The organism is Ramlibacter aurantiacus (assembly GCF_016722895.1).
Lineage (GTDB): Bacteria > Pseudomonadota > Gammaproteobacteria > Burkholderiales > Burkholderiaceae_C > Ramlibacter > Ramlibacter aurantiacus.
Window position 1 is genome coordinate 1,574,511 of the sequence record NZ_JAEQNA010000001.1, and the last position, 107,064, is coordinate 1,681,574.

At 68.8% G+C, this 107,064-nt stretch carries 95 protein-coding genes and 6 tRNA genes (1 of these 101 cut by a window edge); 25 read left to right on the forward strand and 76 right to left on the reverse strand.

Translation table 11 applies throughout. From position 1 onward, the window contains the following. From JI739_RS07375 to JI739_RS07400, 6 genes are all read right to left on the reverse strand, one after another. Positions 1-1,345, reverse strand: partial view of an RHS repeat-associated core domain-containing protein gene (locus JI739_RS07375; protein WP_201683151.1) — the 5' portion only. 803 nt of this gene lie to the left of the window's left edge; only the first 1,345 of its 2,148 coding nucleotides appear in the window; it begins with the start codon at positions 1,343-1,345; its stop codon lies off the left edge, out of view. Positions 1,346-1,666: 321 nt separating this feature from the next. After that, a complete protein-coding gene (locus tag JI739_RS07380) occupies positions 1,667-2,284 on the reverse strand; it encodes a hypothetical protein (protein ID WP_201683152.1) in 618 nt (205 codons plus the stop codon). Positions 2,285-2,690: 406 nt separating this feature from the next. Beyond that, the gene (locus JI739_RS07385) at positions 2,691-3,236 is read right to left on the reverse strand and encodes a hypothetical protein (RefSeq protein ID WP_236589101.1); all 546 of its coding nucleotides are present in this window, start codon (positions 3,234-3,236) and stop codon (positions 2,691-2,693) included. Then, the gene (locus JI739_RS07390) at positions 3,236-10,594 is read right to left on the reverse strand and encodes an RHS repeat-associated core domain-containing protein (protein ID WP_201683154.1); all 7,359 of its coding nucleotides are present in this window, start codon (positions 10,592-10,594) and stop codon (positions 3,236-3,238) included. The genes JI739_RS07385 and JI739_RS07390 overlap by 1 nt, the downstream gene beginning before the upstream one ends. Before the next feature lie 147 nt (positions 10,595-10,741). Then, positions 10,742-12,307, reverse strand: coding sequence for a hypothetical protein (locus JI739_RS24785; protein ID WP_201683155.1), 1,566 nt, complete (start codon positions 12,305-12,307; stop codon positions 10,742-10,744). Between the two features lie 51 nt (positions 12,308-12,358). Then, positions 12,359-15,274 (reverse strand): RHS repeat domain-containing protein, encoded by a 2,916-nt coding sequence (locus JI739_RS07400; RefSeq protein ID WP_201683156.1) that lies wholly within the window; start codon positions 15,272-15,274, stop codon positions 12,359-12,361. A 155-nt stretch (positions 15,275-15,429) separates the two neighbouring features. Here JI739_RS07400 and JI739_RS07405 point away from each other — a divergent pair, with 155 nt between their 5' ends. After that, a complete protein-coding gene (locus JI739_RS07405) occupies positions 15,430-16,683 on the forward strand; it encodes a phosphatase PAP2 family protein (RefSeq protein ID WP_201683157.1) in 1,254 nt (417 codons plus the stop codon). Positions 16,684-16,697: 14 nt separating this feature from the next. Here JI739_RS07405 and JI739_RS07410 read toward each other — a convergent pair whose 3' ends face one another. The 14 genes from JI739_RS07410 to JI739_RS07475 all read right to left on the reverse strand — a co-directional run bounded on the left by JI739_RS07410 (position 16,698) and on the right by JI739_RS07475 (position 29,535). Beyond that, positions 16,698-17,366 (reverse strand): hypothetical protein, encoded by a 669-nt coding sequence (locus tag JI739_RS07410; protein WP_201683158.1) that lies wholly within the window; start codon positions 17,364-17,366, stop codon positions 16,698-16,700. Continuing rightward, a complete protein-coding gene (locus JI739_RS07415) occupies positions 17,363-18,262 on the reverse strand; it encodes a patatin-like phospholipase family protein (RefSeq protein ID WP_201683159.1) in 900 nt (299 codons plus the stop codon). Before JI739_RS07415 ends, JI739_RS07410 begins: the two co-directional genes overlap by 4 nt. Before the next feature lie 29 nt (positions 18,263-18,291). After that, positions 18,292-19,047 (reverse strand): DUF429 domain-containing protein, encoded by a 756-nt coding sequence (locus JI739_RS07420; RefSeq protein WP_435531591.1) that lies wholly within the window; start codon positions 19,045-19,047, stop codon positions 18,292-18,294. Between the two features lie 201 nt (positions 19,048-19,248). Then, entirely contained in the window at positions 19,249-19,671 is a 423-nt protein-coding gene (locus JI739_RS07425) for a BLUF domain-containing protein (protein WP_201683339.1), read from the reverse strand. A 23-nt stretch (positions 19,672-19,694) separates the two neighbouring features. Next, a complete protein-coding gene (gene folE, locus JI739_RS07430) occupies positions 19,695-20,417 on the reverse strand; it encodes a GTP cyclohydrolase I (protein WP_201683161.1) in 723 nt (240 codons plus the stop codon). A 76-nt stretch (positions 20,418-20,493) separates the two neighbouring features. Then, positions 20,494-21,465 (reverse strand): NAD-dependent epimerase/dehydratase family protein, encoded by a 972-nt coding sequence (locus JI739_RS07435; protein ID WP_201683162.1) that lies wholly within the window; start codon positions 21,463-21,465, stop codon positions 20,494-20,496. 68 nt (positions 21,466-21,533) lie between these two features. Beyond that, positions 21,534-22,517: a fumarylacetoacetate hydrolase family protein gene (locus JI739_RS07440; RefSeq protein WP_201683163.1), complete on the reverse strand. Its 984-nt coding sequence runs from the start codon at positions 22,515-22,517 to the stop codon at positions 21,534-21,536. A gap of 43 nt (positions 22,518-22,560) precedes the next feature. Then, positions 22,561-23,886, reverse strand: a complete 1,326-nt coding sequence (locus JI739_RS07445; protein WP_201683164.1) for a sulfatase family protein — start codon at positions 23,884-23,886, stop codon at positions 22,561-22,563. A gap of 17 nt (positions 23,887-23,903) precedes the next feature. Continuing rightward, positions 23,904-24,872, reverse strand: a complete 969-nt coding sequence (locus JI739_RS07450; RefSeq protein ID WP_201683165.1) for a Bug family tripartite tricarboxylate transporter substrate binding protein — start codon at positions 24,870-24,872, stop codon at positions 23,904-23,906. 4 nt (positions 24,873-24,876) lie between these two features. After that, positions 24,877-25,866, reverse strand: coding sequence for a Bug family tripartite tricarboxylate transporter substrate binding protein (locus JI739_RS07455; protein ID WP_201683166.1), 990 nt, complete (start codon positions 25,864-25,866; stop codon positions 24,877-24,879). Positions 25,867-25,891: 25 nt separating this feature from the next. After that, positions 25,892-27,022 carry an FAD-dependent oxidoreductase gene (locus tag JI739_RS07460; RefSeq protein ID WP_201683167.1) on the reverse strand — a complete coding sequence of 377 codons (1,131 nt, stop codon included), beginning with the start codon at positions 27,020-27,022 and terminating at the stop codon, positions 25,892-25,894. Beyond that, on the reverse strand, positions 27,019-27,390 hold the full coding sequence (locus JI739_RS07465) for a Rieske (2Fe-2S) protein (protein WP_201683168.1): 372 nt from the start codon (positions 27,388-27,390) through the stop codon (positions 27,019-27,021). The genes JI739_RS07460 and JI739_RS07465 overlap by 4 nt, the downstream gene beginning before the upstream one ends. Before the next feature lie 14 nt (positions 27,391-27,404). Beyond that, entirely contained in the window at positions 27,405-28,358 is a 954-nt protein-coding gene (locus JI739_RS07470; protein WP_201683169.1) for a VOC family protein, read from the reverse strand. Between the two features lie 19 nt (positions 28,359-28,377). Then, a complete protein-coding gene (locus tag JI739_RS07475; protein WP_201683170.1) occupies positions 28,378-29,535 on the reverse strand; it encodes an alpha/beta hydrolase family protein in 1,158 nt (385 codons plus the stop codon). A 122-nt stretch (positions 29,536-29,657) separates the two neighbouring features. On the opposite strand from JI739_RS07475, the gene JI739_RS07480 reads away from it, so the two are divergent. After that, entirely contained in the window at positions 29,658-30,623 is a 966-nt protein-coding gene (locus JI739_RS07480) for a LysR family transcriptional regulator (RefSeq protein WP_201683171.1), read from the forward strand. An 85-nt stretch (positions 30,624-30,708) separates the two neighbouring features. On the opposite strand, the gene JI739_RS07485 is transcribed toward JI739_RS07480, so the two are convergent. The 10 genes from JI739_RS07485 to JI739_RS07530 all read right to left on the reverse strand — a co-directional run bounded on the left by JI739_RS07485 (position 30,709) and on the right by JI739_RS07530 (position 40,501). Then, complete coding sequence (locus JI739_RS07485) at positions 30,709-30,909, reverse strand: hypothetical protein (protein WP_201683172.1); 201 nt, start codon at positions 30,907-30,909, stop codon at positions 30,709-30,711. A 41-nt stretch (positions 30,910-30,950) separates the two neighbouring features. Continuing rightward, on the reverse strand, positions 30,951-31,919 hold the full coding sequence (locus JI739_RS07490) for a CvpA family protein (protein ID WP_201683173.1): 969 nt from the start codon (positions 31,917-31,919) through the stop codon (positions 30,951-30,953). A gap of 153 nt (positions 31,920-32,072) precedes the next feature. Then, entirely contained in the window at positions 32,073-32,864 is a 792-nt protein-coding gene (locus JI739_RS07495; protein WP_201683174.1) for a WecB/TagA/CpsF family glycosyltransferase, read from the reverse strand. Beyond that, complete coding sequence (gene epsG, locus JI739_RS07500) at positions 32,861-33,778, reverse strand: chain length determinant protein tyrosine kinase EpsG (RefSeq protein WP_201683175.1); 918 nt, start codon at positions 33,776-33,778, stop codon at positions 32,861-32,863. Before epsG ends, JI739_RS07495 begins: the two co-directional genes overlap by 4 nt. Continuing rightward, positions 33,775-35,163: a Wzz/FepE/Etk N-terminal domain-containing protein gene (locus JI739_RS07505; protein WP_201683176.1), complete on the reverse strand. Its 1,389-nt coding sequence runs from the start codon at positions 35,161-35,163 to the stop codon at positions 33,775-33,777. Before JI739_RS07505 ends, epsG begins: the two co-directional genes overlap by 4 nt. 14 nt (positions 35,164-35,177) lie before the next feature. After that, the gene (epsE, locus tag JI739_RS07510) at positions 35,178-36,074 is read right to left on the reverse strand and encodes a polysaccharide export protein EpsE (RefSeq protein ID WP_201683177.1); all 897 of its coding nucleotides are present in this window, start codon (positions 36,072-36,074) and stop codon (positions 35,178-35,180) included. A gap of 44 nt (positions 36,075-36,118) precedes the next feature. Next, positions 36,119-37,306 carry an XrtB/PEP-CTERM-associated polysaccharide biosynthesis outer membrane protein EpsL gene (gene epsL, locus JI739_RS07515; RefSeq protein WP_201683178.1) on the reverse strand — a complete coding sequence of 396 codons (1,188 nt, stop codon included), beginning with the start codon at positions 37,304-37,306 and terminating at the stop codon, positions 36,119-36,121. A 129-nt stretch (positions 37,307-37,435) separates the two neighbouring features. Beyond that, positions 37,436-38,857 (reverse strand): undecaprenyl-phosphate glucose phosphotransferase, encoded by a 1,422-nt coding sequence (locus JI739_RS07520; protein WP_201683179.1) that lies wholly within the window; start codon positions 38,855-38,857, stop codon positions 37,436-37,438. After that, positions 38,850-39,644 (reverse strand): XrtB/PEP-CTERM-associated transcriptional regulator EpsA, encoded by a 795-nt coding sequence (gene epsA, locus JI739_RS07525; protein WP_201683180.1) that lies wholly within the window; start codon positions 39,642-39,644, stop codon positions 38,850-38,852. The genes JI739_RS07520 and epsA overlap by 8 nt, the downstream gene beginning before the upstream one ends. A 548-nt stretch (positions 39,645-40,192) precedes the next feature. Further along, positions 40,193-40,501 (reverse strand): hypothetical protein, encoded by a 309-nt coding sequence (locus tag JI739_RS07530; RefSeq protein ID WP_201683181.1) that lies wholly within the window; start codon positions 40,499-40,501, stop codon positions 40,193-40,195. A 98-nt stretch (positions 40,502-40,599) separates the two neighbouring features. Here JI739_RS07530 and JI739_RS07535 point away from each other — a divergent pair, with 98 nt between their 5' ends. After that, a complete protein-coding gene (locus JI739_RS07535) occupies positions 40,600-41,376 on the forward strand; it encodes a hypothetical protein (RefSeq protein WP_201683182.1) in 777 nt (258 codons plus the stop codon). Here JI739_RS07535 and JI739_RS07540 read toward each other — a convergent pair. From JI739_RS07540 to JI739_RS07550, 3 genes are read right to left on the reverse strand one after another with little or no spacing between them, the layout of a single operon-like run. Next, positions 41,319-41,519 (reverse strand): hypothetical protein, encoded by a 201-nt coding sequence (locus tag JI739_RS07540; protein WP_201683183.1) that lies wholly within the window; start codon positions 41,517-41,519, stop codon positions 41,319-41,321. The two genes, JI739_RS07535 and JI739_RS07540, sit on opposite strands and share 58 nt — an antisense overlap. Positions 41,520-41,524: 5 nt before the next feature. Continuing rightward, positions 41,525-41,686: a hypothetical protein gene (locus JI739_RS07545; RefSeq protein WP_201683184.1), complete on the reverse strand. Its 162-nt coding sequence runs from the start codon at positions 41,684-41,686 to the stop codon at positions 41,525-41,527. A gap of 21 nt (positions 41,687-41,707) precedes the next feature. Beyond that, on the reverse strand, positions 41,708-41,983 hold the full coding sequence (locus tag JI739_RS07550) for a hypothetical protein (protein WP_201683185.1): 276 nt from the start codon (positions 41,981-41,983) through the stop codon (positions 41,708-41,710). 213 nt (positions 41,984-42,196) lie between these two features. On the opposite strand from JI739_RS07550, the gene JI739_RS07555 reads away from it, so the two are divergent. The 3 genes from JI739_RS07555 to JI739_RS07565 all read left to right on the forward strand — a co-directional run bounded on the left by JI739_RS07555 (position 42,197) and on the right by JI739_RS07565 (position 46,894). Continuing rightward, the gene (locus tag JI739_RS07555; RefSeq protein WP_201683186.1) at positions 42,197-44,269 is read left to right on the forward strand and encodes a hybrid sensor histidine kinase/response regulator; all 2,073 of its coding nucleotides are present in this window, start codon (positions 42,197-42,199) and stop codon (positions 44,267-44,269) included. A gap of 123 nt (positions 44,270-44,392) precedes the next feature. After that, positions 44,393-45,397, forward strand: coding sequence for a 2-hydroxyacid dehydrogenase (locus JI739_RS07560; protein WP_201683187.1), 1,005 nt, complete (start codon positions 44,393-44,395; stop codon positions 45,395-45,397). Between the two features lie 3 nt (positions 45,398-45,400). Then, positions 45,401-46,894: an L-lactate permease gene (locus JI739_RS07565; protein WP_201683188.1), complete on the forward strand. Its 1,494-nt coding sequence runs from the start codon at positions 45,401-45,403 to the stop codon at positions 46,892-46,894. 54 nt (positions 46,895-46,948) lie between these two features. On the opposite strand, the gene JI739_RS07570 is transcribed toward JI739_RS07565, so the two are convergent. The 13 genes from JI739_RS07570 to folC all read right to left on the reverse strand — a co-directional run bounded on the left by JI739_RS07570 (position 46,949) and on the right by folC (position 57,959). Continuing rightward, complete coding sequence (locus JI739_RS07570; protein ID WP_201683189.1) at positions 46,949-48,697, reverse strand: type II toxin-antitoxin system HicA family toxin; 1,749 nt, start codon at positions 48,695-48,697, stop codon at positions 46,949-46,951. Beyond that, entirely contained in the window at positions 48,694-50,244 is a 1,551-nt protein-coding gene (locus JI739_RS07575) for a hypothetical protein (RefSeq protein WP_201683190.1), read from the reverse strand. The genes JI739_RS07570 and JI739_RS07575 overlap by 4 nt, the downstream gene beginning before the upstream one ends. Positions 50,245-50,542: 298 nt before the next feature. After that, positions 50,543-50,619: transfer RNA gene (locus tag JI739_RS07580), tRNA-Asp, on the reverse strand. Between the two features lie 12 nt (positions 50,620-50,631). Further along, a tRNA-Glu gene (locus JI739_RS07585) sits at positions 50,632-50,707 on the reverse strand. A gap of 104 nt (positions 50,708-50,811) precedes the next feature. Beyond that, positions 50,812-50,888 (reverse strand) — tRNA-Asp (locus JI739_RS07590). A 48-nt stretch (positions 50,889-50,936) separates the two neighbouring features. Next, a tRNA-Glu gene (locus JI739_RS07595) sits at positions 50,937-51,012 on the reverse strand. Positions 51,013-51,050: 38 nt separating this feature from the next. After that, positions 51,051-51,126, reverse strand: a tRNA-Ala gene (locus JI739_RS07600). Between the two features lie 22 nt (positions 51,127-51,148). Then, positions 51,149-52,543, reverse strand: a complete 1,395-nt coding sequence (gene gltX, locus JI739_RS07605; protein WP_201683191.1) for a glutamate--tRNA ligase — start codon at positions 52,541-52,543, stop codon at positions 51,149-51,151. Between the two features lie 7 nt (positions 52,544-52,550). Beyond that, positions 52,551-53,762, reverse strand: a complete 1,212-nt coding sequence (locus JI739_RS07610; RefSeq protein WP_201683192.1) for an O-succinylhomoserine sulfhydrylase — start codon at positions 53,760-53,762, stop codon at positions 52,551-52,553. Between the two features lie 130 nt (positions 53,763-53,892). Further along, on the reverse strand, positions 53,893-55,401 hold the full coding sequence (gene purF, locus JI739_RS07615; protein ID WP_201683193.1) for an amidophosphoribosyltransferase: 1,509 nt from the start codon (positions 55,399-55,401) through the stop codon (positions 53,893-53,895). Positions 55,402-55,406: 5 nt separating this feature from the next. Further along, positions 55,407-55,895: a CvpA family protein gene (locus tag JI739_RS07620; protein WP_201683194.1), complete on the reverse strand. Its 489-nt coding sequence runs from the start codon at positions 55,893-55,895 to the stop codon at positions 55,407-55,409. A 12-nt stretch (positions 55,896-55,907) separates the two neighbouring features. Beyond that, on the reverse strand, positions 55,908-56,651 hold the full coding sequence (locus tag JI739_RS07625) for an SPOR domain-containing protein (protein ID WP_201683195.1): 744 nt from the start codon (positions 56,649-56,651) through the stop codon (positions 55,908-55,910). An 18-nt stretch (positions 56,652-56,669) separates the two neighbouring features. Further along, positions 56,670-57,959 carry a bifunctional tetrahydrofolate synthase/dihydrofolate synthase gene (gene folC / locus JI739_RS07630; RefSeq protein ID WP_201683196.1) on the reverse strand — a complete coding sequence of 430 codons (1,290 nt, stop codon included), beginning with the start codon at positions 57,957-57,959 and terminating at the stop codon, positions 56,670-56,672. A 35-nt stretch (positions 57,960-57,994) separates the two neighbouring features. On the opposite strand from folC, the gene JI739_RS07635 reads away from it, so the two are divergent. The 5 genes from JI739_RS07635 to JI739_RS07655 all read left to right on the forward strand — a co-directional run bounded on the left by JI739_RS07635 (position 57,995) and on the right by JI739_RS07655 (position 61,331). After that, complete coding sequence (locus JI739_RS07635; protein WP_201683197.1) at positions 57,995-58,348, forward strand: ArsC family reductase; 354 nt, start codon at positions 57,995-57,997, stop codon at positions 58,346-58,348. An 87-nt stretch (positions 58,349-58,435) separates the two neighbouring features. Continuing rightward, complete coding sequence (locus tag JI739_RS07640) at positions 58,436-59,236, forward strand: glycine zipper 2TM domain-containing protein (RefSeq protein ID WP_201683198.1); 801 nt, start codon at positions 58,436-58,438, stop codon at positions 59,234-59,236. 85 nt (positions 59,237-59,321) lie between these two features. After that, positions 59,322-59,639 (forward strand): pyrimidine/purine nucleoside phosphorylase, encoded by a 318-nt coding sequence (ppnP, locus tag JI739_RS07645; protein WP_201683199.1) that lies wholly within the window; start codon positions 59,322-59,324, stop codon positions 59,637-59,639. A gap of 37 nt (positions 59,640-59,676) precedes the next feature. After that, positions 59,677-61,008: an argininosuccinate synthase gene (argG, locus tag JI739_RS07650; RefSeq protein ID WP_201683200.1), complete on the forward strand. Its 1,332-nt coding sequence runs from the start codon at positions 59,677-59,679 to the stop codon at positions 61,006-61,008. Positions 61,009-61,133: 125 nt separating this feature from the next. Then, positions 61,134-61,331 (forward strand): hypothetical protein, encoded by a 198-nt coding sequence (locus JI739_RS07655; RefSeq protein ID WP_201683201.1) that lies wholly within the window; start codon positions 61,134-61,136, stop codon positions 61,329-61,331. On the opposite strand, the gene murB is transcribed toward JI739_RS07655, so the two are convergent. Continuing rightward, positions 61,332-62,372 carry a UDP-N-acetylmuramate dehydrogenase gene (gene murB / locus JI739_RS07660; RefSeq protein ID WP_201683202.1) on the reverse strand — a complete coding sequence of 347 codons (1,041 nt, stop codon included), beginning with the start codon at positions 62,370-62,372 and terminating at the stop codon, positions 61,332-61,334. A gap of 41 nt (positions 62,373-62,413) precedes the next feature. Here murB and JI739_RS24405 point away from each other — a divergent pair, with 41 nt between their 5' ends. The 3 genes from JI739_RS24405 to JI739_RS07670 are packed head-to-tail and all read left to right on the forward strand — an operon-like array spanning position 62,414 to position 65,189. Next, positions 62,414-62,899 carry a YajQ family cyclic di-GMP-binding protein gene (locus tag JI739_RS24405; protein WP_236589106.1) on the forward strand — a complete coding sequence of 162 codons (486 nt, stop codon included), beginning with the start codon at positions 62,414-62,416 and terminating at the stop codon, positions 62,897-62,899. Continuing rightward, positions 62,896-63,579, forward strand: coding sequence for a retropepsin-like aspartic protease family protein (locus JI739_RS24410; protein WP_236589140.1), 684 nt, complete (start codon positions 62,896-62,898; stop codon positions 63,577-63,579). The genes JI739_RS24405 and JI739_RS24410 overlap by 4 nt, the downstream gene beginning before the upstream one ends. Next, positions 63,579-65,189, forward strand: a complete 1,611-nt coding sequence (locus JI739_RS07670) for an MFS transporter (protein WP_201683203.1) — start codon at positions 63,579-63,581, stop codon at positions 65,187-65,189. Before JI739_RS24410 ends, JI739_RS07670 begins: the two co-directional genes overlap by 1 nt. A 12-nt stretch (positions 65,190-65,201) precedes the next feature. Here JI739_RS07670 and plsY read toward each other — a convergent pair whose 3' ends face one another. The 6 genes from plsY to JI739_RS07700 form a co-directional block, all read right to left on the reverse strand. Next, positions 65,202-65,870, reverse strand: a complete 669-nt coding sequence (gene plsY, locus JI739_RS07675) for a glycerol-3-phosphate 1-O-acyltransferase PlsY (protein WP_201683204.1) — start codon at positions 65,868-65,870, stop codon at positions 65,202-65,204. 39 nt (positions 65,871-65,909) lie between these two features. Continuing rightward, on the reverse strand, positions 65,910-68,243 hold the full coding sequence (locus JI739_RS07680; RefSeq protein ID WP_201683205.1) for an inositol phosphate phosphatase SopB: 2,334 nt from the start codon (positions 68,241-68,243) through the stop codon (positions 65,910-65,912). 183 nt (positions 68,244-68,426) lie between these two features. Then, entirely contained in the window at positions 68,427-68,933 is a 507-nt protein-coding gene (locus JI739_RS07685) for an aminoacyl-tRNA deacylase (RefSeq protein WP_201683206.1), read from the reverse strand. 10 nt (positions 68,934-68,943) lie between these two features. Continuing rightward, positions 68,944-70,005, reverse strand: a complete 1,062-nt coding sequence (locus tag JI739_RS07690) for an aldo/keto reductase (protein WP_201683207.1) — start codon at positions 70,003-70,005, stop codon at positions 68,944-68,946. A 17-nt stretch (positions 70,006-70,022) separates the two neighbouring features. Further along, positions 70,023-71,300: a glycerate kinase type-2 family protein gene (locus tag JI739_RS07695; protein WP_201683208.1), complete on the reverse strand. Its 1,278-nt coding sequence runs from the start codon at positions 71,298-71,300 to the stop codon at positions 70,023-70,025. Positions 71,301-71,366: 66 nt separating this feature from the next. After that, complete coding sequence (locus tag JI739_RS07700) at positions 71,367-73,133, reverse strand: acetate--CoA ligase (RefSeq protein WP_201683209.1); 1,767 nt, start codon at positions 73,131-73,133, stop codon at positions 71,367-71,369. A 25-nt stretch (positions 73,134-73,158) separates the two neighbouring features. Between JI739_RS07700 and JI739_RS07705 the strand changes: the two genes are divergently transcribed. The 6 genes from JI739_RS07705 (at position 73,159) to JI739_RS07730 (ending at position 80,213) form a co-directional block, all read left to right on the forward strand. Next, complete coding sequence (locus tag JI739_RS07705) at positions 73,159-74,070, forward strand: alpha/beta fold hydrolase (RefSeq protein ID WP_201683210.1); 912 nt, start codon at positions 73,159-73,161, stop codon at positions 74,068-74,070. A 180-nt stretch (positions 74,071-74,250) separates the two neighbouring features. After that, positions 74,251-75,075 carry a DUF2927 domain-containing protein gene (locus JI739_RS07710; RefSeq protein WP_255520171.1) on the forward strand — a complete coding sequence of 275 codons (825 nt, stop codon included), beginning with the start codon at positions 74,251-74,253 and terminating at the stop codon, positions 75,073-75,075. A 229-nt stretch (positions 75,076-75,304) separates the two neighbouring features. Beyond that, positions 75,305-76,409, forward strand: a protein-coding gene (gene prfB / locus JI739_RS07715) for a peptide chain release factor 2 (protein ID WP_201683212.1) whose coding sequence is annotated in 2 segments (ribosomal slippage) — positions 75,305-75,385 and positions 75,387-76,409 — 1,104 coding nt in all. Because the reading frame shifts where the segments join, the coding sequence is not laid out codon by codon here. A gap of 9 nt (positions 76,410-76,418) precedes the next feature. Next, positions 76,419-79,061, forward strand: a complete 2,643-nt coding sequence (gene pepN / locus JI739_RS07720; RefSeq protein WP_201683213.1) for an aminopeptidase N — start codon at positions 76,419-76,421, stop codon at positions 79,059-79,061. A 25-nt stretch (positions 79,062-79,086) separates the two neighbouring features. Continuing rightward, positions 79,087-80,091 carry a class 1 fructose-bisphosphatase gene (locus tag JI739_RS07725; RefSeq protein WP_201683214.1) on the forward strand — a complete coding sequence of 335 codons (1,005 nt, stop codon included), beginning with the start codon at positions 79,087-79,089 and terminating at the stop codon, positions 80,089-80,091. Between the two features lie 46 nt (positions 80,092-80,137). Continuing rightward, positions 80,138-80,213, forward strand: a tRNA-Thr gene (locus tag JI739_RS07730). Positions 80,214-80,333: 120 nt separating this feature from the next. Here the strand turns inward: JI739_RS07730 and JI739_RS07735 are convergent. From JI739_RS07735 to JI739_RS07790, 12 genes are all read right to left on the reverse strand, one after another. After that, positions 80,334-81,104 carry a hypothetical protein gene (locus JI739_RS07735; protein ID WP_201683215.1) on the reverse strand — a complete coding sequence of 257 codons (771 nt, stop codon included), beginning with the start codon at positions 81,102-81,104 and terminating at the stop codon, positions 80,334-80,336. Positions 81,105-81,360: 256 nt separating this feature from the next. Next, the gene (locus JI739_RS07740) at positions 81,361-81,687 is read right to left on the reverse strand and encodes a hypothetical protein (RefSeq protein ID WP_201683216.1); all 327 of its coding nucleotides are present in this window, start codon (positions 81,685-81,687) and stop codon (positions 81,361-81,363) included. A 172-nt stretch (positions 81,688-81,859) separates the two neighbouring features. Further along, positions 81,860-82,993: a phage major capsid protein gene (locus JI739_RS07745; protein ID WP_201683217.1), complete on the reverse strand. Its 1,134-nt coding sequence runs from the start codon at positions 82,991-82,993 to the stop codon at positions 81,860-81,862. A gap of 80 nt (positions 82,994-83,073) precedes the next feature. Beyond that, positions 83,074-83,490, reverse strand: a complete 417-nt coding sequence (locus JI739_RS07750; protein ID WP_201683218.1) for a hypothetical protein — start codon at positions 83,488-83,490, stop codon at positions 83,074-83,076. A gap of 3 nt (positions 83,491-83,493) precedes the next feature. Continuing rightward, a complete protein-coding gene (locus JI739_RS07755; protein ID WP_201683219.1) occupies positions 83,494-83,694 on the reverse strand; it encodes a hypothetical protein in 201 nt (66 codons plus the stop codon). After that, positions 83,691-84,032, reverse strand: a complete 342-nt coding sequence (locus JI739_RS07760; RefSeq protein WP_201683220.1) for a hypothetical protein — start codon at positions 84,030-84,032, stop codon at positions 83,691-83,693. Before JI739_RS07760 ends, JI739_RS07755 begins: the two co-directional genes overlap by 4 nt. 716 nt (positions 84,033-84,748) lie before the next feature. Continuing rightward, a complete protein-coding gene (locus JI739_RS07765; protein WP_201683221.1) occupies positions 84,749-86,341 on the reverse strand; it encodes a YfjI family protein in 1,593 nt (530 codons plus the stop codon). Further along, a complete protein-coding gene (locus tag JI739_RS07770; RefSeq protein WP_201683222.1) occupies positions 86,338-86,772 on the reverse strand; it encodes a hypothetical protein in 435 nt (144 codons plus the stop codon). The genes JI739_RS07765 and JI739_RS07770 overlap by 4 nt, the downstream gene beginning before the upstream one ends. Then, positions 86,772-87,029, reverse strand: a complete 258-nt coding sequence (locus tag JI739_RS07775) for a hypothetical protein (protein WP_201683223.1) — start codon at positions 87,027-87,029, stop codon at positions 86,772-86,774. Before JI739_RS07775 ends, JI739_RS07770 begins: the two co-directional genes overlap by 1 nt. 286 nt (positions 87,030-87,315) lie before the next feature. Then, a complete protein-coding gene (locus JI739_RS07780) occupies positions 87,316-87,552 on the reverse strand; it encodes a hypothetical protein (protein ID WP_435531592.1) in 237 nt (78 codons plus the stop codon). Positions 87,553-87,652: 100 nt separating this feature from the next. Next, on the reverse strand, positions 87,653-88,099 hold the full coding sequence (locus tag JI739_RS07785) for a hypothetical protein (RefSeq protein WP_201683224.1): 447 nt from the start codon (positions 88,097-88,099) through the stop codon (positions 87,653-87,655). Next, complete coding sequence (locus tag JI739_RS07790; RefSeq protein WP_201683225.1) at positions 88,096-89,409, reverse strand: tyrosine-type recombinase/integrase; 1,314 nt, start codon at positions 89,407-89,409, stop codon at positions 88,096-88,098. The genes JI739_RS07785 and JI739_RS07790 overlap by 4 nt, the downstream gene beginning before the upstream one ends. An 889-nt stretch (positions 89,410-90,298) precedes the next feature. Between JI739_RS07790 and JI739_RS07795 the strand changes: the two genes are divergently transcribed. Further along, positions 90,299-91,483 carry a sensor histidine kinase gene (locus tag JI739_RS07795; RefSeq protein ID WP_201683226.1) on the forward strand — a complete coding sequence of 395 codons (1,185 nt, stop codon included), beginning with the start codon at positions 90,299-90,301 and terminating at the stop codon, positions 91,481-91,483. A gap of 199 nt (positions 91,484-91,682) precedes the next feature. Then, positions 91,683-92,393: a type 1 glutamine amidotransferase domain-containing protein gene (locus tag JI739_RS07800; protein WP_201683227.1), complete on the forward strand. Its 711-nt coding sequence runs from the start codon at positions 91,683-91,685 to the stop codon at positions 92,391-92,393. Between the two features lie 102 nt (positions 92,394-92,495). On the opposite strand, the gene pcaB is transcribed toward JI739_RS07800, so the two are convergent. The 6 genes from pcaB to JI739_RS07830 form a co-directional block, all read right to left on the reverse strand. Then, positions 92,496-93,851: a 3-carboxy-cis,cis-muconate cycloisomerase gene (gene pcaB, locus JI739_RS07805; RefSeq protein ID WP_201683228.1), complete on the reverse strand. Its 1,356-nt coding sequence runs from the start codon at positions 93,849-93,851 to the stop codon at positions 92,496-92,498. 33 nt (positions 93,852-93,884) lie between these two features. Continuing rightward, positions 93,885-94,712, reverse strand: a complete 828-nt coding sequence (locus JI739_RS07810; RefSeq protein ID WP_201683229.1) for an HpcH/HpaI aldolase/citrate lyase family protein — start codon at positions 94,710-94,712, stop codon at positions 93,885-93,887. Positions 94,713-94,723: 11 nt separating this feature from the next. Next, on the reverse strand, positions 94,724-95,917 hold the full coding sequence (locus JI739_RS07815; protein WP_201683230.1) for a CaiB/BaiF CoA transferase family protein: 1,194 nt from the start codon (positions 95,915-95,917) through the stop codon (positions 94,724-94,726). A 28-nt stretch (positions 95,918-95,945) separates the two neighbouring features. Next, entirely contained in the window at positions 95,946-96,806 is an 861-nt protein-coding gene (locus tag JI739_RS07820; RefSeq protein WP_201683231.1) for an HTD2 family dehydratase, read from the reverse strand. 8 nt (positions 96,807-96,814) lie between these two features. Continuing rightward, positions 96,815-98,848: a 4-oxalomesaconate tautomerase gene (locus JI739_RS07825; protein ID WP_201683232.1), complete on the reverse strand. Its 2,034-nt coding sequence runs from the start codon at positions 98,846-98,848 to the stop codon at positions 96,815-96,817. A gap of 141 nt (positions 98,849-98,989) precedes the next feature. Continuing rightward, entirely contained in the window at positions 98,990-99,961 is a 972-nt protein-coding gene (locus JI739_RS07830; protein ID WP_201683233.1) for a Bug family tripartite tricarboxylate transporter substrate binding protein, read from the reverse strand. A gap of 143 nt (positions 99,962-100,104) precedes the next feature. Here JI739_RS07830 and JI739_RS07835 point away from each other — a divergent pair, with 143 nt between their 5' ends. Together JI739_RS07835 and JI739_RS07840 are read left to right on the forward strand one after the other, a co-directional pair. Further along, entirely contained in the window at positions 100,105-101,046 is a 942-nt protein-coding gene (locus tag JI739_RS07835) for a LysR family transcriptional regulator (RefSeq protein ID WP_201683342.1), read from the forward strand. Between the two features lie 30 nt (positions 101,047-101,076). Then, complete coding sequence (locus JI739_RS07840) at positions 101,077-101,430, forward strand: DUF3147 family protein (protein WP_201683234.1); 354 nt, start codon at positions 101,077-101,079, stop codon at positions 101,428-101,430. A 56-nt stretch (positions 101,431-101,486) separates the two neighbouring features. Here the strand turns inward: JI739_RS07840 and JI739_RS07845 are convergent, their stop codons facing one another. Next, a complete protein-coding gene (locus JI739_RS07845; RefSeq protein ID WP_201683235.1) occupies positions 101,487-101,978 on the reverse strand; it encodes a hypothetical protein in 492 nt (163 codons plus the stop codon). Between the two features lie 247 nt (positions 101,979-102,225). On the opposite strand from JI739_RS07845, the gene JI739_RS07850 reads away from it, so the two are divergent. Next, positions 102,226-103,209: a Bug family tripartite tricarboxylate transporter substrate binding protein gene (locus JI739_RS07850; RefSeq protein WP_201683236.1), complete on the forward strand. Its 984-nt coding sequence runs from the start codon at positions 102,226-102,228 to the stop codon at positions 103,207-103,209. A 1-nt stretch (position 103,210) separates the two neighbouring features. Here JI739_RS07850 and JI739_RS07855 read toward each other — a convergent pair whose 3' ends face one another. The 4 genes from JI739_RS07855 to JI739_RS07870 all read right to left on the reverse strand — a co-directional run. Continuing rightward, positions 103,211-104,131 carry a LysR family transcriptional regulator gene (locus tag JI739_RS07855; protein WP_201683237.1) on the reverse strand — a complete coding sequence of 307 codons (921 nt, stop codon included), beginning with the start codon at positions 104,129-104,131 and terminating at the stop codon, positions 103,211-103,213. 104 nt (positions 104,132-104,235) lie between these two features. Next, positions 104,236-105,243, reverse strand: a complete 1,008-nt coding sequence (locus tag JI739_RS07860) for a Bug family tripartite tricarboxylate transporter substrate binding protein (protein WP_201683238.1) — start codon at positions 105,241-105,243, stop codon at positions 104,236-104,238. Between the two features lie 51 nt (positions 105,244-105,294). Further along, positions 105,295-106,650 carry a fumarylacetoacetase gene (gene fahA, locus JI739_RS07865; RefSeq protein WP_201683239.1) on the reverse strand — a complete coding sequence of 452 codons (1,356 nt, stop codon included), beginning with the start codon at positions 106,648-106,650 and terminating at the stop codon, positions 105,295-105,297. After that, positions 106,647-107,064, reverse strand: a 418-nt coding sequence (locus tag JI739_RS07870; RefSeq protein ID WP_201683240.1) for an FAD-dependent monooxygenase, incomplete at its 5' end; no start/stop codon positions are given. The genes fahA and JI739_RS07870, both read right to left, overlap by 4 nt.

Here is a 107,064-nt window from a genome sequence, read left to right on the forward strand (position 1 = left end):
CTCTCACTTCGCCAATCGCCTGCAGCCCCTCGTACACGTACTGCGTGCTGCGGGCCTGGCCTTCGACGGTGATGGTGCGTGCAATGCGCCTTCCACCCGCGTCGTAGCTGTAGCTGGCCTGCACGTTTTGCGGCATGCGAAGCAGGCCGATCAAGCGGTTGCGGCTGTCCCACTGGTAAGTCGTTTGCTCCGCTGGGTCAGCAACATTGCTGCGCTTCATGAGGCTGCCATTCGCGTCGTACTCGAAGGCCCACGTCTTGCCCAGGGTCGTGAGTTCGAGCAGGCGGTCGGCGCTGTCGTACCTGGCCTGCATGGGCGTGTCGCTTTTCGATGAGCCGTTGAGCAAGGTGCGGCCGATGCGTTGGCCGGCGGGGTCGTACTGGTAGTCAATCTGCTCGATGACGCTGCCGTCGGGGCGGGTGTAGGCGAGCTGCGTGAGACGGCTGGCGGCGTCGTGGGTGAAGCGTTGAACGATGCCGTTGGGTAGTTGACGCTCGATGAGCCGGCCTCGGTTATCCCATTGCCAACGAGTGACCTGCTCACCGACACCGCTGTGGGCCAGCGGCTTCGTGCGTTGCTCGATGAGCCGGCCCAGCTTGTCGTAGGCGTAGTCGGTGATGTCGATGGGGGTGCCATCGCGCAGCACCTCGCGCCGGGTGACGCGATCGAGCAGACTGTAGCTGTAGCGGATCTCCAGCTTGCCGGCTGCGGTGGTGTGCGTCGTTGCGGCCAGGCGATCGAGCTCGTCCCAGGTATAGCTCCAGCGACTGGCCGGCTCCGCCGATTCAGCGATACGGCCCAGGGCGTCGTAGCGATGCGTCTGCACGCTGCCGTCGGCGTGGCGGATTTCCTCGACGCGCCCGTCGGCGGTGTAGCCGATGGATGTGGTCTGTCCTTTGCGGTCGGTGATGCTGGTCAGTCTGCGCAGTTCGTCCCAGGCGTAACGGGTGGCCGCGCCGACCGCGTCGACGCGTTCGGTGAGCGAGCCCTTCTCGTCGTAGCGATACCGCTCGATGACCACCCCTGCCGCATTAGCCACCTCGCTCACGCGCCCGCCCTCGTCATAGCGCAGCGTGGAAGGCTGGCCCAAGGCGTCTGTCCGTTGCGTGAGTTGGTCACGGCGGTTGTAGTCGAGCTGGGTGCTGTAGCCCAGGGGGTTGGTGTGGCTGGTCGATCGGCCCACCGCATCGTGCTCGATTCGCGTCTGGTTGCCCAGCGCATCGGTAATGGCTTGCAGATCGCCCGCGTCGTTGTAGCCGTAACGCCGCTCGGGCGCGGCCAAGTCGGCACCGCTGGCGATGAGCTGGCCTCGGGCGTCGTAGGCGTAGCTGGTGCTGCGGCCCAAGGGGTCGGTGGCTTTGGTGAGCTGGCCGTGGCGCGGGTCGAGCTTGCGCCGTGGAAGCGCGGGTCTTCCGCGCTGCGGTAGCCAGCGCTGCCGTCGTCGATGAAGTTGATGCGCCGCGCACCGGGCAGTACCAGGCGCTTTTGCGGGCCGGCAAAGGGCAGGAAGACGATGTCGTAGTCGGACGTCCAGCCGTAGCCGAAGCTGGCCACGGTGCCGCCCCGGTTGTTGAAGAAGTCCACCGGGTTGTAGCTCAGGCCGGTGTCGATGCAGCCTGGAGGGCGTTAGGCCGCGTCTCGAAAGCTTGGCGGTGTGCAAACTCACCTACGCTGTCGCCGTTCCGCCTTGAGTGGCATCAGATTCTGTCGGATAGGTGAAGTCTGATGCCGAGCCTCCCGCAAGGCAGTTGCCAATCAGCGTCCACTCCAGCTGGTCGAGTGTTCTGGCTCCGAAAAACCACAACTCGCCGATGTTCTCCGGCATCTGAAGTTCGTTGATCCGCACAATTTCATCCCGGTTTAGATGCACCGCGACTACCAGATCATCCGACTCGGTGTATTTGGAGAGCTTACCCAACTCGTTTTGCAGCGTTTGCGCACGCGGCAGAAAGCGCGGCACCCACTCTTTAAGCTGTATTTTGACGAAGTGAGAAGCACCGTCTTTATTGTAATGCGCCACCACGTCGAAGCTTGAATCCTCAATCAGCGCAAAATGCACGGGCGTTCCGAGGCGCTGAGAAATGCCGTAGCAAAACAGCGCCGCCTGCCGGCCTTCACGGTACCGCTTCAGCTTGTTTGTTCGAAGTGAGGCTACCGGGTATGACATCTGATCCAGCGGAAGTTCGAGCGCAATCCGCCGATAACCAATCAGGATCTCGCGAGGACAAAACCAATCCCTCTTCGCCCACTCTCGAGGTACGCGACCGGCCTTTTCGAAGCCCATATCTCTATCCCGCCTAAGAGAACCAAATAAGCGACTGGCCGCCTCTCGCTTGCCAGCACAATCGCCCCCCGCGAAATAACCCCATCACCAGACATTAGGTGGATGCAGCCGATTGCGCCGCCTGCCACGTCGTTTTGGTATGCGATGACTGCGCGCCTGGCCATTCATGGTGATCCTGCGCGCGATGCGCCTGCCACCCGCGTCGTAGCCGTAGCTCGCCTGCGCATTCCGCGGCAGCGGATGAGGCCAATGGCCAATTGCGGCTGCCCCAATGGTAAGTGCTGTGCTCGTTACCTGTCCGCAACACTGCTGCACCTCATGAGATTGCCGTTGCTCATCTGGTAGCGCCTTGATTAGTTACCCGATGAGGAGATGATCATTCGACAAGCCATTTGCGGGCACACAACTATCGATTGCACCGAAGCCACTCCGGAGCATGACCGAACAGAGTGATCGACACACCGAGGCCAGGAACTACAACGACTCTTGGGTTTACACTACTCACCGCAAATCCAGAATAGCCTGATCCCAACGCATCGCTAATGGGTTCGCAGACTCCACGATGAATACAATCCTGCTCGCCAACGCGGATCCCTGCACGCGCATCCGGGCCGAGGAAGCTGATCGATACTCCATCGGAAAACATATAGAACGGCGCATTCTTTTCGGCCCCAGTCGCGGGCAAGGTAGGCACAAAACCATACACCCACACCCAACCATCAGTGCGGCGCTTCATTGAAGTAACGAAAACCGATTCAGGAAGCGCAAGGTCACACGTCCCGATCTTGAGCACTGACGGCGCCAAGCCTAATGTCCGCTGGACCCGGGAGAGTCGTCTAGCATCATCTTCATCTTTAACATTTAGCAACGCTAACGTTTTCACAATCGCCAACGCCGCCATACAAGACGCGAGCAATGATAGAGAGGACAGCATCACCCAGCGCTTTTTCATCATCGGCGGCCAGCCCTATCTTGCGAAGGAACCAAAGGTCCTGGCGGGTTAATAACAGGTCCGCTGACGGACGTACCTGGGACCTTAGTCGCGCTCTCCGCAAGAGCCGCAGCGGCATTCACGACACCTTGCCGCGCTGCTTGCCATTCCGCCTGTGTATAGGGCGCCGGACCGCGCATCCCCCGATCCATCCATTCCTGCATCGCATTCTCCACATTCTGGTTGTGTTGGGAAGCGCTTCTCCCCTGCTGCAAATTCTTCAACCCGTCCGCGGCATCCCTGTAGTTTTCATACGCTTTGTAGCCCGCATAGCACGCCCCAGCAATTGCACCAATTGGAATGCACCATGGACACAGCCCAGTCGGGTCGGCATTGCCAATTGGATCGCCGAACACATATGCAAATTCATTCTCCCCGCCCATCAACCCAATCGGATCCCTTGAGATAAACCTCCCGATCACCGGGTCGTAGTACCGCGCCCGGTAAAAGTACAGCCCAGTCCCTTCATCGTTCTCCCGCGCGGTGTACTGCAGCGTATTGCCACTCGCATCCGATCCCACAGGCGCAGTCTCCCCGTATGGGCTGTACGCATACCCCGCTTCTACGCTCTGGTCCTCACGCGTGATCGCCAGAACGCTTCCTAGCGCATCCGTGATGTGCGTGCGCACCATCGGCGCTTGGCCTTGCCGGCTCACGATGCGGGCAATGACGTCGTCCAAGCCGATGCCGGTGAGCAGGGTCGCTGCGATGCGGCCGTCTCTCACCTCGCCAATTGACTGCAGCCCCTCATAAACGTACTGCGTCGTGCGCGCCTGACCATCGATGGTGATCGTTCGCGCGATGCGCCTGCCACCCGCGTCGTAGCTGTAGCTCGCCTGCACGTTTTGCGGCATGCGGACGAGGCCGATCAAGCGATTGCGGCTGTCCCACTGGTAGGTCGTGTGTTCGTTCGCATCCGCCACTTTGCTGCGCTTCGTGAGGTTGCCATTCGCGTCGTACTCGAAGGCCCAGGTCCTGCCCTGCGTCGTGAGTTCGAGCAGGCGGTCGGCGCCGTCGTACCGGGCCTGCATGGGCGTGTCGCTTTGCGATGAGCCATTGAGCATCGTGCGCCCGATGCGCTGGCCGGCGGCGTCGTACTGGTAGTCGATCTGCTCGATGAGGCTGCCGTCGGCGCGGGCGTACACGATTTGCGTGATGCGGCTGGCGGCGTCGTGGGTGAAGCGTTGGGCGATGCCGTTGGGTAGTTGACGCTCGATGAGCCTGCCGCGGTCGTCCCACTGCCATCGCGTGACCTGCTCGGCGACTCCGCTGTGAGCCAGTGGCTTGGTGCGTTGCTCGATCAGCCGGCCCAGCTTGTCGTAGGCGTAGTCGGTGACGTCGATGGGGGTGCCATCGCGCAGCACCTCGCGCCGGCTGACGCGATCCAGCAGGCTGTAGCTGTAGCGGATCTCCAGCTTGCCGGCTGCGGTGGTGTGCGTCGTTGCGGCGAGTCGATCGAGCTCGTCCCACGCGTAGCTCCACCGGCTCGCTGGTTCCGCCGATTCAGCGATGCGGCCCAAGGCGTCGTAGCGGTAGGTCTGCACGCTGCCGTCGGCGTGGCGGATTTCCTCAATGTTTCCGTCGGCGGTGTAGCCGAGGGACGTGACCTGCCCCTTGCGGTCGGTGATGCTGGTCAGTCTGCGCAGCTCATCCCAGGCATATCGCGTGGCCGAGCCGAGCGCGTCGATGCGTTCGGTGAGAGAGCCTTTGTCGTCGTAGCGGTAGCGCTCGATCACCACCCCGTCAGCGTTGGTGACTTCGCTCACGCGCCCACCCTCGTCGTAGCGCAGCGTGGATGGCTGGCCCAAGGCGTCTGTGCGTTGCGTGAGTTGGTCACGGCGGTTGTAGTCGAGCTGGGTGCTGTAGCCCAAGGGATTGGTGTGGCTGGTCGATCGGCCCACCGCATCGTGCTCGATCCGGCTTTCGTTGCCCAGTGCATCGATGACGGCTTGCAGGTCGCCCGCGTCGTTGTAGGCGAACCGCCGCTCGGGCGCAGCCAGGTCGGCCCCGCTGGCGATGAGCTGGCCTCGGTTGTCATAGGCGTAGCTCATGCTGCGGCCCAAGGGATCGGTGGCTTTGGTGAGCTGGCCGTGGCGCGGGTCGTACTGGTAGCGCCAGACCAGGCGCTGGCCGGCTTGGTCGAAGAGCGTGAGGGTGCTGACCTTGCCCCAGCGGCGGTCCCAGGTGGTTTCCCTTCGCCGGCCGGCGGGGTCTTGGGTGAGGACCAGGTCACCGGCTTCGTCGTAGGTGCGTTTCCAGCTCCGGCCCAGGGCGTCGCGGGTTTCGACCAAGCGGTGCTGCGCGTCGTAGCGGTAGTGCGTGATCTGGCCCCGCTCGTCGGTGTAGCGGGTGGGCCGACTGCTGGCATCGAAGATCTGTTCAGTCGTGATGCCATCGGAGCGGCGCACGGTGACGCCCATGATCTGGCCGCCGTAGAAGCGCCAGCCGGCTTGGTAGGCCTGCAGGCTGTCCTGCCGGGGACAGGTGGGGCCGGTGCAGCGTTGGTTGGGTTTGTCCAGATGGGCGACGCAGGCGCCGCTGACGTGGTAGCTGATGTCCAGCTGCGTGCCGTCGGAGGCGACCTGGCGCAGCACGCGGCCGGAGCTACCGTAGGTGTTGACGGTGGGCTGCGCCCGGCCGGGGTAGTGGATGGTGGCGATCTGCTCACCCAGAGGGCGCTTGGCGTCCAGCTCACAGGTGTCGTTGCCGATGATCTCTTCGGGGGTGGGCTGGACGGCGGCTGCGCCAGCCGAAGTCAAGGTACCCGACGAGCCACCGGAAGCACTGCCCCCACTGGCAATCACCCGCCCACCAAAGCCGCGCTGCCGTCGGTACGTCAGTCGCGTGACGCCACCCTCCGGGTCGGTGATCGTCTCGATGCGGTCCCCGGCCGTGTAGGTGTAGCGGTACTCGCGCCCCACGCTGTCTCGCACGCGATCGACAAAGCCGTTGCCACCGTAGCTGAAGGTCACATGGCGCGCGGCCGTGCCGACGGCGGTGATCTGCCCGCCGGCCTTGCGCGTGATGTTCAAGGTGTTGCCGGCCGCATCGGTCATCTCGACCAGGAAGTACGGCGCTCCCCCGCGCAGGAAGGTGGGCACGTTGCCGGGAAAGGGCATGAAGCGCCAGCGCGCGCCGGTCTTGAAGGTGAGGACCCAGGCGTCACCGTCCTGGCGGAAGCTTGCGCCGTGGAAGCGCGGGTCTTCCGCGCTGCGGTAGCCAGCGCTGCCGTCGTCGATGAAGTTGATGCGCCGCGCGCCAGGCAGCACCAGGCGCTTTTGCGGGCCGGCGAAGGGCAGGAAGGCGATGTCGTAGTCGGACGTCCAGCCGTAGCCGAAGCTGGCCACGGTGCCGCCCCGGTTGTTGAAGAAGTCGACCGGGTTGTAGCTCAGGCCGGTGTCGATGGGCGTGAGGCCGCCGCAGCGCAGGCCGCCGAAGGACGGCATTTCCTGGCCGTTGCTGAAGACGACCGGGTTGCAGGTGTCCGGCGGCGGCAGGTCGGGCGGGGGCAGATCCGGCGGGGGCGGATCGGGGGGCGGCGGCTCCGGGGGTGGAGGCGGCGGTGGTGGGGGCGGCGGCGGCGGCGGGGGCGGCGGAGGTGGGGGCGGATCGGACGGCGGTGGGCAGTCCAGCGAGACCAGGCCGCACACGCCGCAAAACCGCGGCAGGCCCACGCCGGGGTCGCTGCTGACTGCCGTGCCGTCGGGGGTGACGGTGCCCTGGCCAGCGAGCTTCCATTCGCCGGTGCCGCCCATGGGGCTGCCGTCGAACCACCAGATGTCGACTTTGTCGCCCGGCTCGCGCCCGCTGACGTTGGGCAGCTGCACCGGGATGGGCGCGCTGGGGATGCCGCCCATGGGGGTGCCGAAGTAGAGCTGGTAGGCCTCTTTCATGGCGAAGGGCGGCGCGCCTACGGGAAGGCGGTCGGGGGTGAGGCGCTCGACGGCGATGCGGGTTTTCTTGACACCGTCCCAGCCGACGATGTCCACGCCTTGCGGCAGCACGACCGCGAAGCCGGGGTAGCGCTCGTCGGTGATGTGCTGGTCGCGCGTGGCGTTGTCGATGGGCTTGAAGCGCTCGTCGGGCGGCGGCGGGTTGATGACCCAGTCGTCCAGGGTGAGCAGCTGGCCGGCCGGCACGGTGACGTTGTAGGGCCAGATGGGGTAGAGGCTGTTGGCCGGGGTGGCGTCGAAGCGCAGCGTGGTGACGCCCGCGGGCAGGCCGGTGAGCAGGAAGTTGCCGGCCGCGTCGGTGACGACCTGATGGGTGGTGGTGTCCTGGCGAACGATGACGCCGGGGATGCCGGCGCCCTCGGGGGTGACGAAGCGGCCCTTGACGCCGGTGAGGCCGGCCGACGGCGCCACGTCGAGGTTGAGGCGGGCCTCGCGCAGCCAGGGCAGGCCGTCGAGCGTGGCCTGGGCGCGCAGGGTGAGGGTGACGGCTGCCGGCGGGGCGCTGGCGTCGGCCTGCAGGACCAGGCGGCCGGTCTGGTAGGCGCTGAGGGAGGGCGGCTCGAAGCGGGCGCTGACGCCGGCCGGCAGGCCGGTGACGGACAGGCGGGCCAGGCCCTGGTAGGGGCGGCTGCCGGTGCTGGCCAGGGTGAGGCTGGCCTGGGCATTGCTGCCTTGCATGAGCACCAGGCGCGAGGGGCTGGCCGAGAAGCCGAAGTCTTGTTCGCGCAGCACGGTGAAGGCCGGGCTTTGCGCCGAGCCGGCGGCGGTGGTGACGGTGATGGGGCCACTCGATGCGGTGTCGGGCACGCGCACCTGCAGAGTGGTGTCGCTGCCCGCCAGAACGGCCGCGGGCGCGGGGCCGGCGAAGGCGACGCTGTTGCCCGCAGGGTTGATGGCAAATCCGCTGCCGGTGAGGGTGACCACCGCGCCAGCAGGGCCGGCGGCCGGCTGGATGCGGTCGATGCGCACGCCGGTGACAACCGGCGGCAGCACGGTGAGAGCGAGCTGGGCCGCGGCGAACGGAGCGCCCTCGGCGCGCAGCACCACCGGGCCAGCTGCGACGGCGCGGAAGGTGGCGCTGGCACTGGTGAGGCCGGGCCCGACGACGAGCGTGGACGGCAGCTCCACCCGGCCGGTGCCACTGGCGCTCAGGCGCAGCGTGACCGGCTGGCTGCCGGCGGGGTACGGGGTGGTGATGCTGACCGTGGCCATTTGGCCGACGGTGACGGTGCTGGCGCCGGTGGCCATGGCCAGGGGAGCGGGCGGGCCGACCCGGACGCTGGCCTGGCCCGTGACGGATTCGGCCTCGGGCCGTCCGGGGCCGGGCGGCAACGGCTGGCTGGCGCTGACCTGCGCGTCGCCCTCGGCCTGGCCGGTGACGCGGCCCTGGGCATCGATGGTGGCGACGGCGGGCGGCGTGGCCCGCCAGGTGGTGGCCGCCTCAAGGCCGATCTCGCGCTGGCTGGCGTCGGAATAGGTGCCGGTGGCGCGCAGGGCAACGGTCTGGCCCGGGGAAAGCTCGGGCGCTTGCGGCTCGATGGCGATGGCGACCAGCTCGGGTTCGGTGACCTGCACCCGCGTCGCGAGCGACTGGCCATCCAGCGTGGCCGTGACCGTGGCCTCGCCCACCGCCCGCGCGATGAGCGGGATGTCGATGGCGTGCTGGCCGGCCGGCACGGTGACGGTGGCGGGCGCCTGCACGGTGTCAGGGCTGACCGCCAGCGCGACACCCAGGTCGGCACGGGCGCTTCGGTCCAGCGACAGGCGCAGCACGCCCAATCGCCCCTTGGCCAGCGACAGGCCGTCCGGCAGCAGGCTGGCGATGCGCGGCGGTGGGGCCACCACGAGCACGCGGGTGGAATGTTCGGACGGGCCGACGCGGGCCCAGACCGCGCTGCCGCCCTCGCGCAGGGCTTCCAGCACGACACGCTGCTCGGTCTGGCCGGCGGGGATGACGATTTGCGGCGGCACGCGGACGACGGTGGCGTCCTGCGCCTGCAGGGTGACCGTCACGGGCTCCGGCTGGGCGGCCGCCAGGCGCAGGCGAAGCTCGCCGGTGGCGCCCTCCTGCAGGCCCAGCGGGTCGGGCGACAAGGCCGCCAGCGTGGGCGGCTGCGGCTGCACGCGCACGGCGGCCCGGCGGGTGCTGAGGTTGCCCGCGTCCTGCAGGGTGGCGACGATCTCGGCCTGGCCGGGGGCCAGGGCCAGCGCCTCGAAGGACAGCTGCGCCTGGCCGGCCGGCACCGCCACGGCGGCAGGTAGCTCGAGCAGCCCAGGCGGCTGCGCCGCCAGGGCGAGGGATACCGAGGCCCCGGCCCCGGGCGCGGCGCTCAGGCGCAGCTCGAAGCGATGGCGGGCGCCGGTGACCAGCTGGGCGCTGGCGGGCTCCAGGGCCTCCAGCCGCAGGGGCGCGGGCAGCACCTGCACGGCGGCCTGGATGGCGGGTGCGGCCGGCACGCCCGCTTCGGCGGGCAGGCGCGCTTCGATGCGGGCATGGCCGATGGCGCGGGCCACGATGGCGAAGGCGGCTTCGCTGGCACCGGCCGGCACGGTCACCGTGTCGGGCAAGGCCAGCAGGCCCTGGGGCTCGGTGCGCAGTGACACGACGGTAGCCGTGGACTGCGCCGAGGACAGGCGCACCCGCAGCTGGATGCTGGCGTCCTGCTGCAGCACCGTGGTGGCGGGCAGCAGCGCAGAAAGCCGGGCCGGCTCGGGGACCACCCGCACCTGGGCCGAGGCGCGGGTGGTGGTGCCTGCGTGCTGCAGCTGCGCAAGCACGACCGTGGTGCCGGTGGCCAGCGCGCGAGCCTCGAAGGTGGCCGCGTCCTGGCCTGCCGGCACGGTGACGGTGGCGGGCAGGGACAAGAGGGCGGAGGGATCGGTGGACAGGCGGACCGAGACGCCGTTCGGCTGCGGTGGATCGATGCGCAGGCGCCATTGGCCGGAGGCGCCCTCGCGCAGCATCGCCTGGGTGGGCTCCAGCCCCACCAGCCGGGCGGGCGCGGAATCGACGCGCACGGTGGCGCTGCGGGTGGCGCCGTCCACGCTGACGGTGACGCGGGCCTGCCCGGCCATGCGGGCTTGCACCGGAATGGGGATGTAGCGCTGGCCGGCGGTGAAACGCACGGTGGCCGGCACGCGCACGATGTCGTCGTCACTGGACTGCACCCGCAGCACGCCGTCGGCGCGCGCCGCCGGGGCGACCTGCGCCTCGAGCACCAGGGTGCTGCCGGCCTTGGCGCTGGCGCTGGCGGGGCGCACGGCGGCAAGGTTCAGGCGGGGTGCGGCCAGCGCATGGGCGCCGAGCAGCAGCAGCAGGGCCAGCAGCGTGACGACGCGGCACAGCCCCGTGATGCGGCTATGCATGGGCGTGCGCCTGTCGTCAGCACGGGCGCCGATGTGCGCGCTCGATGCGGCCCCTGCCCGCATGCGCCCTCCCCTCCCAAGCGTGTCGGCTGCCGATGCTGCGCCCATCTTCTTCCCCGCTGAATGTCGTTGTCGTTGTCGTTCGGATCAGCCCGGCAGGCCGGCCTGCTGCAGCACGGAGGCCGGCACGGTGAAGCTCTTGCCGCTGACGGTGATGAGGCGCGCCTGGGCTTCGCCGCTGCCGCCCAGCGTGGCCATCAGCTGCACCTTGTCGACGCGCTCGTTGTTCGCGAAGCGGGACAGGGCCTCGCCGACGGCGACGACCACGGTGTAGGTGGTGGTGGCCTGCAGCACGCTGGGGCCGGGCGGCAGGGTGACCTGCACGCTGGCGCTGCCTTCGGCGGCGCTGCCGACGATGGCCGGGCTGAGCGCTTCGATGGGTTGGCCATAGGCCGGCAGCACACGCAGCAGAACGGTGTTGCCGGTGGGCACGTTGATGGTCTTGAAGGTGACGGTGACCGGGTTGGCCAGGTCGGCCGGGAAGCTCAGGTCGGCCTGGCCGGTCGGGTTGGCCGGCACCTGCTTGCCGCCGACGGTGTCGATACGCAGCGCGGGCACGTTGGCGAGGAACAGCGGACCGGGTTTGTCGGCGGTGTAGGCGGGGTCCGAGGTGCCGCTGAAGGTGATGTTGTCCGCTTCGAGGCGGATGCGGCCGGCGGCGCCGCCGTAGCCGCTGAAGCTGGGCAGGTACAGGCACGTCTGCCGGCGATTGTTGTTCTGGTTGATGCAGCCGCCAGCGGCGAACAGCTTGCCGTTGCCTGCGATGCGGCTGGCCACCAGGCGAACGGCGCCGCCGGAGCCGCCGCCGCCCTCACCGCCTGCGTTGATGCCCCCCACGCCACCGGCATCACCACCGGTGGCGTCGATCGAGCTGCTTGCCGCCAGTTGGATGGTGCCGGAGGCCGCGATGAGCAGCGCCCCGCCGCCACCGCCACCGCCTGAGCCGGGGTAGTTGGCACCGCCGCGGCCACCGCCGCCGCCTGAGCCGCCGATCAGTGGCTGAAGCAAGTTGGAGCCATAGGGCTTCGCCAGGAAGCTCAGGTCGGCGTTGGAGCCACATCTCCAGCGCATATCGGCGACAGCACTCCCTGCCGTCGCATGCCCGGCGCCCAGACCCACGAACTTGTGATAACCGCGCCCGCTGCAGCCATCGGCCCCCTCGATTCCACCCAGACCCCCACCCGGCCCCAGCCCCGTGCCGCCCCGGATCACCGCCGGCTGCTGCGCCTGGTCGGCCTGCCCGCCCCGTCCGCCATCAAAGCCGCCCGGCCCACCGACACCGGGGATGCCGTCATCGGCCAGGTTGCCGTCGCCATAGGTGCCCGAGTGCCGCGCGTCCTCGCCCCGGATGTCGATGCTGCCGGCCAGGGTGACGTCGCCGGCCACGAGCAGCTGCACCGGTGTGTTCAGCGTGTTGCGCTTGAACTTCACCGTGACACCCTGGGGGATGTTGATGCTGGTGTAGTTCAGCACGCCCGAGGGGGGCAGCTCAATGACGGTGTTGACGGTGGGCGCGAGCGCGCCGTCGGCGCCGGTGCTGCCGCTGTCGAAGGCGAACGCGGCGGGGGCGCAGGCGGCCAGCGCGAGGGCAGCGATCAGGCCCCGCCGCGTGACCGGCGGGCGCGGGGCGGGGGCGATGGAGAGTGGGCTCATGGTGTGCGTCCTGGAACGAAGAACAAAAGAAAAAATGAGTGGCGAACCGTGCTACTGGGGCGGAACGACGAGGACGGTGGTGGCCGGCAGGCTGGCCCCGTCGGTCACCGCGCCCGGCGTGCGCAGGCGGATGACCCGCGGGCCCAGCGCGGCGGACGGATCGACGACGAGCGGGATGGTGAGTTGTTCGCCCAGCGCATCGGCGCTCCACGCGGGCTGGGCGCCGCCATCGCCGAAGCGCAGGCCGGCCGGCGGGTCGGCGAAGACTTCATGGACGTCGCGCAGGCCGAGCCCGCGCACGGTGAGGGTGTAGGCCTTGCCGGGTTCGAGCACGATGGGGCCGACCGAGGCTATGGCCTGGACCGCGCCGCCCACCCTGAACAGCCGCTGTGATTCGTGCACGGCGGCCACGCGCCCGGCCAACGAATCGGCGGTGAACAGTTCGACGCCGAAGGCGGCCGCTGGCGCCTGGTCGCTGGCCTGCACCGGCAATTGCAGGGAGCGGCCATCGGTGGCGATGACATGGGGGCCGGCAGTCAAGCCGGCCGGCCCGGTCAGGCGAGCACTGGTGACACGGTCCAGCCCCCAGCCGTGCACGGTGAGCATGGTGCTGCCGCCGCGCGGCAACCCGTCCGGGGCCTGGGGCGAGATGCGTTCGATGGCCGTGCCGACCACCAAGCCCACGGCGGGCGCGAAGGCATCCTGCGGCCCCGCGGGGTCGGCCGGCGGAGGCGTCAGCCACACGCCCACGGCCGATGCATGCACCGCCCGGGGTTCGCTGACCGCCTGGGTGACGGGCCGCGCCACCTCGATGCCCACGGCCGGCGCCGCGATGGCGTCGCGCGCGGGCCCGGCTTCGCGCGCCACTTGCACGGTGTTGGCGGGGTGCGGCTGTGCGCTGGAGTCACCGCCCGGGGCATGCAGCACCAGGGTGCGCGGGCCCGAGGCGGCGCCGGCGGCAACGCGCAGCTCGAAGCTCAGCTGCGCACCGTCGGCGTCGGCGATGAACGGGCCTGCGGCCAGCACGCCGTCGGCCGGGAGCACGCTGGCACCGGTGACCGAGGCCAGCCGACGGCCCCGCACGGTGACGCGCACGCCCTGCCCTGCCACCAGCACCTGCGGGGCGACCGAATGCAGCTCCGGCAGCGGCGCGGCCACCAGGAACTGGTCGCCCGTTGGCCTTGCGAACCACAGGGCTCCGGTGGCGGTTTGCAGCCGCACGCGGCGCGGGCCCAGGCTTGCGGCTTCATCGATGGCGACTTGGAGACGCAGCTCGCGCCCGTCGGGCTGCACCTGCGGCGGTTGCAGGCTGATGCCTTCGGCCGGCAGGAGCGAGGCACCGGTGACCGCCTGCAGGCCTTCGCCGTGGACCACCAGGGTGAGCGTGGTACCGCGCACGCCCACGGCCGGGGAGACGCGGTAGGCCGCCGGGCCGACGCTCAGGCCGACGCCCGGTGCGGCAAGCAGGCCATCGGCGACGGCGCCCGGTTCGGCCGCCGCGCCGACCTGCAGGCCGACCAGCGGCGAAGTGATGGGGGTGACCGCCTGTTCGATCGCCTGCACCAGCTGGAACTGGTTGGCCGGCGCCGCTTCGGCCGGCGTCTGCCCCGACGGGGTGTGGACCCGCACGGTGCGCGGGCCGAGCGCCGCCATGGGCCCGACTTGAAGGCGCGCACGCAACTCGCCGCCGTCGGCGCTGACCTGGGGAGCGCTGTCCACGTGCAGGTCTTGCGCCGGCTCCAGCGACAGGCGGCCTCCCTGCAGGTGCTGCCCACGCACCAGCAGCTCCATGGTGGTGCCGGGCGTGGCGTAGAGCGGATCGAGCGAACGGATGGCGGGCTGGCCGCTGGTCACGCGCAACTCGGCCAGGGCCGGGTGGGCCAAGGCCAGCGGGCGGCCGGCGCCGTCGGTCAGCTGCAGGCGGCGCAGGCCGGGCGCGGCCGTGGCATCTGCCATCAGCTGCAGCCGGGCCCGCTCGGGGGAGTGGCGCACCAGGGTGGCGACCAGCCCGGCATCGGGCGACAGGATCACGCGCAGGTCGTCGGGCAGCGCCACGCCGCTGAGCGTGATCGACTGGCTGCTGCCGGCGGCCACGGCGGCCGGGGCAACGCCGGTGAGGACGGACCCGAGCGCGATGCCCACCGGGGCGGCATGGAAGGAGGTGGTGGTCCGGACGGCGGTGTCGGCGGACGGCTCACCGACGCGAATGCCCACCGGCGCCGCCTGGCTGGTGTTCACGCCACGGAAGTCGGCCGTGAGGAAGACCGGCACGGAGACGGGTGACAGCGTGGCCGAGCTCAGGCGCAGCTCGGCGAAACCAGCGGCGCGCGGACGCACCCTCAACTGCGCCTGGGTCTGGCCAGGCGCCAGAACCAGTTGCGGCGAATCGACCGCGAGCCGGGCCGCGTCGGAGCTGACCACGGCGACCTCGTGCGCCACGTCGTCCGCGCCGGAGAGGCGCACGGTGATCGCACGCGGGGCATCGTCTGGCGGAAGGGCCAGCGGGCTGGGTTCGACCGACAGCCGGGGCAGCGGCGGACTCACTTGCACGGCGACCCGGCTGCTGCCCTGTGCGTTGGTGAAGTGGAGCAGGTGCCATCCGACGGGGACGGTCGGATCGACTGCGAGATCGAATCGAAGTTCGCCCGCACCCTGGCGCAGTTGGGAAATGCGCAGGCCGGGGTGTGGGACGGAGAGGTTGCCGGCTGCCAGCCGCGTGCCGGTGATCGTCAAGGCGCTTCGGTCTCCCTGGCGCAGGCGAGAGGGCGTGACCACCGCCAACACCGGCGCCTGGGCCGGCCCGGGTCGGCCGGCAGGGGTCACGGCGAGGATGTTGCCGGCCGGGTCGTACGTGTAGTCGGTTGCCTGGCCCGCGCCGTCGATGTGCCGGACGAGACGTCCGAGAGGGTCGTACTGAAAAGCTTCCTGGGCCGCTCGGGCGAGCGAGCTGTCCAGCAGCAATGCCAAGAGCAATGCCCCGAGCACCGCGGTCGCGGTGCTGGCAAGCCGTGCGGCTGATCTCTTGCGCGTGCCGAGCACGACTCCCCCTGGTAGCTGAACAAAGGCGGCGAATGTAGCATTTGGTTATCAGTCACCAAACGGAAAAGCTAACAAAGGGTTGTATGTCCGTCATCGATCCACTTGCAGCGCACATGCGGCGACGCGGCGTGCTGGCGGTCGTGGGCGCGGCCCTGCTGCCGCACGCGCGGAGCGACGCCGGTGCGACACCCATTCGCCAGACGACTCCACACGCCTGGTTCGCGCCGGTGTCACCTCAAGGCCCCGCGCGGTCGCATGTTCCTGCCGGCGCAAGCGACCCGGAGCAGGTGCGGGCTGCGCGACGCCTGCGAGCCTGGACGCGCGCCGTGCAGCAGTTGGTGGTCAAGTACCAGCAAAACCCCTTGCGGGCGGCCCGAGCATGGGCCTACGTGCAAGTCGCGCTGCACGATGCCTGGGTGGCCGCGGCGCACGCGACCGGGGGTGACGCCGCCCAGGCCGAGGGTGCCGCCCAGCGCGCGGCTTCAGGGGTGCTGGCGCAGCTCTATCCGACGGAGGCCGAAGGCCGCTTCGAAGCCGCTTACGCGGCCCTCGCCTCGGGCCGGACCGCGGCTGCGGAGAACGGCCGCTCGGTGGCACAGGCCCTGGTGGCCCGGAGCCTGGGCGACGGCTCCGGGCGCGTGTGGCCCCCGAACCGGCGGCCGGCGGAGTTTGCCGGCGCATGGCAACCTGCCTGGCCGCTGTACGCCGCCAACCCCGCCGAAGGTCTGGCCGGCGAGTGGCGGCCGTGGGTTGCCCCTGCCGCCGCGCGGTACGCGCCGCCTCCCCCTCCCCGGCCTGGCACCGAGACCCACCGACGCGAGACGCTGGAAGTGCTGGAGGTCCGCACACGCCTGACGGCCGAACAGGTGCGGCTGGCCCACGCCTGGCACCTGGACGCCGGTTCGGTGACGCCGCCCGGCGTATGGATGGACCTGGCCCTGCAGGAGCTGGACGCCGCAGCGCCTTTCACGATGCTGCAGGTCCTGGCAGGCACGGCCGTGGCGCTGCACGACGCACTCGTGGCCTGCTGGCGCGTGAAGATGCGCGAATGGAGCGAGCGCCCGATCACGGCCATTCGGCGCGAGCTCGATCCCGCTTTCGAGCCGCTGCTGGTCACGCCCGGCTTTCCCGGCTATGTGTCGGGGCATGCCTGCGCCTCGGCCGCTGCGGCACAGGTGCTCGCCTTCTTCCTGCCGCAACGCGCCGCCTGGTTCCATGCCCGGGCGCGGGAAGCGGCTGAATCACGCCTTTGGGGCGGCATCCACTTTCGCTGCGACAACGAGGAGGGCCTGCGGCTGGGACAGGCGGTGGGGCAGGAGGTGGTGGGCCGGATGTGAGCGCGTGGCCGGGCCTACGGCGTACCCCAGCTCACGGCAGCAGGTACCCCGCCGATGCCGTCGCACCAGGGCTGCACGGTGGCGACCTGCGCCTGTGCGTGAGCCGGCGACACCGCCAATTGGTGGGCCGGCAGGTCCTGCTCGCCGAGCAGCAGCGGCAAGGTGCCGCCGTCGGCCCGCCACCATCGAACGCGGTAATGCTGTGCGCCGGCGACGGCTTGCCAGGCCAGCCCGGCCTGCGCGCGCCGCAGACCATGTGCCCCGAGCTCGCAGCCGACGCGGCGATCGACGAAGAACACCGCACCCCGCGCATGCAAGTCCTGGGCGCCGAGCGCCGGGCAATTGCTGCTGACCAGCGCCTTGATGGCCGCGCGCGACGCGGGCACGTCCGCCGGCAGGCGCCACTCGGTGCCGCTCACCTGCACATCGTGCGCGGCAAGGATGCGGGACTCGGGCAGGACAACGGCCAGTTGCAGGCGGTAAGTGCGCGCGGGGTCGCCTTCCCAACGTAAAGAGGGCCGCGCCTCGGCCACCGTCTGCAGGAGCGACGGAACGCTCAAGGGCAGCTGCTCGCAAGGGGGCGCCGGTTCGGCTGCGGCGCCGTGCGTGAGCGGCCACGCGGCGGCCGCTGCGCAGACAAGGCGCAGCAGCGGCACGAAGTGGGCGGTGTGAAGGCGGTTCATCGAAGAGGCAAGCGCGGCCCCAGCACCTGCGCCAGCTCGCGCAGCACGTCCTCGGTGGCTGCCTCGCCGGCCGCGATGGCGGTATCGGCGCGGTGGAAATCCATCAGGCCGAGGTCGGACACGCGCGGGCGGATCATCACGTCGGCCGGTTCGCCCGCCAGCCGGCTGCGGGTGATACGCACCTGCATGATGTTCAGGCTCACGCCCAGCACGTCGAACATCGAGAGCGCCGAGGCCCCGGGACCGCTGCGCAGCCGGCCCAAACCCCGCGGCAGCCAACCCAGCAGGCCCGCGGGGGGCGCCGGATCCGCGCCATCGCCCTCGAGGTGCCGTCCGATCAGGTCCCAGTTCAGGTCCACGGCCACCACCACGTCGGCGCCCATGGCACGGCACAGGGACACCGGGACCGGGTTCACCAGGCCGCCGTCGACGATGAGCCGCCCGTCGACCTGCGCCGGCAGGAACAGCCCCGGCAGGGCCATGGACGCGCGCACCGCATCCACCACCGAGCCCTCGCGCAGCCACAGCTCGCGGCCGGTGAGCAGCTCGGTGGCCACCGCGCCGAAGGCCACGGGCAGCTGCGTGATCTCGCGGTCCTCGAAGTGGCTGCGAAAGAACGCCAGCAGCCGGCCGCCCTGGATCAGCCCGCCCGTGACCGTGGTGAAGTCCAGCAGCTTGACCACCGCTGGCCAGGTCAGGCTGCGTGCCCACGCCTCGACCCGGTCGAGCTGGCCGGCGGCATAGGCCGCGCCCACCAGGGCCCCGATGGAGGTGCCGCAGACGATGTCGGGCACGAAGCCGGCGCGCTCCAGCACGCGCAGCACGCCGATGTGCGACCAGCCTCGGGCCGAGCCGCTGCCCAGGGCCAGGCCGATCTTGGGACGATGGGAAGTCATGCGGGCGCCATCGTAGCTTCAGGACACGCTTACGCGGAGACGATCCAGCCCTCCAGGGGATCGAGGTCCGGCGGCAGGCCCCAGCCGGGCGGGCCCTCGCGCTCGGCCCACGCCGCCTGCACCAGGCACAGCACGGCGTCGATGCGGTCGCCCGAGGCGTCGTCCACCAGCGCGTCGCGCTGCGGATGCGTGAGCTTCAGCCGCAGCGCGAGCCGCGTCTGCCCCGTCTCCAGGCGCGCCAGCAGGTCCTTGCGCGCGATCAGCCGGTCGGGCGTCTGCCGCGCCCGGTCGTCGCTCTTGTAGCTGCGCCGCCCGATCAACTCGCGCGCCAGCAAGCCCGGATACGCCTCCAGCGCCACCCGCGCCGGATCGCCTGGTCGCAGCCCCGGCAGGTCCACGCCCGCTGCCAACAGCAACGGAACGGCCGCGTGCAGCATCCACGCCACCGGCGGATTGACCCATTTCATCGACGGACTCGACCCCGCCCGCCGGTCGAAGGCCCGATGCGCGAACTTGCCCCCGGCGGGTCGCCCGTCGCAAAAGGCCCGGAAGATCTCGCGGATCTCGTCGCGGCTCAGCCCCGCGTAATGCGCCATGCAGGCCTGCCACTCCAGGGGCCACCCCAGGTGCTCCACCAGCTCGCGCGGCAGCCCGAACGGAAAGTCGAACCCACCCACCCAGGGCCCCGGCTTGCGCAGCCATTCGCCAAACGCGGCCAACGTGGGCAGCGCCTCGATCGACGAGAGCGCCACCACGTCGCCCCGCCGCGCGCCATGCGCGAGCACGATGGGTTTACGTGAAGTAGGGCTGCTCGAAAAATCGCAGCCAACGAGTGATGAGTTCACGAGCGAGCCAACCACGCCACTGGGGGTATCCAGCCACCGCAGCGAGCGGGCCTAGCGCGCGCCGAGCACCGCAGCCGTACTTCGGTACGGCGAGAAGCGCAGGCGCGAAATCGGCCCGCGCAGCAGGTGGCTGGAGCCCCCTCAAGCCCTCCCGCAGATGGCGGCGGTGGACATGAGGTCTTCGAGGAGTGCGAGCGACACCCGCCCCGACACCGAATACGGGTCGAGCTCGGGCTTTTCGGAGTACTTCAGCAGAATCGACTGGTTGACCTTGGTCGTGTTGACCTGGCCCATGGTCCAGCCGCTGAAGCGACGCTCGCTGATTTCCTCGAAATGCAGCAGGGCCACGTCCTTGTGGCGGGGATCCTTCTGGATGTGCCCATAGAGGTCGGACACCGCCATGCGACCGCCTTCGATCGCCTGCAGGAAGATGCCGCCGCCATAGCACAGGATGCCGGTGATGCCGCTGACCGGATTGTGCTGCCGGGCCTGGTGCAGGATGGATTCGATGACCTCGGGGCTCGCATCGACGGCCCGGCTGCAATAGAGAAGACGCACCAGCATGAGATCGGGTTCCGACTTGAAACTCAAGACCTGGGAATCAGGGCCAGGAATTCCCGGCGCAGCGCCGGGTCCTTGAGGAACACACCGCGCATGACCGAGTTGATCATCTTGCTGTCCATGTCCTTCACGCCGCGCCAGGCCATGCAGTAGTGGCTGGCCTCCATCACGATGGCCAATCCGTCGGGCTGGGTGCGCTCCATGATCAGGTCGGCCAGCTGCACCACGGCTTCTTCCTGGATCTGCGGCCGCCCCATCACCCACTCGGCCAGCCGCGCGTACTTGGACAGGCCGATCACGTTGGTGTGCTCGTTGGGCAGGACGCCGATCCAGACCTTGCCGATGACCGGGCAGAAGTGGTGGCTGCAGGCCGAACGCACGGTGAGCGGCCCGACGATCATCAGCTCGTTCAGGTGCTCGGCGTTGGGGAATTCGGTGATGGCCGGGGCCTTGGTGTAGCGGCCGCGGAACACTTCGTTGACGTAGAGCTTGGCGACCCGGCGCGCGGTGTCGTTGGTGTTGTGGTCGCTCTCGGTGTCGATCACCAGGCTGTCGAGCACGCCCTGCATCTTGATCTCGACTTCGTCCAGCAGCGCTTCCAGCTCGCCCGGCTGGATGAACTCGCTGATGTTGTCGTTGGCGTGGAAGCGCTTGCGCGCCGCGCGCACGCGTTCGCGGATCTTCACCGACACGGGCGTGCCGTCATCCGCCGGGTGCGCAAGGGTGGAGGGGGTCGGTTCGGCTTTCATGGGCGACGGGGATGCTAACACCCGGGGTTTGCCAAGGCCGAGCCCGGCCGAAGCCGCCCCAACGGCTGCGAGGCCTTCACGAACGCGGCGGCTCCGCCTGGCGCGACGGTGCGCAGCTCAGGCCTCGCAAGGCCCGCTGCAACAGCTCCCGCGCACTGCCATCGTCACGCAGCCCCAGCGCACGGGATGCGGAGTCATCCAGCACCGGATAGCGCCCGTACACCGCCTCGACGGCCGGTTGGGCCTCGAAGCGGACCAGACCTGCGCGGTCGGTGCCGAACAGCTCGATGCCGGTCGCCACCACGTCGGCGAGCGACAGCCGCAAGACCGGCAACGGCCAGGCGCGGCGCGGGTCACTGCCGGCCAGGTCCATGCCGGCGGCATGCACCAGGTTCTCGGCGCAGCGACGCGCCGACATCCACCAGGCGGTAGCCTGCGCGGAGACCGGGCAGGTGTAGGGCTGGCCTGCGGCCAGCGCGCGGATCACGTCGCTCATGAAGGCCGAGGCCAGCCCCGGCCCGCTGCTCGGGCGCGCCACGATGCCAGGCAGGCGCAGCGAGCGACCGTCGAGCAGCCCCCGGCGCGAGAAGTCGGCCAGCAGGACCTCGCAGGCCAGCTTGTGCGCACCGTAGGTGATGGGGGGACGCAGCGGCGTGGACGGATCGACGAGCGCCGGCAAGGCCGTGCCGTAGACGGCGATGGTGCTCGCGTACACCACCACCGGTGCCCGCTCGCCGGCCAGCGTCTCGAGCAGGCCGAGCGTACCCAGCAGGTTGATGCGCCGCCCCGCCTCGTAGTCGGCCTCGGACGCCCCACCGGGGAGGGCAGCGAGATGGAAGCACACGTCCGGCGCGAAGTCGGCCACCCGCCGCAGCACCTCGGGCGACGCGATGTCGCCGGCGATGGATAGGTCGCCCGCCTCCGGCAACTGCCGGTCCAGCAGCGCCAGCGCCTCGACGCGACGACCCGCCACCTGGCCGGTCTCGCGCAGCAGCGCGACCAGGGTGGCACCGATGTAGCCGGCCGCGCCGGTGACCAGGACGCGCATGTCAGTCCTTGAGGATCGCGGCGGCGCGCGGGGCGTGGCGGGAAGTCGGGCGGGTCATGGCGGCGGCCTCAATCGGGCCGGCGTGCGGGCACGATGCGCTGGTCGATGGCGCCGAACACCGGGCCGCCGACCGAGCGCGCCTCCATGCGGACGCGGTCGCCGAACTTCATGAAGGGCGTGGCCGGTGCGCCGCCGGCGATGGCTTCGATGGCGCGGCGTTCGGCGATGCAGGCCGAGCCTTTCTGCCCGCCGGCGTTGGACACCGTGCCCGAGCCGATGATCGTTCCGGCCGAGAGGCGGCGGGTGGTGGCCGCGTGCGCGATGAGCTGATCGAAGCCGAAGTTCATCTCGCGCCCGTTCGGGTTGCCGAACCAAGCGCCGTTCAGTTCGATGGCGAGGTCCAGGCTGACGCGCGTGTCCTGCCAGGCGTCGCCGATCTCGTCGGGCGTGACCGCCACCGGCGCGAAGCTGGACGAGGGCTTGGCATGGAAGAACCCGAAGCCGCGCTTCATCTCGAACGGGGCCATGGCGCGCAGGCTCACGTCGTTGATCTGCACCAGCAGCAGGATGCGGCCGCGCGCCTGGGCGGCGCTGCAGGACATGGGCACGTCGTCGACGATGACGCCGAACTCGCCCTCGAAGTCGATGCCGTGCGCCTCGTCCGGCAGCGGCACGTCGTCGCAGGGGCCGAGCAGGTCGTCCGAGCCGCCCTGGTACATCAGCGGCACGGTCTGCACCTCGGGGATGGGTGGCAAGCCGAAGGCCTGCTGCATCAGCTCGCCGTGGTTGAGGAAGGCCGAGGCGTCGCACCACTGGGGCGCGCGCGGCAGCGGGGCGGCGGCCTGGCGCGGATCGAAGGGTGTCGATGGCACGTGCCCGGCGTTCAACTGTTCATAGAGCGCCTGCAGGCGCGGGGCCGTGCGGTCCCAGGATTCGATGGCCGCGATGAGCGTGGGCGCGATGTCGCGGGCGTCGGCCGCGCGCTGCAGGTCGCGCGAGACGACGACCAGGCGGCCGTCCTTGCCGCCGTTCTTGAGGCTTGCGAGTTTCATGAGGTGTGATCTTGCGTGAATCAGCGGCGTGTCGAGCCGCAGGCTAGAACGTCCCGCGCGGAATCTCCTGCGCCGAGAAGCCGCCGTAGGCCTTCGCGTCCTCCGGGATCGGCGGCAACTCGTCGTTCCAGGACTCCCACAACGCCTTGAGGGTTGCCAGCCGTCCGGGCTCGCGCCGGGCCAGGTTGGCGCGCTCCCGCGCGTCCACGTTCAGGTTGAACAGGTAGTCGATGCCATCCATGTGCAGGTACTTCCAGCCGTCCTGCACCAGCGCCCGCTGGCCCCGGTGCTTCATGCGCCAGGCCAGCACGCCCGGGCGACGCCAGGCGGCATCGGCGAACAGCGGCTGCAGGTCCACCCCGTCCAGCGGATGCGACGCGGGAATCCCGGCCCCGCCCGCGGCCAGCATGGTGGCGGTCCAGTCCATGGTCAGGCTGGGGCAGTCGCTCACCTGCCCCGCCGCGATGCGCGCCGGCCAGCGGGCGATCAGCGGCACGCGGATGCCACCTTCGAGCAGGTCCATCTTCTGGCCCGCGAAAGGCCAGACGTTGGAGAAGCGTTCGCCGCCGTTGTCGCTGGTGAAGACCACCAGCGTGTCCTCGGCCAGCCCCTTGCGCTCCAGCGCGTCCAGCAACCAGCCGATTCCCTCGTCCATGTGATGGATCATGCGGTGATAGGTCGCCAGCGATCCGCCGTCGGTGTGGACGCCGTGGGTGGCGGTGCGTCGGGATTCCTCGGCGTCGTCGCGGGTGAGCCAGGGCCAGTGCGGCGCGCTGTAGTGCAGGCTCAGCAGGAAGGGCTGTTCGCCCGATTGCCGCTCGACGAAGTCCACCGCGCGCCGGCTCAGCAGGTCGGTCATGTAGCCCTCGCGCTGGACTTCGGTCTCGTTGTCCCAGAGGTCGTGCCCGCCACGCGGGCCGGTGTGCGCGAAATAGTCGACACCGCCGGAGTGGAAGCCGAAGTACTCCTGGTAGCCCGACAGCCGCGGGCCGAAGTGCGGGGGGTAGCCCAGGTGCCACTTGCCCACCAGCGCCGTGCGATAGCCGGCTTGTCCCAGCAGGGACGGCAGGCTCGGATGCTCGGGCGGCAGGCCCAGGATCTTGTCGCCCTTGGCATTGGCGATGGGTTCCTCGGCCGCTCCGCGCAGGCGGTACTGCCAGCGGCCGGTCATCAGCGCGAAGCGCGTCGGCGAACACACCGCCGAATTCGAGTAGCCGTGGGTGCAGCGCAGGCCTTGCGCGGCCAGCCGGTCGAGGTTGGGCGACACATCGACGGGCTGGTTCATCACGTCGCGCGCGCCGGTGCAGCCCAGGTCGGCCCAGCCCAGGTCGTCGGCCAGGATGAAGATGAAGTTCGGGCGTGTGCTCATCGCGTTCTCAAGCTTTCTCAATCGAGCGCAAGGTTCAGGCGCTTGAGCACGCTTTGCCATTGCGCCGATACGCGCTGCAGCTCTTTTTGGGCCGCTTCCGGCGTGGTGCCTTCCGGCTTGTTGCCGTTGGCCGAGAAGGCCTCGTTTACTTCGGGCGTCCGGATGGTCTCGTCAAGCGCCTTCTGGAATCTCGCCTGGACGTCCGCCGGCACTGCGCGGTGACCGAACATGGCCACGTAAAAGTTGACTTCGAAATCCTTGAAGCCCTGCTCCTGCAGGGTGGCGATCTGCGGCATGGTGCTCACGCGCTCGCGGGTCGAGGTGGCGACGCCAAGAAGACGGCCAGCCCGCACGTGCTCCTGGACCGTGGACGCCGGCAGGAAGGCGCAGTCCACCTGCCCGCCGATTAGGTCCTGCACGGCCGGCGCCGGGCCCCGGTAGGGCACGTGGGTCATCCTGAATCCAGCGCGCTCCATCATGAGTTCCATGGTCACGTGCGCGGGCGATCCGGCGCCGCTACTGGCGAAGCTCATGGGCTGGGCCTTGGCGCGTTGGACGACGTCCTGCGCCGACTTCACCTGCGTCGACGGGTGGCAAGCCAACACGAAGATCAGGCTGGAGACCAGGTTGGTGGGCACCACTTCGCTGGTCTTGAAACCGACGTTCTTGTAGATGGCGGGGTTGATGGTCCAGGTGGTGTCCGGACCGATCAGCCAGCTATGGCCGTCGGGGGCGGAGCGCGCGAGATCGGCAAAGCCGATGTTGCCGCCGGCGCCGGGCTTGTATTCGATGATTACGGGCTGACCCAGGCGCTTGGACAGACCGTCGGAGATGGTGCGGATCACCCGCTCGGGCCCGCCACCCGGTGCGTAGGGGGCGATCAGGCGGATCGGCTTGCTGGGCCAGTTCGGCGTCGTTTGCGCAAGAGCGGCCAGCGGAGCGGCCACGGCGAGCGTCACCGCCAGCAGGTTACGGATTGGGTTCATCGCATCACTCCAGGTTGACGTTGAGGCGGCGCACCAGCCCCTGCCATTGGTCGGACAGGCGCTGCAGTTCCTTGAGCGAGGCGTCGGCCGTCATGCCCTCGGGCCGGTTGGCGTTGCCCGCGAAAGCCTCCAGCACTTCGGGCGTGCGGATGGTCTCGGCCAGCGCGTTCTCGAAGCGCGTGCGGATCTCGGCCGGCACGCCGCGCGGGGCGAAGAAGCCCACGTAGAAAGTGGCGTCGAAGTCCTTGAAGCCCTGCTCGGCCAGCGTGGGCACGTCCGGCAGCGAAGCAGGCCGGTACCGGGTGGCGGCGGCCACGCCGTTCAGGCGGCCGGACTTGATGTGCTCCTGCACGGTGGAGGCCGGCAGGAAGGAGCAATCGACCTGGCCGCCGATCAGGTCGGCCACCGCCGGGCCGGGGCCGCGGTAGGGCACGTGCGTCATCTCGAACCTGCCCGCTTCCATCATTCGCGCCATGGTCACGTGGGCCGAGCCGCCCGTGCCGGTGGAAGCGAAGGCCATGGGCTTGCCGGACTTGGCGCGCGCGACCAGGTCCTGCGCCGTCTTCACGCCGCTGGACGGATGGCAGGCCAGCACCAGGCTCAGGCTGGAGATCAGGCTCACCGGCACGACGTCGGCCTGCTTGAAGCCGGTGTTCTTGTAGATGTGCGGGTTGATGGTCCAGGTGGTGTCGGTGGAGGTCACCCAGGTATAGCCATCCGCTTGGCCACGGGCCACCTCGGCGAAGCCGATGTTGCCGGACGCGCCGGGCTTGTACTCGATGATCACCGGCTGGCCCAGTCGCTTGCCCATGCCGTCGGCGATGGTGCGGATCACGCGCTCGGGACCACCACCGGGTGCGTACGCCGCGACGATGCGGATCGGCTTGACGGGCCAGTTGGCCTGCGCCTGCGCGCTGGCCATCAACGGAGTGGCCAGCGCCAGGGTGGTGGCCAGCAGCGTGCGCGGTGCGGGCAGCATTTGAAGGAATTGCATGAGTTGTCTCCTAGGGGTGTTGGACTCAGATCGGCTGGGCCAGCGCCATCAGCGACTCGCGCATGACCTGCGCGTGCTCGGCCTTGTCGCCGCCCTGGATCTCGAGGTCGCAGAGGCGGCCGGAGTTCTCGACCACCATGCGGCAGCGCTCCCAGCGGCGGTTCTCGAAGGCCGACAGCGCGGCGGGTACGTTCTCGGCCCGGGCCAGTTCTTCGGCCAGCACCAGCGCGTCCTCGATGCCGATGCAGGCACCCGAGGCCAGGTGCGGCGTGGTGGCATGCACCGCGTCGCCGATCAGGATCACCCGGCCACGGTGCCAGGGTCGCGGCAGCAGCAGCGATTCGAGCGGCCGGAAGACGATCTGCGACTGCGGTCCGATCTGTTCGCGCACCTGCTGCAGCAAGGGCGCGGGAAACGTCGACAGCAGCTCGCGCAGCCTGGGTGCGAACTGCGCGGGGTCGATGTGCTCGTTGGCCGGCCGGTCCTCGGTGAGGAAGAGATACATCGCCTCGCCCGACACCGGGTTCAGGCCCGCCTTGAGTTTGGGTCCTACCCACATCATCGCGTTCGTCACCTCGGCGGGGCGCGGCAGCACCGCGCGCCAGACCGCCTGGCCCACGTAGCGGGGCTTGGGCGCCTCCGGGAACAGGTGTTGTCGCATCTTCGAGTACAGCCCGTCCGAGCCGATGACGGCGTCGTAGCGCTGGCGGCGGCCGTCGGTGAACACCACCTCGACACCCTCCGCGTCCTGCACGATCTCCTGGAAGCTGCAACCCAGGTGGACCTGCGTGCCGCTGGCGCGGGTGGCTTCCGCCATGAGCTTGGCCAGCACCGGTCGCATGATGCCGCCGCCGCCCGGCACGTCGGGTCCGGCGAGGCGCGGCGTCGGCAGCGTGGTGATCTTCTGGCCCGTGGGCGCGAGGATGTCGACGCCGTCGCCGGCGTGGCCCTGCGCCAGGAAGGCGTCCAGGATGCCCAGCTGGCGGAAGGCGCGCAGCGTGGCGCCGCCCAGGCTGATGCCGGCGCCGTACGAGCGCCAGCCGGGATCGATCTCGCACAGGTCCACGGCGAAGCCGCGCCGGCGCAGGGCGATGGCCGCGGCCATGCCGGAGAAGCCGCCGCCGATGACGAGGATGCGGCTGGTGGTGGGGTTCATGGGTTTGTCTCCTCGAAGGTGGGAAGGGGTAGCTGGACGAGCAGCTCGCCGGATTCGTTCTCGATCAGGGGCACGCGGGTGAGCGACTGGCCCAGGCACGGCCCCAGCGTGCACAGGCCGCTGGCGATGTCGAAGCGCGCGCCGTGCGCCGCGCACACGATGGCAGTGCGGTCGCCGCTCAGGTAGGCGTCCTTGCGCCAGGCCATGGGGGCGCCGCGCCAGTGCGGGCAGGCGTCCAGCCAGGCATGCACCCGGCTCGCCCGGCGCACCACGAACAGCGCGTCGCGGCCCGACCCCGCCGGATCGAAGCCGCGCGAGCTGCCTTCGGGCACCTCGTCGGCGTGGCACAGCCGCACGTGCGCGTTCATGTCCTCGCTCGCGATCAGTGGTCGACCGCCACGCGCTGGGCGCCGGGGGGCGGGCCGCCGGGCGCCCACTTGTCGCGGTGCTGGAACAGGAACAGCTGCGACGCGTCCGCGCCCATGGCGGCTTCGCGCGCGGTCCATTGGCCATCGTGCAGGTCCATGTCGGCGTCGTACTCGACGTGGCAACCCAGCGGGCTGTTGAAGTACCAGAACCAGTTGGAGCCGAACTTGTGCCGGCCCGGACCCCAGAACGACTGGTAGCCCTTGTTCACGAAGCGTGTGCCGGCCAGCATCACCTCGGTGGGCCCGCCCATGTGGAAGGTGAAGTGCTCGCAGCCCTTCATGTGCGGCGGCGTCTGGATCATGAAAAGCGTGTGGTGGTCGAGCGTTCCCGCCGGGCGCAGGAAGGGGCCGGCGCCGATGAAGCGGTCGGTGCAGACGAAGCCCAGGCGGGTGTAGAAGGCCTCGGCCTTGGCCGCGTCCGGCACGAAGTACACGACGTGCGACAGCGTGCGCGGCAGGGCCGTCATCTCGTCCTGCACGGCCCGCACGTTCACCGGGCGCTGCGGCGCCGCGCCGGGCGCATTCACGGTCTCGGCGGGCAATTGCAGCGGGCGCCGCACCGTGAGCTGGAAGCCCAGCACGAAGCCCATGTCGTCCACCGCCTCCAGCGAGCCGTCGGGCAATTGCTTCACCTCGCGGTCGCGTTGCAGCTCGGCGGCGATGGCGTCGAGCGTGGCGCGGTCGGCCACGCCATAGATGGTCTTGCGCAGCATGCTGGCGGTGCCCAGTGCCGGCGGCAGCGAGGCATCGTCCTTGGCGGCGATCTGCACGTAGGTGCCGTCCAGGCCCTCGAAGCGGTTGTCGCCCACGGGCTTCAAGCCGTAGTCGGTGAGGTACTGGGCGCAGGCGGCGGCGTCATCGACGCCGAAGACCAGGCCGTCGGGGCCGAGGATGTTGAACGGATTCATGGCGTGTCCTTTGGAATGTTCAGGCGGTCCTGGCCTGGAGGGTTTCGGCCACCCAGTCGGCGATGTACTGGCCGGCGTTGATGCTGTTGTCGAAGCTGGAGTGCTGCACGCCGCCCTCGCGCTCGGTGAAGACCTTCAGCTCGCGCTTGGGGCTGTTGACCAACTGCTCGTAGGTGCGGTGCGCCCACTTCAGCGGGATCTGCGAGTCCTTCTCGCCGTGTGTCACCAGGAAGGGCACCCGGATGCGGTCCAGGATGCCGTCCAGGTGCACGTTCTCGGCGATGCGCATGAAGTCGGGCAGGTCCTTGGCGCCCCAGACCCACTGCACGTGGGCCCAGTAGTGCGGCACGGGGAAGTCGCCTTCGCGTTCCAGGCGCTTCTTCTGCACGTCGCGCCAGTCGTGGTTGGCGCCCCAGGACACCCCGCAGGCGAAGCGCGGCTCGAAGGCCACGGCTCGCGGGCAGTAGTAGCCGCCCAGGGACACGCCTTCCAGGCCGATGCGCTTGGGGTCCACCTCATCGCGTTGCTCCAGCCAGTCGACCACGCGGCTGGCCCAGTGCTCGCTGTCGAAACGGGCGGTCAGGCCCTGCAGCCGCAGCGCCTCGCCGGTGCCTGGTTGGTCCACGATCAGCGAGGACACGCCGCGCCGGGCCAGCCACATCGGCAGGCCCACGCGGTACTTCATTTCCTTGGTCGAGTCGAGGCCGTTGACCTGCACCAGGACGGGCGCGCGGCCCCGCACGCCCTCGGCCCGCACATAGAGCGCCAACAGGTGCTTGCCCTCGTAGGGGATCTCGACGCGCTCGCAGTTCTCGCGCGACAGGCGCACGCCTTGGTCGAAGAGGTCCAGGCTGCGCCGGTACAGCTCGATGCGGCCCGGCGCGTCGTGCGCCTGCAGGCGCTCGCAGGTCAGCAGGTAGGTGGCGGCACGGTTGTACTTCTCGCCCGCCGAGAGCATCCAGCCGCGCGACTGGTCTTCCCCGGCCAGCTCGCACAACCGGTCCGCCATGCGCGACCAGGTCTCGCGGAAGGCGCGGGTGCCTGCGGCATCGGGTTGCCTGGACGCCTCCATCAGGGGCGCGCACATGATCTCGATCTCGCCGATGCGGGCACCCATCTCGATGGCCAGGTCGACCGAGAGGTTCCAGACGTAGTTGGTGGGAAAGTAGCGGAACAAGCAGCGTCTCCGGTTGAAAGTGGCCGGAGAATAGGCAGCCCCGAGCCTCCTGAAAAATGGTTTCGCTCCATGCATCGATTCGATGCGGCAAATAGATCGAGGGGAAACCCTGAGGCACGTCCATGCGCTTCAACAAACTAGACCTGAACCTGCTCGTGGCGCTGGACGCGCTGCTGGACGAGGCGAGCATCAGCCGCGCGGCCGAGCGGCTGCACATGAGCCAGAGCGCGATGAGCAACGCGTTGGCCCGGCTGCGCGATTACTTCGAGGATGAACTGCTGGTGCAGGTGGGCAGGCGGATGGAGCCGACGCCGCGGGCCGAGGTGCTGCGCGACGCGGTGCGCGATGTGCTGCTGCGGGTGGACCACTCCATCGTGGCACAGCCGCAGTTCGTGCCGGCGCGCGAGCAGCGCGAGTTCCGGTTCTTCATCTCCGACTACACGCTGTCGGTTCTGATGCCGCACGTGCTGGCGCGGGCGGCTATCGAGGCGCCGCACGTGCGATTCGCGCTGTTGCCCCAGGTCGAGAACCCGTCCCGTGCCCTGGAGCGCGGCGAGGTCGACCTGTTGGTGCTGCCCGGCGACTACTGCTCGGGCGAGCACCCGACGCAGGCGCTGTTCGACGAGCGCTTCTGCTGCGTGGTGTGGAGCGGCAGCCGGCTGGCGCAAGGGCAGCTGACGCTGGAGCGCTACCTGGACGCGGGTCACGTGGTGATGCAACCGGCCAACGTGGGCCAGCCGGCGTTCGAGGAATCGTTCACCAGGCGCCACGGCGTGGCCCGGCGCGTGGACGTGCGCAGCTACAGCTTCGCCGTCACGCCCGCCCTGGTGGTGGGGACCGACCGCATCGCCACCGTGCACACCCGATTGGCCCGGCTGGCGGCGCGCACGCTGCCCCTGGTGGTGCACCCTCCGCCCTTCGACATGCCTGCCATGACCCAGACGCTCCAGTGGCACAAGTACCGAACCAACGACCCGGGCATCCAGTGGATGCGAGGGTTGATGCAGGCGGCGGTGCGCGAGATGGATGGGGAGGACAGTGAGGGGCTGGGGACTGGGGGTCAGGGCTCGGGGAACCCTGGCCCCTGACCCCTGACTCCCTCCTACACCAGCATGCGAATCGAGCGACTGGCGGGTCGGGGCGCGCCGCAGACGATCGGAGTCCCCATCCACTTCAGGAGCACGCCGTGAAATCGTCTTCCAGCAAGTCGGGCCCCTCTTCTTCCAGCCGCAGCCCCGGCGATCGCGGCAGCGCCGCCAGCAGCGGCAGGGGCGCCAGCAACTCGCGCTCGGCCAAGTCGTCTCCGGAGCGCGCCTCGGCGACCAAGGCGACCGAGTCCCGCAGCCCGATGGCCACCCCGGACAAGGGCGCCAAGGGCCGGATGCGCTGACCTGCGGCGTGGACGCAGCGGCTCTTCAGTTGCGAAACACCTGCGTGACCATCAGCCCGTAGCGGCCACCGTCGAGGACGCCGATGCCTACACGGCCGAAGGTCGGGCGCAGGATGTTGGCGCGGTGGCCGGGCGACTCCATCAGGCCCTGGTGCGCCAGCTCCAGCGTGCGCGCCAGCGCCAGGTTCTCGCCGGCGGTGAGGTAGCGCACCTGGGCCTGCCGGATGCGGTCGAAAGGGTCCGATCCATCGGGCGACACGTGCGAGAAGTAGCCGCGCGCGAACATGTCGGCCGAGTGGGCCCGCGCGACCGGGGTGAGGTCGGGGTCGGGCTGCAGCGCCGGCAGGCCACGCCGTGCCCGTTCCTGGTTCACCAGCCCCAGCATGCGCGCCTCCAGTTCAGGCCGGGGTGGCGCCTGCTTCACGTTGAAGGGCAGGTCGATGCGTTCGCGCGAGCCGGGCGTGACGATCAGCCGGCCAAGCGTGCTGGTCACCGCGTCCTCGAAGACGGGGCGCAGGTGGCTCTCCAGCCACTCGGCCGGTGCGGCCAGGCGCCCCGCCAGTTGGCTCTCGCGCGCGGCAATGGTGAGCCGGTCGACCAGGGGCAGCGTCAACAGCAGCAGCGCCAGGATGGCCGCGTTCACCAGACCCAACGCCAGGCCCGGTGCCAGCCCGAGGAAGCGGTTGACGCCGTGGCGGTGGGCACCGGCCGGCACGCGGCCGAACAGGCGGCTGGCCAGCGCCCCCAGGAGCACACGCACGAGGATGAAGATGAGGATGAAGGCCACCGGTGCGGCCCAGACGCCGATGGCCGGCAGATACGCCTGCAGCAGTCCGGCACCGCCGCGGTAGCCCCACAGGGACGCCAGCAGCGCCATCGCGAGCACCAGCAGCGATACGGCACCGGCGATGAAGCCACGCCGCCACCCGCCCCAAAGTCCCAGGGCGATGACGGCGAGCAGGAGAAGATCGACGAAGTTGAAATGGGCTGGCATGTCCACGAAAGCGGCGACCGCCTCATGGCCGAGCCTAAGGGTTGCGTCGTGGCGAAGCTGTAGGACGCAGCCGAGCCAGGCGGGGAGCGCCCGCTCGAAGCCCGCAGCGCGAGGCGGCAGCCTGTTCGCCCCGGCGCTGGCGTTCCCCCGGCGCTAGACCGTCTGCCCGCTGGGCCGCTCCTGGCACAGGCTGTGCGCCGCCAGCCTGAGCGAGCGCCGCAGGAACACCGGGTTGCCCACCACGTAGCGGTGGAACAGCCGGCGCGGCTCGCGGCCCAGGCGGTACAGCCACTCGAGCCCCAGGCGCCGCATCCACCGGGGTGCACGCGGTGTCTTGTTGCCCAGGAAGTCGATGATGGCGCCACCGCAGACGATCACGCACGGAAAACCCAGCGCGGCGCGCAACACCACCGCCACCTCCTCCTGGCGGGGCATGCCCATGCCCAGCACGATCAGGCGCGGCCGGTGCATCGCGGCCAACCGCACATAGGAGGCGGTGTCGTGGAAGCCGTGCGCGACCACGCAGGCCGAGCCCGGCGCGACCTCGCGCAGCACCGCCTGCCGGGCGCGGGACAGCCAGGGCTCCTGCGTGCCGAACAGCGCGATGGTGCCGCCGGCGTAGCAGCGCATCAGCTTGGGAATGAGGTCGGTGCCATTGAGGTTCAGACCCGGGCGCTGGTTCAGCAGCTTCATCAGCAGGGCCATGCCGATGCCGTCGCGCAGCACCACATCGGCCGACATGAGCGCCTCGAAGAAGTGCGCACTGACGGCCGCCGAGTTCATGGCGTGGGCGTTGACGAACGCCACCACCACCGGTTCTTCGGGCTGGCAAAGCCAGTCGAGCAGCTGCCGCTCGCCGTGTTCACTGTGCACCCGCGCGATGGCGCAGACCAGCTGCTGCCATCGGGGTAGCCAGTCTCCGGGAGGAGCGGCAGCCAGCCTCATGTGCGGCCTGCGCCGTTGAGGACCGCGCCGACCACGGTGACGCCGAACTCGCGCAAGCCATCCGACAGGGCGGCCATGGAGGACACCTGGCTGGTGTCGCGGCAGGCCACGATGAGAGCGGCACCCGCGCGCGCGGCGACCGTGGCCGCATCGGCGCAGCCCTCGGCGGCCGGCGTGTCCACCAGGATCACCTCGAAGCTCGATTGCAGCGAGGCGAGCAGCCGGGCCAGGCCTTCGCGGGCCAGCAGCTCCTGCGGGTTGGGCGGGCAGACCCCGGCCGGCAGCACGGAAAGGCCCGGCACGCCCCGGATGTCGACCACGGCTTCGGGACCGCCGCGTCCGGCCAGCAGCGCCGACAGGCCGATGCGCCCCGGGATGCCGAAGATGCGGTGCTGGCGAGGGTGGCGCAGGTCGGCGTCGATCACCAGCGTGCGCTTGCCCAACTGGGAAAACAGCACCGCCAGGTTGGCCGTGATGTAGCTGCGGCCCTCGCCCTTCCTGGGGCTGACCACGGCCAGCGCCGCATGGCGCGCCTCGTTCTCGAACCAGCGCAACATGAGCTGGCTGCGCAGCGAGCGCAGGTGCTCCACCGCCGGGCTGTCGGGCTGCCAGGCCGCGATCAGCTCATTGCTCAGGCCCGCGTCGCTGGGCAGCGCGATGTGGCCGAACTGCAGGGCGAGCGCCAGGCGCACGTCCTGCGCGGTGAGCAGGCCCATCTCCACGCCGGCCTCGCCATAGAGCTGGCCGGTGCGCTCCTGGTACTGGTGGATGCGCTCGGCGTCCTCGTAGGTCAGCCGGCCGTTGTCGACCAGGAGTGCGCCCATGGGCAGGATGGCCTCGCGCGGCAGGGCGAGCGCGGTGGTGTTGCTGTTGTTCTCTTGCTCGCGTGAGATGGCGAGGACTCGGCTGTTCATGTGGCACTACTCCCTGGGCTGTACGCGAGCCGCTGGCGCGCCATGGGCAGCGCCGCGAAACGATTGGATGCGGCCGGCACGGTGCCCAGCACGGGCAGGTGGGTGGCCATGACGATGTCGTCGACCGAGCGCACGCGGCGGTTGAGCAGCTCAAGCAGCAGCGCGATGGCCAGGGCGAGGATCAGGCCGGCACCGGCGGCGATGCCCACGGTGGCGCGCTTGCTCGGGCCGATCGGATCGGTGGGTTCGACCGCCGGAGCCAGCGGACGCAGGTTGGTCATGGTGGTGAGCGACTGCAGCCGCACCTTGGCCGAGTTCTCGCTGACCTGGTTGTAGGCCTGCTGGGCGGTCTGCACGTCCTGGCGCAGCAGGGCCAGCATGCCGCGGTCCTTGTTCACCGCCAGCACGCGGGCCCGCTGGGCATTGAGCGCGGCCTGCAGCTCGCGTTCGCGGGCCCGGCCGGTCTCGTAGCTGGTGTCGATGGAGGTGCCGATGCGCGAGGTCTCGGTCGCCAGGCGCGAGCGCAGCGACTGCAGCTCGGCCTGCATCTGGATCATCTGCGGATGGCGCGGGCCCCAGCTGGCGCCGCGCTGCTCGATCTGGGCCTCGAGCCGGTTGATGTCGGCCTTGAGGCCGTTCACCAGCGGGCTCTGCATCACCTCGGCCACCGAGTTGAGGGACGCCCCGCGCTTGCTGAGGCTGTCGGTGGTCATGGCCTGCACCTGCGCGAGCTGGGTCGACAGCGTGGTCAGGCGGGCCATTTCGTGGTCGGCCACTTCCTCGCCGACGATGCCGGCGCGCTGCTGGAACTCCGACAGCTTGAGCTGCGCCTGCTCCAGCTTCTGCCGCGCGGCCTTGACCTGCTCGTCGAACCACACCGACTCCTGGCGGGCGGGATTGGTCTTGAGCTCGAGTGCCGTGTCGACATAGGCCTGGGCGAAGGCGTTGGCCACCCGCGCCGCGTCGGCGGGGTTGCTGCCGGTCCAGGCGATGCTGATGATGTTGCTTTCGCGGGCCGGCCGCACGCTCAGGCGCTCCTGCAGGCGCTCGACCAGCTCGCGCCGCTGGCCCTCGGGCGTGGTGGAGCGGAACGACTGGTCCAGGCCTTCGGGCAGATTCCCCTGCAGCATGCCCAGCACGCGCTCGGTGACGCGGTCGCTGCGGGCAATGTCGATCTGGGTGGCGATGTAGCTGGACAGCATGGCCGGCGAGTAGCCGCCCCCGACGTCGCTGGCGTTGACGTCGACCAGCACCGGCGCGCGCGCCGTGTAGTCGGTGGGGCGCAGCATCGCGTAGGCGACCGCAGCGGCCACCACCAGCGTGAAGACCAGCAGGGCCGTGAGCCAGCGGGCCCTCAGGATGGATAGGAACTGATGGAGGTTCATGGGGGCCGCGCTTCTTAGAACAGGCTTTCGCGTACGTAGATCACGTCGTTGGGCATGACCGGATCGGTCAGGCGCGGGGTGGACTCGACGATCTTGCCGTCGGGCCCGGGACGGTGCAGCCGCAGCCGGTTCTGGCTGCCGCGCGGGGTGACGCCGCCGCCGGCGGCGATGGCCTGCATGACGGTCATGCCGCGCTCGACCCGGTAGGGTCCCGGGCGCTGGGCCTCGCCATAGATGTAGAACACCGGCGCGCGGGAGATGTACAGGGTGTCGCCGTCCTGCAGCACGATGTCGTCCTCGGGCCGGGCCTGCGAGAACAGCGACGGGATGTCGATGACCTTGCGGAACGGCTTGCCGTTGCGCGTGCCGGTGATGACCAGTTCGTCGTCACCCTGCGGGGTGATGCCGCCGGCGGCGGCCAGCATTTCGCTGGCGCGCACGTTGGTGGTCTCCAGCGGGAAGCGGCCGGGCTTTTGCACCTGGCCCAGCACCGCGACCTGGTTGCCCCGCACCTGCAGCAGGTTCATGTTGACCTGCGGGGCGCGCAGGTAGCCGCCCTTGACCAGCATGTCGGCGATCTTCTTCTCGGCCTCGCCGATGGACAGGCCGCCGATCGCCACGGTGCCGATCAGCGGATAGCTGATGGTGCCGTTCTCCGAGACCCGCGCCTCGACGGTGAGGTCGGGGTTCTGGAACACCTGGATGCGGACCGCGTCACCCGAGCCCAGCTTGTACTCGGGGCCCGGCTGCGCCGGGCGTGCGCCGGCGGAGGCCGGCGCAGCCGCCTGGGCACGGGCGGCGCCGTTGGTGGCGGTGGGGGCGCGCTGCTGCCCCTGTGCCTGTGCCTGTGCGGCGACCCAGACGCCGCAAAGGGCCAGTGCGCAGATGAAGAGGTGATGCTGTCTGGTCATGTTTTGGTTTCTCCCTGAGCGAATGCGGTGTGACAGACGTGGACTTAGAACACGTAGCGCGCGGCCACCCCCACGCGGTTGGACTTGAAGTCGAAGGCGTTGAGGGTGGAGTTGCGGCGCTCGTGGCGGACGCCGCCGGTCACGATGACGTTGCGCACCGGCTCCCAGTCGACGTTGATGCCGAAGGAATTGATGGCGTCGTCACGGCCGGCATCGGGCGCGGCCAGCGAGCGGGTGACCCACTCGCGGTCTTCGTGCTGGTAGCGCAGGCGCACGGCGGTCTTGGCGGTGGCGTTCCACACCGGCTCGACATAGAACGTCCAGGCCCGCACGTAGCCACCGCCGGCGGCCTCGTAGCTGCCCAGGTCACGCTCGATACCCGCGGCCAGCGCGGTCTTGCCGGTGATTTCCCAGTTGGCGTTGATGTTGCCGATGACCCCGTCGAAGTCGAAGGCCGGGGCGTTGTCGTGCGTGCGCTCGAGCCAGCCCAGGCGGCCGTCGATGGTGGTGCGGCCGGTGACGGGCCAGCGGGCGATCACGGACCACTCGTTCTCGGTGAAGTCGGAAGCGAGGTTGTCGTACTCGCCATCGCCACGCCGGTATTGCAGGATGGCCTGCGAGCCGCGGGCGGTCTCGTAGCCGGCACCCAGGCGCAGGCTGCGCACGCTGGGGCTGGACTCGAGCGAGCGGGCGTTGTCGGCCTGGCTGGTGCTGTTGCTCAGCCCGGCCCGGGCCAGAAGGCCGCCGCCGGGGGCATAGGTGCCTTCGATCAGCTGGGTGCGCTGGGTGCGCACATTGGCGCTGGTGACCCCGGTGGTGGCGACGCTCAGGTCGCGGAACTCACGCTGGTTGGCGCTGATGACGCCGCGGAATCGCGGCGTGAAGGCGTAGTTCCAGGCGGCGGTGTAGTTGAGCGTTTCGTAGTCGAGGCTGTCGAAGTTGCGGTGCCGGTAGGCCGATACCTCGGCGTCGAGCACGATGCGCTGCAGGCTCAGTCGTTTGTCGTAACGGGCGCCGGCGCGCAGGACGCCGATGTTGTCGGAGCTGGCGTTCGGCGCGCGCAGCACGTTGGAGTCGTGCTCGATGCCGGCACCGACGCGAAATTGCAACGAGTCCCCCGGATCCAGATCCACCGGCCGCGGTTCGGCCACGCTCTGCGCCTGCGCCAGCGGCCAGGCGATGCACAGGCACGCCGCCGGCACGAGAGCCCATCGATTCAGTTTCTTTTGCACTTCAATCCTCATTTCTTCGAGTCGTCTGCCCTGGCCCCGGGCCGGGGTCGTATCCCGTGACAACCCGTCCCTATGTTGAGCGCCCAAGCCGCACCACAACAATGGCTCGTTCGGGCTAAACATCGCTCTTCAGTAGGCCGCGCTGTCTCGAAAGACGAGCTTGATCGTACGGAAGATGATGTACAGGTCAAGGCGCAGCGACCAGTTGCGCAGGTAGTCGAGGTCGTAGCGAATGCGCCCTTCCATCTTTTCCAGCGAATCGGTCTCGCCCCGGTAGCCGTTGACCTGGGCCCACCCGGTCACGCCAGGCTTGACCTTGTGGCGAACCATGTAGCTCTTGATCAACGACCGGTAGAACTCGTTGTGCGCCACCGCGTGCGGCCGCGGCCCGACGATGCTCATGCGCCCCTGCAGCACGTTGACGAACTGCGGCAGTTCGTCCATCGAGGTGCGGCGCAGGAAGGCGCCGATGGGCGTGACGCGGTCGTCGTTGCGCTGCGCCTGGCGGATCTGCTCACCGTCCTCGACCACCCGCATGGAGCGGAACTTGTAGACGACGATCTGCTCGCCGTCGAGGCCGTAGCGGCGCTGGCGGAAGATCACCGGGCCGGGCGAGGTGAGCTTGACCGCGATCGCGATCGCCAGCAGCAGCGGCGAGAGCATGAGCAGGAAGAGCGACGACAGCACCACGTCGCTGGTCCGCTTGAGCAGGCCGGCCGGGCCACGGAAGGGTGTCTCGCACACGGAGATCACCGGCAGCCCGCAGACCTCGTCGGTGCGGCCCTGGATCAGGTCGGTCACGAACATGTCGGGCACGAAGTAGACCGATGCCGTGGTGTCCTTCAGCGCATCGAGCAACTCCTTGATGCGCGGCTGCGAGGCCATGGGCAGCGACAGGTAGATCAGTTGCACGCGATGTGCCTTGACGAAGGGCGCGATGTCCGAGAGCCGGCCCAGGCAGCGATGGCGGCCCTCCAGGTGGTGGCGGCTGTCGGTGCGGTCGTCGAAGTAGCCGACCAGGTCGATGCCGGTCTCGTGGTCGCTGGCCAGCCGGTCGGCCAGCGAGGCGCCCTGCTCGTTCAGGCCCACGACCACGGCGCGCAGGGGCGGCCCCTGCAGGCGCACGATGTGCGGCGCGGCCACCCGCAGCAGCCAGTGCACCAGCAGCTGGCTGGCTGGCGCGAACCACAGCCAGTTCAGCACCACCGCCTGCGACAGCTGGGGCAATTGCCCGGTGGCGACGCCGGTGGCCAGCAGCAGCGCGGCGATCCAGCTCCAGTCGAGGAGCGCGCCCGAGACCACGCGGCCCGCCGGCGCGCGCAGCCGCGGCCGGCCGGGGAAGGCCAGTGCGAAGGCCAGCACCGAGGTGACCACCCAGGGCGGGGACAGGTGTCCCTCGAACCACCAGACCAGCAGCCACAGCGACAGGGCCAGCACGGTGGGATCGAGGACCGCCTCCAGGCCCCGCAGCAGGCGACTCTCGCTGTGCGGCGGTGCGGCCGGTACCGGGGGCGGCACCGTCCACGCGGCGTGCGGCGTGGATTCACGCATACGTGGCCATCCGGGTGAGCTTGGCCACGGCCTGCGCGCGGTTCGTGACGTCGAGCTTGGTGAAGATGCTCTTCATGTGGTTCTTCACGGTGAACTCGCTGATGCGCAGGATGCAGCCGATTTCCGGATTGGTCTTGCCCATGGCCACCCAGACCATGATCTGCCGCTCACGCTCGCTGAGCGTGCCCAGCGGGCCGACCAGGTGGTCGATCTCGCCGCGCTCCAGGCGATTGGGCCGCAGCGCGGGCGTGGACATGGCGCGCAAGGACAGGTCGATGAAGGGCATCAGCAGCCGCAGCGTGGCCGGCGCGCCTTCGCCGGCCTGCGACTGGCTGCTCAAGGCCGCGAAGATGCGCTCGCAGCCGGTGCGGGCGTCGCGCGTGCCGTGGACCACGGCGCTGCGCATGGACGCGAGCGCCTGGCCCGCGGCCGAATCGTGGCCCGAGCCGATGAACAGCTCGCCGCCGCCATGCACCTCGACCTGGCAGGCGCTGTGCTGTGCCGCCGTCCAGCAGTCGCGCAGGTAGTTCAGCAGGGGCATCAGCCGGGGTGTGCGGCACTCGTGGGTGCGCAGGCCCGGCAGGCTGGACACCAGGTCGACCTGGACCTCGCCCTTGTCGAAGTCACCCCAGGCAACCAGCAGCAGTTCGTGCGGCAGCAGGCACTGCACGTCGTCGCGCAGCCAGCGCCACAGGTCCGCGTGCGTCGCCAAGGCAGCACCCCGCGTGGCGACATGGAGGAAGGCAGCCGGATCGGTCGCCAGGTCGGTGCAGGTGGCTGCGCTCATGCCTGGCTCCCGGACACGCGAAACGCCTCATTACACAAACCCCCGGCCGGAATGTCACGAGATGCCACGACGCGGTTTCCGATTCTTGCCGAGTGTTCCGCCCTGTCACCGCCGCGCCGGGCGCGCGGGGCCAGCTCTGGCCCGGGCGTCCGATGGACCGCGAGTGTGAAATTGCACATGAATCTGCTCCCTCGATAACTGCGAGCCGTGATCGTGCGCTAGCGGGACAGCACGGCTCTGTAGGCGCTGGACGGACACGCCTGTCGGAACCCCCCTTGCGTCCTGATGTGCATGTCCAGCCTGTTGTTTTCGCAAGCGAATGTGTGCGAAGCAGCCGCTTTGTCACATGGCTTTACGCCTGTCGACGACGGCCCGCGCGGCTTTTGGACCAAAGCTGTGCTTGGCCGGCGCCGACGAGTTGCCGGGCGACCACAGTGGCCCTTCGGGTGATGCGGTGATGCGTCCCGGCTGCGCCACGGCAGGCGGACTTTTGTCGGGGCGGCGAAGCCGCCGGGTGGAGCGTCGTGCGCCGTGAAGAGTCGCGGCGCTCAGAAGCGCGGCAGGTCCTGCAGCCGGGTGCCCGATACCCCATCGGGAAAAGCCAGGGTCTCGAGCCCCTGCGCCGACAGGCCCACCTGCAGCCCAGGACCCAGCCGGCCGCCGGAGCCGTGCTCGGGCAACCAGGCGACCACGGGATCGCCTTCGAGCAAACGGTCGATCACGGTGGTGGCGCGGGTGGGCGCGGGCGCCAGGTCCCACTGCATGCGGTCGACATCGAGCAGGCCCATCATGGCCGCCTCGATTTCGTCCGGACCCTGCCAGCGGAGTGCGGTGATGGCGTAGACGGCGTGTTCCATGCGCGGCATTGTGGGCAGGCCATCTCGTAGCGCGAGGGGCGCAGGACCGACAACCTCCGTGGGACCGAACCTACTCGAGCACCTAAACTGCCGCCGCCATGGATCCCGCCAGCTCGTCCTTCGTCCCCGGCCGCCATCACGCCCGCCGCCTGCGGGAGATCCACCGCTCGGCCGGATGGCCCTGCCTGGACGGGCTGGAGCTGGAGTTGCTGGCGGCGGGACTCGTGGAGCGCCTGCGCGACGAGGTCGGTCGCGAGTGCCTGCGCCTGACCGCGTCGGGCATCGAGCTGGTGGCGCGGCAGATGGCCCACAACCGGGCCGCGCTGTCGGCGCACGAAGCGTTGGTCCGCCGGGTGGCGCGCGAGATGCTGCGGGCCGGACGCATCGCCTGGTGCGGCTTGTCGCTGCGCGCGCGCAGCGGTCCGGAACTGCCCTGGGGCATCGCGCGACCCGACGTGTTCTCCATTCGCCAGACCTCGGTGGAGGCCTACCTGGAGCCGCTGGTGCACGAGGTGAAGGTGCGGCGCTCCGACCTGCTGGCCGACCTGCGCCAGCCAGGCAAGCGTGCGGCGTACCTCGACCTGGCACCGTGCTGGTACGTGCTCGGGCAGGACGCGCGCGGCCGCTCGATCGGCGAACCCGACGAGATCCCCGCCGAGTGCGGCGTGCTCATGGCGTCGGGTGGACGGCTGGTGCTGGCGCGGGCCCCGGCGGCGGGCCCGCGGGACAAGCTGCCGTTCGCGGTGTGGATGGCGCTCGCCAAGGCCACGCCGGTGGCCGACGAGGCCGACGACGCACAGGGGCTGCTGGGCGAACCTCAGTCGCCGTCACCGTCGGCGCCACCCGAGCCGCCATCGGCACCATCGCTGGATTGATCCGGCTCGGGCGGCTGGTCGGCCGCTCCGCCCTCGCCATCGCCTCGACGGCGCGGGATGTCGTCTTCCTGCCGCAGCTCGGGCTCCTCCCGGTCCATGTGCGGAGTGGGCGGCGTGATGCCGCGCGGGGTCGGCTCGGGCATGGTTGCTAAGGCTGCAAGGGTTTGGCCCCCGGGTCTTCGGGATCGCCCGGCACCAGGTCGGGCAGGAACTCGGGCTCGACGGGAAGCCGCGTGGTGTTGGGCTGGTCGGCCGGCTCTTCGGCGCCGGTGTCGGGCGTGTGGTCCGGCTCGACGGGGTGGGTGGCCATCGGCGCGCTCGCTCCGGCCGATCAGGAGTTCTCTTCGGACGCCCGCTGCGCCTCTCGCCGGACCACCGTGCTGGGCTCGTGGGTGAAAGGCAGGCGCGGCAGGCCCATCAGGGTCTGCAGCCGGGCGTGGGCACGGTCCATGTCGGCGCCGATCATGGCCAGCGCCACCTCGTGCCCGGGTTCGTTCTTCGCGATCTCGAGGTAGGCCGCGCGGAACCGCTGGTAGTCGGCCTCCGCCTGTGCCACCTCGTGTTGAGCCGCCACCATCTTGGCGTACTCGGAACGGCTGTTACGCATGGGACTTCCATAGTGGGCTGCGATTCCCAAATCCTAGGCATCCGGCGGGCGCGGTGTGTTGAGGAACTGAAACAAACGCGTGTGGGTACCGCTGAGCCCGGCCAGGCAACGGCTGCGCGCATGGAGGAGCTGCTGGCGGATTCGACTGGTCCGTCGCGGGGGCTTCCAGCCGCGCCACAGCTGCCTAAAATGGCCGCCGCAGTCCCCTCCTCCATGGCTCCTTCGGACACCCGACCCCATCCGCTCCTGCTGGCCGCAGGCAGCGCCGCCGCGAGCCAGACGGGGCAACTGCTCCAGGCGACGGACTGGTCCGCCACCGCGCTGGGGCCGATCGAGCGCTGGCCGCAGAGCCTGCGCATCGCGGTGAGCATCTGCCTGAACTCGCGCTTCCCGATGTTCGTGTGGTGGGGACCCGAGCTGGTCAACATCTACAACGACGCCTACATACCCGTCATGGGCCAGCGCCATCCGCGCGGCTTCGGCCAGCCGGCCCGTGCCACCTGGCACGAGATCTGGGACGTGCTGGGCCCCCAGCAGGAAGCCGTGATGCTGCGCGGCGAGGCCACCTGGAACGAACGGGTGCTGCTGGTGATGGAGCGCAACGGCTTTCCCGAGCCCACCTACTTCACCTGGTCCTACAGCCCGATCCATCGCGAGGACGGTCGAATCGGCGGCCTGTTCTGCGCCTGCACCGAAGAAACGGCCCACGTGGCCGCCGAGCGGGAACGTGACGAATTGGTGGAGAGCGCGCAGAACGCCGCGCGCACGCTGCAGACGTGGTTCGACAACGCGCCCGGCTTCGTGGCGCTTCTGGGCGGGCCGGACCACGTGTTCGAGATGGTGAACAAGGCCTACCTGCAGCTGGTCGGCCACCGCGACATCGTGGGCAAGCCCATGGCCGAGGCCCTGCCGGAGGTCGTGGCGCAGGGCTTCGATGCCCTGCTCGACGAGGTGTTCGCCACGGGCCAGCCCTACTTCGCACGCGCGATGCGGGTGCGCCTGCAGATGGAGCCGGGTGCGCCACTGGTGGAGCGCTTCCTCGACCTGGTGTACCAGCCCGTGCGCGAGACCAGCGGAGCGGTGGTGGGCGTGTTCGCGCAAGGTCATGACGTGACCGAACAGGTGACCGCGAGCCAGGCGCTGCGCGAGGCCGACCTGCGCAAGGACGAATTCCTGGCCACCTTGGCGCACGAGTTGCGCAACCCGCTCGCCCCCGTCCGGCAGGCGGCCCGGCTGGCACGCATCCCCGAGCTGGACGAAGCGCGCCGCGAGTGGGCGCTGGATGTGATCGAGCGCCAGGTGAGCCGCATGACGCTGCTGATCGACGACCTGCTGGACGTCTCCCGCATCTCTCGCGGCAAGCTCGAGTTGCGCCTCACCTGCGTCGACCTGCGCCAGCTCGTCGCGTCCATGGTGGAGACCGCCGCGCCGGGCCTGCAGGCCAAGGCACACGCGCTGCAGCTGCGCCTGCCGCCGGGTCCCGTGCGGGTGCAGGCCGACCCGGTGCGGCTGGAGCAGGTGGTCAGCAACCTGTTGTCCAACGCGCGCAAGTACACCGACCCGGGCGGCCGCATCGAGGTCGAGCTGACCACGCACGGACACGAGGCCGTGCTGTGCGTGCGCGACAGCGGCATCGGCCTGAGCGAAGGGGATCGCAACCGCATCTTCGGCATGTTCTCGCAGGTGCGCTCGGCCATCGACCGGGCCGAGGGCGGCCTGGGTATCGGGCTGGCCCTCAGCCGCGGGCTGGTGCACCTGCACGGCGGCCGGATCGACGTGCACAGCGAGGGCCCGGGACGCGGATCCGAGTTCGTGGTGCGGCTGCCGCTGCAGCCCGATGGTGCCGCGGACACGCCCGTGCCGCTGCCGGAATCCGCTCCGCTGCCACGGGGCGACGGCGGCGAGCTCAGCCTGCTCCTGGCTGATGACAACCTCGATGCCCTGGAAACCCTGGCCATGCTGCTGGAGGCGCACGGGTACGTGGTCCACACGGCACAGGACGGCGAGCAGGCCTTGGCCAAGCTGCGGCAGCTGCGCCCGCAGGTGGGCATCCTGGACATCGGCATGCCGGGCATGAACGGCTATGAAGTCGCTCGACGCTTCAGGGCAGCCGAGCCGGACGCGCCGGTGCGGCTGGTGGCGCTCACCGGCTGGGGCCAGGCGCAGGACCAGGCGCGCGCGCTGAACAGCGGATTCGACTTCCACTGCACCAAGCCGGTGGACGTGCATCACCTGCTCGAGCTGATCCAGCAGGCCGGCACCGCCGTCGACCGCGCCACGGGCTGAGAAGGTCTTCGGCGCCGGGGCCGCGGCCCAGGACGTCGATTGTTTGACGCCTTGCCACGCCGGGGACATGCCGAGCGTGGACTTCGCTTCGCCACCGCGCCGACAACTGATAGGGTTCACGGCATGCAAGTCGCCGTCTTCAGCACGCGGTCCTACGACCGCGACTTCCTCACGCGGGCAAATGCGGCCGGGCGGCACCGGCTGGTGTTCATCGACGCGCGGTTGGACGCCGCCACCGTGGCGGCGGCCGCGGGTTCCCGGGCCGTGTGCGTGTTCGTCAACGACCGGCTGGACGCGGCCGTCCTGCGCGAGCTGCACGCCCTCGGCGTGCGCCTGGTGGCGCTGCGCTGCGCCGGCTTCAACAACGTGGACCTGCGCTGCGCGGCCGAACTCGGCATGGCGGTGGGCCGGGTGCCCGAGTACTCGCCGCACGCCGTGGCCGAGCACACGGTGGCCCTGATCCTCACGCTCGATCGCAAGACCCACCGCGCCCACGCGCGGGTGCGCGAAGGCAACTTCGCGCTGGAAGGCCTGCTGGGTTTCGACCTGCAGGGCCGGACCGTGGGCGTGGTGGGCACGGGCCGGATCGGCCAGTGCTTCACTCGCATCATGGCCGGCTTCGGCTGCGAACTGCTGGCCTTCGACCCGCATCCGGACGAGGGCTGCCGCGCGGCGGGCGTGCGTTACGTGGAGCTGGACGAGCTGCTCGCGCGCAGCGACATCGTCAGCCTGCACTGCCCGCTCACGCCGCAGACCCGCCACCTCATCGATGCGCAGGCCCTGGCCCGCATGAAGCCGGGCGCGATGCTGGTCAACACGAGCCGCGGTGCGGTGATCGACACGCCGGCCGTGATCGATGCGCTGAAGTCGGGCCGGCTGGGCCACCTGGGGCTCGACGTCTACGAAGAGGAAGCCGACCTGTTCTTCCAGGACCTCTCGGGCGAGGTGCTGCGCGACGACGTTTTCGCGCGGCTGCTGACCTTCCCGAACGTGTTGATCACGGGGCACCAGGCCTTCTTCACCGAGGAGGCGATGGCCGCGATCGCGAACACCACGCTGGCCAACATCGACGCGTTCGAGCATGACGGACAGCCGGCGCATCCGGTGTCGATCGAGCGGCTGGCCTGAGGGATGGACGGCGTGCAGGCGGCGCTCGCCGCGTCGCCGATTGCGCTGGTCCTGCTGCTGATGGTGGTGGGGCGCTGGTCCGCGGCGCGAGCCGGAGCGGCCGGCCTGGCGGCCGCTGCCCTCCTGGCACCGACCCTGTTCGACCTGGGCGATGGGCTGCCGGGCGGGACCGTGGCAGGTTTCGCGGGCGTGCTGGCCGAGGGGCTGTTCACCTCGATGACCATCCTGTGGATCCTGTGGCCGGCGCTGGCCCTGTACGAGGTCCAGCGCGAATCCGGTGCGCTGGACACCATCCGCAACGGGCTGCGGGGCCTGAGCGAGCGCAGCGGCATCCAGGTGCTGCTGGTGGGCTGGTTCCTGAGCCTGTTCCTCGAAGGCGCCGCCGGCTTCGGCACGCCGGTGGCGCTGACCGCACCGCTGCTGGTGGGCCTGGGTGTCGCCCCGGTGCAGGCGGTGGTGCTGTCGCTGCTCGGGCACGCGGTGGGCGTGTCCTTCGGTGCCTTGGGCACGCCCGTGCTGGCGCAGGTCGCGCTCACCGGCCTGGACCCGATGGCGCTGGCCTGGCGCGCGGCGCTGCTGCACACGCTGCTGGGCGGGCTGATGATGTTCTTCTTCCATCGGGCACAGCCCGCCGGGGGCGAGCCTGCCTGGGCCGCGGTGGCGGCGGCCGCCTTCCTGCTGCCCAGCCTCGCCCTGGCCTGGCTGCTCGGACCCGAACTGCCCACGCTCGGATCGGCGCTGGTCGGAGGCGTGTTCTTCGCGCTGCTGGTGCGGCGGCAGGCGCCACCGCGAAACGCCGCGTCAGGCGCTCCCGCATTGCTGCGCGCACTCTGGCCCTACCTCCTGCTCGTGCTGCTGGTCATCGCCACCCGCGCGCTGCCCGGGGTGTCGTCGGCACTCGGCTCGATCGCGCTGGAGTGGCGGTGGCACGAACGTTTCTCGGGTCGCATGGCCTGGCTGGTGCATCCGGGCACGCTGCTCTTCATCGCGCTGGTGCTGGGGGCGCGGCTTCAGGGTGCCGGGCTGCGGGCGCTGCATGGTCCCCTGGGGCGGTCGGCCCGGCGGCTGGTGCCGGTCACGGCGGCCCTGGTGGCCATGTTGTGCCTGTCGCGCCTGATGGTGCACGCCGGAATGATCGACGCCATCCAGGCCGCCGCCGTGCGCGGTGTGGGCCACTGGTGGCCGCTGGTGGCACCGGCGGTGGGCGCACTGGGAAGCTTCGTCACGGGCTCGGCCACCGCATCGAACGTGCTGTTCACCAGCTTGCAGGCCCAGACGGCGCAGGCCCTGGGGCTGTCGACCGTGACCATCGTGGCGGCTCAGAACTTCGGCGCCGGCGTGGGCAATATCGTGTGCCCGCACAACATCGTCGCCGGCGCGGCCACGGTCGGCCTGGCCGGGCAGGAAGGCCAGGTGCTGCGTCGCACGCTGCTGCCCTGCCTGGCCTACCTGCTGCTTGGCGGCGCGCTGCTGATGGCGTGGACGGCAGGCGGCTGACCAAGGGCAGGCGCACGGTGTGGCTGGCGGCCCCCCTCGCCAAGGCCCGGCCGATCAGGAGGCTGGCGTCGCGCGGTCCGCGGGCGCGCCGCGATGGAGGAAAAAATCTTCCAGGGCCGACCGCACGGTCTTCCTGGCGGCCTCACCGGCGGGCCTTCGCTTGTTGACCGGCAAGGTCACCCCCGCGCCGCGCGTGGCGTCGTCACCGCGCAAGCGGAACTGCGCATGACTGCCGACGGTATTCGTGTGCACGAAGCCGGCCTGCACCAGCGCCTCGGCGAGATCGCCGGCCGTCTTCGCGTCATCGACCCGCACCAGCAGGGCGGCCTCCTCAGGGGCCAAGGCCCGCGCGCGCGTGTGCGCATCGGCGGTGGGCACCCGTCTCGGGCCGGCCGCCTCGCTGGTCCTGGTGAGCCGGCTCAGCTCACGCAGTTCGCGCAGCGCCGACCTCACGGCTTCCGATTGCACGTGCCGCTGCCACCTCGCCTCCCTTTCGCTTTCGGACTCACGTTCGGGCAAGGCAGGCGCATACGCGGCGGACGCGGCGCTGGCGCGTGTTCCGCCCCCTCCGTGGGCGAACCCTCCGTGCGCTGGCACGGGGTGGGTCGGCCGCCTTGCAGATCGGTCGCGGGCGGTGTCCGCAGACCGCGTGGCCCAGGACTTCTCCGCCAGCAGGTCCTGCATCCGATCCCGCGCGTTCGTCAGTTCGCGGGTCTCGTGCCTGGCGACCAGGGTATAGCCGACCATCCCCCTGAAGTGATCGGCCAACCAGTAGCCGGTGGTGACGTTCAAGCCCGAGACGGCCTTCTCGTAACTCTTCCAGGACATCCGGCCGTCCAGCAGCTGCTCGTGGATCTGGTCGAAGGCCTGCAGCCGCAGGTCCTGCAGGTGAGCGATGCGGGGAAGCAAGCTGCCAAAGTCGAGGTGTGAGCGCATCTCCTCGAAGCGCTGGCCGGCCTCGAGGGCCAGCGCCGGCCGGCCGGCGACCACGCTGTAGAGATAGAGCTGGTGCGCGACAGCCAGGCCCGCGTGCAGCGCCAGATGCACGAAGGCTGCGGTCACCGACGGTTGGATCAGGTTCGTGACAGCCCCTGCAAGCAGCGAGGCGCCTCCGATCGCGAGACTGTGCCCGCGCACCTCGCGCATCACGGCCGCGTCCTGCTTGCTCCAATCCGCGGCCGACGTGATGGCCGCATGAGCGACGAAGTAGAGGAACAGGTATTTCAGCCGCAGGGTCGACATGCGTTGCACCAGCGGCAGGCACTCCAGGTCCACCCCGTGGGATTGGTCGAAGTACGGCAGCTCCTGCAGAAGCCGCTCGACGACCGCCGCTTTCGCACGGAACGGCCCGCAACGACTGCCCTGCGCTCGATCCTTCTCGCGGCTCAACTCTTCCACCAGCCGCTCGCATCGATCGAACGCGGCCTGCTCGTCACCACGGAGCCGGGCCCGTGGCGCACAGACATTCCGATTCGGTATCGTGGCCGCGCGGGGCAGCTCGATCCGGGCCGCCGAGTCCCTGGCAGCGAGAAAGAGATGGGTCAGGATCAAGCTGCTGGCAAGCAACCCGCCCGCCGTCCAGAGCGGATCGCCCCGGCTCGCCCCGATGGCCATGGAGGTGATGCCCAGGCCGAGTGCGCTCGCCAGCAACAGGCTGCTCGAGCTCCGGTCGCATGCGGCAGTCGCGCGCCCGGGTGCCGGGCCGGCATCGGCCGGCTCGAGCGTCGGAGCCGCCGACGCGCGCGCGGGCTGCAGCAAGGGATCGCGACCCGTGGCCGCCCGGTGCGAGAGGCCGCCGATCATGAGGACCTCGTCGCAAGTCCCGGCTCCGCGTCGCGACGCAGTAAATGGGTCTGCAAGGCCAGGCGCACGGTCCTCTTCACGGCATTGCCGATCGGCGCCCGTTCGCCGGCCGGCAGGGTCACGCCCGAACCGTGCGCCCGGAATTGCGCGTGACTGCCGACGGTGTTGGTGTGTTTGAAGCCGGCCTGAACCAGCAGGTCGGCCAGGTCGCTGGCATTCTTCGCGTCGTCGACCCGGGCGACGAGAGCCGCCGCTGCCGGGCTGAGGCCTTGAGCCCGCAGAGGAGCAGCAGCCCCGGCCAGCGACACCGTGCCGCCCGCTGCGGGACGCGGCGCGATCCGACAAGAGTCTCGCAACTCGAGCAACGCCGCCCGAACTTGTTCGGACGCCAGGTGGCGTTGCCATCTCGCCTCCTTCTCGCTTTCTGGTTCAGGACGCGACAACGCAGCGGACCCTTTCAGGTCGGAGGGTGCAGCGGCGCGGAATCCCCCTCCTCCATGGGCAAGGCTCGTGGCAGAGGCCGAGGCGACACGAGCTGGTCTTGCCGAATGAACGCGCGGCGCCGGCTCCGAATTCCAGGATTCTTCCGCCAACAGACTTTGGACCCGGTCCAGTGATTGCTTCGCCGCGGACTTCACGGCACCCACGTCGATCATCAGGCCGTGTTTGAGCCGCAACCGGTCCACTCCCGCAAACCCCGTCGAGACATTCAGCTCGTCGACCGCCCTTCGATAGCTGACCCACGACTCCTTGCCATCCATGAGCCTGCCGCACAACTGGTCCAGGGCGATTCGCCTCAGATCGTCGATCCGGCGGTTGCGTGGCTCGAAGAATCTGAGGTCGCGGGTTGCAGGCAACTCTTCGAAGCGAAAGCCGGCCTGGATGCCTTGCGCGACGACGTCGCGGACTTCTCCAAGGATCAACGCCTCGTGTTGACGAGCCATTAGCACGTGCCCCAAGGCGAACACGCCAATGGTGGCGGCTGTTGGTTCAATGATTCCGAGGACGGTCCCCATCATCAATGACGCCATCCCGATGGCCAGGCTTTCCCGGATCATCTCCGCGCGCATGCGCCTCCAGTCTGCCGTCCATTGCGCGCCCGACTGGGTGGCACCAGCGAAATAGCCATAGAAAGTCAGATACCGCAGTCTCAGAGTCGCCATGCGCTGTACCAACGGCAGCGACTCCACGTCAAAGGGATGTGATTGATCGAAGTACGGGAGCTGCCGGAGGAGTTTCTCGGCCCGGCTGGCGTCTCGTTCCAATTCGGACCAACTTTTCGGCAGCTTCTTGGCTCGCGAATACTCCAGCAATGAGTCGACCCGCTGTTGGCATTCGTCGAACAGTCGCTGCTCCTCGCGGGTTAGTCGCGGGCGCGGCGCGCAGACATTGTTGCCAGGGATCCCCGCGGCGCGGGGAAGTTGAACCTTCGCTCCCGAATGGCGCGCCTGGAGATAGGCCCCCGCAAGGAACAAGGTGGCTCCGAGCCACCCAGCCTCTGGGAGCAACGACTTTTCCTGGAATACACCGATGGCGGAAGCCGACACGGTGAGAACCAGTAAAGGGGCAAGTAGCGAGCACTGCTGCCCTATCCTGTGCCCCTCTATCTCCAGCTGACTGGAAGGACTCGGTAGCGTTCGGTCGGGTACTCGAGGGGACGAGGTATGAGGTACCTGGGGCAGGGACCCCGCAGCCAGGGAGGGGCGGCGAAGGGCAGCAGCAATCATCGCTATCACGCCTATGCAAGTCTAAAGTGGGAAGTTTGACAACACTTGATCACTCTCCACTTACATCGCACTTTCCGGGCCAAAAAAAAACCAGCCCGAAGGCTGGTTTGCTGATTCTTGGCGGAGTGGACGGGGCTCGAACCCGCGACCCCCGGCGTGACAGGCCGGTATTCTGACCAACTGAACTACCACTCCGTGTGGTGACGATGGCGACCCTACGGGGATTCGAACCCCGGTACTCACCGTGAAAGGGTGATGTCCTAGGCCTCTAGACGATAGGGTCTGGAAAGCTGATTGCTCTTCTATTCTTCGCGTGATCGCTGCAATGCCGAAAGCAATTCAATCAAAAGAAAACCAGCCGGAAGGCTGGTTTTTATTTGCATCTCTTGGCGGAGTGGACGGGACTCGAACCCGCGACCCCCGGCGTGACAGGCCGGTATTCTAACCAACTGAACTACCACTCCACGTGGAGGTTGCGTTCAACTCCAATGGAGTTCAAGTGCAACCAAACTTGGCGACCCTACGGGGATTCGAACCCCGGTACTCACCGTGAAAGGGTGATGTCCTAGGCCTCTAGACGATAGGGTCATAACCTTGGGACTTTTCAGTTCCGACTCGACGTTTGATGGTGGAGGTAAGCGGGATCGAACCGCTGACCTCTTGCATGCCATGCAAGCGCTCTCCCAGCTGAGCTATACCCCCGTCTGGCGTCGAGACCGAAATTCTACAACGGGTTTTGGCCCTTCAGCAGCCGAGCCACCACTTCTTTTTTGTCATTGAGCGCGAGCACGGCATCGAGCGATGGCGTCTGCGCGGTGCCCAGGACCAGTACGCGCACGGGCATGGCCAACTGCGGCATCTTCAGGCCCGTGGCGCGCAGCGTTTCCTTGATGGCCTCGTTGATGGCCGGCTGCGTCCACTCACAGGCTTCGAGCATGCGCGCCAGGATGCCGATGGCGGGTCGTACCGCGTCGGTGACATGTCGCGCCAGTTCCTCCGCCGAGGCTTCGATGGGGCGGTAGAACTTCTGCGCCCAGTCGGCCAGCACCACCGTGCTGTCGCAGCGGTCCTTGAAGAGGCCGCAGATCGGCGCGAGCCGCGCATCGGGCTCGATGCCGCGCTGGCGCAGGCGCTCGGCGACGAGTTCGGCCAGGCGTTCGTCACCGGCCAGCTTCATGTGCTGCGCATTGACCCAGCGCAGCTTGGCCTCGTCGAACTGCGCCGCGCTGCGGCCCAGGTGGTCGAGATCAAACCATTGCAGGAACTGCTCGCGCGTGAAGATCTCGTCGTCGCCGTGCGACCAGCCCAGGCGAGCGAGATAGTTGACCACTGCCTCGGCCAGGAAACCTTCGTCGCGGAACTGCGTGACCGCCTTGGCGCCATTGCGCTTGCTCATCTTCTCGCCGCGCTCGTTCAGCACCGTGGGCAGGTGCGCGTAGACCGGCGGCTCCTGCCCCAGCGCGCGGAAGATGTTGATCTGGCGCGGCGTGTTGTTCACGTGGTCATCACCGCGGATCACGTGCGTGATGCGCATGTCGATGTCGTCGACCACCACGCAGAAGTTATAGGTGGGCGTACCGTCCGGCCGCGCGATCACGAGGTCGTCGAGTTCATCGTTGCTGATCTCGATGCGGCCCTTCACCTTGTCGTCCCAGGCCACCAGGCCGCCCTGCGGGTTGCGAAAGCGCAGCACCGGCTGCACGCCCGCGGGGAGGGGAGGCAACTGCTTGCCGGGCTCGGGCCTCCAGGTGCCGTCATAGCGCGGCTTCTCCTTGTTGGCCATCTGCCGCTCGCGCAGCGCGTCGAGTTCGGCCACGCTCATGTAGCAGGGATACACCAGGCCCTCGTCCTTCATGCGCGCCAGCACCTCGCGGTAGCGGTCCATGCGCTGCATCTGGTAGTAGGGCCCCTCGTCATGGTCGAGGCCGAGCCAGGACATGCCCTGCAGGATGACATCCACGGCCTCCTGGCTGGAGCGCTCCTGGTCGGTGTCCTCGATGCGAAGGATGAAGGCGCCGCCCTGCGAGCGCGCGAAGGCCCAGGGATACAGGGCCGAGCGGATGTTGCCCAGGTGGATGAAGCCCGTGGGCGACGGTGCGAATCGGGTGCGAACGGTCACGGTGTGATCAAACCAGGTCGAGGCCGCGCGAGAGGTCGGCCTTGATGTCGTCGAGATGTTCCAGGCCGACGGCGACCCGGATCAGGTTCTGGCGGATGCCGGCGGCCAGGCGTTGCTGCTCGGTCAGGCGTCCGTGCGAGGTGCTGGCCGGCTGGGTGATGATGGTCTTGACGTCGCCCAGGTTGGCGGTGATGGACATCAGTTGCGTGGCGTCGATCACGCGGAAGGCATTGCTTCGCGCGCTGTCCGGCTCGGCACCTTTCACGTCGAAGGACACCACGGCCCCACCCCGACCCGATTGCTGCGCCATGGCCAGTTCGTGTTGCGGATGGCTGGGCAGGCCCGGGTAGTACACGCGCTCGACGGCGGGATGCGATTCGAGCCAGCGCGCCAGCTCCAGCGCCCGCAGCGATTGCGCTTCCATGCGGATACCCAGCGTCTCGAGCCCCTTGAGCACCACCCACGCGTTGAAGGGCGACAAGGTGATGCCGGCGCTGCGCATCACGGGCACCAGCTTGTCGCGGATCAGAGCGTTGCTGGCGCAGACCGCGCCGGCGATGACCCTGCCCTGCCCGTCGAGGTACTTGGTGCCCGAGTGAACCACCACGTCTGCTCCGAGGCTGGCGGGCTTTTGCAGGGCCGGGGTGCAGAAGCAGTTGTCGACCGCCAGCAGGGCGCCCGCTTCGTGGGCGAGGTCGGCCAATGCGCGGATGTCGCAAACCTCGGTGAGCGGGTTGGTGGGCGTCTCGGCGAACAGCAACTTCGTGTGGGGCCGGATGGCGGCCTTCCACTCGGCCAGGTCGGTTTGCGAGACGAAGCTGCTCTCGACGCCGAACTTGCCGAATTCGCCGGCGATGAGCTTGATGGTCGAGCCGAACACCGAGCGCGAGCACACCACGTGGTCGCCGGCCTTGAGCAGGCCCATGCAAAGCAGCAGGATCGCGCCCATGCCGCTGGCGGCGGCGATGGCCGCCTCGGTGCCTTCCATCGCCGCCAGCCGCATCTCCATGCTGGCCACGGTGGGGTTGGTGAAGCGCGAGTAGATGTAGCCGTCTTCTTCCCCGGCGAAGCGACGCGCGGCGGTCTCGCAATCAGGCTGGGTGAAGCTGGAGGTGAGGTACAAGGCCTCGGAGTTCTCGCCCCACTGGCTCTTGTCCACGGCGGCGCGAACGGCCAGGGTGTCCAGGTGCAGGCCTTCGGGCAGCGGTTTTGCATTCATATCAGTTCTCCACGGATGCCGGGCATCGCCCGCCCGGCACGACAGAAGTGGCCGAACGCCCGGGCCGGCTTTGCCGGCCCGCTGGTGGCGCCCCCCCGGGGGGAGCGCCGCAGGCGCTTCGGGGGGGGCATCACGACTCCTGTGCGTTCGGCAGGGCCAGCCGCGAGGTGGTCTCGTCCAGCGGATCTTCCTGGCCCACGCGCGCCTCGTTGATGCGGGCGATGTCCGTGGGGTCGATGTCGCCGGTGACGTAGACGCCATCGAAGCACGAGGCGTCGAAGCCGTTCAGCGCCGGATTGAGCGAGCCGATCGCGCGCTTCATGCCATCGACGTCCTGGTAGATCAGCGCGTCGCAGCCGATCAGGGCGCGGACTTCATCGACGCTGCGGCCATGTGCCACCAGTTCCTCGCGCGTGGGCATGTCGATGCCGTAGACGTTGGGGAAGCGCACGGGCGGTGCGGCGCTGGCCAGGTACACCTTGCGGGCTCCGGCGTCGCGGGCCATCTGCACGATCTCGCGGCTGGTGGTGCCGCGCACGATGGAGTCGTCCACCAGCAGCACGTTGCGGCCCTTGAACTCGCTGCTGATCACATTGAGCTTCTGGCGAACCGACTTCTTGCGCACGCCCTGCCCCGGCATGATGAAGGTGCGGCCGACATAGCGGTTCTTGACGAAACCTTCGCGGTACGGAATGCCCAGCAGCTGCGCCAATTGCATCGCACTGGGGCGGCTCGACTCCGGAATCGGGATGACGACGTCGATCTCGTTGGGTGGCACGGTGGAGATCACGCGCTTGGCCAATGCCTCGCCGAGGTTCAGTCGCGCCTGGTAGACCGAGATGCCGTCCATGACCGAATCGGGCCGCGCCAGGTAGACGTACTCGAAGACACAGGGATAAAGCCGCGGATGTTCGGCGCATTGCTGCGCGTGCACCTGGCCGGCGGTGTCGATGAACACGGCCTCGCCGGGTGCCACATGGCGCTCGAACGCATGGCCGGTGCCCTCGAGCGCCACCGACTCACTGGCCAGCATCACGGTGCCTTCGGCGCTGCGCCCCATCGACAGCGGACGGATGCCATAGGGGTCGCGGAAGGCCACCACGCCGTGGCCGGCGATCAGCGCGATCACCGCGTACGAGCCGCGCACCCGCCGATGCACCGCCGCGACCGCGGCGAACACGTCACTGGGCTGCAGTGCCAGGCCGCGGCTGGCGCGATCGAGTTCGTGCGCGAAGACGTTGAGCAGCACCTCCGAATCGCTCTCGGTGTTGATGTGCCGGTGATCGGTGGAGAACAGCTCGGCCTTCAGCGCCTGCGCGTTGGTGAGGTTGCCGTTGTGGACCAGCACGATGCCGAAGGGCGCGTTGACGTAGAAGGGCTGGGCCTCCTCCTCGTTGTACGCATTGCCCGCCGTCGGGTAGCGCACCTGGCCCAGGCCCACGTTGCCCGGCAGGGCCCGCATGTTGCGGGTGCGGAACACGTCGCGCACCATGCCCTTGGCCTTGTGCATGAAGAACTTGCGACTTTGCTGGGTCACGATGCCCGCCGCATCCTGGCCGCGGTGCTGCAGCAGCAGCAAGGCGTCGTAGATCAGCTGGTTGACTGGCGCGTTGCTCACAACGCCGACGATTCCGCACATTGCGTTTACCCCGGTAGATACCGCCCGAACCGCTCGGGCAACATCGGTTTCAATCCTCTGATGGCGGACACCGCCATCGGTGCGCCGCTCGATTCGCGCCAGGTGCTGGTGTGGGTCAGTGGCACCAGCAGGAACACCACCGTGATGGCCAGCACGATGACCACCCCGCGCATCACGCCGAAGGCGGTGCCCAGCACCCGGTCGGCGGGCCGCAGGCCCACCGCGGCGATCAGCTTGCGCGCCACCGCCGCCAGCAGGCCGGCGACGAACACCGCCACCACGAACAACACCGCGAACGCCACCGCGTAGCGCAGCGGCTGGCTCGCCTGCCCCATGGGCAGCCAGGCTGCCACCTCGGGCGCCAGCCACTGGGCGGCGATGAAGGCCGCGATCCAGCCCAGCAGCGACATCAACTCGTACACGAACCCGCGCCAGGCGCCGATCAACACCGACAAACCCAGCGCGGCAACGAACACCCAGTCGAGCAGCGGCATGCGGCCCGCCCGCTACAAGGTGAGGATCGCCGCCGGCAAATCCAGGCCCTTGATCTTCTGCGCGGCGCGATCGGCCTCGGTCCGGCTGGTGAAGGGGCCGACCCGCACGCGGATGCGGGGACCGTCCTTGGTCTCGGCCACATGCACGTAGGTTTTCACCCCCGCCCGCTCGAGTCGCTGGCGCACCTCGCGCGCCTTGCCGGCCTCGGCGAATGCGCCGACCTGGACCACGTAACGACCATCTGCCGCCGCGGCGGTGACCGCCGGCTCACGGCCTTCGAGCAGGGCCTTGGCTCGAGCGGCCTCATCGGGCGCCTGGCGCTGCGGCTCGGCGCGGGCCTCGCTGCGCGCAGGCGATGGCGGGGCAGCCAGGGCGGCAGGCGCCGGTGGCGCGGCAGGGGCGACCGCGGACGCGGCCGGTGCCGGCGCGACCGCTGCGGGAGCAGCCGTCGTCGGGGCGGACGCAGGAGGTGCTGCCGCCGTGGCGGCGGCCGGAGGAACCGGAACGGTCGGCGGGGCCTGGCTCACCGGTGCGCTCTTGTGGCGGTCCGGAATCTCGATGGGAATATCGACCGCCACCGGCCGGGGCTGGGTGTCGAACAGCAAGGGAAAGCCGATCACGCCGGCCAGTACCAGCACACCGGCGCCGATGAGCCTTTGGCGCGCCCGCTTGCGCATGGCTTCCACGCTCTCGGATGGGGCAGCCGGCCGGGCGACCGATTCGCGCTCGCCTTTGCGGAACTTGAAGAAAGCCATTGCCTCGCGTGGTGAGGATTAGGACCGCAGGTGCGGTGCCTGCAAGCGAGGCACGCCGCCTTCGAGGATGCCGCCTACGGTGTAGAACGACCCGAAGGCGACGATTCTATCAGCGGGGTCCGCCGCGGCCGCCGCGGCTGCGAGGGCCGCGCGGGGACTGGCGTGCTCACTCGCGGTCACGTCCGCTCGGGTGCGCAGGGCTTCCCACCGGGCCTTCAGGCCGACCGCCGACGCGGCACGCGCCGTGGGCAGGTCGCAGAAGTACCAGCGGTCGGCCAGCGGCTCCATCCGGCGCAACATGGTGTCCAGGTCCTTGTCGGCCATGGCGCCGCACACCACATGCGTGCAGGGATAGAAGCCCATCGCGTCGAGGTTGGCGACCAGGGCCGCCACCGAGTGCGGGTTGTGCGCCACGTCCAGCACCAGCGTGGGCTGGCCGGGCACGATCTGGAAGCGCCCGGGCAGTTCGACCAGCGCCAGGCCGGTACGCACCGCCTGGGCCGTCACCGGCACGCGCTCACGCAGGGCCGTCAGTGCCGCCAGCACGCCCGAGGCGTTGATCAACTGGTTGGCCCCACGCAGTGCTGGATACGCCAGGCCCGAATAGCGACGGCCGCGGCCGGCCCACGCCCACTGCTGCTTGTCGCCCGAGAAGTTGAAGTCGCGCCCCAGCAGCCACAGGTCGGTGCCGATCTCCTGCGCATGGTCGATCACGCTTTGCGGCGGCACCGGATCGCTCACCACGGCCGGTCGGCCGGGTCGCAGGATGCCCGCCTTTTCGCGGCCGATCTGCTCGCGGTCGTTCCCCAGGAACTCCTGGTGGTCCAGGTCGATGCTGGTGATGATGGCGCAGTCGCCGTCGATGACGTTCACCGCGTCGAGCCGCCCGCCCAGCCCTACCTCGAGGATGGCAAGGTCAAGGCCGGAGTCGGCCATCAGGCTCAGGATGGCCAGCGTGGTGAATTCGAAATAGGTCAGCTCCACGCCCTGGCGTGCGGCCTCGACGCGCTCGAAGTGCGGCACCAGCTGGTCGGCCGCCACGGCCTCGCCGCGGACGCGGCAACGCTCCTCGAAGTGCACCAGGTGCGGCGAGGTGTAGACACCGCAGCGCCAGCCCGCCTGGCCGGCGATGGCTTCGAGCATCGCGCAGGTGGAGCCCTTGCCATTGGTGCCGGCCACCGTGATCACCGGGCAGTCGAAGCGCAGGGCGAGCCGCTGCGCCACCTGTCGGACGCGCTCCAGGCCGAGCGCGATGGTCTTGGGGTGCAGGCGCTCGCAGTGCGCCAGCCAGTCTTGCAAGGTGTCCATGGGGCGGCGATTGTCCAGCTTTACGATTCGCGCCCATGATCGTCCTCTATGGCATCCCCAACTGCGACACGGTGAAGAAGGCTCGAGCCTGGCTCAGCGAGCACCACATCGAGCACCACTTCCACGACTTCAAGAAGGCCGGCGTGCCGGCCGATCGCCTCGATCGCTGGAGCGCGCAGCTCGGCTGGGAGACGCTGCTCAATCGGCGCGGCACCACCTGGCGCAAGCTCGACGCGACGACGCAGGCGCGGGTGGTCGACGCCGCGAGCGCCCGGTCCTTGATGCTGCAGGAGCCCAGCCTCATCAAGCGGCCGGTGGTCGAGTGGAGCGACGCCCGCACGACGGCGGGCTTCGATGCCCGGGCCTGGCAGCAACAGCTGGCCGGATGAGCCTGAGCCGGGGTACTTGACACCCGAGCACGCCGGCCTGGCGCTGCCTAGAATGAGTCTCTTTGCATCCGTGCCCGCGAGGTTCCCATGAAGAAGTCCCTGGCGTCGGGCGCTCTAGGCGCCCTCACCCTGGTCGCCCCAGCGATCCATGCGCAGGCCCAGCCCCAGGAGGTCGGCCGCGTCATCTCCAGCGTGCCCGTGATCCAGCAGGTCGCGGTGCCCCGCCAGATCTGCAATTCCCAACCCGTCGTGGTCCAGCAGCCCAGCTCAGGGGGCGGCGCCTTGCTGGGTGCCCTGGTGGGCGGCGCTGCCGGCCACGGCATCGGTGACGGCGGCGGGCGCGCCCTGGCCACGGTGATCGGCGCCGTGGGCGGGGCCATGGTGGGCGACCGGGTCGAGGGCCCGCGCAGCCAGCTGCAGCAGCAGACGCAGTGCACCACGCAGACCTTCTACGAAAACCGCACCGTCGCCTACGACGTCACCTACGAGTGGAGGGGCGGCCAGTACACCGTGCAGATGCCGCACGACCCAGGGCCCACCATCTCGCTGCAACTGGTGCCGACGGCGGCCGGAAACCTATCGCAGAGCGCCCCTGCCACGGCATCGGCCGCTTCGGCCGCGACACCGGTGCAACCTGCCCAATCCATCCGGCAGGCGCCGATCCCGGCAGGCACGGGCACGCCAGAGGCCACCATCCTGCGCGAATGGGTGGTCACGCCGCCAGTGACCTATGTCACGCCCCACCCGGTGTACCCGGCTCCCGTCTATGCGCCTTACGCACCCTATGCGCCGCTGTACGCGCCGTATTCCTACTACGCGCCGCCACGGGTCTCCCTGAGCCTGGGTTACATCCGTCATTCCGGACGGGGCCACCGCCACTGGCGGTGACCGCCGCGCGCGCAGGCCACCCCGTCGGGGCGCCTGCCGCCGCGCCCTAAAATGCCGGGTTTTCCAACGGCGAACCGGGCAGCCCATGACCACCGAACAGATCGACGGCGTCACCGTCACCACCCAGGCCAACGTCTACTTCGACGGCAAGTGCGTGAGCCATCGCATCACGCTGGCCGACGGCACGCGCAAGTCGGTGGGCGTGATCCTGCCCGCGCAACTCACCTTCGAAACCGCCGCGCCCGAAATCATGGAATGCGTCGCCGGCTCCTGCGAGTGGCGGCTGAAGGGCCAGGCGGCGTGGACCACCAGCCGCGCCGGCGACAAGTTCAGTGTGCCGGGCAGCTCCAGCTTCGAGATCCGCGTGACCGAGCCGTACCACTACATCTGCCACTTCGGCTGAAGCAGCCCGCCCCCGTCCCAGCCTTCAGCACACTTCCATGAGCACCATCCTCGAACACGTGCCCGTCGGGCAAAAGGTCGGCATCGCCTTCTCCGGCGGCCTGGACACCAGTGCGGCCCTGCACTGGATGCGCGGCAAGGGCGCCATTCCGTACGCCTATACCGCCAACCTGGGCCAGCCGGACGAGCCCGACTACGACGAGATCCCGCGCAAGGCCATGCTGTACGGCGCCGAGAAGGCCCGGTTGATCGACTGCCGGCGGCAGCTGGCGCAGGAAGGCATCGCTGCCCTGCAGGCCGGTGCCTTCCACATCTCCACGGGCGGCCTCACCTACTTCAACACCACGCCGCTGGGCCGCGCCGTCACGGGCACCATGCTGGTGGCGGCCATGAAAGAGGACGACGTCCACATCTGGGGTGACGGCAGCACCTTCAAGGGCAACGACATCGAGCGCTTCTACCGCTATGGCTTGCTCACCAACCCCAGCCTGAAGATCTACAAGCCCTGGCTGGACCAAGCCTTCATCGACGAACTCGGCGGCCGCGCGGAGATGTCGGCGTTCATGCAGAAGGCTGGCTTCGCCTACAAGATGTCGGCCGAGAAGGCCTACTCCACCGACTCGAACATGCTCGGGGCCACGCACGAGGCCAAGGACCTGGAGCACCTGAACTCCGGCATCCGCATCGTCAACCCCATCATGGGCGTGGCCTTCTGGCGCGACGACGTGGCCGTCAAGGCCGAGGAAGTCACCGTGCGCTTCGAGGAAGGCCAGCCGGTGGCCCTGAACGGGCGCAGCTTCAGCGACCCGGTCGAGCTGATCCTCGAAGCCAACCGCATCGGCGGTCGCCACGGCTTGGGCATGAGTGACCAGATCGAGAACCGCATCATCGAAGCCAAGAGCCGCGGCATCTACGAGGCCCCCGGGCTGGCGCTGCTGTTCATCGCCTACGAGCGCCTGGTCACCGGCATCCACAACGAAGACACGATCGAGCAATACCGCGACAACGGCCGCCGACTTGGGCGCCTGCTGTACCAGGGCCGCTGGTTCGACTCGCAGGCCATGATGCTGCGCGAGACCGCGCAACGCTGGGTGGCCCGCGCCATCACCGGCGAAGTGACGCTGGAGCTGCGCCGCGGCAACGACTACAGCCTGCTGAACACCGAATCGCCCAATCTCACCTACCAGCCCGAGCGGCTGACCATGGAAAAGGGGGAGTCGATGTTCTCGCCGCGCGACCGCATCGGCCAACTCACCATGCGCAATCTCGACATCACCGACACGCGCGACAAGCTCGGCGTGTACGCGCGCGCCGGGCTGCTGTCGGGCCCGGATGCCGACGAGCTGCTGAAGCTGGCCGGCGGCAACTGAAGCACGGGGCGGCGACTGCCGTAGGGCGCCGCTGACGCGCGGCCCCGACTTCTTCGCCCGCACGTTCGGCGTGGTCGGGCCTAAGCTGGTTCTATCACTGGAACCACCTTGGAAAGGAACCCACCATGGCCCTGCTCAGGAAAGCCGTCATGCTCGCCATCACTTCAGGCATCGCCAAGAAAGCCTGGGATGCCTACCGCAACAAGCACCCGATGGAGGCCGCCCGCGCCAAGGCGAATCTGAAGGAAGCGGGCCGCAACCTCAGCGGAAAGGCCAGCGGCAGCGACGTCAGCAGCCGCACTGACCGCCCCGGCCCGTATTGATCAGACCACGACCGGTTCGGGTTCGAGGCGAATCCCGAACCGCTCGTACACGCTGGTCTGGATGGCGCGCGCCAGCGTGACCACTTCACCGCCGGTGGCGCCCCCGCGATTGACCAGCACCAGCGCCTGCTTCTCGTAGACGCCCGCGTTGCCCACCGACTTGCCCTTCCAGCCGCAGGCATCGATGAGCCAGCCCGCAGCCAGCTTCACCGAGCCGTCGGGCATGGGGTAATGCACGATGTTGGGCTCGCGCGCGATGATGTCCATGCACTGCTCGGGCGTGACCGTGGGGTTCTTGAAGAAGCTGCCCGCGTTGCCCAGCACCCGTGGGTCGGGCAGCTTGTGCTGGCGCGCCGCGCACACCCACTCGTACACCTGGCGCGGCGAAGGCTCGTCGACGCCCGTCTCGACCCGCTTGCGGGCGAGGTCCACATAGCCGATGACAGGCCGCCAGGGCTTGGGCAGGCGGAACCGCACCCGCAAAATGATCGCGCGCCCGGCCAGGCCCAGGTCGCCCGTGCGGGCTGGCGAATGCTTGAACACCGAGTCGCGGTAGTCGAAGGCGCATTCGGCCGCGTTCAGCGTGAACACGCGGCCACTTTCGAGGTGGATGGCATCGAGCGACTCGAAGCGGTCCTGCACCTCGACGCCATAGGCGCCCACGTTCTGAACCGGCGAGGCGCCGACGCTGCCGGGGATCAAGGCCAGGTTCTCCAGGCCGGGAAACCCGTGCTCGAGGGTCCAGGTGACGAAGTCGTGCCAGTTCTCGCCGGCACCGGCCTCGATGACGGTGGCGCGGGGGCCGTCCTCGACCACGCGGATGCCGGGGATCTCGACCTTCAGCACGAGGCATTTCACGTCACCGGTCAGCACGATGTTGCTGCCACCGCCCAACACGAACTTGGGGCCCGCCGCCAGCTCCGGGTCGGCCAGCACCGCAAGCACGTCGTCCTCGCTGCGCACGCGCACCAGCTCACGCGCCTTGGCGACGATGCCGAAGCTGTTGTGGGCCTGCAGCGGCACGTTTTGCTCGACGATCATGGGAGAATTGTCGCATTCGCGAACTGGGATACGGAGCCTTCATGCCATCTTTCGACACTGTGTGCGAGCCCGACCTCGTCGAAGTGAAGAATGCCGTCGACAACACCGCCAAGGAGATCGGAACCCGCTTCGATTTCAAGGGCACGTCGGCCGCGATCGAGATCAAGGAAAAGGAGATCACCCTTTTCGGCGACGCCGAGTTCCAGCTCCAGCAGGTCGAGGACATCCTCACCAGCAAGCTCGCCAAGCGCAACGTCGACGTGCGCTTCCTCGACAAGGGCAGCGTGCAGAAGATCGGCGGCGACAAGGTCAAGCAGGTGGTCAAGGTGCGAAACGGCATCGAGAGCGAGGCGGCCAAGAAGATCCAGAAGCTGATCAAGGACAGCAAGCTCAAGGTGCAGGCCGCCATCCAGGGCGACGCCGTGCGCGTCAGCGGCGCCAAGCGCGACGACCTTCAGGCCGCCATGGCGCTGATCCGCAAGGACATCACCGACCTGCCGCTGAGCTTCAACAACTTCCGCGATTGACGACCCTCACCCGCCCGGCCACTCGCGCTGGCTTCGGCCGGGCCGCTGCATTCGGCTTGCTGGTGGGAGCGCTTGCCCCGTCGCCGGGCTGGGCCGAGGGCACGGTGAGCCTGCAGGGCACCATGGGCCAGCGCGCCCTGGTGATCGTCGGCGGCGGCGCACCGAGGGCGCTTGCGCCGGGCGAGTCTCACCAGGGCGTGAAGCTCTTGTCGGTGGGCGCCGGTGAAGCCGATGTCGAGATCGCCGGCCGGCGCCAGACCCTGCGCGTGGGCGACTCACCGGCCAGCGTCGGCGGCGGCACGGCGAATAAAGGCCGGCGCATCGTGCTCACGGCGGGCAGTCACGGCCACTTCACCGGCCTGGCCACGGTCAATGGTCGCCCGATGCGGTTCATGGTCGACACCGGCGCTTCCATGGTCGGCATCGGCTCCGACGACGCCGAGCGGCTGGGACTTGACCATCGCAGCGGACGGCCGGTCACCGTGAGCACGGCCAACGGGCCCGCCAACGGCTGGCAACTCAAGCTGACCTCGCTGCGCATTGGCGACGTCGAGGTGTTCAACGTCGACGCCATCGTGGTATCGCGCCCCATGCCGCAGATGCTGCTGGGCAACAGCTTCCTCACCCGGTTCCAAATGACCCGCGAAAACGACCAGATGGTGCTGGAGCGACGCTACTGATGGCCCGTTACGACCGGCTTGCCACGCAGCCCACGGACGCCTCGCACGGCTCCGCGCTCGGGCCGCTGCGCCTGCCGGTGTTCCGCATGCTGTGGCTCGCCTGGTTCGCGGCCAACACCACCATGTGGATGAACGAGGTGGCGGCGGCCTGGCTCATGACCTCGCTGGCGCCCACCCCGCTGTGGGTGGCGCTGGTGCAGGCGGCCTCCACGTTGCCGGTGTTCCTGCTCGGCCTGCCCAGCGGCGCATTGGCCGATATCGTCGACCGCCGGCGCTACTTCATGGTCACGCAGTTCTGGGTGGCCGGCATCGCCAGCGTGCTGTGCATCGCGGTGCTGCTCGGTTGGATGAACGCGCCGCTGCTGCTCGCGCTCACCTTCGCCAACGGCGTGGGCATGGCCATGCGCTGGCCGGTGTTCGCGGCCATCATGCCGGAGGTGCTGCCCCGGTCGCAGCTGCCGCAGGGGCTGGCCCTGAACGGCATCGCGATGAACGGCTCGCGCATCGTCGGCCCGCTGGTGGCAGGGGCCGTGATCGCCAGCGTGGGCACGGCCTGGGTGTTCGTGCTGAACGCCCTGCTGTCGCTGATCGCCGGTTTCATCATCATGCGGTGGCGGCGCGAGCACAAGGAAAGCCCGCTGGGCCGCGAACGCCTGACCAGCGCCATGCGGGTCGGCTTGCAGTACGTGCGCCAGTCCTACCGCATGCGCCTGGCGATGCTGCGGGTGTCGCTGTTCTTCCTGCACTCCACGGCCATCATGGCGCTGCTGCCGCTGCTGGCCCGCGCGCTGCCCGGGGGCGGGCCGGCCACCTTCACCCTGCTGTTGTCCTCCATGGGGGCCGGCGCGATCGCGGCGGCGCTGTTGATGCCGCGGATTCGTCGAATCATCACCGTGCCCCAGCTGCTGGTGACAGGTACCGTGCTGCAGGCCCTCAGCGCCGCGGCCCTGGCGCACGCGAACACGGTGTGGATCGCGGTGCCCACCATGTTCATCTCGGGCACGGCCTGGATCTCCACCGCCAACTCGCTCACGCTGTCCGCCCAGATGGCCTTGCCCGACTGGGTGCGCGCACGCGGCATGTCGATCTACCAGATGGCCATCATGGGCGCCACAGCCACGGGCGCGGCGCTGTGGGGCCAGATCGCCACCGTGACCAACATCCACGATGCGCTGCTGATCTCGGCCGCCAGCGCCATCGTCACGATGGCACTGGCCTACCGCCTGATGCCCGATCGCGGCACCGAGGAAGACCTCACGCCCGCCAACGTGCTCAAGGTGCCCGACATCGCCTCGCCCCAACGCTCGGGCCGCGTGATGGTGAGCGTCGAATACCTCATCGATCCCGAACGCTCGGCCGAATTCCTGGAGCTGATGGAGCACAGCCGCCGAAGCCGCCTGCAGCAGGGCGCGCTCGAGTGGCAGCTGCTGCACGACCTGGGCGAGCCCGGCCGCTATGTGGAGCAGGTGGTGGACGAATCCTGGACCGAGCACCTGCGGCGCTTCGACCGCCTCACGGCCACCGATGCCAAGCTGCGCGAACAGCGCCTGAAGTTCCACATCGGCAACGAGCCGCCGCGCGTCACCCGCTACCTGCTGGAGCAGCTGTAGCGGCTGGCCCGGTCAGTGCCGCTTGGCCGTGGGCTTGCCCGCGCCGCCCTTGCCACCCTTGCCGCCGCCGATGCGGGTCTCGGTGCCCTGGAACAGCCGATTGATGTTTGGCCCGTGGCGGATCGCCAGCAGCAGGGCCATGAAGAACAACGCCGCCACGGCCGGCGCATCGGCCGACCAGGCGATGCCGTCCCCCAGCAGGAAGTACACGGGCGCGAAGATGGACGCCACCAGCGAGGCCAGCGACGAATAGCGGAAGAAGAAGGCGATGATCAACCAGGTCAGCGCGGTCGCCAGGCCCAGCACCCAGTCGATGCCGAACACCACGCCCAGGAAGGTGGCGACGCCCTTGCCGCCCTTGAAGCGCAGGAACACGGGATACAGGTGGCCCAGGAAGGCGGCCACGCCCACCAGCGCGATCGTGCCTTCCACCATGCCATAGGGCGCGCCGTAGGCCTTGACCAGCAACACCGGCACCAGGCCCTTGAGCGCATCGAACAGCAGCGTGAGCGCCGCGGCCGCCTTGTTGCCCGAGCGCAGCACATTGGTGGCGCCAGGGTTGCCGCTGCCGAAGGTGCGCGGATCGGACAGGCCCATGATGCGGCTGACGATGACCGCGAAGGCGAGTGAACCCAGGAGGTAGGCCGCCAGGGCGGCGAGGATGGGAGCGGCGGAATGCATGGCAGCCGATTCTGCCAGCCGTCCGCCGAGCTACCGTGATCAGCTGCCCGCGCGCTTGGCCGATCCGAAGTAGGTGACGAACCGATGATCCTTCTTGCCGGTCATGCCGTAGCGCGCCTCGTGCAGGTCCTTGAAGTATTCCTGCTTGGTGCCGGCATGGTTGGTGTTCCAGAACTGGATCTCACGGTTGCCGCCGTTCTCGTGCAACTCCAGCATCTGCTGCTTCTGCAGCTCGGTGAGCGTCTCCCCGGGCTCCGGCACGTCGCCGGTCTGCTCGATCAGGATGCGCAAGTGCCGGGCGTGGACATCGGCTTCGCCCGTGCGGTCCTTGCCGCTCTTGCAGTTGACCAGCGTCGACAGGCCGATCATGTCGCTCAGCACGAGGATCCGGCTGGCGAGTTTGTACGGGTCGCCTGAGGCCGACTTGTAGGCGCCGCTCGCGAACAGCTGGGCCACCTGGCCGGCCAGTTTCGTGACGACGCTGCGCTGCGGCGACCCTTCCGGGAGAGTTTTCAGGTGATCGCCGACCAAGCCGCCAATGATGTTCAGACCCGTCTTGTGCTTGCTCGCGTCTTTTGCCTGCTGCTCGAAATCGCTCCCGAGCAGCGCCTTGAGCGACTCCCGGTCCCTGGCATCGGCGACGTTGACATCGACCGCGCGCCCGAGGCCCAGGCCGTGCTCGTTGACGGGCAGGTTCATTGGGAGGACGGTGACTGCGATGTCTTGGCCGTCCAAGATGAACCCGGTGCGGGAGACTTCCTGCCACGCGGCTTCCTGGTCCCTCCACATGCGCCGCTCGTCGGCTTTCGGATCACCGTCCGCGCGGAAGGTGTCCGGCGACATCAGCGATACGGAGCACATGGTGAATCTCCCATTGGCAATCGCCGCCTTGCGCTGCTCGTCCGTCATGGCGCTCACCGCCACTTGGACGGCTTCGACTGCCCGATTCACGTTGGCCTGGTGGCGCAACTTAGCCAAGATCGACTCTGCCGACTTCGGATCGAGGCTACGGATGTATTTGGCGAGCGCTATTTCCCGCGACGACCCACGGAACACCAAGCCCTGCGCCTCGGCCTTTTTCAGACCAGCGCCTATCTCGGCCTTGATCTGGGGGGTCATGAGATCGAGAACGGCCTTGCCAAGCTCCGCGTCATCGAGATGCTTGATTCCCTTCACCGTGAAGCCGCTCGCGGAATGAACCCCGTGGCGTACCAGGGTCAGCAGCGGCGCCCCACCGGCGCCCTCCATCTTCGAGCAATACAGGTTGGTGGCATGGCGGTACTGGCCCAGGTCGTGGCAATTCGAGCCTTCGATCCCGTCCTTCTGGTAAGCGTCTTTCAAACCATCTGACATGAGCTTCGCCGGCATTTGCGAGCAAGTCACTTCCTTCAAGCCAAAACGGGTGTCCAGCAGGGGGATCGTGCGTTTGAATGCCTCGTTCGGGCGCGTGTTGAGCGTTCGATTCCACACTTTGCTGAACTGCAGTTTCGCTCGTTCGCCCTCCTTGCCGCGCTGCGGGTTCAGCAACTTGGAAAGCTTGCCCAGGAGGCCAGGGCTTGAACCGCCCGCCTGCTTCTTGGCTTCTTTCAAGGCTGCTTTGACACACGCGAGGGCGAGGGCCTTCTCGTCGCAAGGCGGCGCACCGTGGACGTGGCCGCTCAAGATACGGGCCACATCCGCGGCGCTGGGCTTGACAGCCACGTGGCGGAACAGGACCTTCTTCTTCAAGGGGCCCAACGTGGCAGCCGGGTCGCCCACCCCTGGTTCAGTTGCACCCCCGCGGATGGCGTCAAGCCGCCTCTGGAGTTCACGCTGATAGCCGACCAGCACGCCTGTGTATGGACCGGGTTCGTGCTTGCCAATCTCCTCCTGCAACACGCTCACCGCGGCGTCCCAGCAGGCGATGCGCGACTGCTTCATGCGCTCCGCGTTGAACGCATGCGATTTCACCGACTCCTGCAGGAACGCGATGCGCTGGTCCAGTAATTCCACTGTCTTCGAGTACTCGTCGGCCACCCTGTCCTCGGCACCACTACAGCTTTGCTCGATGGCCGAGATCTTGGCCTGGAGCAGCGTTTTATAGCCCTGCAGTCCCTCCACGCGCCGATCGACGTCCGCGCCCAGCGCACCGCCCTGCGCATACAGCTTTGCCAAGCTCGCCATGTCCATCAAATCCTTGACCTGCCGATCCGCGAGAGCCTTGCCTTGCCAATGGAACGTGACGACCTGCCTTGGCTTGGGCTGTGCCGCCGCGGCCTCCCCTGCCGATGCCGCGGATGCCGCGGATGCCGCGGATGCCGCGGATGCCGCGGATGCCGCGGATGCGGCCGGCGTCGATGGTCTTCGCACTGATGCTGCCAATTTCCCGTCCATTCCAGACCTCCGTGATGCGCTTGGTGATGCCTGCGCGCGGTCGCCCCCCCTCCGCCCTCTTGACGGCATCAAGGTTGAACACATCCGCGTGTCCTGCGGTCAATGGGGGGGGTGCCGCGCACCCCTGTCATTTCTGCCGGAGGTAGTAACCGCAACAGGGAACCCGTTCCGGCCCCGGCGCGATCAGCCCTCGTCGTCAGCCAGCGCGCAGCGAACTGGCTGGGCATCCAGCCCTTGCACGCAAACCTGCGGGTCCAGGCCGACCAGGTAGCCGCGGCGGCCACCATTGATGGCGATCCGGGGCAGCGACAGGATGGTTTCTTCGATGTACACCGGCATGGCCCGCCGGGTGCCGAAGGGCGAGGTGCCGCCCACCAGGTAGCCGCTGTGGCGGCTGGCGACCTCGGGCTTGCACGGCGCGACCGACTTGGCGCCGATCTGCCGGGCCAGGTTCTTGGTGGACACCGTGCGGTTGCCGTGCATCAGCACCAGCAGCGGCTTGCCGCGCTCGTCTTCCATCACCAGTGTCTTGACGACCGAGAACGGATCCAGCCCCAGCACCTGCGCACTGTGGGGGGCGCCGCCGTGCTCCACCCACTCGTAGCTGTACTCGTCGAACGCCACGCCACGCGCCCGCAGCCAGGCGGTCGCGGGCGTCTCGCTGACGTGCGGCTGCTTGCTTCGCGCCATGGCCTCGGGGTCAGTTCGCCGGGTCGCGCATCTCCCAGCGAACCTGGTCGATCTGCGCCAGCAGCTCGGGCGACAACCGCGTGCCCCAGGCATCGAGGTTCTCTTCGAGCTGCGCCAGCGACGTGACCCCGATGAGCGTGCTGGCCACCTGCCACTTGGTGTAGCAGAAAGCCAGGGCCATGCGGGTGGGCGTGAGCCCGTGGTCACGGGCCAGCTGGTTGTAGCGGCGGGCGGCCGCCAGCGCCTCGGGCCGGCCCCAGCGCTGGTTGCGCACCGACTCGAAGCGGGCGATGCGCGCATCGGCCGGCGCCCCGGTTCCGCTGGTGCCGCCCGCGTCGTACTTGCCGGTGAGCAGGCCGAAGCCCAGCGGCGAATAGGCCAGGAGGGACACGCCCAGGCGGTGCAGGCTTTCGTCCAGGCCGTTCTCCAGGGCGCGGCTGATCAGGCAGTACACGTTCTGCACCGTGGCCACGCGCGCCAGCCCGTGCTGCTCGGCCAGGCGGACGAATTCGTGCACGCCGTAGGGCGTTTCGTTGGACAGGCCGATGTGGCGCACCTTGCCCTCGCGCACCAGCCGGTCCAGCGCCTGCAGCTGCTCGAGGATGGACGTCTGGCTGCGCTCCTGGCTCGGGTCGTAGTAGAGCGACCCGAAGGCCGGCACCGAGCGCTCGGGCCAGTGGATCTGGTACAGGTCGATCACGTCGGTGTTCAGCCGCCGCAACGATCCTTCGCACGAAGCCACGATGTCGGCCGCGGTCATGCCCTTGCCAGCCCGCACCCAGGGCATGCCGCGCGAGGGCCCGGCCACCTTGGTGGCCAGCACCACCCGCGAGCGCATGCCGGGGCGGCTGCGGAACCAGCTGCCCAGAATCTTCTCGGTGGCGCCGTAGGTGGCCTCGCGCGCCGGCACCGAGTACATCTCGGCGGTGTCGATGAAGTTCACGCCGCGCTCGACGGCGCGGTCCAGGATGGCGTGCGCCGACTCCTGGCCGACCTGTTCGCCGAAGGTCATCGTGCCCAGGCAGATGGGCGTGACGTGCAGGTCGCTCTGGCCGAGCCGGACAGGGTTCATGGCAGGCATGGTGGTGTTCAGGCGATCAGGGTCGCGCGGAAATCGTTGACGTTGGTGCGGGTGGGGCCGGTGACCACCAGGTCACCCAGCGCGTCGAAGTAGCTGAAGGCGTCGTTGCCCGCCAGCAGGTCGGCGGCCGACAGGCCCTGCTGCAGCCCGCGCGCCCAGCTGTCGGGGCCGAACAGCGCGCCTGCGTTGGATTCGCTGCCGTCGATGCCATCGGTGTCGGCGGCCAGGCCCCAGACGCGTGGATGGCCGGCCAGGCCGATCAGCTCGCCCAGCAGGAATTCGGCATTGCGCCCTCCCCGCCCCCGGCCGGTGACCGTCACGGTGGTCTCGCCCCCGGACAGCAGCACCGCGGGTGCGGCCAGCGGCTGGCCGAAGCCGGCCACCTGCCGTGCGATGCCGGCGTGTACCCGGCCCACCTGGCGGGCTTCGCCCTCGATGGCGTTGCCCAGGACCAGCGGGCGCAGGCCGCGCGCGCGGGCGGCTTCAGCCGCGGCGTCGAGCGCCGCCTGGGCGGTGGCGATCACGCGCACCTCGCGCGGTCCCTGCTGCGCTGCGGCTGGCGTCACCGGGGGCGATTCCAGCACCTGTCGCACGGCCGGCGACGGCGTGATGCCGTACTGGCGCAGCACGGCCAGCGCGTCCTGCGGGGTCGAGTCGTCGGGCAGGGTCGGGCCCGAGGCCACGGTGCGCGGATCGTCCCCCGGCACGTCCGAGACCACCAGGGTCCAGACGGCGGCTGCCCCGCTGGCCTGCGCCAGCTTGCCGCCCTTGATGGACGACAGGTGCTTGCGCACGCAGTTCATCTCGTGGATGGTCGCGCCCGAATGCAGCAGCCGGTTGGTGAGCTCGCGCTTTTCGGCCAGCGTGAGGCCGGGCGCCGGGGCGGTGAGCAGCGACGAGCCGCCCCCGGAGATCAGCGCGATGACCAGGTCTTGGGCGCCCAGTCCCTGCACCAGCGCGCGGATGCGCTGCGCCGCCTGCTGCCCGGCTTCGTCCGGCACCGGGTGGCCGGCCTCCACCACCTCGATGCGCTGGCACGGCTCGCCGTGGCCATAGCGGGTGACCACCAGGCCCGACAAGGGACCGTCCCAGGCACGCTCCAGGGCCAGTGCCATGCGCGCGGCGGCCTTGCCCGCGCCCACCACCACCGTGCGGCCGCGTGGCCGGGGCGGCAGGTGGCGCGGCACCGAGCTCAGCGGGTCGACCGCCCGCAGCGCCTCGTCGAACAAAGACCGCAACAACTCGCGGCCGGCTTCGGGACTCAGGGACAGGTCGGGCGCATGCATGGGGGGCGATGAACGGCGGGACAACGGACCCGCAAGCTTACAGCGCCCCTGCAGCCGCCCAGCTTCTCAGGCCGCGGCCTCGCGCGCCCGCTGCTCCTCCTGCAGCCGCAGCACGCGGCGCTGCACCTTGCCGGTGGTGGTCATGGGCAGCTGCTCGATGAACTCGACCTCCTTGGGGTATTCGTAGGGGGCGAGCCGGCCCTTCACGTGCTCCTGCAGCTGGGCCGCCAGCTGCGCGTCGACCGCGGCGGCCTGGCCCCGGGCGCGTTCGGCCGCCGCGTCCGCGGTGAGCACCACATAGGCCTTCACCAGCGCACCACGCTCACGGTCGGGCTTGGGCACCACGGCCACGTTGGCCACGGCCGGGTGCCGCAGCAGGCAGTCCTCGATCTCGCCCGGGCCGATGCGGTAGCCGGCCGACTTGAAGACATCGTCGGCACGGCCCTGGTACCAGAGGAAGCCCTCGGCGTCGCGCACCGCCAGGTCGCCGGTGCGGCACCAGTCCGCCGTGAACTTGGCGGCCGTGGCGGGGGCGTTGTTCCAGTAGCCCAGGAAGAAGATCGGATCGGGCTGGCCGTGCACGTCGAAGCGATGCAGCGCCACGTCGCCCACTTCGCCGGGCGCGCACTCGCGGCCGTCTTCGTCGATGACCGCCACGCGGTGCCCGGGATAGGGCCGCCCCATGCTGCCGGGTCGCGCCGGCCAGGAGACTGGCGTGGCCTGGCCGTTCATGGCGCAATTGCCGACGATGTAGTTGATCTCGGTCTGGCCGAACATCTCGTTGACGACCACGCCCAGCTGCTCGCGGCAATAGCCGAACACCGCCTCGCCCACCGCCTCGCCGGCGCTCATCACGGCCTGCAGCCGCAGCCGGTAGCGGCCCCGCACGCGCGGCACCGCCTTCATCATGGCCTTCAGCGCCGTCGGAAAGAGGAAGGTGTGCGTCACCCCGTGCTGCTGCATCAATGCGAACGCGCCCTCGGGGCTGAATCGCTGGCTGCTGGCCACGATGGGCCGGCCGAAGTACAGCGTGGGCAGCAGCGCGTCCATGAGCCCGCCGGTCCAGGCCCAGTCGGCGGGCGACCAGAACACCGCCTGGCTGCCCTGGGGCAAGGCCGATCGCATCGGCACGGCCGGATCGAAGCCGAACCAGTTCTGGCTGCACACGAACCCCGGCAGGTTGCCGATCAGCGCCCGGTGCGGGATCAGCGCGCCCTTGGGCGCCCCCGTGGTGCCGCTGGTGTAGATCAACACCGCCGGGTCGTCGGCGGCCGTGTCCATCGGCGTGAACGCGGCCGGTTTCCCCGACAGGCCCGCTTCCCAGTCCAGGTCGGCGCGCAGGGCGGCCGCGCCCACGCCGACCATGGCGCGCAGCGACGGGCAGCCGGCGCGCACGGCCAGCACGGCGCTGACCGAGGCCTCGTCGCACAAGGCCACCACGGCCCCGCTGTCCTGCAGCCGGTACTGCAAGGCCTCCGGGCCGAACAGCACCGACAACGGCATCGCCACCGCGCCCATCTGCAGCACCGCCATGTAGGCCACCGCGGTCTCGAAGCGTTGCGGCATGACGATGGCCACCCGGTCGCCCGCGGCGACACCCAGTTCGCGCAGCAGGTTAGACAACCGGTTGGCCCGCTGCTGGAGTTCGGCGTAGCTCAGGGACTCGCGCCCGGGCGGCGCGTCGTGGGCGCGGATGGCGATGCGGCGCGCGGCATCGGGCTGGGCCGCCCAACGGCCGCAGCAGGCGTTTGCGATGTTGAACCGAGGGGGCACCTGCCAGCGAAAGCCGGCGTGGAGGCTGGCGTGCATGTCTCGGACCGGTCTGCCTGCCATGGCTCGTCTCCTTATGATTTGGCGAATGTATCAACCCCGACGCGCGGCCCGCAGCCACTTCATCCCGATCCGCCACCACCGCTACCACGTGCAGCAGTGGGGCGAGTTGACGGCCGGCGAGGTGCCGGTGGTGCTGCTGCACGGGTGGATGGACGTCGCGGCCTCCTGGCAGTTCGTGGTCGACGCCTTCGAGCAGGACCGGCCGGTGATCGCGCCCGACTGGCGCGGCTTCGGCTTGACCGAGGGGCCGGCGGCCGACTCCTTCTGGTTCCCCGACTACCTGGCCGACCTCGACTTCCTGCTCGACGCCCTGGTGCCGCACGGCCCGGTGGACCTGGTGGGCCACAGCATGGGCGGCATGGTGGCCATGCTGTACGGGGGCGCCCGGCCCGAGCGCATCCGCCGGCTCGTCAACCTCGAAGGCTTCGGCCTGGCCGAAACGCGCCCCTCGCAGGCACCCGGCCGTTATGCGCGCTGGATGGACGAACTGAAGGCGCTGCACCGGGGCGACATGGAACTCAAGCCCTATGACTCGGCCGACGGCGTGGCCGAGCGCCTGTCGCGCACCAACCCGCGCCTGTCGGCCGACAAGGCGCAGTGGCTGGCACGCCAGTGGGCGCGGCCCGGCGACGACGGCCGCTGGCGCATCCTGGGCCAGGCCGCCCACAAGGTCATCAGCGCGCAGCTGTTCCGGGTGGACGAAACGCTGGAAAGCTACCGCCGCATCCAGGCCCCGGTGCTGTGGGTGCAGTCCGCCGAGGACAGCCTCAAGGGCTGGTGGCGCGACCAGTTCACCCAGGCCGAATTCCAGCAGCGGCTGCGGGCCGTACCGAATGCGCGACAGGCGGTGGTGGACGGCTGCGGCCACATGCTGCACCACGACCAACCGACGCGCGTGGCCCAGCTGATCGAGACTTTTTTTACAGATCAGCAATGAGCTGCACGTAGGCTCGTCGCACCTGTTGCCGTAGGAGCGCTCCTACCCTAAGCTGTAACCTCAGATTGCTGAGGTAAAGCTGTGAAGTGCAGGATGTTGACGGCTCTGCTGCTGAGCGCGGCGTTGTGTGCCCCGGGCCTCTCACGGGCCGATACCGATGTTGAGCAAAGCCTGGCGACGATGTGGGAAGTGCTCTGGCACCAGAGTGGCACGCCGACACGGGTTGTGCGCTGGGAAACAGACATTCACATGCGGCTGAGCGGCGTCGACGTCGCCCAGCACCGCGACATCATCCTCAAGGCCATGAGTTCTGTCACCCAGGAAGCCGGCGTGCGGCTGTTCGACGTGACCGACCGGCCCGAGCTGCCGGCCAACCTCACCATCGAAGTCACGCCCAACCAGGCGCTGGAGGACAACCAGCCCTGCGTCACCGTGCTGAATTTCCGCCAGGAGACGCGCATCGAGGCCGCTTCGGTGCAGATGCGCAGCAAGGACGCGTGGCGCTGCGCCCACCACGAAGCCATGCACGTCATGGGCGTGCGCGGGCACCCCGCCGGCCACACCGTGCTGAGCTACTTTCCCACCCAGGTGGACGCCCTCACCCCACTTGACCGAACCATGCTGCGCGGCTGGTACTCGCCCCGCATGCGCGGCGGCATGACTCCCTTCGAGGCCATGGCCGTGCTCGCCGACGAATGGGTCGCCACCCGGCCCGACCGCGCCAACGCGTCCCTGGTGCGCGACCGCTTCTTCGCCAGCACCTTCGAGCAGATGCAGGCCTTCGCCGCCGGCCAGGGCGACGTGCCGGCCGTGGTGCGCCGCTCGGGCAAGCACACCGAGGACGGCATCCGCTGGGGTCGCGCCGAGATGGGTTATTTCCTCGGCGTGGCCTACCTGCAGGGCGTGTCGGTGCCGCCCGACCGCACCATGGCCATCCAGTGGTTCGAGCGCGCCGCCAGCGCGGGCAACCGCCGCGCGCAGGCGCAGCTCGGCTCATTCCGCTGAGAAGGTGCGGATGAATCTGCTGCGCACGCCGATCCTGCATCTGCGCTTATCGCCGTACCCTTGTACGGCTGCGATGCTCGAAGCAGCCTCGGCGCACTCGCGACGATTCCTCCACACCTTCTAACCCCGGGGCCCCGCGGCCTGCGGCACGCCCCCCGCGTGCGAAAATCCGTGCCTTTCCGCCGGCCCTGTCCCTGGGCCGGCACAGCCACGGAACATCGCACCCCTCATGGACGCAGAACGCATCAACCTCATCGGCACCACCCTCTCCGACCTCCAGTCCCGATGCGCGGACTTACGGAGGTATCTTTGACTACGATGCCAAAGCCGAACGCCTGAGGACCGTCAACGCCTCGCTGGAAGACCCGGCCGTCTGGAACGACCCCAAGAAGGCCCAGGAGCTGGGCAAGGAAAAGAAGCAGCTCGACAGCGTGGTCATCACGCTGCGTGACCTCGAGCGCGAGCTGTCCGACGACCTCGAGCTCTACGACATGAGCAAGGACGAGGGCGACGAGTCGGGCCTGGCCACCATCGAGGCCGACGCCCGCCGCATCACCGAAGCGGTCGAGGAGCTCGAATTCCGCCGCATGTTCAACAAGCCGGCCGACCCCATGAATGCCTTCCTGGACATCCAGGCCGGCGCCGGCGGCACCGAGGCCTGCGACTGGGCCAGCATGCTGCTGAGGCAGTACCTGCGCTACGCCGAGCGCAAGGGCTTCAAGGCGGTGGTCGAGGAAGAATCGCCCGGCGACATCGCCGGCATCAAGGGCGCCACCATCAAGATCGAGGGCGAATACGCCTACGGCCTGCTGCGCACCGAGACCGGCGTGCACCGCCTGGTGCGCAAGTCGCCCTTCGACTCGGCCGGCGGCCGCCACACCAGCTTCGCCAGCGTATTCGTCTACCCGGAGGTCGACGACTCGGTGGACATCCAGATCAACCCGGCCGACGTGCGCGTGGACACCTACCGCGCCTCGGGCGCCGGTGGCCAGCACATCAACAAGACCGACTCCGCGGTGCGCCTGACCCACGTGCCCACCGGCATCGTCGTGCAGTGCCAGGACAGCCGCAGCCAGCACAGCAACCGGGACGTCGCGTGGCAGCGACTGCGCTCGCGCCTGTACGACCACGAGATGCGCAAGCGCATGGAAGAACAGCAGAAGCTCGAGGACACCAAGACCGACGTCGGCTGGGGCCACCAGATCCGCAGCTACGTGCTCGACCAGAGCCGCATCAAGGACCTGCGCACCAACCTCGAGATCTCCAACACGCAGAAGGTGTTGGACGGCGACCTCGATCCGTTCATCGAAGCCTCGCTCAAGCAAGGCGTCTAAGGAAACGACATGCGTGAAGGACAGACAGCGGTGATTCACCGCGCCGACTACCGCCCGCCCGCCTTCTGGATCGACAGCGTCGAGCTGTGCTTCGACCTCGATCCCCAGAAGACGCGCGTGCTCAATCGCATGCGGCTGCGCCGCAACCCCTCCATGCCCGCCGAGGCCCTGCGCCTTCACGGCGAAGAGCTGAACCTCGCCCGCGTGCTGGTCAACGGCCAGGGCGCCTCCTTCAAGCTGGAAGACAGCCACCTGGTGCTGGAGAACCTGCCCGAGGGCCACGAGCCCTTCGACCTGGAAGTCTTCACCACCTGCGCCCCGGCCAAGAACACCAAGCTCATGGGCCTGTACGTGAGCAACGACTCGTTCTTCACGCAGTGCGAGGCCGAGGGCTTCCGGCGCATCACCTACTTCCTGGACCGGCCCGACGTGATGGCCACCTACTCGGTGCTCATTCGCGCCGACAAGGCGAAGTACCCGGTGCTGCTGTCCAACGGCAACCTGGTCGAACAGGGCGAGCTCGATGCCGGCCGCCACTATGCGCGCTGGGTCGATCCACACCGCAAGCCCAGCTACCTGTTCGCGCTGGTGGCCGGCAGCCTGGTCGCGCGCGAGCAGCGCATCACCACGCGCGGCGGCAAGGACCACCTGCTGCAGGTGTACGTGCGCCCTGGCGACCTGGACAAGACCGAGCACGCCATGAACTCCCTCATGGCCTCCATCGCCTGGGACGAGGCCCGCTTCGGCCTGCCGCTCGACCTGGAGCGCTTCATGATCGTCGCCACCAGCGACTTCAACATGGGCGCGATGGAGAACAAGGGCCTGAACATCTTCAATACGAAGTACGTGCTGGCCAGCCAGGCCACCGCCACCGACGTCGACTACGCCAACATCGAAAGCGTGGTGGGCCACGAGTACTTCCACAACTGGACCGGCAACCGCGTCACCTGCCGCGACTGGTTCCAGCTCTCGCTGAAAGAGGGCCTCACGGTCTTCCGCGACCAGGAGTTCAGCCAGGACCTGGCCGGTGAGCCCTCGGCCCGCGCCGTGCGCCGCATCGAGGACGTTCGCGTGCTGCGCACCGCGCAGTTCCCCGAAGACGCCGGCCCCATGGCCCACCCGGTGCGCCCCGACCAGTACCTGGAGATCAACAACTTCTACACCGTCACCATCTACGAAAAGGGCGCCGAGCTCGTTCGCATGATGCAGACCCTGGTGGGCCGGGAGGGCTTTGCCCGCGGCATGAAGCTGTACTTCGAGCGGCACGACGGCCAGGCGGTCACCTGCGACGACTTCGCCCAGGCGATCGCCGACGCCAACCCCGACTCGCCGCTGGCGCGCCTGCTGCCGCAGTTCAAGCGCTGGTACAGCCAGGCCGGCACGCCCCGGCTCAGCGCCCGCTCGCGATGGGACGCCGCCTCCGGCACCTACAGCCTCACGTTGTCGCAAAGCTGTGCGCCCACGCCGGGCCAGCCGGTGAAAGAGCCCTTCGTCATCCCGGTGCAACTGGGCCTGCTCGACGCCTCGGGCGCCGCCCTCAGCAACGGGCTTCACGTGCTCACCCAGGAGAGCGAGACGCTCACGATGAGCGGCCTGTCCTCCGAGCCGGTGCCCTCCATCCTGCGCGGGTTCAGCGCGCCGGTGTGCCTGGACTACCCCTACACCGACGCGCAGTTGCTGCTGCTGCTGGCGCACGACACCGACCCCTTCAACCGCTGGGAAGCCGCGCAGCGGCTGGCGCTGCACCGGGCGCTGCAGGCGGTGCGTGACAGCGGGCACGTCGAGCTCGATGCGCCCTTCATCGAAGCCATGCGCGGCGTCCTGCGACACCCGCAACTCGACGCCGCCTTCAAGGAGCTGGTGCTCACGCTGCCGTCCGAAACCTACATCGCCGAGCAGCTCGAGGTGGTCGATCCGCAGCGCATCCACGCCGTGCGCGAAGCCATGCGCCAGCAATTGGCCACCGCGCTGCGCCACGACTGGGAATGGGCCTACGAGGCGCACCACGACACCGGCGCCTATCGGCCCGACCCGCGCTCCACCGGTCGTCGCGCCCTGGCTGGCCTGGCCCTCACCCACCTGTGCCTGGCCGCGCGCCTGAGCGGCGACCCGGTCTGGCCGGGCAAGACGCTGCAGCGCTTCAAGGACGCGGCCAACATGACCGACCGCTTCAATGCCTTGTCGGCCCTGGTCACCAGCGGCCACCCGCTGGCCGCGCAGGCGCTCGACCGCTTCCACGGCCAGTTCAAGGACGACGCCCTGGTGCTGGACAAGTGGTTCGCGCTGCAGGCCGGCGCCCCTGATCGTGGCGGCAACATCCTGCCGCTGGTCAAGCAGCTGATGCAGCACCCGGACTTCAACATCCGCAACCCCAACCGCGCGCGCAGCCTGGTCTTCAGCTACTGCAGCGCCAACCCCGGCGCCTTCCACCGCACCGACGCGGCGGGCTACGTGTTCTGGTCCGACCGCGTCATCGAACTCGACGCCATCAACCCGCAGGTGGCCGCCCGGCTGGCCCGCGCGCTCGACCGCTGGCGCCGCCTGGTCGAACCCTGCCGCAGCGCCGCGCGCGAGGCCATCGCCCGCGTGGCGGCCAAGCCCGACCTGAGCAACGACGTGCGCGAGGTGGTCACGCGCGCACTGGCCGACTAAAGCAATCCAAGGAAGGCAAGCCCTCATGCAAAAACGCATCTCCCTCACCCAGTACCTGATCGAGCAGCAACGCGTCGACGGCCTCATCCCGGGGCAGCTTCGGCTGCTGCTCGAAGTGGTCGCGCGCGCCTGCAAGCGCATCAGCCAGGCCGTGAACAAGGGCGCCCTGGGTGACGTGCTGGGCTCGGCCGACAGCGAAAACGTGCAGGGCGAAGTGCAGAAGAAGCTGGACATCATCGCCAACGAGGTGCTGATCGAGGCCAACGAATGGGGCGGCCACCTCGCCGCCATGGCCAGCGAGGAAATGGAAGGCATCTACCAGGTGCCCAACCGCTACCCGCAGGGCGAGTACCTGCTCATGTTCGACCCGCTGGACGGCTCGTCGAACATCGACGTCAACGTGAGCATCGGCACCATCTTCAGCGTCATGCGCAAGCCCGAAGGCCCCGCCGTGAGCGAGCAGGATTTCCTGCAAGCGGGCAACCGCCAGGTGGCCGCCGGCTACTGCGTCTACGGCCCGCAGACCACCCTGGTGCTCACCGTGGGCGACGGCGTCGCCATGTTCACGCTCGACCGCGAACTCGGCTCCTTCGTGCTGGTGCAGGACCGCATCACCATCCCGGCCGACACCAAGGAATTCGCCATCAACATGAGCAACATGCGGCACTGGGACGAGCCGGTGCGCCGCTACATCGACGAATGCCTGGCCGGCAAGGAAGGCCCGCGCGGCAAGGACTTCAACATGCGCTGGATCGCCAGCATGGTGGCCGACGTACACCGCATCCTCATGCGCGGCGGCATCTTCATGTACCCCTGGGACAAGCGCGAACCGAACAAGCCCGGCAAGCTGCGCCTGATGTACGAGGCCAACCCCATGGCCTGGCTCGTCGAGCAGGCCGGCGGCGCCGCCACCAACGGCCGCCAGCGCATCCTGGACGTGCAGCCCACGCAACTGCACGAACGCGTGAGCGTCATCCTGGGCAGCAAGAACGAGGTCGAGCGCGTGACCTCGTACCACAACGCTGGCTGAGGCGTTGAAGGCCACCTGCCCCTGGCTATAATCGCGGGCTTCGGTCGCCGGAGTAGCTCAGTCGGTAGAGCAGCTCATTCGTAATGAGAAGGTCGGGGGTTCGATTCCTCTCTCCGGCACCAAGCTAGCTAAGGGTTTTCCGCTATTAAAAATGCAGCAGACCCTTTTTACTTGGAGGTGATGTAACGGCCGATGTAAGACCCCTGTCGCCGCACGGCCCCGCGAAGAGGCGGTCCCGACACTCAGCTCAATGACAGACTGCCTTGCGCCGATTGGGCAGTAGAGGTCGTCGCTGTGGCATCGGGCAGCGAGATGTAGCGAATGTTCAGCGTGATGGCCTCTTCATACCGGAGCACGAAGTAATCGCCATCGATGAAACGAGCCGCCGTCGCTGCACTCGTTCTCAGTGGCCGACGCGTCACCGCACTGAGTATGAGGCGATCAAGCTGCCCCTCAGGCGTCACGATGAAGTCTTCGAGAAATCCTGTGTACAAGGTGGAGCCGGAGCCCATGTCCACGATGGCAGAGACGCTGATCAAGTCCGGCTCTTCGCCAGGCTCGAAGTCTGCACCTGTGAGCAGGTAGTACCACGGGGCATCGTGGAAGCGAAGAAACGGGCTGAGTGGAGATCCAGCCCGATCCAGCTTCCATTTAGTCACCGCGAGCCGGATCACAGTCGGCCCGAGATAGCTGAATGCTAGTAGCGACGCAAAATAAAAGCCGATTAGGTGGTCGCTTCTGGCGATCTCTCTTGATGCGAGCGCCTGAGAGGCGGCATCACTCGAGGCCAATCTGAGGAGCACCTCAGTGTCTACGCGATAGGACGTGCAAAGAGCAGCCGCCCCAAGCCACAGCAAGTGCAACACCATGGCCGTGAGAACGCCCTCGGTGACGACTAACCCGAAGGGTGAAAAGTCCAGCGAAGTTCGCTCTGCTCGCTTCAAGCGAGATCGAAAAACGAATCCGGGGAGCAGCAGCGCAAAGAGGATGAGCGCGGGCAGCGCTACATTCATCCGTCTTTAGGCCGATGATCTCGGAACCAAGACAGGAGTAACCCTCCGCTTGCCCTGTTCGGTCTGCACCTCAATGACCACCGGGGCCATTCCTCCCCTTCCAGCAGGAAGTGGGGCAGTAACCAAGAAATTGCGCAGATCGTCCCTGGCTTTGGGGTCTGCCAGTAAGGCCTTACCGAGCTTGCTCTTTAGCGCCTTCATAAGAAAACTCTAACACGTCAAGGCTGAGGCGGGAAGTCTTTCCGAGGCCGGGACGCTATCGAGGCAACCGTACATAGGGTGCCAGCGCCCGTGCCACATCGGCCGGCGTGGCGGCGTCGAGCTGCGACTCATACCAGGCATGCACTTCAAGCACCGCGGAAATCGCGGCATCGTTTTCCGCCAGCCCACCGGCAGCCGCAATGGCCGCCAGCGCGCGTTTCCCGGCGGCGATGGGGGCCAGTGCCTCCAGCCCGATGCCGGCGCGTGCAAGCCGTTCTGACGCGCCGACGATGGCCCCCAGCACCACCATTGCGTTCCGGTCCACCTTGCCTGTCCGCAGGTCCGCCAGCGCCAGCAGATTAGAGGTGCGGATGGTCGTCAAGTCGCCATCGAAGTGCGCGGCTGCTATCGCCGCCGCGATTGGATTGGCTCGAGAGTCTAGGACCTTGCGGCGACAGCGTTTCCGCATGTGAACCTCCGAAAAGAAAGAGCCCAGCCAGTCTGGAACCTGGCCGGGCGAAAGCACCGCATCGATGCACAGAGGAAATCCAGATTCAGGCGGCGAGCAGGTCCTTGAACGCGGCGAAGGATCCGATGCGGCGCGGCGTCACGCCGACCATCGCGCGGGCGATGATGCGCACCTTGGCGTCCTTGGCCAGGGTGACGCCGTCCACAAGAACATCGACGGCGGCCGGCCCCCAGAAGCCGACGACGATCTCGGTCATGTCACCGAAGAGGAGCGCGCTGCACACACCGTCGGCCGTGCCCTTCGTCAAGTTGTCGGGCACCTGCGGCGACAGGCGGACCGGATAGCCGAGGAGGTCCAAGCCTTCGAGGATGAAACCATCTTGCCCGCTCAACCGCGATGTGGTGCGCAGCCTCTTCGCCAGCTTTGGGGACATGAGCCAGCTGAAACGCTGACCATCCGCGCCAGCACGAGTCGCGACGCGGTACTCGGCATCCACGACATGCGCGTAGGTGGGCGCGAGGCCGTTCGTACCCGCGGCGATCACATCGAGGTCCGATGCGCGTAAGAGGCCCAGCGGCTGCTTGACGCCGTCGCCGTTGATCGCGGCCAGGTCGATGGCATGGCCGATGCGCAGGGCCAGCTCGCGACGGATCAGGGCATCGACATCGACGGTGGCGTTCATGAGAAGGCGGCGGCTAACCACGACCTGCACCGCGAGCACCTTCGGCGTGAGGCTTGCCAAGCCAAATGACGGGTCAATCGCAGGAATGCTCTCGCCCTCGTCGATCCAGCCGCCGGCGATGTCCAGATCGGCGCCGACAGTGGGAATGCTGTAGTCGGTGCCGCGCAGCCCGCTCAGCACCGTCGCGCCGCCCCCAAGCACCGCGGACGCGGGCAGCAGGCCGCCGGCGGCATCGCTGCCCTTCGTGCCTGTCACCAGGCTAGAGGCGGTGGTCGCAGTCAGATCCCGTGTCAGTCCGGCGAGCGGCAGCCAGGTGCCCAGGGCGGTTTCGCCGCTACGCTGGCGGACTGATTCGTTCACCTTCGCGAAGGCGGCAAGTGCCTCTTGGTCCGGCTGACGGAAGTTCGGGATGCGCGAGGCGATGAACTCGCGCAGGTCTAGCGCGTACTCGGTGGTTCCGAGCACACGGCGGTGGCTGGCGATCTCGTCGGCCGTGCGCTGGGTGAGTTGCTTGAAGGTGGGCTGGGGCGTCTGCATCTTGGGAGTCCTCCAAGGTGGGGGTGTTTGGATGCTTGAAGGATCGCGCCATCGGTCTGAAGCGCAGAGCGGGAAGTGCTTCAGACGTTGACGATTTGGTCCATCCGGCGGGCCGTTTCTGGCAGCTCTCCGCCCGCGGCTTTAGTTGCCAGGAACAGCCAGTGGTCCACCACACTCGCATGGGCCGGTGGGGCGTCCAAGTCGCACCAGCAAAGCCACTCGTGGCGCATGAACCGGCGGGCTGCCTCATGGAGCGCGGTCGCCCTCTGCCACGGGCGGTCTATTTCCAGCGCCGCCGCGGCCTCGCGCAGGTAGTCGTCGCGCAGCCGCAGCCGCGCCTTCTCGGGGTTACTGGGCAAGCCCATGAATCGCGGCAGGCTGATGCCACACCGGCCGCTCCTCGCCCATGCACGCAGGCCGCGGGCCATCACCGCTGCGGCCTCCGGTGGAATGGGGTCGTCATCACCGGCCAGGATCACGGTGGCGAACCACTGCATGGCTCATCCCCCGCGTAGCAGCGGCCGCACCAGCACGACGCCGGCACCGCGCATGGCTTGCCGCGCTCGAACCAGCATCTGTTCCAGCCGCTCGTTTGGCAGGCGCCGCACGGGTTCTTCCGTGCGGCCCGGGACCGGCAGCAGTCCCACGATCTCGGCGCCAGCCGGGGCGGGCAGCATCACGACATGCGGGTGGCGGCTCATTGCGCATTCCCGTCGGGGGTGAAGCCTGTCAGTGCGTCCCAGGCGGCCATCGGCAGCCGAACGCGCAGCTGCAGGTGGTACGGCAAAGACAAGTAGTGATTGCGGAGGGCTTCGACCGCATCCGGTCTTCCAACCGCGGCAACTCCAAGGGTCTTCGCCTCGCGCAGTAGGTCGGTCTCCCCAGGCCTTGCGCGGATGTAGACGCCGACGTTGCGGGCGCGCCATTCATGTGCGGCCTCCACATCATCGGTAGGCATGCCCCGGCGGGCTAGCTTGGTAATGTTGCTGGGTGCGACCCCGAGGTGCCATGCCAAGTGCACCAGGCTGTCAGGTTTCATGGGTCCTCCTGACAGGGTCCGATGCGGGTTTATTCGGGCCGCGCCCTTGCGCTAGCTCAACCGTTCGGAAAATGGTGAAAGCACGGGCTGCCAGCCTCCAAAACCATGCGCGCCTAAACTTGAGGAATGAGCGCTCGATACCGATTGCCGGATGCCGTGAAGGAACGCCAAGCACGCGAGCTGCGAGCCAAGTTCGCACGATCGCACTCCGGCGGAGGACGGCGCAAGTCGCACCGCCGTCTGTGGTGGCTGGTCGGCTTTGCTCTGCTCGGTGTTGGGGCTTACTTGACCCGCTAGTCACGCAGTTCGTTCGGGGCAGCGCCAGCAAGGCGATGTAGTAGCAGACAGTCGCCATCACGATGCGTCCCTCCGTCTGTATGTGCGTTGCAGGTGATCGAGCAAGTCGGTGCGCAAGTGCTCCGGCGTGTTCAGAACGTCCGCTCGCATCTGAGCCCGGGCGTCGGGTCCGTCATTCCAGAAGTCGCACGCGCGCATCGCGGCATGCATCAACTCCTGCATTGACACAGCCTCTTCGACCACGTTTTCCAGAACGTCGGGGGTAGATGCCCCCGAAACACCCGAAACCTGTTCGACGGCTGCTGTCGAAGGGCAGGAACGGCCCCCCAAAACTCCCGAAACAGGGTTTTCGGGGGTTTCGGGGGTTGCCTCCCGGTCCTTTTGTGAAAAGTGCGCCTTTGCGCGCTCGACCCAGGACGTCATGCTGCACCCCCACGAACCGACGGATTCACGATGTACCGGGTAGTCGGTCGGCCAGGCTGGTGGTCTTGGGACTCGTAGCTCTGAATCCAGCCGTGGTCTTCAAGGATGGCAAGTGCCGCTTCGGCATCGGCGGTGGACTTGATGCCGCCCCAGGTCTTCTTCCAGACGTCGCGGGCGGTGAAGTGGTCGTCGAGCTTCCCCTCGGCCAGGCGTCGGCCCAGCATCCTCGCAGTGCTAACGCGAGCAGCTTCCACCATCTCGTAGATGCGCCGGGCGTGGCCGGCCAAGTACTCGCACCAGGCCGCGGCGCGCAGCGCACTCTCGACCTGCACCGGCCCGACATTCCCGCCGGCGAGGTGCAGGACCAGCGCGATGCCGCAGAACAGCTTGTCGTACTTGCCCAGGTGCTGCTGCATCAGCGGATTGGTTTCGCGCACCATCCAGTCGCGGTGCAGCGTCGTAGACCACTCGATGAACAGCGCCTGCGCGGCGTCGTCGAACTCGAAGTGCGGCAGCTTGGCGAACTCGCTGGCTGGGGCGGCGCCGTCCTGCACGGGATCGAATCCTGCGAGGCGGTCGAACACGTCCCGCACGGCCTCACGGACGCCCTTGTTCGGGGGGCGGTCGCGCCATTCCCATGGCACCGGCTCAGGGAACACCAAAACTTGGAAGCGCTGAATGCGCCCGTCGTTGTCCATGCTGTGCGCGATGCTCGAGAGGTACCGTTCCAGAAGGTCAGGCTGAATCCCCCCAAACACCGACAGGCATAGGCACTTGAGGAACAGGCTGCCGCGGCCGATGCGGTCAATGGAAAAGCTGCTGGTGCCGTTCCAGCCCTCAAGGTAGAACGCTCGGTCCCCCTCTCGACCTTCCCGGTCCCAGCTCGATAGCAGGCCGATCAACTCGTCGCGGAACACAAGCAGCCCGTGCGGGTTGTGCTGCAGCAGGTCGCCGATCTTCTCGGTCGTGGCATCGTTGCTCTTGAACCGACGCGCACGGGGCTGCTCGGGTTTCGCGAGCGTCTGAAGGTCGGCGATCGCGGCGTCCATCTTCTTGGAGTCGCCCTTGCCGGTAGCAGCCTGCTTCATCGTGGCCTTGAGTGCTGCCTGGTGCGCCTCGTATGCAGCAAGCTCCGCCTCGTAGGTACGAGTGCGCTGTTCGAGGCGCTCCGACTCTTTCGCCTCCAGTCGATCGAGGAACTGCAGCGCCGTGTTCTGGGCCGGTGTCTTCCGCTGGGAAGGATCGCCGACCACGCCCCCGTAGAAGTTCGGAGTTACCAGCCAGGTGTCTCGCCTCTTTGGCTTGAGTGCGCACTTGGCGCCCACCGCCGCACCGAGTGCGACCAGCAGCGCGGCCGCGATGTAGTCCGGCGCACACGGCATCCGCTCGGCCTCGTCCATCACGAAATCGGATAGGACCTCCGGCAGGAGTGCGGACGCGTCGAACTTGGGCGCGGCCGGCAAGTCGGCCTTGATCTCGCGCGGCTCAGGCCACTGCGGCTGCGGGATGATCTTCTCGCGCGCCAGAACGGCCTCACGACCACCCTGGCCAGCGATCTGCTCATCGACTTGGTTCTCGGCGCAAGTCATGCCATCACCTCCTGCCGCAGGTACGCGATGCGGGCGGCCGCGGTGATCACCCGCTGGCGGTCTTCGCTGGTGATCGCGCTGCCGTATCCGATGTTGCCCGCGACAACCGCCACGAGGTTGCTCTCGGCATCCAGGAGCTCCAAGGCTTGACCGGCGGTCAGTAGGCGAGCAAGCTTCTTCGGCGCGGTAGCAGGGCGACGGTCACGCTCGGGAAACAGGTCTGGAAGGTCCAGCCCCATCGCCTCCGTGACTTCGTACGGGAGGCAGCCGGCGAAGCAGTGCAGCAGCACCACGCCGTCGGATGTCTCACGAATGCTGAGGGATGGTCCCTTGTCAGCGTGGGCGGGGCAGCGGGCGCTCCACTGGCCCGGCTGGCGTTGGCGCGGCTTCTCCAAACGCCCCAGGACGCGCTCGATGGGTGTCATCACCATCACCATGTCCTCCGCGGTTGCGACTCGCGCTCGGCTTCTTGCTCTCGGCGCAGGAAGTCGCGCTTGCAGGCCTCGACTGCGGCACGCAGAGCAGGGTCGGCCTTCAAGTCCGCAGGGCTGGGTCCGGGCGAGAGCGTCTGTAGGCGATTGAGCGCATCAACTCGGTACATCACTCCCCACACGCGCCCGTCATCGGCCCTGATGCTGTAGGTGCCGTGCGTCACGAGGCGCACACCGGGGTAGAAGTCATGGTTCATGCCTGCCCCCCGAGCACCATTCGGCCGGACGCGGCCAACGCTGCCAAGTCAGGGCATTCGCGAGTCATGCCCCATGCGGGATGCACCACGAGATACCCGCCGCCGGCGAGCTCGAAAACGGACATGCCTCGTTGCGCGAACTTCGCGAACCAGCGAGCGCGCTCCTTGCATTCCGCGTCGCGGCTAGGAACAATGTCGGGACAGTTTCCTTTGGCTTCCCCTGCGCAAGGCCCCGCACCACCGGGGCCTTCGGGCACCTGGGTGGGTGCTTTGTCGGCGGGGTGCATCACTTCACCCCCAACACGCGCTTGATTTCTGCCACCGGCCAGGCGAGCCGCCCATGGACGCGGATCGGACGCAGAGGCCCGTTCTCATTGCAGGCCCAGACCCTAAGCGTCTGCGGCTGGCGGCCTAGGTAGAAGGCGGCGGCCGCCGTTTCTACGTTGGGGCGAGTGACGGACTCCAGCGGTGGGTACTGCACCCAGGTTGCCGGCATCGCGGCGGGCGTCGGTTTGATTTCCACTTGGGCTTCTCCAAAACACCGGCGAATGCCGATGTATGGAGCCCCATCATTCGCATGAGGAGCGTGTTACCCAAACGAGTGGAAAGCCGTACCAACCCCATCATGGGGTCTTGCGCATCACCCCGTAGTAGGCCTTCTTCACCGTCGGCACATTCAAACCGCGGTCCCGCGCGACCACTGCGAATGCTCGGGTAAGGCTGACACCGTGAACCGTTCGAAGCTCGTGCACAAGTCTCGCGAGGCTCTGATCGCGTTTGGCCGCTTGACTTGCCTTGCGACCCTTGTAGTTCTTGTCGTCGCCGGCGAGCTCCAGTGCAGCAGCAATCTCGCGTGATCCATCGGCAGCGAGCACACCGCGCGCCCATTCCGCGAAGTGCGCGAGCAGGTCCGGCGGTAGTGGCTCGCCGGCATCGTGGAGCACCAGGAACGCGCGCCATAGGTGCCGGCCGTCACGCGTGGTGTTGTACAGGCTGACGGCGTCATTGAATTGCTGCACCAGCCGACCGCGCGCGAAGTAAGCGGCTGTTCCAGGCACGGCGCCGGTCATGACGTCACGGCCCTCAACTTGCCCGGTTTGTCCGCCCGCTTGATCTCCACCCCCGCCAGTTTCAGGATGTGTGTCTCGATCTGCTGAAGGAACGGGCGCAATGCGTCCACGCTGCGCGGCCTGTAGCCCTCGGCCGTGGCGCTCGGCCTGTGACCCATGACCTGCGCGATGGCCCCAGCAGGCGCGCCGGCAGCCTCGCCTAGGAGCGAAAACGAGCGGCGCAGGCCATGGATGGTCAGGCCGGTGATCCCCGCTTCTCCCAGCGCCCGCTCGTGACTGCTGCGGGCATCCGCAATGCGCCCGGTCTTGCTGGCGCTCGCGAACACGAACTCACTGCGGCGCGGAAGCTCGGCCAGCAACTCGGCCAGATAGTCCGACAGCGGGATGGTGCGCGTCGCGTCCACCTTGTCGGCCAGCCGCAGCTTGCGCCAGCGCATGTCAATGTCCGCCCAGCGCAGCGACGCCACTTCCTCCCGGCGGGCACCGGTCAGCAGCAGCGCGCGCAAGTAGGCGCTGGCGGTGACGTTCGGCAGCTGCGCGACGGCTTGCCACCACTCCGAAACCTGCGCCGCCTCCAGGCAGTCCTGGCGCTTCTTCACCTGCGGCAACGCCTCCACGATGGCGGGCGCACGCCCGACGTCCCGATCCACCAGCGTCCGGTACTCGGGCTTGGTGGCGCACCAGCGCAAGAAGCCGCGGAACATCATCAGCGCCCGCGCGGCCTGGTGCTTGCTGGCGCGGGCCTCACGATCAAACCAGTCCTTCAGGCGGTCCTCCGTGATCGCATCCAGCCGCATCGCCATCAGCGGATGCAGCGGCCCTGGTCGCGTGGTGCCCTGCCCACGCTTCTTCTTCTCGCCACCGGGCAGCGCCATGGCCTCTAGGTCGGCCCGGTAGCGCGGCTTCCATGCATCCCGGCGCTTGGGCTTGCCCTCCTGCAGGTACACCGGCCACACGTCGCCTACTGTGACAGCGCGCGCCTTCGCAGCCTTCTTCGCATCCCGCTCGGCCACCGTGGCGGCGATCTCCGCCCGCTTAACGTTGCGCGGGTCTCGCCCTTCGTCGATCTCGCGCTGCAGTTCCCTTGTCTTTGCGCGCGCCTCTGCGATGCTCCAGGCGTCTGGATCGCCAATAGTCACCCGCACGGTCTTGCCTTGGTAGATGGCCTGGAAGACGAACGCCGGGCGGCCGTTCGGCGTGGCACGCAACCCGAGGCCGGGCTGCTGCTCGTCCCACAAGAAAGCCTGTTGCCTTTCGGGCGGGCACGCGAACCCTCCGACCCGTCCTGCAGTGAACTTCACGCGCGCCATAGACCACCTCCTGCTGCCGGCTCTTTACATCGGCTGCCGATGTAACGGCGGATGTAAGAGAAAAACCGGGAAACTGCCGAATTCAGATCAACAGACCACCTGGACATGCATACAGTTCGATCCAGGCAAGTTGTTGATTTGCATAGAGTCTAGCAGCGAAGATCAACAGACCCAAACACTACCTGTCGCTCATTCGTAATGAGAAGGTCGGGGGTTCGATTCCTCTCTCCGGCACCATCTGACCCATTCAGGTCATCTCACCAAGCCTCAAGACAAGCCCGTTTTCCTCTGGAGCGGGCTTTTTTGTTGCCTGCGGCCCGGTGCCTCGGTGTCGCGCCTGGCGCGCGCGTGCGGCGTCAACGCCAACCGAGTAGGACGCTGGCTGCGAGAGCATGGTCATGGCCGCCGTCCGCGCAGTGCGGTCGCCGACCTCGCTGTGCAGGCGGCAGCGTTCGTGCCGGTGCCGGTTCTGCCAGCGCCGTCGACCACGGTGGGCAGCGACGAGCAGGTATCCGGCGTGATGACGCCGCAGGTTCGCCTGCCCAATGGCGTGGACAATCGATCTGCGTGGCCTCCGAGCTGCGCAACGTCGGCGATGTGATTGACGTGCCTCCAACCTTCGGACGCAAGCTGGAGATGGCTGCCGCAGCGGGGTCACCATCCACGAGGCATGGGAGGCGCCGGCATGGCGGTATTTGCGTCAAGCAGCCGGCGTTGCAGCGCGGGAACTCACGTTTTGACCGTCTGGTGAGTTCGAGGCGCGATCACTCTGCCGTCGTGCCCGCCCGGTGCGCTCGCTCTTGATGAGTCAGGAGGAGGCGCGAGAATCCGGCCTTTGGCATAAACAGCGCCCGGTTCGATCTTGGACCGGGACATCAGGCGAGCAGTCATGAACATCGGCTTTTTCTTGGCACAGCAGGTAGACCCCATCGTCGACGAGTGGGCAGCCTTCGCACATACCAGGCTCCCTGCATCTCACGCATTCACCCACCGCGAACTTGCGGACCACGCGAAAGTGCTCTTGCTCGCGATCGCGGCTGACATGGAGCAGTCTCAGGAGAAGAGCGACCAGCACGACAAAGCCCAAGGGAACAAGCCGGAGAACGCGCCTAACGTCACGCGCATCGCGCGCGGACACGCCGAACAACGCTTTGACCAGGGATTTTCACTGGACGACCTGCTGTCGGAGTTCCGCGCACTTCGTGCATCCGTCATCCGGAGGTGGACCAAGCACATTCACGACGCGTGCAGCGAAGACCTGGAACAACTCACCCGCTTCGGCGAGAGCATGGACCAGGCGCTCTCGGAGTCGGCCTCGTTGTACTCGAAGAAGGTCGATGACTCGCGCAACCTCCTGCTCGGTGTTCTCGGGCATGACCTGCGCACGCCCCTGGGTGTGGTTCAGATGAGTGCGCAGTACCTGTTGCGGGCCGACACGCTCACCGGTGGCCAGACGAAGGCCGTCGCGCGCATCTTGACGGCCGCCGAGCGCATGCGAGGCATGGTGAGGGACATCCTCGACTTCACCCAGACTGCATTTGGTGTGGCGCTTCCCATTACCCCCATCCCAGCAGACTTCGCAGTCATCACGGAAAACATCGTCACTGAGCTCGCGGCATTGCACCCCGACAGCACGATAGCGCTGACTTGCGAAGGGGACCTGTCCGGCCGTTGGGATTGCGCCCGGGTCGGACAGATGCTCGCCAATCTCATTGCAAACGCGGTTCAGCACGGATCCGCAGGTGAGCCCGTGACGGTCTTCGTGGACGGCGACAACCACGATGTGCGTGTGCGGGTCACTAATGCGGGCCTGCCAATCCCTGCGGCAGCACGAGAGAACATGTTCACTCCGCTGCGCCAAAGCCCGACCGTCGAAGCGGAGAGGCGGGCCGGCTCGTCCGGCCTGGGCCTGGGCCTCTACATCACCAAGGAAATCGCCGTGGCGCACGGTGGCGTGGTTGAACTGGTGTCGGACGACGAACAAACCACCTTTTCCGTGCGGCTGCCACGCATTCCGCCGTTGGCAGCTGACAGACGGGCTACAAATCCCCAGCTCTCCACGAAGCCGCAGTAGGGAAAAATAGGACGGCCCGTCCGCACAGTCCCTTTTCGCGCACAGCAGCTCAGGGCCGACAGCCAAGGTGAGCGCCACACGTTGCGAGGCAGGCTTTGGTCGACCGTGCGCTGGTCGGCGCGGCGCTGACGCCTACAAACCCAGCCGTCCGCCGCTATCTACCATCGGTACCCTTCACTTCCGCGCAAAGGGTGTCCCCATGAAGATCCTCCTGGTCCTCACCTCGCACGGCCAACTTGGTGACACCGGCAAGCCCACGGGCTTCTGGCTCGAGGAACTGGCCGCGCCTTACTACGTGTTCAAGGACGCCGGGGCTGAGCTGGTGCTCGCGTCACCCCAGGGCGGGCAGCCGCCGCTCGACCCCAAGAGTGACGAGCCCGATGCGCAGACCGAGGCCACCCGGCGCTTTCGCGCCGACCAGGACGCGATGCAGGCCCTGGCCCGTACCAGGCCCTTGGCTTCGGTGAACGCCGACGACTTCGATGCCGTGTTCTATCCGGGCGGCCACGGTCCGCTGTGGGACCTGGCCGAGAGTCAGGACTCCCGCGCCCTGATCGAGTCCACCCTGGCCGCGGGCAAGCCCGTCGCCGCCGTGTGTCATGCGCCCGGCGTGCTGCGCCACGTGCAGGCCCGCGACGGCACGCCGCTGGTGAAGGGCAAACGCGTGACCGGCTTCGCCAACAGCGAGGAAGCGGCCGTGGGGCTGACCGACGTCGTGCCATTCCTGGTCGAGGACATGCTCAAGACCAACGGCGGCCAGTACAGCCAGGGCGCTGACTGGCAGTCGCACGTGGTCACCGACGGCCTGCTCGTCACCGGCCAGAATCCCGCCTCGTCGGCCGAGGCCGCCAAGGCCCTGTTGCAGGTGCTGCAAGCGAGCACGACCAGGCAGGGCACCGCGGCGAACTGAATGGCCGTCCAGCTGATCTTTCAGTGGCCAGGCCCTCCTTGCGAGGGCGGTCGTGGCCACCGCCCGGGGCTCGTGATTCAGATCACCGGGCGCGGCCCGCTTTCAAGCTTCGTACCCGCGCGCCGCCAACACCCGATCCACCATCACCCCCGCCTGTCCCAGGTAATTCGCCGGATCGCACATCGCCTCCAGCTGCCCCCGGCTCACGTGCCGCGTGATCTGCGGCGTCTCGCACAGCACCTCGATCAGCGGCCGCTTCTCGGCCAATGCCTGGCGGCACAGGTCGTACACCAGGTCGTGCGCCACCTCGCGGCCGATGAACGGGCCCAGGCCCATCATCACGGCCTCGGACATCACCAGCCCATGCGTGAGATCGATGTTGGCCCGCATGCGCTTGGCATCCACCTCCAGGCCCTCGAGCACGAACTTCGTCTGCATCAGCGCACCCGAGATCAGGCAGAAGATCTCCGGCAGCGAAACCCATTCGATTTCCCAAGGGCCCGTGGAGCGCTCATGGTCGGCGACCATCGCGTCCATCAAGGCCGCCACGTGCTGGCGGGCCACCGAGATGTTGGCGTGGATGTACAGGCACGAGATCGGGTTGCGCTTTTGCGGCATGGTCGACGACGAGCCGCGGCCATAGGCGTAAGGCTCGAAGACCTCGGCCACCTCGGTCTGCATCATCAGCTTCACGTCCATCGCGATCTTGCCGAGCGAGCCGCCCACCAGGCCGAGGAAGGCACCCACTTCCGCGATGGTGTCGCGCACGGTGTGCCATGAAATCAGCGGCTGTGCCAACCCCAGCTCTTTCATCAGGGCCGCCTGCGTCTCCATCGCGCCTTTCTGCAGCGACGACAGCGTGCCCGAGGCCCCGCCGAACTCCCCCATCAGCACACGCGGCTTGAGTTGCTGCAGGCGTTCGCGATGGCGGTCGATGCCCGCGAGGATGCTGGCCATCTTGTAGCCGAAGGTGATGGGCGTGGCCTGCTGCAGGTTGGAGCGGCCGATGACCGGCGTGTCGCGGTACTTGCGCGCGAGCGCGGCCAGGGCGTCGGCGATCTCGTCCAGGTCCTGCTCGACCAGCGCCAGGCCTTCGCGCATCTGCAGCACGCAGGCCGTGTCGGTGATGTCCTGGGTGGTCGCGCCCCAGTGGCAGTACTCGCCCAGCCCGTCGCGGCAGTTCTCGTTGATCTGGTTGACGATGCCGATGATGGGATAGCCGATCTGCTCGGTCTTGGCCTTGAGCTTGGCCCAGTCGATCTGCTCGAGGTGGCAGTTGCGCACGATCTCGTCGGCCGCCTCCTGGGGGATGATGCCCAGCCCGCCCTGCACCTTGGCCAGGGCGCGCTCGATGTCCAGGTACTTGGCGGTGCGGTTCTCGTCGGACCAGACCTCGCGCATGCGGCGGTCGCTGAACATGTCGCCGAAGATGCGCGAGTCGATGATGGTGGCTGCCATGGTGATGACTTTCAGAACAATGGGTGATCCGGCTCAGTCGCGAGCCAGGCTGAGGGTGCGCTGCGCCTGCAGCACGACGGGGCGATCGATCATTCGGCCGTCGAGTTGGGCGGCGCCGGGCCGTTCGGCTTCCGCCGCGAGCACGCGACGGGCCCAGTCGAGGGCCTGCGCGTCGGGGCGCAGCGCGCGGTGAATGGGCTCCACCTGCGCCGGGTGGATGCACAGCTTGGCGCCGAATCCCAGCCGCCGCGCCGCCTGCCAGTCGGCCAGCAGCCGGTCGGTGTCGGTGATCTGCGGCGTGACGCCGGCCACCGGCGCGGGCAGTTCGGCCACGCGCGAAGCCAGCACGATGCGGCCGGCGGCGTAGGCCAGGCCCGAGGCATCGGCCGTGATGTCGAGGGCCAGGTCGAGCGCGAAGTCCAGGGTGCCGAAGACGAGCCGCGCGACGCCGGCGCCCGCAATCTCCTCGACGTCGGCCACGCCTCGGGCCGATTCGATCAGCGCCAGGATCACGACGCCAGGAAGCGCTTCACGCAGTCGAACGATCTGCGCCGCCGACTCCGCCTTCGGCAGGAGGACCGCGCCGACACCGCCGCGAGCCATGGCCGCGACATCGTCCGCATGCCAAGGCGTCTTCGCATCGTTGATGCGGACCACCACCCGCTCCCGTTCAAATGCGCCAGCACCGGCCAACCAGCCGGCCACCGCGTCGCGTGCAGCCTGCTTGTCCGGCGCCGCGACCGCGTCCTCCAAGTCGATCACCACGGCATCGGCGGCGGTGGCCAGCGCCTTGGCGACACGGTCCGGCCGGGTGCCGGGCACGAAGAGGAAGCTGCGGGCCGTCTGTATCAGCGTGGCCATGGTGTTCACCCTCAGACCGCCTTGGCCTCGCGCAGCGCCGCGATTTCGCCGGGGCCGTGACCCAGCTCGGCCAGGATGGCATCCGTGTGCTGCCCCAAAGCCGGAATGGGGTCCATGCGCGGGCCCTCCTCCTGCCAACTTCCGGGCGGCAGCAGAGCGGGCAAGACGCCCTGGGGCGAGCCGACCTCGGTCCAGCGATGGCGGGCCTTCAGTTGCGGGTGCGCCCACACGTCGGCCATGGTGTTGACCTGCGCGTTGGCAATTTGCGCGGCCTCCAGCCGCTCGACCACCTGCGCGCCGGTGAGCGGGCTGAAGGCCTCGACGATGATCTGGCGCAGCGCGTCGCGCTCGGCCACGCGCCTGAAGTTGGCGGTGAAGCGCGGGTCCTGCGCCAGCTCCGGCCGCTGCAGCACCTTGTCGCAAAAGCTCACCCACTCGCGCTCGTTCTGCAGGCCCAGCATCACGCGGGTGCCATCGCCCGCGGGGAAGGAACCATAGGGGTAGATGGTGGCGTGGCTGGCGCCGGTGCGAGGCGGCGGCGGCGCGCCCTCGAAGGCGTAGTACAGCGGAAAGCTGGTCCACTCCACCAGCGCCTCCAGCATGGAGATGTCGATGCGCCGGCCCTGCCCCGTGCGCCCGCGCTGCAGCAGCGCCGCCAGGATGTTGCTGTAGGCGTACATGCCCGCGGCGATGTCGGCGATCGACGGGCCGGCCTTGACCGGCTCCTCGGGGGTGCCGGTCACCGAGACGAAGCCCGATTCGCTCTGGATCAGCAGGTCGTAGGCCTTCTTGTCGCGATACGGGCCGGGGCTTCCAGGGTCGTCGCCGTAGCCGGAGATGTCGCAGACGATCAGGCCGGGCTTGAGGGGCGCGAGCCGCTCGTAGCCCAGGCCCAGGCGTGACGCCGCGCCGGGCGCCAGGTTCTGCACCAGCACGTCCGCCTTCTCCAGCACCAGCCGCTCCAGGATGCGCGCGGCCTGCGGGTGCTTCACGTCCAGCGTGAGGCTTTCCTTGGAGCGGTTGGTCCAGACGAAGTGCGACGACAGGCCGTGCACGCGCTCGTCGTAGCCTCGCGCGAAGTCGCCGGACCCCGGCCGCTCGATCTTGATGACGCGCGCGCCCAGGTCCGCCAGCTGGCGCGTGGCGAAGGGCGCCGCGATGGCATGTTCCAGGGTGACGACGGTCAGGCCTTGCAGGGGCTGCATGGGGAGTTCTCCGATGGGTGTGCCGGCTTCAACGCAGGACGGCGGTGGCATCCATGGCCAGCCAGCCCTCGTGGTCCGAGGCGAACAGGCGCACGCTCCTGCCGTCGGCGGCCGGCTGCCCGTTCACGTGGAAGGCGTGCAGGTCGAAGACCGGCCGCACGGCCTTGAAGCGGAAGCTGGCCACCTCGGCCTCGGGCATCTCGCGGCGCAGCAGGTCCATGAGCAACGTGGCGATCAGTGGCCCGTGCACGATGAGGCCGGGATAGCCTTCCACCTCGGTCACGTAGCGGCGGTCGTAGTGGATGCGGTGGCCGTTGAAGGTGAGCGCCGAGTAGCGGAACAGCAGCACGTCGTCGGCCTCCACCCGGCGGCGCCAGGGCGCGTCGGCCGGGGCGGCCTGGGGCGGCGGCGGCACGTCGTCGGGCGCCTGGGCCTCGCGGTACACGATGTCGTGGAATTCGACGAGCGCCGGCTCGGCGGCGTCGTTGCAGCGCAGCTCGTGCCGCACCTTCACGAACACCAGCTGGCCCGTGCGGCCGCTCTTGACCGTCACGTCGTCGATGGTCGAGGTGCGCACCACGCGGTCGCCGATCCGGATGGGTGCGCGGAACTCGAACTGGCCACCGGCCCACATGCGCCGCGGCAACGGTACCGGCGGCAGGAAGCCGCCCCGCTTCGCATGCCCGTCGGCGCCGATCTCCGACTGGCGGTGCATGGGCAGGAAGTACAGCCAGTGCCACAGCGGCGGCAGCACCGCGCCGGGCTCGTCACCGCCCGCGGGCCGATCGAGCGTGGCGGTGAGGGCGCGCACGGGCGTGGGGTAGATGGCGTCGCGCACGGTCTCGGTCCGGCCGATCCAGTCGCGCAGGTGGTCGAGTTCTTGGGTCATGGAATTCCTCAGTTGCTCTCTTCCAGGGCCAGGACACGCGGTTCGGGGTGGGTGAGCCGGCCCTGGGCCACCACACCTTGCCACCGTGGCAGCTCGGCGGCGACGCGTGCGGCCAGCGCGGCCGGCGGCCCGGCCTCCACCCGCGCCCCCTGGCGCTGCATGCGCGCGACCACCTCGGGGTCCTGGAGCACGCGGTTGAGCAGGGCGTTGAGCCGTTCGACCACCGGCTCGGGGGTGCCGGCGGGCGCGAAGAGGCCATACCACTGCGTCACCTCCACGCCTTGCACACCGGCTTCGGCCAGGGTGGGCACATCGGGAAGCGCCGCCAGCCTCTGCGCACCGGCCACCGCCAGGGGGCGCAGCGTCCCGGCGCCGATGAAGGGCGAGGCCGTGAACAGGCTGGGGAACATCAGCTGCGTGCGGCCGTCGATGGTGTCGAGCACTGCCGGCGCCGCCCCCTGCGAGGTGCGGGACGCCATGCGCGTGCCCGTGCTGAGCTGGAACAGCTCGGCGGCGAAATGCGGCGGCGTGCCATCGCCGGCCGAGGCGTAGCGCAGGCTGCCGGGTGACTGCCGCAGTCGTTGCACCAGGGCGTGCACGTCGGCGATGCCGGCTTCCACGTTGGCCACCAGCAGCGTGGGCGAAGAGCCGATGAGGCCGATGGGGACGAAGTCCGCGATGGGGTCGTAGGCGAGCTTCTGCAGGGCGGGGTTCATCGCATGCGTGCCGACGTACCCGAGCAGCAGCGTGTGGCCATCGGGCGCCGCCTTGGCAACGAACTCGCTGGCGACCGCGCCGTTGGCGCCGGCGCGGTTGTCGACCAGCACCTCCTGCCCCAGCAGCGGCGCCAGCCTGGCGGCGATGAGGCGAGCCATGGTGTCGTTGCCGCCGCCGGCCCGGGTGGGCACGATCAGCGTGACGGGCTTCGGCGCTTCGGCGGGCTCGCTCCTGCACGTCTCGTCGGGCCGCGAGAACACGTACTCGGGCAGGTGCATCTCGCCTTGCATGATCTTGCGCGCGGTGCGCACCAAGGCCGCCGAAGTGACCTGTGCCTGGTCGCCGCGCCCTTCCAGCTCCACCTCGACATCGATCCGTCCCGCCGGATGCAGCAAGGTCAACGGATAGCGCCCAGGCAGCCGATGGCCGCCGCTGGCCACCGTGCCGGGCAGCGCGAAGGCACTGAGCACGCCGATGGCGCCGGTCACGGCGTGCGACGCGTGGCAGCGGCGCGGCGTGAAGTAGCGCGAGGTGATGCTGTCCGGCGTGTCGCCCGCGCTGACCAGCACGGGCTTGGGGACGACGCTGTTCGCCACATCGCCCAGCCCCATCAGCGCGCCGGCTTTCAGCCGCAAGGCTTCCAGGCGCTGCAGCAGTGCGGGTTCGGCGTCGAGCGCCTCGGGCTTCTCGCGGCCGGTCACGCCCAGGTCGGCCGCGCGCACGATCATCAAGGGCATGGCCGCGTCGATGCAGGTCACCTCGACCCCGTCGATGGTGTCGATGCGGCGGCCGGTGGGGAAGACCTGGCCGGTGACGGCTCCCCAGGCGTCCAGGAAGTTGAGCAGGATGGGCGCGGCCGTGCCGGCCACGCCGTCGATGCGGGCCTCGCCGTCGTAGGTCACCCGCCCGCCGGGAGTGCGCACGGTGACGTCGATGCGCGAGCCGGTGTTGACGTTGTGGACCCGCACGCGGGTCGTGCCGTCCTGCGCCGGGATCAGCCCCTGCTCGATGGCGAAGGGCGCCACGCCGGAGAGCATGTTGCCGCAGTTGGGCCGGGTGTCCACCGAGCGATGCCCCACGCCCACCTGCGCGAACAGGTAGTCGAGGTCGCAACCGGGCCGGCTGGAGCGCGAGACGATGGCGACCTTGCTGTTCAGGGTGCTGCCGCCCCCCACGCCGTCGAGCTGCAGCGGATCGGATGCGCCGATCGCCCCTATCAGCGCCTGGTCGCGCGCCTCTTCATCCTGCGGCAGCCACTCCTTCAGGAAGAACGGCCCGCGCGAGGTGCCCGCGCGCATCAACACACATGGAAGGACTCGGTTCATCTCAGTTCTCGAAAATGCTGCGCATCACCTGCGACGCATGAAAGCAGACCCTGCGGTCGGGGGCCACCGCGGAACCGGCTTGGCCGGGCCGCTGGTGGCGCCCCTTGAGGGGAGGCGCCGAAGGCGCGTCGGGGCGGACTCCTAGTCGGCGGACAGCTTGGCGGCCTGAACCACCTTCTTCCACTTGACCTGCTCCTCCTGCACGTAGGTGCGCAGCTGGTCCGGGCTCATCTTGGTGACCTCCAGGCCGTGCTCTTCCAGCCGCTTGATCACGGCCGGATCGCTCAGCACCTCGTTGAGGGTCTTGTTCAGCTGGTCCACCGTGGCCTTGGGCGTCTTGGCCGGCGCGAAGAGCGCGTACCACTGCGACACGTCCACGTTGTCGACGCCCTGCTCCTTCAGCGTCGGCACGTCCGGCAGGAGGGCCGAGCGCTTGCTGCCCGCCACGCCGATGGCCTTGAGCTTGCCGCTCTTCACGTAGGGAACGGACGTGAACAGGCTGGGGAACATCACCTGCGTCTGGCCACCCAGCGTGTCGTTGAGCGCCGGGGCCGACCCCTTGTACGGGACGTGCAGCATGGGCGCGCCGGTGGACAACTTGAACATCTCCGCGGCGAAATGCGGCGCGGTGCCGTTGCCGGCGGAGGCATAGCTCACCTTGTCGGGGGTGGACTTGGCGAGGGCCACGACCTCGGCCGCGTTCTTGGCCTTCACGCCCGGGTTCACCACCATCAGCGTGGCGGACGATCCGATCATGCCCACCGGCTCGAAGTCCTTCACCGGGTCATAGCGCAGCTTCTGCAGCGAGGGGTTCATCGCATGCGTGGCGATGTAGCCCAGCATGAGCGTGTAGCCGTCGGCCGGCGCGCGCATCACGAACTCGCTGGCGATGGAGCCGTTGGCGCCGGCCTTGTTGTCCACCACGATGGACTGCTTGAGCTTGGCGGACATGGCCTGGCCGATGACGCGGGCCATCGCGTCGTTGCCGCCACCGGCCGCGGTGGGCACGACGATGGTGATCGTCTTCTCGGGAAAGGCTGCTGCGGCAGGGCCGGCGGCCAGCACGGCGGCGGCGGCGAGGGCGTTCAGCGCCAGGAATCTTCCAATCTGCATGAGTGTCTCCAAACGGGGTGGGCGGAATTCGCGAGGGCCGTGACCGGCTGGGAACGAATGGTCGGTTCTTCCCCGGTCGCTGTGAATTGCTCATTTCCGATGCATTGATGCAAACTGTCGATCACTCAATGGCTGGACGGCAGATGGCCCTGAACTTCAATCTCAACGACCTGCAGGCTTTCCGGGCGGTCGCCGAACTCAGCAGCTTCCGCAAGGCGGCGGCCGCCCTGCATGTGTCGCAACCCGCCTTCAGCCGGCGCATCGAGAAGCTGGAGGAAGCGCTGGGCGTGCGCCTGCTCGAGCGAACCACCCGCCAGGTGAGCCTCACCTCCGTGGGCCGCGAATTCGACCGCAAGGTGCAGCAGCTGCTGGACGACCTGGACCAGACCTTGCTGGGCATACGGGGCGTGGCCGCCACGCGAATGGGGGAAGTCACCGTGGCCTGCGTGCCGTCGGCGGCCTACTACTTCATGCCCAAGGTGATCTCCCGCTACCACGAGCGCTATCCGAAGGTGCGCGTAAGGGTGCTGGACGCGAGCGCCAACGAGGTCCTGCGCGCCGTCGCCGAAGGCGACGCCGACTTCGGACTGAACTTCGTGGGCGGCCAGGAGCCGGACATCGAGTTCAGCCCCCTGATCGAGGAGCGCTTCGTCGCCGCCTGCCGCCGTGACCATGAGCTGGCGCGCAAGCGCAAGGTCTCCTGGTCGGAGCTGGCCCGATACGACTACATCACGGTGAGCAAGTCTTCAGGCAACCGGCTGCTGCTGGACCAGGCCTTGTCCGGCCTTGCCGATCGGCCGCACAGCATCTACGAAACGCAGCATGTCACCACCATGCTCGGCCTGGTGGAAGCCGGCCTCGGCGTGGCGGCGGTCCCCTCGATCGCCATGCCCGGTGCCGAGCATCCGCTGCTGGCGAGCGTGCCGCTGGTCGACCCGGTGGTCACCCGCAAGGTGGGCCTGATCCGCCGCAAGGGCCGAACCCTGTCCGCGACCGCCGACCAGCTCTATGCGTTCTTCAGCGAACTGAAGATGGCCAGGCGAAAAGGCGCGGTGGCAACACGCCGCTCGCGCGGATCGTCCTAGCGCGCAGTCACCTCACCCCATCGCCTGCGCATGTCCTGGATCATCACCAAATACCTGCTGACCGCGGCCGTCGTGGTGGCCGTGTCCGAAGCGGCCAAGCGCAGTGATCGCCTCGGCGGGCTGATCGCCGCGCTGCCCCTGGTGACGGTGCTCGCGCTCGTGTGGCTGCATGTGGAGAAGCAGCCGCAGGAGCGGCTGGCCAACCATGCCTGGTACACGTTCTGGTACGTGCTGCCCACGCTGCCCATGTTCCTGCTGTTTCCGTTCCTGCTCGGACGCATCGGCTTCTGGCCGACGCTGCTCGCGTCGGCCGTCATCACGCTGGTGTGCTTCGGCGTGCTGGCCGCCGTGCTGCGGCCGTTCGGCATCGACCTGCTTCCCTGACCGAAGCCGGTGCCGGGGCAGAAACGGCGGGCTGCGACCCCTGCCCCGCCTCGAGGTCAGCGACCGTCCTTGTCGGAATCACCCGGAATGGCCCGCTCGGCCGTGTTGCTCACGCGGTCCCACGCGTCGCGGGCCGCAGGCCGGGCGTGCTCCCACTCCAGTGACGACCGGCCGCGCGTGCTGCCCCAGTTGTTCCGCAGCTCGGGTTCGACCTCGTCGAAGGAGCGGCCCGGGTAACGCGAATAGCCCTCGACGCCGGTGCGGTAGGCCGGGCTGTAGTGGTCATAGTCCAGGTCCTTGCGCGCGTAGGGGCGGGTGCTGTAGTTCTCGCGCCAGTACGTGTCCTCGGCCGCGGGATCGACAGCCTTGCGGCCCATGATCGCGCCGGCGACTGCGCCCACGCCTGCGCCCACGGCCGCACCCACCGGGCCGGTCATCCCGCCCACGGCGGCGCCAGCGGCTGCACCACCGGCCACGCCGCCCGCGGCGGCGCCCGCGACCGCACCGACTCCGGTGCCCGCCGCCTGCTTGACGTCCGGGTCCTTCATGATGAACCTCCTTTTGTCCAGTGAAGGACTCCACGATAGGAGTCGCCGCCGTTCCATTCCTAGGAACCAGGCCCGCGCCAGGGGGCGTCCCGCCTTGTTCCGCTGTCGTCCCGCGCAGACACAGCCGTGCCCGTACCGCCGCCCAAGTGACTCGCATCGCTTGTGAAGTCATCGGGAATCTTTGTTTGTGGGACGGGCGCCGAGTGCTTAGCATCCTTGCCTCACTGAAAACATGAGGAAGAACACCATGGAGACACTCCGCAAGGCATTGGGCGCCGTGGCGCTGGGAATGGCTGGCCTGGTGGCCGTCAGCGCCCATGCGCAGACCGCCGATTCCTACCCCACCAGGACCATTCGCCTGGTCGTCCCCTTCGGCCCGGGCGGCCCCACCGACATCGCCGCGCGCGCCATCGCGCAAAAGCTCTCGACGGCGCTGGGCCAGCCGGTGGTCGTGGACAACAAGGCCGGCGCCGGCGGCAGCATCGGCTCTGCCGAAGTGGCACGCGCACCGGCCGATGGCTACACCCTGCTGTACGGCAGCAGCAGCACGCTCGCGGTGAATCCTTCGCTGTACAAGCTGCCCTACGACCCCGCCAAGTCCTTCGCGCCCGTGAGCCTGGTGGCGCGGGGGCCGCAGGTGATGATCATCAACGACAAGGTGCCGGCCAAGAACCTCAAGGAGTTCGTCGACTACGCCAGGAAGTACCCCGACGGGACCACGTACTCGTCGGCCGGCATCGGCTCGGTGGGCCACCTCACCAGCGCACTGCTGCTCGAGACGCTGGGCCTGAAGGGCCGGCACATCCCGTACAAGGGCGGCGCACTGGCCATCACCGCGGTGGCCGCGGGCGAGACCACCTTCACCGTCGATGCCGTGGGCACCACGGACAAGGCCGTGCAGACGGGCCGGGCCCGTACGCTCGCGGTGCTCAGCGACAAGCGCACCCCCTTCGCGCCCGACGTGCCCACCGTGGCCGAGTCCGGCTTCAAGTCGGTGTCGGCGGACTTCTGGAGTGGCGTGGTCGCGCCGGCCGGCACGCCCGAGCCGATCATCCAGCGCCTGAACGCCGAGGTGGTGAAGGCGCTGCGCATGCCTGACGTGGCCGCCCAGATGAAGTCGCTGGGCGTCGAGGTGCAAGGCACCACGCCGGCCGAGTTCGCCAGGTTCATCGACGAAGAAACGCGCAAGTGGACGGGCGTGGTCAAGCTGACCGGGGCGACGCCTCAGTAACTCATGCCGAGGGCGCCCGCTCGCTGGGCGCCGGGTGGTGCAGCTGCTGCATGAGCAGCTGCGTGATGGCCTCCACCGCCGGGCCCGGTTCCTTGCCGGCCTTCATGATCCGGAAGTAGTCGATGCTCACCGCCGGGTAGATCTCGCTGGCCCGCACCGCATAGCGCCGCCACGCGGCCTGCGCGAAGGACGGGAACACCGCCACGCCGAAGCCGCGCTCGACCATGCCCATCGCGGTGTCGAGCTGGTTGACCACCATCGGCGAGCGGATCTCCGCCCCCTCCTGGCGCGCCTTGTCACGCACCAGTTGCTGGATCGGGCTTCGGTCCGTCAGGGCGATCAGCGGATAGTCGAACACCTGCCGCCACTCGATGCGGTCGCCGATCGCCGAGAACTGGTCCGAGTACACCAGCATCAACGTGGCCGGCGCGATCTGCGTCTGCGCCAGGCCGGAACGCTTCTGGAAGAAGGCCCCGAAGGCGGCGTCCAGCCGGTCGGCCTCCACCTGTTCGAGCAGCTCGGCCGGCCCGGCATCCACCAGGTCGACCTGCACCATGGGCGCGCGCCGCTGGAATTCCTCGAGCAGGCCGGGCACGACGTTGGACGCCAGGATGGGCGTGAAGCCCAGGCGCAGTCGCGAGACACCGGACTGCCCCATGCGCTGCAGCTGGGCCGCGGACGAATCCAGCAGCGCGACGACCTGCTGGGCGACCGGCAGGAACTCGCGGCCGGCGGCGGTGAGTTCGACGCTGCGCGTGGTGCGCTCGAAGAGGCGGCAGCGCAGCTGCGTTTCGAGCTCGCGGATGCTGGCCGACAGCGCGGCCTGGCTCAGGTGCTGCTGCTGCGCGGCCTTGGTGAAATTGCAGGTCTCGGCCACGCCGAGAAATGCCTTGAGTTGGCGCAGGTTAACGTTCAGGTTCATGGGCGGACCCGGGAGTGGGCGCGATGATACGTCGCGCCCACTCCAGGCTCGTCAAGCACGCGTCGACCTGGGCCCGCCGCCGCAGCGCGGGCGGCGCGGGTGGGTCACTCGGGCTCGATGCCCGCCAGCTTGACCAGCCTGCCCCAACGCTCGGTGTCGGTGGCCACGCGCTGCGCCAGCTGGGCGGGCGTGGACGACTCGGGTTCGGCGCCGATGTTGCGCAGCGACTCGCCGAACTTGGGATCGCGCAGCACCTGCTGCACCAGCGATGCCATGCGGGCGTTGTGCTCGGGCGCCACGCCGGCCGGCTGGAACACGGCGAACCAGCCGGTCAGGTCGTAGTTGGGCACGCCCGACTCGATCATGGTGGGCACATCCGGCAGCGCCGCCATGCGACGCGAGCCGGTGACCGCCAGGGCGCGCAGCTTGCCCGAGCGCACCAGCGGGATTGCCAGGGTCGCATCGGCGAACACCATCTGCACGCGGCCTCCCAGCAGGTCGGCGATGGCCGGCGGCACGCTCTTGTAGGGCACGGCCAGCAGGTCGGTGCCGGTCTGGGTCTTGAACATCGCACCGGCCACCAGGCCGGTGGCGTTGCCGGTGCCGTAGGCCCACTTGCCCGGCTCCTTCTTGATGGTGGCGACCAGCTGCTGCACGGTGGTGGCCTGGACCACCTGGGGGTCGCACACCAGCACGAAGCCCAGCGTGGCCACGCTGCTGACCGGCGTGAAGTCCTTCACCGGGTCGAAGGGCAGCTTCTTGAAGAGGTGGGTGTTGGCTGCGTGCGTGGAGTTGGGCGTGAACAGCAGCGTGTGGGGGTCGCCCTTGGCATTGGCGACGGCCTGCGCGGCGAGGTTGCCCAGCGCGCCGGCGCGGTTTTCCACCACCACCGGCTGCCCCGACACGAGTTCGAGCTGGCGCGCCAGCTGCCGCGCGGTGGTGTCGATGCCGCTGCCCGCGGCATAGCCGACGAACATGCGCAGCGGCTTGTCGGGCCAGGTGCCGGCGCCCGCCTGGGCTTGCACGGCGGCGGGCACGCCGCCCAGGGCGGCGGTCGCGGCCAGGGCCAGCAGCTGTCGGCGCTGGAGCAGGGGGTGGTCGTTGTGCTTCATTCAAGTCTCCTGATGTGGTTCTGGGTGGGTTCGCCGGTTGGCCATGGACCTTCAGCTCCGGGGCAACGGATATGGCAGCGCCGGCAGCACGCGGCCGGCGCAGGGGCCGAAGCCGATGGACACGCGACCAGCCGCGGCGGCGCGCGCGCGCAGGATCACCTCGTCGCCATCGTGCAGCCAGCGCCGCTCTTCGCCGTTGGGCAGGCGCAGCGGCTCGCGGCCGGCGCTGGCGATCTCGGTCAGGCAGGCGCGCTGCTCGTCGGCTTCTCCGGACACCGTGCCGCTGCCCATGAGGTCGCCGGGGTTCAGGTCGCAGCCGTTCGAGCAGTGGTGCGTGAACATCTGCCCGAAGGTCCAGGCCAGGTTGGACAAGTGCGTGGCGGCCAGGCGCACCGGGCCGGCTCCGGACTCGCGCAGCGCCTGCGTGGACAGCCAGGCTTCCATCGCGATGTCGAGCCCGCCGTGCTCGCGGTCGCCCGCGCTGTGCAGGTAGGGCAGCAGCGGCGGCGTGCCGGGCCGGCGCGCGGGGGCGCGCGAGGCGAACGGCGCCAGGGCCTCGGCGGTGACGATCCAGGGCGAGATGCTGCTCATGAAGCTCTTGCCCAGGAAGGGGCCGAGCATCTGCTCCCACCACTGCACCGACTTGGCCGACCAGTCGTTCAACAGCACGTAGCCGAAGATGTGGTCACCGGCCCGGTCCAGCGGCACGGGCTGGCCCAGCGTGGTGCCGGCGCCCACCAGGGCCGCGAGTTCGAGTTCGAAGTCCATCGCTTCCACCGCGCCGAACTGCACGCTGCCGTCGGCCGCCTTCCACTGCCCGTTGGGGCGCCGCACCGGCGTGCCCGACACGCGGATCGACGAGGCACGGCCGTGGTAGGCCACCGGCAGCGAGTGGAACACCGGGCTCACCGGATCGGCCAGACCCTTGAAGCGGCCGTGCCGCTCGGTGTGGGGGTAGGAGGTGAGGAAGTCGGTGTAGTCGCCGATGCGGCAGGGCAGGTGCATGCGCACGGCCGACTGCGCATGCAGCAAGGTGGCGGCGCGCTCGCGCAGGCCGCTGGCACCGCCTTCGCGAAGCAGCTCCGAGAGCTGCGCCCGCAGGGCCGAGGCAGGCCCGTTGCCCAGCGCCATCAAGGCATTGAGCCCTGGGTCGGTCGGCGCCACGGCGCGCACCGCGCGTGCCGCCTCGCCCGTGAGCAGGCCCGCGGCGTCGAGGCCGCGCAGGTCGACCACCTGGTCGCCGATGGCGACACCGGGTCGCGGCGGCGAGCCCTCGCCCTCGGCGGGCAGGCTGAACATGCCCAGCGGCAGGTTCTGGATCGGAAAGTCCGCGTCGGCGCCGTTGGCCAAGGCCAGCCAGCTGCGACGCGCGGGATCGTGGGTTGCGTTCAATGGGATCGCGCTCATAGGTTCACCGTATCGGCCTTGTACTCGAACAGCCACTCGTAGCGCTCTTTCACGCGGTCTTCGCTCCATTGCTCGTCCACGTACTTCGCCGCGCCTTCGGCATGGGCCAGCTGCGGGTTGTGGAAGCGCTTGGCGTTGCCGGCCGAGCCGTCCACGATGCGGCTGGTGCGCTCGACCCGCGCGGCTTCGTAGCGCTGCAGCGCCTTCACCGGGTCGCTGCGCCACTCGTCCAGGCAGCGCGCCAGCACCAGCCCGTCTTCCAGCGCCATCACCGCGCCCTGCGCCAGGAAGGGCAGCGTCGGGTGGCACGCGTCACCCAGCAGCGTGACGCGCCCGAAGCTCCAGCGCGTGAGCGTCTCGCGCACCATCAGGGCCCAGCGGTAAGGCGTGTCGATGGCGCGGATCAGGGTCTGC

What these genes read in the sequence shown, in the direction of transcription:
- JI739_RS07775 (WP_201683223.1), bottom strand. Translation starts at nt 87,029, where the DNA reads ATGAACCATGACTTCTACCCCGGTGTGCGCCTCGTGACGCACGGCACC.
- plsY (WP_201683204.1), bottom strand. Translation starts at nt 65,870, where the DNA reads ATGCATTCCGCCGCTCCCATCCTCGCCGCCCTGGCGGCCTACCTCCTG.
- JI739_RS07815 (WP_201683230.1), bottom strand. Translation starts at nt 95,917, where the DNA reads ATGCAGCCCCTGCAAGGCCTGACCGTCGTCACCCTGGAACATGCCATC.
- JI739_RS07570 (WP_201683189.1), bottom strand. Translation starts at nt 48,697, where the DNA reads ATGATCGGCGGCCTCTCGCACCGGGCGGCCACGGGTCGCGATCCCTTG.
- JI739_RS07620 (WP_201683194.1), bottom strand. Translation starts at nt 55,895, where the DNA reads ATGCCGCTGCTCGACTGGGTGTTCGTTGCCGCGCTGGGTTTGTCGGTG.
- JI739_RS07770 (WP_201683222.1), bottom strand. Translation starts at nt 86,772, where the DNA reads ATGGTGATGACACCCATCGAGCGCGTCCTGGGGCGTTTGGAGAAGCCG.
- JI739_RS07450 (WP_201683165.1), bottom strand. Translation starts at nt 24,872, where the DNA reads ATGAACCCAATCCGTAACCTGCTGGCGGTGACGCTCGCCGTGGCCGCT.
- JI739_RS07415 (WP_201683159.1), bottom strand. Translation starts at nt 18,262, where the DNA reads ATGACTTCCCATCGTCCCAAGATCGGCCTGGCCCTGGGCAGCGGCTCG.
- JI739_RS07800 (WP_201683227.1), top strand. Translation starts at nt 91,683, where the DNA reads ATGAAGATCCTCCTGGTCCTCACCTCGCACGGCCAACTTGGTGACACC.
- JI739_RS07380 (WP_201683152.1), bottom strand. Translation starts at nt 2,284, where the DNA reads ATGGGCTTCGAAAAGGCCGGTCGCGTACCTCGAGAGTGGGCGAAGAGG.
- JI739_RS07785 (WP_201683224.1), bottom strand. Translation starts at nt 88,099, where the DNA reads ATGACCGGCGCCGTGCCTGGAACAGCCGCTTACTTCGCGCGCGGTCGG.
- folC (WP_201683196.1), bottom strand. Translation starts at nt 57,959, where the DNA reads ATGGACACCTTGCAAGACTGGCTGGCGCACTGCGAGCGCCTGCACCCC.
- JI739_RS07565 (WP_201683188.1), top strand. Translation starts at nt 45,401, where the DNA reads ATGGACGGCGTGCAGGCGGCGCTCGCCGCGTCGCCGATTGCGCTGGTC.
- JI739_RS07390 (WP_201683154.1), bottom strand. Translation starts at nt 10,594, where the DNA reads ATGCATAGCCGCATCACGGGGCTGTGCCGCGTCGTCACGCTGCTGGCC.
- JI739_RS07655 (WP_201683201.1), top strand. Translation starts at nt 61,134, where the DNA reads ATGGCCCTGCTCAGGAAAGCCGTCATGCTCGCCATCACTTCAGGCATC.
- JI739_RS07445 (WP_201683164.1), bottom strand. Translation starts at nt 23,886, where the DNA reads ATGAGCACACGCCCGAACTTCATCTTCATCCTGGCCGACGACCTGGGC.
- ppnP (WP_201683199.1), top strand. Translation starts at nt 59,322, where the DNA reads ATGACCACCGAACAGATCGACGGCGTCACCGTCACCACCCAGGCCAAC.
- epsE (WP_201683177.1), bottom strand. Translation starts at nt 36,074, where the DNA reads ATGACCAGACAGCATCACCTCTTCATCTGCGCACTGGCCCTTTGCGGC.
- JI739_RS07540 (WP_201683183.1), bottom strand. Translation starts at nt 41,519, where the DNA reads ATGCCCGAGCCGACCCCGCGCGGCATCACGCCGCCCACTCCGCACATG.
- JI739_RS07845 (WP_201683235.1), bottom strand. Translation starts at nt 101,978, where the DNA reads ATGAAGGACCCGGACGTCAAGCAGGCGGCGGGCACCGGAGTCGGTGCG.
- JI739_RS07465 (WP_201683168.1), bottom strand. Translation starts at nt 27,390, where the DNA reads ATGAACGCGCACGTGCGGCTGTGCCACGCCGACGAGGTGCCCGAAGGC.
- JI739_RS07790 (WP_201683225.1), bottom strand. Translation starts at nt 89,409, where the DNA reads ATGGCGCGCGTGAAGTTCACTGCAGGACGGGTCGGAGGGTTCGCGTGC.
- JI739_RS07680 (WP_201683205.1), bottom strand. Translation starts at nt 68,243, where the DNA reads ATGGACGGGAAATTGGCAGCATCAGTGCGAAGACCATCGACGCCGGCC.
- JI739_RS07550 (WP_201683185.1), bottom strand. Translation starts at nt 41,983, where the DNA reads ATGCGTAACAGCCGTTCCGAGTACGCCAAGATGGTGGCGGCTCAACAC.
- JI739_RS07555 (WP_201683186.1), top strand. Translation starts at nt 42,197, where the DNA reads ATGGCTCCTTCGGACACCCGACCCCATCCGCTCCTGCTGGCCGCAGGC.
- JI739_RS07850 (WP_201683236.1), top strand. Translation starts at nt 102,226, where the DNA reads ATGGAGACACTCCGCAAGGCATTGGGCGCCGTGGCGCTGGGAATGGCT.
- epsA (WP_201683180.1), bottom strand. Translation starts at nt 39,644, where the DNA reads ATGAGCGCAGCCACCTGCACCGACCTGGCGACCGATCCGGCTGCCTTC.
- JI739_RS07830 (WP_201683233.1), bottom strand. Translation starts at nt 99,961, where the DNA reads ATGCAGATTGGAAGATTCCTGGCGCTGAACGCCCTCGCCGCCGCCGCC.
- JI739_RS07835 (WP_201683342.1), top strand. Translation starts at nt 100,105, where the DNA reads ATGGCCCTGAACTTCAATCTCAACGACCTGCAGGCTTTCCGGGCGGTC.
- JI739_RS07705 (WP_201683210.1), top strand. Translation starts at nt 73,159, where the DNA reads ATGTATCAACCCCGACGCGCGGCCCGCAGCCACTTCATCCCGATCCGC.
- JI739_RS07855 (WP_201683237.1), bottom strand. Translation starts at nt 104,131, where the DNA reads ATGAACCTGAACGTTAACCTGCGCCAACTCAAGGCATTTCTCGGCGTG.
- JI739_RS07840 (WP_201683234.1), top strand. Translation starts at nt 101,077, where the DNA reads ATGTCCTGGATCATCACCAAATACCTGCTGACCGCGGCCGTCGTGGTG.
- JI739_RS07530 (WP_201683181.1), bottom strand. Translation starts at nt 40,501, where the DNA reads ATGGAACACGCCGTCTACGCCATCACCGCACTCCGCTGGCAGGGTCCG.
- JI739_RS07690 (WP_201683207.1), bottom strand. Translation starts at nt 70,005, where the DNA reads ATGAACCCTGTCCGGCTCGGCCAGAGCGACCTGCACGTCACGCCCATC.
- JI739_RS07710 (WP_255520171.1), top strand. Translation starts at nt 74,251, where the DNA reads ATGTGGGAAGTGCTCTGGCACCAGAGTGGCACGCCGACACGGGTTGTG.
- JI739_RS07820 (WP_201683231.1), bottom strand. Translation starts at nt 96,806, where the DNA reads ATGACCCAAGAACTCGACCACCTGCGCGACTGGATCGGCCGGACCGAG.
- epsG (WP_201683175.1), bottom strand. Translation starts at nt 33,778, where the DNA reads ATGAACAGCCGAGTCCTCGCCATCTCACGCGAGCAAGAGAACAACAGC.
- JI739_RS07405 (WP_201683157.1), top strand. Translation starts at nt 15,430, where the DNA reads ATGTCCGTCATCGATCCACTTGCAGCGCACATGCGGCGACGCGGCGTG.
- JI739_RS07480 (WP_201683171.1), top strand. Translation starts at nt 29,658, where the DNA reads ATGCGCTTCAACAAACTAGACCTGAACCTGCTCGTGGCGCTGGACGCG.
- JI739_RS07750 (WP_201683218.1), bottom strand. Translation starts at nt 83,490, where the DNA reads ATGCAGTGGTTCGCCACCGTGATCCTGGCCGGTGATGACGACCCCATT.
- JI739_RS07610 (WP_201683192.1), bottom strand. Translation starts at nt 53,762, where the DNA reads ATGAATGCAAAACCGCTGCCCGAAGGCCTGCACCTGGACACCCTGGCC.
- JI739_RS07520 (WP_201683179.1), bottom strand. Translation starts at nt 38,857, where the DNA reads ATGCGTGAATCCACGCCGCACGCCGCGTGGACGGTGCCGCCCCCGGTA.
- purF (WP_201683193.1), bottom strand. Translation starts at nt 55,401, where the DNA reads ATGTGCGGAATCGTCGGCGTTGTGAGCAACGCGCCAGTCAACCAGCTG.
- JI739_RS07435 (WP_201683162.1), bottom strand. Translation starts at nt 21,465, where the DNA reads ATGCGCGTCCTGGTCACCGGCGCGGCCGGCTACATCGGTGCCACCCTG.
- JI739_RS07695 (WP_201683208.1), bottom strand. Translation starts at nt 71,300, where the DNA reads ATGCATGCGCCCGACCTGTCCCTGAGTCCCGAAGCCGGCCGCGAGTTG.
- folE (WP_201683161.1), bottom strand. Translation starts at nt 20,417, where the DNA reads ATGAAAGCCGAACCGACCCCCTCCACCCTTGCGCACCCGGCGGATGAC.
- JI739_RS07670 (WP_201683203.1), top strand. Translation starts at nt 63,579, where the DNA reads ATGGCCCGTTACGACCGGCTTGCCACGCAGCCCACGGACGCCTCGCAC.
- pepN (WP_201683213.1), top strand. Translation starts at nt 76,419, where the DNA reads ATGCGTGAAGGACAGACAGCGGTGATTCACCGCGCCGACTACCGCCCG.
- JI739_RS07385 (WP_236589101.1), bottom strand. Translation starts at nt 3,236, where the DNA reads ATGAAAAAGCGCTGGGTGATGCTGTCCTCTCTATCATTGCTCGCGTCT.
- JI739_RS07490 (WP_201683173.1), bottom strand. Translation starts at nt 31,919, where the DNA reads ATGCCAGCCCATTTCAACTTCGTCGATCTTCTCCTGCTCGCCGTCATC.
- JI739_RS07425 (WP_201683339.1), bottom strand. Translation starts at nt 19,671, where the DNA reads ATGCTGGTGCGTCTTCTCTATTGCAGCCGGGCCGTCGATGCGAGCCCC.
- JI739_RS07470 (WP_201683169.1), bottom strand. Translation starts at nt 28,358, where the DNA reads ATGAATCCGTTCAACATCCTCGGCCCCGACGGCCTGGTCTTCGGCGTC.
- JI739_RS07765 (WP_201683221.1), bottom strand. Translation starts at nt 86,341, where the DNA reads ATGACTTGCGCCGAGAACCAAGTCGATGAGCAGATCGCTGGCCAGGGT.
- argG (WP_201683200.1), top strand. Translation starts at nt 59,677, where the DNA reads ATGAGCACCATCCTCGAACACGTGCCCGTCGGGCAAAAGGTCGGCATC.
- JI739_RS24405 (WP_236589106.1), top strand. Translation starts at nt 62,414, where the DNA reads ATGCCATCTTTCGACACTGTGTGCGAGCCCGACCTCGTCGAAGTGAAG.
- JI739_RS07755 (WP_201683219.1), bottom strand. Translation starts at nt 83,694, where the DNA reads ATGAGCCGCCACCCGCATGTCGTGATGCTGCCCGCCCCGGCTGGCGCC.
- JI739_RS07545 (WP_201683184.1), bottom strand. Translation starts at nt 41,686, where the DNA reads ATGGCCACCCACCCCGTCGAGCCGGACCACACGCCCGACACCGGCGCC.
- JI739_RS07440 (WP_201683163.1), bottom strand. Translation starts at nt 22,517, where the DNA reads ATGAAACTCGCAAGCCTCAAGAACGGCGGCAAGGACGGCCGCCTGGTC.
- JI739_RS07410 (WP_201683158.1), bottom strand. Translation starts at nt 17,366, where the DNA reads ATGAACCGCCTTCACACCGCCCACTTCGTGCCGCTGCTGCGCCTTGTC.
- JI739_RS07795 (WP_201683226.1), top strand. Translation starts at nt 90,299, where the DNA reads ATGAACATCGGCTTTTTCTTGGCACAGCAGGTAGACCCCATCGTCGAC.
- JI739_RS07495 (WP_201683174.1), bottom strand. Translation starts at nt 32,864, where the DNA reads ATGAGGCTGGCTGCCGCTCCTCCCGGAGACTGGCTACCCCGATGGCAG.
- JI739_RS07455 (WP_201683166.1), bottom strand. Translation starts at nt 25,866, where the DNA reads ATGCAATTCCTTCAAATGCTGCCCGCACCGCGCACGCTGCTGGCCACC.
- JI739_RS24785 (WP_201683155.1), bottom strand. Translation starts at nt 12,307, where the DNA reads ATGAGCCCACTCTCCATCGCCCCCGCCCCGCGCCCGCCGGTCACGCGG.
- JI739_RS07460 (WP_201683167.1), bottom strand. Translation starts at nt 27,022, where the DNA reads ATGAACCCCACCACCAGCCGCATCCTCGTCATCGGCGGCGGCTTCTCC.
- JI739_RS07825 (WP_201683232.1), bottom strand. Translation starts at nt 98,848, where the DNA reads ATGAACCGAGTCCTTCCATGTGTGTTGATGCGCGCGGGCACCTCGCGC.
- JI739_RS07635 (WP_201683197.1), top strand. Translation starts at nt 57,995, where the DNA reads ATGATCGTCCTCTATGGCATCCCCAACTGCGACACGGTGAAGAAGGCT.
- JI739_RS07810 (WP_201683229.1), bottom strand. Translation starts at nt 94,712, where the DNA reads ATGGCCACGCTGATACAGACGGCCCGCAGCTTCCTCTTCGTGCCCGGC.
- JI739_RS07625 (WP_201683195.1), bottom strand. Translation starts at nt 56,651, where the DNA reads ATGGCTTTCTTCAAGTTCCGCAAAGGCGAGCGCGAATCGGTCGCCCGG.
- JI739_RS07735 (WP_201683215.1), bottom strand. Translation starts at nt 81,104, where the DNA reads ATGAATGTAGCGCTGCCCGCGCTCATCCTCTTTGCGCTGCTGCTCCCC.
- JI739_RS07860 (WP_201683238.1), bottom strand. Translation starts at nt 105,243, where the DNA reads ATGAAGCACAACGACCACCCCCTGCTCCAGCGCCGACAGCTGCTGGCC.
- JI739_RS07535 (WP_201683182.1), top strand. Translation starts at nt 40,600, where the DNA reads ATGGATCCCGCCAGCTCGTCCTTCGTCCCCGGCCGCCATCACGCCCGC.
- murB (WP_201683202.1), bottom strand. Translation starts at nt 62,372, where the DNA reads ATGATCGTCGAGCAAAACGTGCCGCTGCAGGCCCACAACAGCTTCGGC.
- JI739_RS07760 (WP_201683220.1), bottom strand. Translation starts at nt 84,032, where the DNA reads ATGAAACCTGACAGCCTGGTGCACTTGGCATGGCACCTCGGGGTCGCA.
- JI739_RS07640 (WP_201683198.1), top strand. Translation starts at nt 58,436, where the DNA reads ATGAAGAAGTCCCTGGCGTCGGGCGCTCTAGGCGCCCTCACCCTGGTC.
- JI739_RS07745 (WP_201683217.1), bottom strand. Translation starts at nt 82,993, where the DNA reads ATGCAGACGCCCCAGCCCACCTTCAAGCAACTCACCCAGCGCACGGCC.
- JI739_RS07700 (WP_201683209.1), bottom strand. Translation starts at nt 73,133, where the DNA reads ATGGCAGGCAGACCGGTCCGAGACATGCACGCCAGCCTCCACGCCGGC.
- JI739_RS07560 (WP_201683187.1), top strand. Translation starts at nt 44,393, where the DNA reads ATGCAAGTCGCCGTCTTCAGCACGCGGTCCTACGACCGCGACTTCCTC.
- JI739_RS07685 (WP_201683206.1), bottom strand. Translation starts at nt 68,933, where the DNA reads ATGGCGCGAAGCAAGCAGCCGCACGTCAGCGAGACGCCCGCGACCGCC.
- fahA (WP_201683239.1), bottom strand. Translation starts at nt 106,650, where the DNA reads ATGAGCGCGATCCCATTGAACGCAACCCACGATCCCGCGCGTCGCAGC.
- JI739_RS07505 (WP_201683176.1), bottom strand. Translation starts at nt 35,163, where the DNA reads ATGAACCTCCATCAGTTCCTATCCATCCTGAGGGCCCGCTGGCTCACG.
- pcaB (WP_201683228.1), bottom strand. Translation starts at nt 93,851, where the DNA reads ATGGCAGCCACCATCATCGACTCGCGCATCTTCGGCGACATGTTCAGC.
- JI739_RS07725 (WP_201683214.1), top strand. Translation starts at nt 79,087, where the DNA reads ATGCAAAAACGCATCTCCCTCACCCAGTACCTGATCGAGCAGCAACGC.